The following is a 98,401-nucleotide window of genomic DNA, read 5'->3' on the forward strand; positions in this document are numbered from 1 at the left end:
GAACCCGCGACTATGCAAAGCAGGAATTATTTGGGATACTGCCATGATCGTCTGACGCCGGAGACTGACGTCTGCGCTCGCTGGCAACTCGTCGGGAGGACATCCGTCGTGCAAGAGTACAATTGCGCCCGGCTGGACAGAATCGAGCACTGCATCGACAATGGCGTCGACCCCAGGTTGCGACCAGTCTCGCGGGTCTATCGACCAGTGGACGGCGGCCAGTCCAGCGCTCACCGAAGCAGTGAGTACTTCTTCGGTCCAGTTTCCAAACGGCGCGCGCATGTGCCGCACAGAGGCCTGGGGGCAGGCCGTCATGATGGCCCGGTTCGCCTCAAACATTTCACGCTGAACTTCGCCGGGTCCGCATCTGGACAGATCCGGATGTGTCATTGTGTGGTTAGCGACCTGGTGCCCTTCTGCTACCATTCGTTGAATTAGTTCGGGCTGGTCTGCCGCGTACGCGCCGATGACGAAGAAAGTCGCCGGCACGCGGTGTTCTGCCAGGACATCGAGGATCTCCGGCGTGGCAAATGGATAAGGACCGTCGTCAAACGTCAAATAAACGCTCGGCTGGCCTGTGCCGTCAGCATCCTCACTGCGCACTTCGGACAAGCAATCGAAGTGGTTCATAGCTCTGGCCCATTCCGATCGATGAAATTACCGGTGGGCCAATCGCTCATCGACCGTGCAAGGGTTAAAACGATCACAAGTGCGTCCTCGATGCGAGTGGGCGGCTTGTCGAGACGCGCGTCTGGTAGGGTGGAGCGCACGCGAATCCCCGACAAAACGGTCAGTTGGCTGTGTCGGCCGAACCTTTCAATGTGTTTTTGCAGCGCGTGCCGAACGGTGCCAAAAGCGAATGGAACGCCTAGCTCCTGCAGCGTTGGAATCATGAAGCGGATCGAATGGGCGATCCCAAGGCCCTCAAGGTCCGGACGGACCCCGTACAGGCCTAGCTCGGCAACCAGAAGATCGACCCCGTCAACCTTGATGAAACGCCGCAGGCAGCCCATGTGAGCCGCCACACCGTTCGAGTCATAGGCGATTGCGCGGAGTTCGGGCCTGGCGCCAGCCCAGCTTCGACTACCTTCGAAGGGTTGTGCATTAAAGACTCCAGTCGGCCCGTAGGTCTTTCGAAAAAACTCCGTCAGTTCGACATGGTCGCCCAGTTGCAACTCATTTTCCCAGCACAGCTTCCACCGCACCTGCGAGCGCATGTAAAGACTTCCCTATTTTTGCTGTTTGTTTAAGACGCCTGATCACACGTTCGACGCAGCAGAGGCCGTCGTCAGCGATCGTGATGTCGGGCAATTGGGCGGATGGAACCCTTCAGGGCATTGCGTTCCAGATGTGGTGATGCTCTAATCGATGTCCGTCTTTGTTGTGCCGCCCAGGAAATGTACCGCTGGAGTACTTGGTTTCGCTCAGTTGACGATCTTCTAATGTATTACGCTCATGGATTTGTAAAATCGATTGTTTGGATAGACCGCATCCACGCTTTGGATGGGTTCGGTCATGCGGCTGGAGGCCTTTACCCAGCTGTTCAGGATGGATGCCGCGAACTTCTCCCCCGTCCATCCAAGCCGTCATCCGATCCATAAGGTGCTGATTATCCCTTGCGATCGCGACGCCCTCCCAGCGCAAGTCCAAGCGATCCTTAAGGACGGCACCTCCACTTCCCGACCGCCTGCTCATGCACCGCAAACTCAGCCGCGACGATGGAAGGGCCGCCGGCGTGGCCCGCGAAAGGATCGGCGATGGGCCAAGGCCTGGCGCCCGGAGCAGATTGCCGACGCCTGCTGATCGACTTCCCGGACGACAAGACGATGCGCATCAGCCACGAAGCCATCCATCAGGCCTTCTTCGTTCAGGGGCTGCGGAGTGCTGCGCCGCTAGCTGACGGCCTGCTTGCGAACAGGACGTGTATTACGGGTCCCCAGGGCGCGCGTACGTAGGCGAGGCACAAGGGCTTTATCTCGCCGGAAATCATGATAAGTCAGCGTCCCCGCCGAAGCGGCCGATCGAGCGGTGCCGGGACATTGGGAGGGAGACCTCATCCTCGGTCTTGGCAGCTCGCGACGGGCACGCTAGGCAAGCGACGCGCTTCACGATGCTACTGCATCTTCCCCGGCTTGCGGGGCATGACCCAGCACGATCGTCTGACGATCGATGCGGGTGTCTAGTTCTACTTCTGCGATCCGCAAGGCCATGGCAGCGCGGAACCAACGAGAACACCAATGGACTGCTGCGTCAGCACTTCCCGAAAGGGCCCGACCTGAGCATCCACCGCGCCGACGAGGATCGCCGCCGTGGCGGCCCTCAATGCCCGGCCGAGAAAGACCCTGGGTTGGAAAACGCCGGCAGAGACGCTTGACGAGTTGCTGGTCCTCTACAGCCCATTGTCTCGCCAGGCACAGAATAGCGTTGGACCGTCGGAACCGGCGGGAAGCGGTCCGGTAATGCCCGTCACTGGCAGCCCGTCCAGGCGATCGATATAGAGGAGCGCGTCCACGATTGTCCGCATCTCGGTCGTCCGTGGTCGTCCGGTCGCCTTCGCTCCAGGCATGAACGGCTCGATCAACGCCATTCCCTGTCGGTCAATGCGTTTACTCCCGCTGGCCCGCGCAGCAATATTGCCTGCGTGTGGCCTCCGTCAAACCCATGTCGCGATCCCGCTCAAGTCTAGACAACTCAAGCGAATCGCAACGGACAGAGCCACTCATCCGCTTCCACGTCCAAGCCCGAGTTTCGGGTCAGGCTCTAACGAGCAGCCCTGATCAGCTTCTCAGCAAGTCTTGTCTGGCGAGCAATGATTTCTGATCCTTCATAGGAAAGATGCCCGCTGTCTCGATAAAGGAATTTGCCATCTATCTCGGTCTTGCATGTGGTCTCATCGCAGAGGAAGTCGCGGTAGGAAATAACCACTACGTCAGCCTTCAAGGAAACTTGTTTCAATAGCTCAAGAGTTCTGGATCTTATCTGGAGGTAATCACTTACATATATTTTACAGTCACTGTAGGGACCGATCATAAAACTTCCCAGCGACTTTCGCTCAAGGCAATCGCCGATATCGAAGCTTGCGACTGGCGGAGGGGCAACAACAACCACTCGCTTGCCCTGCGCTCGAACGGCTTCGACGAGAGCCTTGATACCATCGACTGCTACATCTAGAGAAGCGTCAACCTCCGTGAAAGTACCATTGCTCTTCTTAAGAAGCATGAAGTCCGTCGACACAGGCGTGGCAAATGGGCTTGAAATGGCAACGGTCGTGATCTCGGGCCGACGTTTCAAGACATCCAGAACACTGTCATTGAAGCGCATGCAGTCCTCGCCGAAGGCACGGGGATAATAAGGAGACTCTGTTGACGTCTTCGAGAAGGCAGCAATGCCAATGGCGGGGAAGCATGCACTCATCGTGAGCTGCGCCAGTCCGCCTTCGCCGACTGTCTTGGCCAAGCCGGGAACGAGTGCCATGGCAAATGAATCGCCCCAAACCAGCAATTGGGGCCTGTCTATCGTCTGGCAGTTCTTGGGGATTTCCCGAGGAGGCGATCCTGGCTTGAAAACACATGCTGGTCCCAAACCGCTATTGATCTGCCGGATCTTGGCAAAGTCAACATTGTTCTGGATTGCGGCGATGGCGACTGAAGGTGACAAGCCAAGAACAACGGATGCGGCAACAAGTCCTCGGGCCAGCCGTCGACGAGACGTGACGAACCCCCGCCGGAACGGCTCCTCCACGAAGCGGTAGAGAGCCCAGCCCGCAACAAATGAGAAAGCAACTGCCGCGTAGATCGCAAGGGCAGGAGCATCTGACAGCCAAACAGCCCGCACATAGACAAGCACAGGCCAGTGGACCAGATAAAGCGAGTACGATACATCCCCTATCCTTGCCATGCCTCGAATCGCCGCGTTATCCCTGCTGGGCGCGAGCAGGAGGATCAGGGTTGCCAGGCAAACCAAAGCGGCGTCCACGCCCGGGTGCTGGGAACCAACAGGGGCAATGGGAAGAAAGAGAAGAAGTACGAGCGCGGGGAGGCGCAGCTTCGAAAGCTTGGCAGTCACCCAAGGGCTGGCGGGAAGCAAGGCTCCGAATGAACCGAGGGCCATTTCCCAAAATCGGGTGGGTAGAAGATAGAATGCAGTGGATGGGTCATAAGAGGCCACGTATAGACATAGAGCTAGGCTGGCAACGAGGAGTGAACTGACTCCTATCAGCCACCATCTTCGGGGAGCCAAGGCCAAGAAGGCAGGCAGCAGCAGATAATACTGCTCTTCAACACCAAGCGACCAAACATGCAGGAGTGGCATCGTATCGGCGGCTCCGCCGAAATAGTCGCATTGGAACCAGAGAACGATATTGCCGGAGAATGTGAGCGCCCCGAGGACTTGATTTTGGAACTCCCTCAGGCTCACTTCGGACAGCAAGAAAGGCGCAGCGATCGTCGTGAGCGCAATGACGACATAGGCAGCGGGCAACAGACGCTTCGCACGTCGATAGTAGAATTCCCAAAAACTGAATCGTGATTGCTCAAGCTGCGTCCTGATGAGGCCGGTGATCAGGAAGCCCGAAATCACGAAAAAAATATCAACGCCCAGGTAACCCGCGGCGAACGGCCCAAGGCGAGCATGGTAGAGGACAACCAGCAAAACAGCCAGACCCCGCAAGGCCTGGATATCAGATCGAAACTCTCGCGGCATGGGACTGCGTTCCAGATGTGGTGGGTGCTCTAACCAATGCCCGTCCTTCCTGCGCCGCCAAGAATGCACCGCTGTGGCACTTGATTTCGGGGGGTCGATGCTTCTAATGACGCATGCTCACTAATTCCTAAAATCGATTGTTTGGATGCCACGCATCCACCCTATGGATAAGACATGCGGTTCAAAGGCCTTGATCTAAATCTCCTGGTGGCACTCGATGCTCTGATGACCGAGCGCAACCTCACGGCGGCGGCGCGCAACATCAACCTCAGTCAGCCAGCGATGAGCGCTGCCGTCGCCCGGTTACGGGCCTATTTCAACGATGACCTGTTTACGATGCATGGTCGTGAACTTATCCCAACACCGCGTGCGGAAGCGCTTGCCATCACGGTGCGCGAGGCCCTGCTGCACATCCAGCTCTCCGTTATTTCCAAGGATCTGTTTATCCCAGCCAAATCGGGTCGCCGCTTCAGGATCATCCTTTCGGATTTCATCACACTGGTGTTTTTTAAGACGATCGTAGAGCGTACTGCGCTGGAAGCTCCCGAGGTCACCTTCGATTGTCTGCCTCTTGCCGACGACTACGATCAGCTTCTCCGGCGCGGCGACGTCGATTTTTTGATCATGCCGGAACTCTTCATGTCGAAGCAGCCTCGTGAAGCACTGTTCGAGGATATATTCGTATGCGTAGCCTGCGGCACGAATAAGCCGCTATCCGAGCCATTTACATTCGACCGATACATGTCGATGGGGCACGTCGCGGTCAAATTCGGGAACACCCTGAGGCCGTCCATCGAGGAGTGGTACTTGCTCGAGCACGGTATCAAGAGACGAATAGAGATCGTCGTACAGGGCTTTAGCATGATCCCGCCCGTTCTATCAGGCACCAACCGTATAGCGACGATACCCTTGCGACTGGCTCAGCATTTCGCAAAAACAATACCCCTGCAGATAATGGAGCTTCCGCTGCCACTTCCCTCATTGAAGGAGGCCATCCAATGGCCTGCGCTTCACAGCAGCGATCCCGCAAGCATTTGGATGCGGGAAATGATGTTAGATGAGGCATCTCGCATGGCTTCCTCACCCGAGAGACTGTTTGGAAATTCTACTCTGGCGGCCGTCTAGCGGTTTCCACGGACCCAAATGTCCGCTTCGTGTCAAGCGAAGTGAGGATTTGACCCCCTAATACAAGAAGCCAGGCCTTTTGCGACAGCCGAGATTGCCCTGAAGCTGGGCCGGCGACCGGCGCACCAAGCCGTTCCAAGTGCCATTTCGCTTTCTCGACGAGTTCGGCATTGCTCTTCACGAGCTCAGTCAGCGACATCTGGGTCGTGTCCTCCATACCGATCCGGACATCGCCACTGAGCACATAGGACTGCATCAATCGCGAATCGGCGGGATGCTGGCAACACCCGAATCGTGCCACCTTGGCCCAGTCTGGCTATTCGGCTGGGAGAAGGGCGACAGACGCAGCACCATATATTGTGGCCACCTGAGGCGAACGGGATAAGCGGTCTGCACCAACAAACAGTGCCGTTCGCTCTGCCGACAGCTTCCCAATCATATTGCGTAGGTCATCAGGCGAAAGCCGGCAATGCTCGGTCGAAGGCCCGTACTATCTCGTCGATATCCGCGCCCTCCATGGCGGTGGAGAACGCCATCAACCCGTTGCCTGAAATGATCACGCCTTCGTCGAACAATACCTTAGCGAGCGCCGAAACCCGCGCGGCGCCATCCGCCGCTGCGAATGTGGAACGGTAGTCGCTCAACGGTGCGTCCGTCAGGTGGAAACGGCGTAGCGAGCCCAGCCCGGTAACTTGCCCCTTGATCCCGTGTCGAGCAAAACACGCACGAATACCCTGGTCGAAGCGATCACCGAGCGCCTCGAGCTTCTCGAATGCGGCGGGTGTCAATTCCTCCAGAGCGGCTATACCGGCCGACATCGACATGGGATTGGCACTGAACGTCCCGCCATGAGGAACAGCGGGTTTGCCCTTGCTCGGATCGAACACCGACATCACTTCCGCCAGCCCGCCGATGGCGCCGATTGCAAAGCCGCCGCCGATGATCTTGCCGAGCGTGGTAAGGTCCGGGTCGATGTCGAAACGGCCCTGAGCGCCATTGTAGCCAAGGCGAAACGTGATGACCTCATCGAGAATCAACAAGGCCCCGAGTTCGCGCGTGACCCGCCGCAGCATCGCCAGATAGTCGGACTTTGCCGGCACGAGGCCAGCGCGGTTTGGCATCACATCGACAAGCACGGCGGCGAGGCTGTTGCCGCTGGCACGCAGGATTGCCTCGGCGACCGGGGTGTTGTTGAAGGGAATGACGACGACATCGTCGAGCACCCCTTGGGGTGTCCCCTCGGCTGCCGGCACGGATCCCGGCCTATCGATATCCCCCCAGGTAACTGGACTGGCGTCCAGACTTGTCTCGGCCGGGTCGTACGTTCCGTGATAGGCGCCCTCGCATTTTGCTATTTTCGGTCGGCCGGTATGGGCGCGCGCCGCCTTGATAGCGTTCATCACCGCTTCGGTGCCGGAATTTGTGTAGCGAAGCTGCTCGACGGACGGCAGACGATCGCACAGAATTTCAGACAGCCGGATTTCGCTCTCGGTAGGCATGCCGAAACACGTTCCGGCTTCAAGCTGCCGTGTAGCCGCCTCGAGGATTTGGCGATTGCCATAGCCATGGATCAGAGAGGTGGAGTTTCCCAAGGCATCGATCCGGACATGGCGGTCGATGTCGGTGATCCGGCAGCCATCGCCGCGCCTTGCATAGATTTGATGCGGTTTGCGATAGACGGTGGTGCGCGTGTTCCCGCCAGGCATGACCTCGCGGGCACGCGCATAGAGCTTTTCGGAATTTGGTGTCGCTGGTCCTGACATGATGTCGCTCATCACTTGGTTCTAGGGGGCAAGGTTGATCCGCGCGCGACGCACGCGGCGCCGTTGGGACAGCGCCGCGGCCTTCTATTCCGCCGCCCTAGTTACTCAAGTCGCGGCCACGGGTCTCTGGGAGCAGAAACGCCCCGATAACCGCGGTCAAACCGGCAAACGCGACGGTGTACCATAGGCCACCGAAAATATCGCCGGTCGCGATGACGACAGCTGTTGCCACAAAGGGCGCGAATCCACCAATCCAACCGTTGCCAAGTTGCAGGGCGACCGACACCCCGCTGTAGCGGATCCGGACAGGAAACAACTCGACCAACAATGCCCCGAGCGGTCCGTAGACCATCGTCGCAAGAAAGATCAAAGCGAACAGAACAGCGACCACCATGGGGCCGTTGGGCTGGGCGGGTGTATTTGCCGGCGGCATGCCCTTTTCGGTCAATGCCGCAAGGAGTGCGGCATCATCGAAGGTTTTGGGTGCGTCATCGTTGATCTGGATGCGAAGGGGTTCAGCGTCGGTGTTGATGGTGTAGGGGACGGCGTGCGCCGTTAGCAGCGCCTTCACCGTCTGGCAGTGTGTCGCTGCCTTCGGTCGGAAAAGCTGCCCGACGAACGACTGATCCTGGCGGCAGTCATTGCCAGTTAGCACCACTGACGTCTTCGAGCGGAACTGTGCGAGCGCAGGGTTCCCGTAGCTCGCAAGGCCCTGGAAGAGCGGTATGATCAGCAGGGCTGACAGCGCGCAACCCGTCACCACGATCCACTTGCGTCCGACCTTGTCGGACAGCCAACCGAAGAAGAGGAAGAACGGCGTTCCCAAAGCGAGTGCCGTTAGAAGGTAGAAGCTTGCCTGGTCCTGGCTCATCCTCAACGTCGTGGTCATGAAATAAAGACTGTAGAAATGCCCCGTATACCAAATTACCGCCTGACCAGCGACGGCGCCGAAGATCGCAACGAGCACATGGCGCAGGTTTCGGCCGTCGGCAAATGTATCGGCGATCGGATTCTTCGAACCTTTGCCCTGTGCCTTCATCTCCTGGAAGATAGGTGATTCCTGCAGTTTGAGACGAATGTAGAGCGACAGCAACAGAAGGACGATCGAGCCGATGAACGGTATGCGCCAGCCCCAGTTTGCGAAGTCTTCCGCTGACATGGAAGCACGACACAAGACGATCACTATCAGCGACAGGAACAGGCCGAATGTCGCGGTGATCTGGATCCAGCTCGTCGTGAAGCCTCGCCTTTCCACATCGGCGTGCTCGGCGACGTAGGTGACGGCACCGCCGAACTCGCCGCCGACGGCCAGCCCCTGCAACAGCCGCAGACAGACCAGGAGTATCGGAGCGGCCCACCCGATGGACTCGAATGTCGGCAAAAAACCGACCGCTACCGTAGCAAAGCCCATGACCAGCATGGTCACGAGAAACGTTTTCTTGCGACCGACAAGATCACCCAGCCGGCCAAACACAACGGCTCCGAAGGGACGAAGGACGAAGCCCGCCCCGAAGGTCGCCAGTGCAGCGAGCAATGCAGCCGTTTCATTGCCTTTGGGGAAAAACAGGGTGCTGAACAATACGGCAAGGGAGCCGTAGATGAAGAAATCATACCATTCGAACACGGTTCCCAAGGCGGCGGCAAAGACGATCCGCTTGGTGTCGCGGTCGAGATCGTGCGATTGCGAAGCGGCAGTGATACTTTGAAAGGACATTTGAACCTCCCAATCAAACAGTTTGCTGAGAGAGGCCAGCGCCTCCCATCAGACGGGATCGGCTGATGTTCTCGACGAGGAATTCGTCGAGCACGCGGTTGAAAACATCGGGCTGCTCAAGCATCGGGAAGTGGCCCGCCTCGGCGACGATCTCAAGCTGGCTATCGGGAATTCCTTCCGCCAAAATAACCGATTCACTCGGAGGCGTGATGACGTCCTCATTCCCGACGACGACCAGGGTCGGGACGCGGATCTCTCCGAGCCTGAGGCGACTGTCCGATGCATTGAGTGAGGCGATCGCCTGGCGCGCCACGAAGTCCGGAGTTTGCGCGACCTCTTCCTTGGCAAATGCCACGAGCTCAGCGCTTGCGGCCCGGCCGAAAGATTTTTGGATGACATTCTGGCTCGCCGTAACGACTCCCAGCTCATCGATTGCCGTCAGCACACTGTCGGCATTTACGTGCTCGCCTAGCCCATGTGATGTAGCCCCGACAAGCACAAGCGCTCGCACGCGTTCGGGGTGGGAAAGCGTAAAACTCTGAGCCACGGTCCCTCCCATCGAAAGGCCAACGAGAATAGCCTCGCCGATTTCCAGGGCGCGATACACTTCCAGGACATCCTCCGCAAAGGCCGGTACCGTGTAGTCGCGTCGCTTGCGGCGCGGGGATGCACCATGTCCGGGCAAATTGATCCTGATGACCCTGTATCGCGACGAGAACGCCTCGATTTGTTCTCGCCAGAATTCGGCTGTGGTCGTGAATCCATGGACAAAGACCAGTGGTGTTCCTGCTCCAGACACACGTACCACGGTGTCTCTTATTTCAAAGGTGTCGATGCGCGTCATCTCTTTCCTCCCTGCGCGTTTCCACACGGGGAACTTTGCAAGGCCCGGGCCAGTCCACGCTCGCGCGCCAACAACCCTCTTATCGAGTTGGTATCGTTGTAGAAAATCGTCGCCTTTGAAACTGTGAGCGATGTTTGACAGGCCGCAACCGGGATAGTAATGTCACCGAAGAGACACACTATCGTCTCGCTTGCGGGACACTCGGACATCATGAAGCCTCGCAAGCCTGCGCTTGGGGCTTGGCCAACACAGGTGCTTCAATGGCGCTTCCGGATTGGTTTGTCGGTTCATCCGAAGAGGCCGACTTTCTGAGGCTCATCCTCGATCATGTCTCGGACTGTCTGGTTGCCGTTGATACGTCCGGGACGATCGTGTTGATAAACGAGCCTTATTGCCGCCTGCTGGGAGGCGAGGCAGAGGAGTTTCTAGGTCGGCACATAACCGATGTGGTTGGGCAACAAACCCGGCTTCATCTTGTTGCTCGAGGCATAGGGACCCATGTCGGCTATCCCTTGGAAGTTCGTGGCCACAAATTGGTGACGAAGCAGGTTCCTGTACAGCGCGATGGTATTACTATCGGCGCGGTAGGGCTGGCCCTGTTCTCCGATTTCGATGCGCTAAAGAAAACATACAGCCGTATCTCGAAGGCGGAGCTCGCCATCCCTCAAAGCAACAAGCTCTGGCAATCAAAATTCAGCTTGGACGACATCCTTGGACAAGGTGAGCAGATGGATGCGTATCGCGGCGCCCTTCAGTCGGTCGCGGAATATGAACTGCCAGTGCTCATCTGCGGCGAAACCGGCTCGGGCAAGGAACTGGCCGCGCATGCAATTCATGCCCTATCAGACAGATCCCGCGGACCCTTCGTCTGGGTCAATTGCGCTTCGATTCCAAGCGAGCTCGTCGAAGCTGAGCTATTCGGTTACGAGGGTGGCGCCTTCACGGGTGCCCGCAATCGCGGCAAGCCGGGCAAGTTCGAACTTGCCGCAGGTGGCGCGCTGTTCCTGGACGAAATTGGCGATATGCCGCTTTCCCTTCAAGGCAGCTTGCTGCGCGTCCTTCAGGCCAACGAGATTGTGCGGGTAGGCGGCACCACTCCCGTGAGCGTCAGCGCGCGTGTTATCTGTGCTACCAACCGACCGCTCGCCAATATGGTCAAAGCTGGCCGCTTTCGCGAAGATCTCTACCACCGGCTGAATGTGCTTCCCATAATTGTACCTGCTTTACGTGAGCGCGACGATGTCGGTTTTCTCGCGGAGCAATTGCTCTCACGCATCACCGACCGTCTGGGCAAGCCAGCGCCCGCGTTGGCGGCGAAGGACCGTCAACTCCTGCTCCGGCATTCATGGCCCGGCAACGTGCGCGAACTGGAGAATGTTCTGACGCGACTGGTCATCACCGGCAAACTTTCTGCGTCTTTCCCAGAGTTTCCTTTGGAGCCGACATATGCGGGATCGAACCCTCCGCTCAAGCACCGAATTCAAGCCCAAACCGGAGCGGAGATTCGGGCCGCGTTGAAACAAGCTCAAGGGAACAAGCGTCGCGCCGCGGATTTGCTCGGCATAAGTCGCGCACATTTATACCGGCTCCTGAAGGCGCACAGTGCCCAAGGGCCTGTCAAAGGTGAAATGTCGCCGATGCAACCTTCAAGCCAGCGCAAGAATACTTCGTTTGGGGCTGGCGGCTGACCCCGGAAGGGCAACGCGACCGTTGCCACTTCGCAGGCGCTCCACGTCCGGTTGGCATCCGCGAATTGTCATATCCTGACGGCCAACTGCCCTGCGCATGCCACTCGATCGTCGCACCAGGACGATAGGGAGAACGTGACGCCCCCTCTTGCAAGGACGGGCACCTCAGACCGGCATCTATCATTATCGTCCCGAGCCGCTTGGACCACCCCTTAACCGGATTGGAGAAGGAAGACCGCCGGAATGGCCAAAAGCAGCCCGATCCCTTGTGTAATCGAAGGCCGCTCTCGCAGAACGGCGATGGCCAACAGGATGGTGGCGACCGGATAAAGTGAGGCGACGGCGGCAGTCTCGGCCAACCCTCCCGTGGCAAATGCAAGCATCAGCAGCAGGTTTGCAGTTCCATCGAGAAGGCCGGCAACAGCAGCGACACCCAAGCTCCGCAACTGAAACACGTGTCTTCGGCTTCTCAGGGCCACGGCAGTAACCAGTACAAATGCTGTGGCACGAACAAGCGTGAGTCCCCAGATCCCTCCCCCTGCCGCGTCGACTCTATCAAGGCCGATGTAGAACAGGGCCAAGCCAAGCCCGGCACCGATAGCGACAATGATGACCGATGGGTTCCGGATGCTCTTGTACAAGCCACCACTCAAACCCGATAGAAGAGCAGCGCTGAGGCCGGCAGCCCCGAGCCCAAGCAACAGATGCCCTGTCAGCGCTTTGCCGGTCAGAATATCCACCAGAGCCGGAACGGCGATTGCAACGACGGCGGTGACCGGTGCGACCTGGGTCATCTGTCCCTCGGCGAGCGCGCGGTAGAGGAGCGACACACCGACCGCGAAACCTGCGCCAGCCGACAAACACCAGTTCAGCGGAAGCGTAGGGGGCGGGCTGCCCTTGAAGCATGCCGCGACGCCTAAGACCAGCAAGCCCGTTCCGAGCGCCACCAACACGACCCGGCGCCAATCCGAACCGCGGGACGCGACACCGCCAAGAAAATCGCCAGCGCCAAAAGCGGCGGCCGCCAAGCTTGCGGCCGTGACACTCATGCGCAGCACCCAGTGAGCAGAACGGGTTTCAATGGTCGATGCATATCCGCCGCCGCCCTTATTGTCGGGGATGTATCTGACTTCAAAGCAATGGCTTTACGAGCGATCGGAAGGTACATCTTCATCAATCCTTGAACAAATGAGATGGCATGATTGAAGTCCCCGCACCGGTCATTATACTGACCGTAAGCGGCATATCTGGAGAAGTCAATATAATGACCAAGCACGCAGCAGCGGTGGCAACCGAGAGAGAACTGGGAACGCTGCTCTCGTCCAAGGTGCAGCATTTGCGGCAATTGCAGAATATGAGCCTTGATGCGCTAGCGAAGCGCGCGGGCCTTTCGAAGGGCACGGTTGTGGCCATCGAACAGGCAAAGGCAAATCCGAGCATTGGAGTCTTGTGCCGCCTGGCCGTCGCGTTCTCGCTGTCGGTCAACGACTTGCTAGGTCAAACTTCGGAAGAAATCACAGACGATCGTATCGAACGGACCAAACCAGCAACACTTTGGAAAACCCCGCAAGGCAGCGAGGCGAAACTGATGGCATCGACCTCAGGCCGAACGATGTTCGAGATGTGGTCCTGGACGATTGCGCCCGGTGATGTCCATTGGTCGGACGCTCACAGCCGCGGCACTCGTGAACTTGTTTCGGTCCTGCGAGGAAGTCTGAAGCTCACTGTCGGCTCCGAAACCATAATCTTGCAAGCCGGCGAAGCCGCGCGACTCCTCACCGATCAGCCGCACTCCTATGCGGCTGCCGACGATCATGCCGTTTCGTTTTCCATGGCTGTGCTGGAACGGGGCGTAGAAACGTGACCCCGCGGCAATATGGCGTTGGCTTGATGGAGTCTCGAGCGGCTACTCAAGCATGACACCCCCATCGTGCCGATAGCGCAAGACGTCCGCCGACCGCTTAGGGAAGCGCCTTCAGGTATCGGATCCTGCGGCCGGAACTGACTGCCTGGGCGGCATGCACGATGGCATTCGCATCGAGACCATGGTGGCGATAGAGATCTGCAATCGTGCCGGTCTGGCCAAAATGCTCGACCCCAAGCGCCTTGACGCGATGCCCGTTCACGCCGCCGAGCCACGCAAGCGTCGCCGGGTGACCATCAATTGCGGTAACGATTCCGCAATCGCGCGACAGCGGTGCCAACATCCGCTCGATGTGGCTAAGGGCGCCGGTCGTTCCGCGCTGGCGGGCACGCTCCGCTGCCTGCCAGCCCGCGTTCAGCCGGTCGGCTGACGTGATTGCCATCAGCCCGACGTCGCGCCGGTCCTCTGCCAGAAGCCCAGTCGCTGCAATCGCCTCTGGCGCGACAACGCCTTGATAAGCGATCACTACGCTGGCGTTCGGCCCGGGCGGTCGCAGCCAATAGGCGCCATTGACGATATCCCGTGCCAGGTCCGGCCTGATGTCGCGCAACGGCTGCTCGAGCGGCCGGGTGGACAAGCGCAGATAGACCGACCCTCCGGTCTGATCGCGCAGCCATGTCGTCTCGTCCGGATCTCCTTCGCCGTTGCGCTGCATGTAATCGAATGCGAAGCGCATGATCACAGACAACTCGTCGACGAAGGCCGGTTCGAAGGCGCAAAGCCCATCCTGCGCCATGCCGATGAGCGGGGTGCCGATCGATTGGTGCGCCCCGCCTTCCGGCGCCAGCGTCACGCCGGAGGGCGTGGCGACCAGCATGAAACGCGCGTCCTGGTAGCAGGCATAGTTCAGTTGATCGGCGCAGCGATAGATGAACGGGTCGTAGACCGTCCCGATCGGCAGCAGACGCACGCCATTGATCGAATGCGATAGACCGAGCGCCCCGAGCATGATCATCAGGTTTGACTCTGCGATCCCGAGTTCCAGGTGCTGCCCCTTGGGTCCGAACTCCCAACTGTAGGTGGAGGGGATGCGTTCGGCCTTGAAGGTGTCGGCCATCGTCTCGCGCGCAAAAAGGCCACGCCGGTTGACCCACCCCCCAAGATTGGTCGAGACCGTCACATCGGGCGAGGTGGTGACAATGCGTTCGGCAAGTGGACTCTGCTCGCGCGCGATGTCGTTCAGGATCTGGCCGAAGCCCATCTGGGTCGAGAGCGGCTTGCCGCGCTGCCCCGATGACGGAAGGGTTTCGGGCACCGGCACTGACGGCGCCGACAGCCGGCGCCGCCCCTCACTGAAGAACGGCACCTTGGAGAAGAAGGCTTCAAGCTCCGCTTCCGGCAGGGTGGCCGCGGCCCATTTGCCCCACTCCTCACCCGGCTTGACGCCCATTTGCCGGCGGAACCCTTCCATCTGTGCAGGCGTCATCTGTCCCGCATGATTGTCCTTGTGCCCTGCAAGCGGCAGGCCGTAACCCTTGATGGTGTAACAGATGAAGCAGACAGGGCGGTCATGTCTGGATGCCGCTTCGAACGCTTCAAGGAGGCTCGGCATGTCATGCCCGCCAAGGTTCGTCATGAGCGCCTGCAACTCGTCGTCGGAGCGGCGTTCGATCAGAGCGGTGGCCGGACCCTGATCTCCGATCTCGTCGAGCAGCCGCTTGCGCCAGGCTGAGCCTCCCTGGAAGGTCAGCGCCGCATAGAGCTGGTTGGGACACCGCTCGATCCACTCACGCAGCTTCTCGCCCCCCGGCTCAGTGAAGGCGGCCTCTTGTAGGGCACCATGGCGCAGGATCACCACGTCCCAGCCGAAGTTACGGAAAATCTGCTCGAACCGCTGCCACAGGCCCTCGCGGATCACGGCGTCGAGCGACTGGCGGTTGTAGTCCACGATCCACCAGCAGTTCCGTAGCCCGTGCTTCCAGCCCTCGATCAGGGCTTCGTAGATGTTGCCCTCGTCCATTTCGGCATCGCCGATCAAGCTGACCATACGACCCTCGGGGCGGTCCTTGATCCAGCCATGGGCCGAGACATAGTCCTGCACCAGCGACGAAAACAGCGTCTGCGCGACGCCGAGCCCCACCGACCCGGTCGAGAAATCGACGTCGTCGATGTCTTTGGTCCGTGAAGGGTAGCTCTGGGCGCCCTTGTAGCCACGAAAGTTCATGAGCTTTTCACGGGTCTGGTTGCCCGCGAGATATTGGAGAGCGTGGAAGATCGGCGCCGCGTGAGGTTTGACCGCCACCCGGTCCTGTGGGCGCAGCACCGATCCGTAGAGTGCCGTCATGATCGTGCTCAGGGAGGCGGAAGAAGCCTGATGGCCGCCGACCTTGATCTCGTCGCTCTCGCGGACGTGGTTGGCGTGGTGGATCGTCCAGGCTGCGAGCCAGGAGACGCAGCGCTCGATCTCGTTCAAATGTGCAAGTTTCGTCGTCATTCACTTCCCCGAAAATCAGCGTCCGGATGGCTGCATCCCAGTGGACCGTCAAAGATCGAGCTTCAGCACGCCCGTCGCTCGTGACACGCAGGCGATGAAGCGGTGGCCGCGTGCGTCTTTCGACAGGATGGAATCCCGATGGATCGGCTGCCCACCAAGCATCCCGCATTCGCAGGTCCCGCAAACGCCGTTCTCGCATGAGGCCAGCAACGGCACCCCGGCTGCGCGCAGGGCCGCGAGCGCCGTGGTCTGCGCCGAAACCTCGACCACCCTGCCCTCACGCAGTTCTATGATGAATGGTTCCGGTGGCGCGCCGTCAAGCCCGGCAGGCTGGAAAGTTTCGAAATGAACAGTGCCCTCGGGCCAGTGTTCGGCCGCGCGCCCCACAGCCGCCATGAATCCGGGCGGCCCGCAATAGTAAGTCTGTGCGTCGGCCAAACGGTTGGCCAGGAGCGCGGCGATATCCTCCCGGGTCGCCGGCTCGTCATCGAAATGGAGCTGCACATTTCCGACAGGAAGATCGCTCTCGATCGCCGGCAGGAGTGGCGTGAGCGCCCGGCTGCGGGTGAAATAATGCAAGTGGAACGGCTTGGCCTGCCGGGTGAGCGCGCGCGCCATGGCCAGAATCGGGGTGATTCCGATCCCGCCTGCCAGCAGCAAGATCGGCCCCTCGCCGGGCTTGAGCGCAAAATGGTTGCGTGGCGCCGAGATGGGCAGTGTGGAGCCGGCCGCAACGGTTTCGTGAATCCACGCCGAGCCGCCACGGCCGTCACTCTCGCGTTTCACCGCGATGGTGTAGCGGCCGAGCTCGGTCGGGTCGCCGCAAAGCGAATACTGACGCACCTTCCCCTCAGGCAGATGGACATCGACGTGAGAACCTGCCTCGAACGGCGGCAGCAGAGGTTTGCGCGGGTGTTTCAGGTCGATGATCAGCACGTCACCGGGCTCCTTGCGGACGGCGGTCACGGTCAGCTTCATGATGATGCGGGGCGAGGCCATGGCGTTTCACTCGTCGATGGGCAAGATCAGATCACCGGGGCGGATCACGCCCCCGACCTCGATTGTGCAGTTCAGTCCCGAGCGGTTCAGAAGCCCCTCGTAGAGACCCGGAAGCCCCAGCAACTCCTCGATATACTTGCACGGCACATTCATCCGGGCAGCCCTGAGGATCGTTTCACCGACCCGGAAGCGTTTGCCGACAAGATGGCTAAGCGGAACGCCTCGTGTTGTGATATTGCGCCGGTGATCTTCGGGTGCGAGCTTGGCCTTGAAGCCCGGTATCCTGGGTTCGCCCTGCGCGATCGCGTCCAGAACTTCGGCTTCGATCAGTGTCACCTCGCGAACGTCAGGACGCGCGGAATAGGTCCCCGTCCCCAGGTAGTAGCGGTCTCCGACAATGCCTCGGCCGGCCACGAGCTGCGCCTGCGCCAGCTCCTCCATTTCATAAGAGGCAGCGGGCGCGATATGGATGTGCAGCAGCTTTCCTTGCCAGGTCATGCATCGCTCTCGGAAATCGTCTTCCACCAAAATCTGCCGCCAAACTGGCCTGATCAACAGCACCAGTTGCATGGCGTTTTCCCAGTCCAGTTGGCTTTGCCACGAAATGCGGGGGCCTTGGGGTCGCTTTCAGCGCCAGCTTTCGACGTCCCCTGTCTCAGTCACCCTGCCCCGGCAACGCGTCTTGCACTTGCTTGACAACCTCGCGCAGGACCTCAACGCCCTTCTCGATCTGCCGAATGCTCAAGGCGGCGTAGCCCATGACAAGCCCAACGCGATCGGTGCGGCCTTCCTCCGAGTGTCGTTCGTAAAGGGGCGATATCAGGTGTAGCCCCAACCCCGTGCGTCGGGCGGCTTCGACCAGTGCCGTTCCCCGCGATCGCTGCAGGTCGTTGAGCCAAACGACGACGTGCAGACCAGCCTCTGCTCCCTGGACAGCGATGCGATCTCCCAAGCAGCGCTGCAAGGCGCCCAACAATGTCTCCCGACGCTCGCCGTTCAGCCTGCGCACGCGGCGCACATGGCTTTCGTAGCCGCCGCTCTCGATGAGAGAGGCCAGAGCCTCCTGTTCAGCCACCGGCGAATGCCGGTCCGCGAATTGTTTGGCGGTTGCGAAGACCTCCTGCAATTCCGGCGGGACGACGAGGTAGCCGATACGCAGCATCGGCGAAAGCGTCTTGGAGATCGTGCCGAGGTAGATGACAGCCCCGTGGTCCTCGAGACTGTGCAGCGGAGGGACCGGATTGATGTCATAGCGATATTCGCTGTCGTAGTCGTCCTCGATCACGTAGGCGTTGTTGTGCCGCGCCCATTCCAGAAGCTGATGGCGGCGCGCGATCGGCATGACGCCGCCCAGCGGAAACTGATGCGATGGCGTGACATAGGCCAAGCGTGCCCCGATCCCCGCCAGCAACTCCGTCTTCATCCCATCCTCGTCGACGGTGACGGGGATGGGCGAGGCACCGGTACTGGCAAAGACCTGACGCGCCATCCTGTAGCACGGATTCTCGATGACGAAGTGGTCGGCGGGATCAAGAAGCAGGCGAGCGCACAGATCGAGGCCCTGCTGCGAGCCGTTCACAACTATGATCTGCTCGAGGTCGCAGCTCAAGGTTCGGGCGCGCCAGAGATAGCCCTGCAGCGCCTGGCGTAGCCTGCGCGAGCCGCGAGGATCGTCATAGGCAAGACGCAACGGGCGCTGCCCCATCGCCTCGTTCATCACACGTTTCCAGACCAATGCGGGGAAGTCTGCCGGCGCCAGGTCGCCATAGCGGAAATCGACCCTCAACCCGGTCGGCAAGTAATCTGGCCAGGGCGGCGTGACGCGCAGTCGTTCGCCATAGGCGGATATATGAACCGGGCCTAGCCGTTTCGGGGAAGTGCGGCTTGCCTCAGGACCGATTAACGAAGATGAAACGCGAGGTCGCGCGCCTTGACGGACTTCGATGAAACCTTCCGCAGCCAGTTGCTCGTAGGCGACCGTCACCGTCGTTCGCGAAACCCCGAGGTCATTTGCCAGGCCTCGGGAGGACGGCAACTGACTGCCGGTTTCATAGACGCCGCCCAGGATTTGCTCGCGAAGAGCCTCGTAGATCTCGCGTGCACCCATCGCGTGCGAGCGACCGGCAGCACCGGCACTTGAAGACTGGCCCATTTCATTCATCGCCAACTGGATATTTCGCATTGGCCAGTTTGCCGTCAATCTTTCGGAAACCCAAGAAAGATCTTCGAGGCCGAATGACCCGCACCTATCAATCCGCAACCGATGCTCCCGCGCGTTCGCTCAACGACACCGGCCCCGGTTTCGCCACCCGGGCGATCCATCATGGCTACGATCCGTCCGGCTTTTCCAATGCCGTTCAGCCACCAGTCTTCTTGACCTCGACCTATGGCTTCGAAAGCGTGGCAGCAAACGAGGCCGCCGCCGCGCTTGGCGGAAGGCTCTACGCGCGCGAATACAATCCCACGACAGAGATCCTCGAACAACGGCTCGCCAATCTGGAAGGAGCCGAGGCAGGTCTGGTCATTGCCTCGGGGATGGCGGCTTTCGGCACGCTGATCCTGTCGCTCCTCTCCCAAGGCGATGAACTCATTGTCCACAAGACGCTTTATGCGAACACGCTTGCCATGGTCGAGCAGGCGGTCCCCCGCTTCGGCATCAAGGTCGTGGCGGTCGATCTGTCCGATCCACAAAATCTCGAGGCCGCGATTACCGAGCGGACGCGGCTTGTTTTCTTCGAGACGCCGGTGAATCCGCTGAGCCGCATCCTCGACATCGCTGCCATTGCCGAGCGCGCCCATGCGCGCGGTGTCAAGGTTGCAGTCGACAGCACCTTCGCCTCGCCCGCGCTCCAGCGACCGCTTGAACACGGGGCCGACATCGTGCTCCACTCGCTGACCAAGTACATCAACGGTCATGGCGATGCCCTTGGCGGGGCGATTCTGGGCGACGCCCAAACACTCCGCACGCTGCACGAAACGGGCCTACGCTACATCACCGGCGCAGCGCTCTCGCCCATGTCAGCCTTCCTGATCCTGCGCGGTCTGAAGACGCTCACGCTTCGTATGGAACGGCACAGCGCCACAGCCCTTGCGGTGGCTCAGGCGCTCGAGGCGCACCCGGCGGTGGCATTTGTGAGTCATCCCTTCCTCGACTCGCACCCTGATCAGGTGACAGCGCGAAAGCAGATGTCCAACGGGTCGGGCATGTTGGCCTTTGGCCTGCGCGCTGGATACGAAGGCGCGCGCCGGATGATGGACCGGCTCAACCTGATCACTCGCGCCGTCAGCCTCGGCGATGCCGATAGCCTCATCTATCATCCGGCAAGTCTCACACGTGCTCGGCAGCCGATCCGCAAGGATGCCCATCTGGCCGACGGAGTCGGCGAGGACCTCATGCGTCTGTCGGTGGGTCTTGAAGACGCCGATGACCTGATCGCCGACCTGCGGCAGGCTCTGGACGCCTTGTGATGACCTGTCGTGCGCCCAGCCCTGCCCTCACGCACCAACCTGGAGCCTTGCCATGGCATTCCTGAGCGGTCTTTCCGCGTTCCCCATCACGCCTGCCGATCGTGACGGCCGCGTCGACACCGTTGCTCTGCGCAGGCTGATTGCTCGGCTTGGCGACGCTCAGGTCGATTCCATCGGTCTTCTCGGCAGCACCGGCACATACATCTTTCTGTCGCGCGAGGAACGGCGGCGGGCGCTCGCCGAGACCTTGGAGGAAACCGCAGGGCGAATGCCGGTCGTGGTGGGTGTAGGCGCGCTACGCACTGACGAAGCCGTGCGGCTCGCGCAGGACGCCAAGGCCCTTGGAGCTGCGGCGGGGTTGCTTGCCGCTGCCTCTTATACCCCGCTCACTGATGACGAGGTGTTCGAACATTTCTCCACAGTGGCGCGCGAAAGTGGCCTGCCGATCATCGTCTACGACAATCCGGGAACGACGCATTTCCATTTCACCCCAGCCCTCGTCAACCGCCTGGCAAAGGTTGGTGGGATCGTCGCTATCAAGAATCCGACCAACAAAAGCGATGCGATCAAGAGCCATCTGGCCGACCAGAGGCGAACGCTGCCGGAAGGGTTCTCGATCGGTTACAGCGGCGACTGGAATGCCGCCGAGGCCATGATCGCCGGCGCCGATACATGGTACAGCGTCCTCGCGGGCATCCTGCCCGAGGCATGCATGATGATCGTCAGGGCGGCGCAGCAGGGCGATGCGGCCGAAGCGCGACGGATCGATGCCACGCTTTCGCCGCTCTGGAGCCTCTTCCAGGAGTTCTCAAGTCTTCGCGTCGTCTATGCCCTTGCCGAATTGCTCGACATTTGCCGTGCCGACCCCCCGCGTCCCATCCTGCCTCTGCCTGCAGCAGCGAAGGACCGGGTCGCCGCCGCGTTGGAATGCCTGCCATCAGATGCCAGCCGGTGAACAGCGACCCGGCGGCCCGTGAAAGGAACTGTCATGTATGTACCCGCGCATTTCAATGAACCGAGCCGAGAAATCCTTTACCATCTGATCGAGAACAACGCCCTCGGCGTGCTGATTACCCATGGCCGGAGCGGGCTCGACGCCAATCACATCCCCTTCGAACTCGACGCGTCACATGGAGAAAACGGCACCCTTCGCTGCCACGTCGCCCGCAACAATCCAGTTTGGCAGGACGTGGCGACCGGCGATGAGGTGCTCGTGGTGTTCCGCGCCGGCGATGCCTATATTTCGCCCCAGTGGTATCCGAGCAAACAGGACTTTCACAAGCAGGTGCCGACTTGGAACTACATCGTCGCACATGCCTATGGACGGATCACAATCCACGACGACGAACGCTATGTCCGCCGCAATGTCGCCAAACTGACTCACAGGCACGAGTCGACCCAGCCTATCCCGTGGAAGATGGGGGACGCGCCCAGGGACTTTATCGACACAATGGTCAAGGCGATCGTCGGCATAGAGATCGAGATCACTCGCCTTGTCGGCAAGGCCAAGCTCAGTCAGAACAAAGAGCGGCGCGACATCCAAAACGCTGGCGAAATGGTCAACGCCCAGGGGGATCATCCGATCGGTCAGGCGATGCTGGCAGCCGCCGCCCGGAAAGTCTGAATGAATGTCGATGGAACATGATCCTTGAGCCACGCCGCGAAATCCATTCAATGCTTTGTCTTAGCTGTGCATGCACGGCCAACACGGCTATGTCGACAAGGGGGCCGATGGCTCAATCAAGGCCTGACTCATGCGCTAGCGTCACTTTCGTTAGCGAGCGCGTCGGCCTGACGGCTGAAACGATGACGAACATCGATACGTCAAGCACCCTGCCCTGCACTTGCCGTGGTTGTTAGGTCTTGCTCATGCTCCCCTAGGAGGACGGTAGTCGATCCATCCGTGCAAGAAAATACGGATTGGCGCGTCGCGCCTATTCATGTCTGATAACAACAGGATCGAGCAGGACCACCGGCGCATCAAGCGCCGTGTGCGGCCGATGCTGGGTTTCAAGTCGCCGGCCACCGCCAGCACCCTGTCGGAGATCGAAATGCTTCACATGATGCGCAAGCGACAGGCGAGGTACGCGTTCAATCCAAATCCCTCCCTGGCCGAGCAGTTCGCCATACTGGCGGCATGACAGCGGCCTGTCCCGACCAACCTTCATGACACAGAAAAAACTTTGCAATACAACCAACTCTTGTCGTCGTTTAGCCGCGCTTTTGAAAAGCCATCAACACGTCAGACTTCGCCCGAGCCGGACGACATCGGCGTCGTTTCGGTGACAAGGCTAATCAAAGACGAAGTCCACGATGCACTTCCTGGCTTGCCCGCATCCTCCGGCTGATTCTCGAAAAGTGGCTGCGGTGAACGCCCGAAAACTTTGATCGGTTATTCAACGGCCTCCAGCGTCATGGCTTGCAGACAGACGGACTGGCTCGGCCATCCAGTCGCGGTCGAACCAGCTGAGCTTGGGAGCCTCTAGCCCCAGACTCCCTGCGATGGAGATGGCGAAATCAGGTACGACCGGGTATGTCGCGACACAGAGTCCGACGAGCGCGAAGGTCACCGCGCGGGCCGCAGTCCGGGCAAGCGCCTCCTTCACCTTCGGCGCAGCCGGAACTTGCAGCACTGAACATGAATAGCGCTCAATTGCGTCGACGAACGCCTCGATTGCGCGTGTCAACTGACGTACGTCCGGGTAATCCGCTTCGAATCGCGCCCGCACTTCCGCGTTGAAGCGTGTGCAGTCCGCGAGGAACGCAATGTCGGTGGCTGACCACTGGCCAGGACACGGGAGCTCGTCTGTCGCGACCCGCCCGATGACCTCGTTAGCCTTCGCGACCGATCTCGACAGCCGTCCGTCCCAGAAGTCCCGTTTCCAGCTCTCGTAGGCACCCATGGAGAAGTCCTCGACAGAACCGTCCGGACGACACCGACACAAGTAGAAGCGAAGCGGCTCGGCAGTTTCTTCCGCAGCGATGTCGTTCACCCAGATTGCGTGATTTCGTGATGTTGAGAACTTCTTCCCCTCAAGCGTGAGCATCTGGTTGACGAAAATCCGTCGGGGGAGCATCTCATGGAGATCAAGCGCCGAAAGTACCCCGGGAATAACCAACAGACGTCCGAAGGCGTTGTCCGCCCCGAAGAGAATGTCCAGCTCCGGCATCTCGTCCCGTGGGATTTGGTACCAGAAGGCGGGGCATCCGCTCTTTTCTCTTATCGTTTCTAAGGCGAGCAAGTGCCGAGGCACGTGTTCCATGGTGATGGTAAACCGCTGGCACTCAAATCCTGGGATTGGAATCCGAATTCCCTCCCGGTTTGGGTTTGAGATGCAGACTGCCGGAAGCCCCCGGGACAGCCAGGACTCGACATAGAGCTTTGCGTAAATGGGCAGGAAGTTCCGCGAGGCGAAGGATTCGAGTGCGTCATGCAATGGAGCGAGGTTCAGGAAAAGGCGCTTCAGGGGACGACGTTCCAGCGAGCGCCCGTCGAGATCGACCGGATCCTGGAGTTCGGCATCGAGGACCAGCGCGCCGCAATCCTCGCATTCGTGGCCGGAGGAATAGCCGCCGCAATATGGACATTTGCCGTGGACGAAGGCGTCCACCTTGAAGCGCCCACTTTGGACGTCATACGGGACCAAATGCTCTCTTTCAGCGATCAGGCCCTTGCTGCAAAGTCGCTTAAAGACCTCGAGAACGACCGCCTTGCCGCGGCGGTCAGGCTTTGTCCCAAGGAAAATATCCGAAACTGCATTGAGCCGATGCAGAGCCTCCTGGAAAGAAGCCGTGTTTTTCTCGGCCAGCTGGTAGTATTCCAGTCCAGCAGCGTCGGCCGCAATTGCAATGTGCTCAAGGTGACCGTGCGTGCCCTGCAGCACGAAAACCTCTCGGCCGCCGGTCTCGGCAATTCGGCGCAACACATCCGCGTAGAGGAACGGTCCTGAGGCATGACCTATATGCATGTTCCCATTCGGGGTAAGCATTGCGGGCACCAGCAGCAGCGGTCTGCTCTTTCCTATCGCTTCGTTCGTGGAAGTCGCCTCTTCGAAGGCTGCGCGGCTGTGCCACCACACTGTCTGCATGACTGCACCGCTGTCCAAAGCCTCAATCCTGTGCCTGCTCAGCGGGTCCATCCGAATGCTCTCTCCGCCAAGCAGCAGGAACGTCTTTTCGTCTAGATGAATTCGAACGCCGCCAGAGATCACCGTCCAAAATTCGACTTCCGTATGGTTGTGACGGCAAGTGGTCGCGCCTGGACTGAGCTTCAATAGTCGGATGGAAACGTCGCCCCCTTCCGGGAAGGGATCATGCATGACGATGCCCCCTTCAATCGAGATGGGGACCGCGCGTGTTTCATTTTTGAGATCTATTACTTGCGAACACATCATTTCGTTTCCAGTCTCGAATTTCCGGTTGGCCGTGCCGCTGGCAAGGTCTCGGGGCGACCTTGAGCAGGTTGAAGCACGTGCCCGTCTTGCAGCGCCTTCGCCACCACCGCAGCCCGTTCGGCCAGACCGCCGAGTGTGTGCTCCGTTGGGCCCCGAAGGCCAAAAGAGTGGTTCAACAAGAAAACGCGAGGTCTCGGACCGGTGAAACACGATTCTGGCATCTGATCGAGTCCCACTTCGAAGGACTCATCGACAACGACGTCGCCATCTTCCATTCGCGGTTGCAGCAGTTGGAAAAATGATAGATGGCGACGGTTTGAAAAGCCCGTCGCGCATACCAGGAGGTCAATTTCAAGCGTCGTGGAGTCCGGCTTGCCTCCGATTCCGCGAAGGTCTAGACGAAGACCATTCTCGAGACGCTTTGCCGCCGTGATTTCAGTATACGGGAACAGCCTGAGCCTGTCGCGTCCGCACGCCTGGTCCTCGAATCGAAGATCGTAGATGCTTTTGAGGACGTCCTTGGTGACGGTGGAGAAGTTCGTGTTCCTAGTGTCGGAAAGAAAGCTCTTGCGATCTTCAAGTGGCAACTCCGCGAACTTCAGCGAGTGTGGATAAGTGTAGAAATCATTTACGAACGGGTTGTCATCCGTCTGTTCGAAGAGGTGGCGCCGACCAACGACGATAACTTCCGACACTTCCCGGTGTTGGAGCAGGAATCTGACTATCTCGCCGGCGCTTTGCCCGGACCCGACGACCGCAACGCGAGCGTTAGCGTTGATTATTCCCTCGTTCGCATGGGATAGGAAGAAGTTTGAATGCACCACGCGGCCGGAGTCGACGGCCAGTTCTTCGGGGATGTATGGCTCATGCCCAAGGCTGACGACCACGTCGTCTGCCTCGATTTCTGAAACATCTCCGCTCGAGACATCCCTGGTCGTGACGACAAGGGTTTGGGTTCCCGACGGCTTCTCGTGGAACCTGGCCGCCACCGCCTCCTTGCCGAAAGAAATCTTGTTCGCAAAGAACCGGCTTACCCAGACCAGATAGTCGGAAAACAGCTTCCTTGAAGGATACAGATTGTTCGTATGGATGAAGTGATAGAGAAGCTCCTTGTCACGCAGGAACGAGAAAAAAGTGAATGGGCTTGCCGGATTCCTCAGGAACGCCAGGTCCTTGAACAACGACACTTGGAGCATCGAATCCTCGAAGGCGATGCCCGGGTGCCATTCTGCGCTGTCGCGGCGCTCAAGGACTTCCAGCGAATCCAGAACTGAGGATCCCCGCTCCTTGAGGCAGGTCAGCAGTGCCAGGTTTGCTGGTCCGCTCCCCACGAGTAGTGTCTTTCGTCTTTGCATGACCAGCTCCCAAAATTGTGCTTGTTTCCAACAGCCCGGTCGCGCGCTCGGCTAAGACAGCGATCCGGCTTCTCCTCAGTTGCTCGAGGGCCATCGCGGCAACATCGGCGAGCGCGGCTTTGCTGGGGTGTATGGGACCCCGCAACTGTTGACGCGTGACGCATTCCACGGCTGTGGCCACCGGAACTGCGGTGGCGATAGCCATGCTTGAGATGCCTCGCTCCTGAAGCTCGGAGCGCAGGATGCACGTCCAACGGCCAACCCGCCCTTGGCGATCCTCAATGGCGATGTCAAGGACGACCTGGTCGCCATCGTCATTTGGGTTCCGGCGACTTAAAAGCGCCTCCGTGACCTCCTTGACCTGCAGGCGCGCGCTCCCGATTTCGATCTCCTCGTCGGACAGCAGCCCGAGGCGATGCAACATCCGAACGCCATCCGCAAAGCCAGGCCACCGCACAGTCAACTGTCGAAGCGTTGGAATGCTAGGATGAGCGCCTGCAGCCGTCGACGAAACCATTGCATCATCGTATGCTTCGAGAAGGCCGACACCATCCACGAACAGCTGAGATACGCTTTCGAAGCGATTTCGCGTTACGGCTTGGCCGTCGATTCGAGCAAACGCGAGCCTCTGCTCTATGGGCAGCCGACGCCCAAAGGCGAGAGCATAGTTCAGCGGAGGTTCCGGAATTCTGGGAATCCCTCCGCAATGAGTTACTATGCTCTCTATGTCCTTTATTTCAGCCGCAACCAGCGAGACTAAAGATTCAACCAGTCCTGGTTCGAGACCCGCTCCCAAGACTACGGGCGGACCGTTAGGCGGTACCCGGAGAATGTCAAGATCCCCAGGGCTCGGCCTGCCGACGCAAATAATAGGGGTGTGTAGACCTGCCTCGTGCGTTTGGTGCAAAAGCTTGCCGACCAAAACTCGGGAATCTCTCCAAGACGTAGCCATGATCAGCGATCGGGCTTGAACCGAGAGAGCGGATGGACCCAACGACACGTCGAAGCGGACGTTTGCGAGATTGCCCAGAAGCCGTTGCGCCACGGCAAGCGCAGAATGGCTCCTGTCAATCACGACAACGAACGAGTCCGGCTGGTCCGCAAGTTGCAGCGCCACTGCCCGACCGACCGGCCCGGCTCCGATGACGACGTGTGATCTCTCGTGCATAGTGCCCTGCTTCAGCCTTTACTGCCAACTACGGTCGGGGTCGGCTTGCGCCGGATCGTGCGATAGCCAAGGAGAGCGATAGCCGTTTGCAGTAGAGCCAAGCCGGCAATCAACAGCGTCAGCGTGTCATATCCCAGATGGACTGAGACGAGCCCTGCGGCGAAGGGGAAGAAATACAGGCCAAGAAAATAGCAAAGGCTGAAGATGATCTGCACCAAAGTCCGGGACTGCGGCGCAGTCACGCGGATGGCTTCTGCCTGTATCAGGGGATAGGATAGCCCATAAGTTATGCCGGTCGCCAGCGATGCCATTGCGTAAATGACGGGGTGGCCCGGGGAGTAGTGAAAGCCGAGAAGCGAAACGACCATCCCGCCCAGAAGTAGCGGCAAGGTGCGGTCGGCCGCACTGCGGATTACGCGCGGACCAATTGCAAATCTGGAGCCGACTGATCCTATGGCCCAAAAGCCAAAGAATATTTCGTACGGTAGACCTGAATTATTCGCAAATGTAACCTGGAAGTTTATCAAGCTAGTGTAAATGCTTGCGGACAACAGTACAAGAACAAAAAACAGAGCAGATTTGCTGAAGAGGAGATCAAAAAGGTCGCGCGCAATCGAGGCGTTATTCGGAATATCGGCTTCGCCGATGTTCGCCGCATGTCGCGCTGCCCACGATGACAACGCTGCCCCTGCCGTCGCCGCGAGCATTGCCAGAATGAACATATCCAGCGTGCCCAAGCCGGCGTACCGGGTAAGGAGACTGCTCAGCAGCGGTCCGCAGGTTAACCCTAAGGTGGAGAATGCAGAGTAGGCCATGAAGCTCGATGGCCGGTCTGCATCGCTTGAGAGGGCGGAAATGCATATCGAGCCGATAGTGAAGTGCAGCGCCCATCCGCCTGATTTCAGCATGTAGCTGAGGAAGTAGGGGAATGTCGCGCGCACCCCCGACAATTCGTTCAAGAGTACGGTCGCGCAGGCTGCTGCATAGAGAAGCCCGCCGATGGGTGCGAGCCTCCGCACACCAAACTGGCGTATCAGCGTAGGACTGATCAAAACTATTAATATAGCGACCGCCATGCCTGCTGCTGAGATCGAACCAAAAAAGATCTCGTCGCGCCCAACAGACAACAGGTAGACTGGAAACAGCGCAAAAACGCCCATCGCGAAGGAAATCAGATATCGTTCAGCAATGAACATGCGCCTGTGCCACAAAAGGCGCCTATTATTGATCGAGATGCTGCGAACGTTCATTTTGTTATACCATGAAACTGTACTTTTCGTCGGTTAGGACGAAGATAAGTTATGTATCCGAATATGATTCGCGGTTTTGATGTGACCATTGTCATGGTCGAAGGGATACGTTTCCTTAGATCGAGAGCCGTCCTTCGCCTGTTCATCGTGGCTACCCGTGACACGAGTTATGGCCGGCAGCTGTTGCCCGCCCCGCAACGAAGGCTCTCAAGAGTCATGCCAGCTTGCTTGATTGAGCTGAGGAAGGAACTTTATGGTTGCTTTTCAGTCGATTAGCCCGAAGCAAAGCAAGAGATCGACTGAAAATGGCCATATCGCGAACTCGACAAACCCAACAAACCCGACAAAAGATGTCGGATGGCGTTGTTGAGACTGCTCCGCTCTGACCTCGCCGGTGAGCCACGAACATCGTGCTGTGTCCAAATGGAGCCCGGAGTTGAGAGGGTTGTGTTGCAAAGTTTTTTCTGTGTCATGAAGGTTGGTCGGGACAGGCCGTATGGGCACGAGTGTTGGCCGAGGCTGGACACGAAGTTCTCCTGATGCCGCCTGCCTATGTCAAACCATATGTGAAGCGCGGCAAGACAGATGCTGCCGATGCCGAAGCGATTTGCGAGGCCGTCACACGGCCGACCATGCGCTTCGTAGCGATCAAATCGGAAGACCAGCAGGCGGTTCTCATGCTTCATAAGGCGCGGGAACTCCTGGTGCGCCAGAAGACGATGCTCACCAATGCCATTCGCGCCCATCTTGCCGAGTTTGGCCTGGTTGCGGCGCAGGGACCGGGTGGATTGTCAGCCCTTCTGGCGGTGTTCGATGCTCATCGAGAGCAACTGCGCTCGATGGTCTGATCGCGCAAGCTGATCATATCGCGACCGAGATCGCCGCGCTGGAGGCCCGCATTCTCGAATGGCATCTCGGACACGCCGCCAGCAAACGCCTCGCGACGATCCCAGGCGTCGGACCACTCACAGCAAGCGCGATCGCTGCGAGCGTCCCCGACGCTTCACTGTTTCGTTCGGGCGACAGTTCGCCGCCTGGCTCGGCCTGACGCCGAGAGCTCATTCGAGCGGAGGCCATGAGCGTCTGATGGGCATCAGCAAACAGGGAGACGGCTATCTTCGCCGCCTGCTTGTCGTCGGCGCTGCAGCCGTGCTGCGATACGCTCGTCAGTCGACTGAAGCGAAGGTTTTTGGCAACGCAGCTTCTCGAGAGGAAGCGCCCGAAAGTCGTCGCGGTCACGCTGGCCAACAAGATGGCGCGGATCGCGTGGGCGCTTCTGCGCCGCAACGAGACCTACGTGGCGCCGACGGCACAAAGCGCCGGAAATCGCGCCACAAGCAGACATGCATGGATGCTGAGAGGAGATGACGAACCGGCAGTGCCGGGGATCGGGACACCCCTTGGGGTCAGAGCGCATCAAAAGCGCGCAAAATTGATTGGGAACCGATCCGCGGACTTCATCTTGGCCAGCGAGGCGAGCCTCGCATGAAACAGGCCGTAGACATGACTGCACCTGGCCGGTCCGTCACCCACAATCACCCTTGCGCAACGGGGGCCGTCCAGACATGAACCCCGACCGGCGTCCGAGGCCATCGACTAAAAGCGAGGGCCCGGCCAGCCGACCCCGCTCTGGACGGCCGCTGCGAGAAGGTGAGGCTCTCCACACCGGCAGAAACACGGATCAGACGATCAGCAATGCAACCTGAGTTGGCTCTCCTCAGAGCCGATAGTGCTATTTTCGAATGACGGATGATAAAGCAAACGCCGTAAGGGTATCACGTACCCCTGGCAATTCGGAGATTTGCTGCCAGATTTGCCGAATACGGTCCGCGTCACCGGACTCCACCCGCACCAAAAGATCGAAGTCCCCGGTCATCACGTCACATGAAACAACCTCCGGAATACGCCGCAACGCGTGTATGACCTCGCCACCTCTCATCCGATCATGTCTATAAACGAACATCATTGCGGTCGTGAGAGCTTCGCTGCTCAAACCTTCCCCGGACACGATTGTGTAGCCTTTGATGAAGCCTTCCCGCTCAAGTCGTTCGATGCGCACGCGAACAGCGTTACGCGACAAGTTGACTTGTCCGGACAATTCAGCATGCGATATGCGTGCGTTGTTCTTCAATTCGTTCAGGATTTTTTCATCGGTTCTATCAAGCAGGTATTTCATGGGGATCCAAGCCAACCAGTCCTGATTGCATTATCCCGCTAGCCGATCGATATGCGTTTACAGCAATGTCAGGGAGATGCCTGTGATCTCCCTTTCTCCCATAGCACCTGGCTGTTGCCGCCATCACAAAGGCAGGTAGCGCATCTCGTTCAGCATCCGACAAACTTCTAACACTCTGGTATCCAGCCAGCAGTGCTTGAGCGTTGTCATTATCCAAGCCTCCGTTCGACCCGCCTGTCCAGTCAACAAGCACATCCGCAACTTCCGAAATGAGCGCATCATCATGGCGGAGTCGAAAATTTATGATACCGCTGACCTTGTCATCGAGAAAGAAAACATTCTGATGGACCAGTGCTCCGTGAACCGGTCCTGTCGGCAGCTCATACGAAGATCTATTCGGATGGGGCTGCAAAATGGAGTGAATCCTTGCCATGGTCTGCCCTAGGCTGTGACACTTGCGCGTTACGGGATCAAACGTTGACGATCCAGGCACGAAACTCACGATCGCTACGAGTTTGCCAGCTGCTCGAGAGGTGGCATTTCCGTCGAGGCTTCGAATTGGCTTCGGACAAGGGACTCCGTTTTTGTGGAGCCTCTCCATGGTTTCAAATGCTCGTTCCAGATCTGACGGTTCGGCGCCATTTTCGAACAGGGTGACGATAAGGTCATTTTCTTTGGATCTGAAAAGATAGGTCGTCTCGCGGTCTCCATCAGCAATGCCGATGACAGATAACAACGATGTTATCCCGTACGCAGACGCAATAGCGTCGCGATCGCCGTCAGAGAGCTCTGTGAATACAGCCATAACCCTTGCCGCCAATCTTAGGAATTATTCGGTGATTTGGAGGGGCAATCAGAGATGCCGAATATCCGAACAATCTGGTCTTGAGATAAGATACCCTCTTCTTCTACGACTTGCCGAAGTGGTTTCTTTTCCCCCAAAGCTCTCATTGAAAGAGCCGAAGCTTTACTATAACCAATCAATGTCGCCAGTGGCGTAGCGAGAACGAGAGACTGATCGCAAAACGATTTGCATCGATCAACATCGACCTCGATTCCTTCTACGCAACGCTGCTTCAGAATTTTGATACCTCTTGTCAACATTCGCATGGATTGAAGAATGTTCAAAACTATGACGGGCTCCATCGCGTTCAGCTGCAACTGGCCTGCGCTCGCCGCGAGCGTCACCGTCAAATCATTGCCTATCACCTGGAACCCAATCTGGTTCATCATCTCAGGGATGACCGGATTGATTTTTCCCGGCATTATGGACGAACCAGCCTGTACGGCCGGCAGTCGGATCTCTCCGAAACCCGTGCGAGGGCCGCTGCTCAACAGACGCAAGTCGTTGCATATTTTTGAAAGCTTTACCGCGATTCGCTTCAAGGCGCCGGAGAAGGTAACGAAGGCTCCGGTGTCGGAAGTGGCTTCGACAAGGTTGCGAGCAGGCACCAAATCAAAGCCAGAAATTTGATTGAGATGACTGCAGGCAAGGCCTGAAAAGCCAGGTGGAACATTGATGGAAGTGCCGATCGCCGATCCACCCAGGTTAACCTCCATCAGCAGCCTCGACGCTGATTGTAAATGCACTATGTCTTCTTCCATCAGTTCCGCGAACGCATCAAACTCTTGGCCAACCGTCATAGGCACGGCGTCCTGAAGCTGTGTGCGACCAACTTTTGCGACTTGATCATACTGAGCTGCCTTCACTCGGAAGGCGTCTCGAATATTTACCTGCGACGCGATTAGTGCATCGCAGGCCCGCAAGATGGTTAGGCGTATTGCCGTTGGGTAAACGTCATTGGTCGACTGCGACAAGTTGACGTCGTCATTGGGATGGAGTGTGACATAGTCTCCCACTGCCCGCCCAAGCTTCAGGAGAGCGAGGTTTGTTACGACCTCATTGACGTTCATGTTGGTGGAAGTCCCGGCACCACCTTGCATCATGTCGACTGGGAAATTCTGATCGATGCCCTGCCGTTCTATCAGATCTTCACAAGCCTCGGAAATTGCCATTGCTTTTGATCTTGATATCAGCCCGAGATCCATATTGGCCAGCGCCGCTGCTTTCTTCACCATGGCCATGGATTGTATGAGTTCGGGAAAGTCCTTCAGTTGTAGCCCTGAAACGTCAAAGTTCTCAGCTGCACGTGCGGTATGTACGCCATAGAGAACGTTACTGGGAATGAGGAGCGGGCCGATAAGATCGGATTCAATACGTCCTGGAAGCATGTCTTGCCTCTTATCCGAGGATTCCAGCATGCAGCATGGCACGCTTGATTTCATCCTGGACTGTCGGGCTGACAGCGACGAGCGGCAATCGAAGGTCTGCCTTCATCCGACCAAGAAGCTCCAACGCATATTTGGGACCAGCAGGATTCGTTTCGAGGAAGAGCGCTCTGTGGAGCGGCATCAGCTGATCCTGCAACTTGAGCGCTGCTGCAAAATTACCGTCCAGACAGGCCTGCTGGAATAGAGCACAAAGACGAGGTGCGACGTTTGCGCTCACCGAAATACATCCATGACCGCCGTGCGCCATATAGCCCAAGGCAGATCCGTCTTCACCCGACAATAAATTGAATTGCGGGCCGCACGCCATGCGCTCAAGCGAGGGACGCAATATGTTGCCCGTGGCGTCCTTAACCCCACAAACATTGCGACAGTTTTTGAATATTCGCGCCAGAGTTTCAACTTGGATGTCGACGACGCTGCGAGGCGGTATATTGTAAACTATGATCGGAAGTCTGCTGACAGCGTCAATCGCCTTGAAATGCTGGTAGATTCCCTCTTGAGTCGGCTTGTTGTAATAAGGAGAGACAATGAGCAGTGCATCGGCGCCTGCGTTTTGAGCATGGCGCACGAACTCCAGGGCTTCCTCTGTGCTATTGGAGCCGGCCCCTGCGATGACTGGTACACGACCGGCGGCGGCGTCTATGGTGATCTCCACCACCCTCTTGTGCTCGGCATGGGTAAGTGTTGGACTTTCTCCTGTCGTTCCACACGGTACCAGACCTGATGATCCTTCTGCAATTTGCCATTCAATGAAGTCGCGCAATGCAACGTCATCGACGTGGCCGTCCTTGAACGGTGTTACAAGCGCTGTGATAGAACCTTTGAACATCTACACTTTTCCCCTCAGGCAACAATTGCTGGCGGCTGCCAGTTGCAAGACGCCGGTTATCGTTGCAGTCTGTTTATGCAAACGACCTTGGGTTGCGTCATTTCCTCATAGGCGAACCGAACGCCTTCTCGTCCCATGCTGCCATATTTAAAGCCGCCGAAGGGCATCGCGTCGAAACGATAGTCCGAAGAGTCGTTGATCATGACGCCAGATGCATCAATTCCGCTGGCGGCATCGAGGGCGTGGTCCAGATCGTTGGTGAATATTCCGGCATGGAGACTGTACTCGGGCTCGTTAGCCATCGCGATGGCATCCTTCAGCTCACCAAACGGTTGCAGGATGACAATCGGCGCAAACACCTCTTCCGACCAGACAGCACATTGCGCGGGGACATTCTCCAGAACGGTAGGCGCGTAGAGATTCCCATGCCGGTGATGACCACAGAGCAAAGCGGCTCCCGCCGAGATTGCTTGATCGACCATTGCAGTGGCTCGCAAGATCGCTCCTTCTGAGATCATCGGGCCGATGTCGGTCGTTTGCTCAAGGGGATTTCCGGCCTTCAATCTTGCGGTCGCCTCGACGAACGTTGACCTGAACCGTTCATAGATGGCGTTCTGTACGAGAATTCTCTGCGTGCCTATGCAGTTTTGGCCAGCTGCCCAATAGGCCCCGGAAACGCAGGCGTCGACGGCTGCATCGAAATTGCAATTTTCCATCACGATCACGGGAGCGTTGCCGCCAAGGTCCATCGCAAGCTTCTTGATGCCCGCGGCCCGTGCGATCGCCTCGCCGGTGTTGAACCCACCGGTAAAAGATATCATGCGCACGTCGCGCGCAGAAACAAGCGCCTTACCAAGCTCCGGCCCACCGACGGCAACGGTCACGATCTCCTCAGGCAAGCCGCTCGCGATCAGGGTGTCGACCAGCTTGAGTGCGGAAAGTGGCGTGAGCTCTGACGGCTTCAAGAGCACGGCATTGCCTCCGGCGATGGCTGGGCCAAGTTTGTGGGCGACGAGGTTCAGCGGATCGTTATAGGGCGTAATGGCAGCGATAATGCCCAAAGGCTCCCGGGTATACCAGCCCTGGCGAGATTCCGATCCGAGGTAGGAGTCGAACGGTATGATCTCGCCCGCATTTCGTTTTGCTTCATCCGCCGACAGTTTGAGAGTGTTGACGCACCGAGTTGCTTCCTTGCGGGCCTGCACGATGGTTTTCCCCGCTTCCCTCACGATGAGCAGCGAGAATTCTTCCAGGTTGGCCTGGATCGTCGCAGCTGCCCTTTCCAGGACGGCCGAGCGTTTGTATCGCGGCAGGGCTCTTGCGATCTGGGCTCCCCGCTTTGCCCGTTCCAAGAGCGAGCCCACGCTTCCAGCACTGGTCTGGCGCACTGTTCCAACGACGGCCCCGTCGAAGGGGCTTCTCACGATGATATCTTGAGCAAGGGTAATCTCGCTCAGGGCTGCACTGCGCATTATGCAGCCTCCTTCGCTTCTCGCGACGGTTGAGTCGTGTGGATGGCAACAATATCGGACAGAAGGGCATACGCAGTCTCGACCCGTCCAGCGCCTGGTCCTGTTATCGTCACCGATCCAAGCAGCTCCGTGTTGAGTGAAACTGCGTTCGTTGCGCCTCCGACTCCTGCGAGCGGGTGCTCTAGAGCTAGTCTCTTGGGAGCAACACTGCCAACGACAATCCCATCTACACCACGAGCCGCGGATCCGATGAGCTTCCACCGGCAATTCTCCTTGGCAGCCGTTTCAATGTCGTGAGGAGACAATCTTGAGATGCCCTCGCAGGTGACATCCTCGGGCTTGAGGTTTGCCCCCAGCAACTCGTTTGCAAGGATCACGACTTTCAGTCGAACATCATGGCCCTCAACGTCCGCAGTTGGGTCGGCCTCAGCATATCCAAGGGCCTGCGCCTCTTTGACGGCAGAGGAGAAGTCCAACCCCCCCTCCATGCGTCCCAAGACGAAATTCGAGGTGCCGTTGAGAATGCCCTCAAAGCCTTTCATTTCGGCGCCGGCCAGCGTTTTGTCCGCCAGTCGCATTACCGGAGTTCCGCTCATGACGGCGCCCTCATACTCGAAGCGCACGCCGCGAGATTTGGCCAGTGCCTTGAGCTCCTGGGCGGCAAGAGCTACCGGACCCTTGTTGGTCGTGACGACATGTTTGCCTGCTTGAAGCGCCCAACGGCAATGGCTGACGGCAGGCTCCCCATCTTTCGGGTTGGTGAACGTCGCTTCAACGACAATGTCTGCTGGCGCCAGCTTGATGACAGTTTCATTGTCAGCCTCAGAACTGCCGCCGGAAAGCTGCCCAAAGCCACCTTTGGTGAAATTGGCCTCAGTGAGCATCCGCGGGTCAAGCCCGTTGGGTGATATCACCGAGCCCAGGTAGAGATCACTGACGGCGACGATGTTTAACTGGAAGCCAAGCTGGCGCTCCCACTGCGGATTTTTTGTCGCGATAAGTCCTGCCAAGGCCCGGTTCACACCGCCAAAGCCAATAAGCGCAATATTGTAAACTGTCATGACGATCCTCCAAAGAATTGTGCGGGCATCATGCGGGTGCGGACCGCACAGTGGAAACGCCGCAATAGGACCAAACAACCGAGCACTTTGCTCATTTTGCCGCTATTTTGTTGGCGTTGCGACCAATAGCCTTCCAGCCGCGGGAACCAATCGCCTCCGATTCGCCGGTGGGTGGTCGCCGGACCACCAAGGTCGGACCGCTGATGGCATATACTTGTGCCGGAGCCAGACGGCTCCCATGTTGGACCAGAGAGCAAGTCCGTGAAGACTCTGGCTCAGGAATGAGGTGGGGGCGCGGATGCTGCGGGATCATGAACAATTCACGGTGTGTTTTGCCCATTGATTTCGCCCGATCCATCAAGATCACCCGATCTGCTACCTGGCGGACAAACCGCACCTGATGGGACACGGCTCGAAAGAGAAACAGCGTGGCGGATCCGATAGCGGTATTCCTCATGGCCCCTGCCCCGGATGGGACTGTTCGTGCTAACTCTGGACGTCGATATCCGCGCGCGCAATCATGGCGTCGCCAATCAAAATATCGCCCTGGGCTTTCAGGCCAAGGCCAGCGCCGCGCATATCTGGGGCACCGTCATCTTGGCCCAACTTGGACTTGCCGGTCAGCCTGGTAACCTCGATCTCTATGCCGACGATCGCCTTCACCAACGCGTCAATGTAATCCCTTGGAGCATGCGTCATCTTCCATGGCGTCTCGCGCGTTGCCTCGTGAATACGCGTCAGGCGCGCTACGATAGCGCGGACATAGCGTTCGTCATCGCGGATCCTGATTTGCCCATAGGCGTGAGCAACCATGTAGTTCCAGGTGGGGACCTGCCGCTGCGTCTCATGCTTGGTCGGATACCAGGTCGGCGTGATGTAGGCGTCTGCGGCGCGAAATACGACCAGCACTTCATCGCCGTTCGCAGCATTCTGCCAGACGGGATTGGCGCGGGCGACGTGGCAATGAAGCACGCCTAACGTGCCTTGCTTGGTGTCAAGGAGAAAGGGGATGTGATTTGCATCCATTTCACCTTTGCTATTGGTGAACAGGATGCCAAGGGGATTGCGCTCGATCAGGTCGTGAAGGACCTCAAGGCGCGACTCGTTGAAATGCGACGGCAAATACATGACCGCTCCTTTGATGCCTAGTGCTATCCCCAGCACCTTTTGCCTTGGCTCTGCGACAAATGTCTTGCCCTTCCCTGGGTCAGAACCGGCGAGTTGGCGAATTTCGCGCTGACATGCCAGAGACGTTCAGGGCACAAAATTCGCATCGGCTTGAAGATCGCCCAGGGCCAAGTAAATGCTCAATCAAGGAGCAATTTACTCGGCAAGAGGGCCACCCCTTAGATGGGGTTGGATTTCTCAAACGTTGCGTCCAATGCATTGTTGATGTCGGCGATGAGATCGCGTGGGTCCTCAAGGCCGATCGACAGGCGCAGATGTCCATATTTTTGGAAGTTGGGCGGATATTTGTTGGAGCCGCCTCGTCCACCGCCGCCGACGTGAACGATCAGGCTCTCGTCATGCCCAAGCGAGACCGCGGAGGTGATCACCTTCAAATTGGCGACGAAACGATTTTGCGTGTCCGGATCGCCTTCCACCGCGAAAGCCATCATCGCGCCGTAGCCTTGGCCTGCGAATTGCTTTTGCGCCAACTCATGCTGGTCATGGCTCTCAAGGCCGGGGTAGGTCACATATGCGACACGCTTGTCGGTCGCCAGATATTGGGCAACCGTTTCGGCCGAGGAGAACTGCTGCTTGAGGCGAAGCGGCAAGGTGACCGAGCCGCGCATGATCAGCCAGGCGTTGAAAGGCGAGATGGTTCCGCCGACATCCACCAGGGCGTCTGCCTTCACATGGTGGACGAGCTCCTTCGAGCCGATGACAACGCCGCCCATCGCATCGCCATGGCCGTTGATGTATTTCGTCAATGAGTGGATCACGAGGTCCGCCCCCAACGCAAGCGGTCGAAAGAAAGGCGGAGGTGTGAAGGTCGAGTCCACTGTTAGAAGCGCGCCGGCTTCCTTGGCAATCGACACCAGCGTGGCGATATCAGCCACCTTCGTGGTCGGGTTGGCGATCGTCTCGGTATGGATCAACTTGGTGTTCGGCCGGATGGCGGCTCTCACTGCATCCATGTCGCCCATGTCCACAAAGGTTGCTTCGATCTGATAGCGTTGCGGCAGGAGTTCAGCGAACAGCCGCCAAACCGCTTCATAGGTGACATCGCCCACAACCACATGGTCGCCTGTCTTCAGGAAGGTGAAGAAAACGGCATGGAGGGCTGCAACCCCTGTTGCAAAGACTGCCGCATCCTCGCCTCCTTCGAGCGCCGCCAGCTTGCGCTGCAGGCCGATCTGGTTGTGACCCGAATTGCGGGTATAGGAGGGCGTTTCCGTATCCGACCAATCCATGGTCGATGGGTCTTCCGGAAGAAGATAGGAATTGGCCATGACGATCGGTGTTCGGATCGCGCCGGACGTCTTGTCGATTTCATTGCCGCCGTGCACCGACAGCGTATGGAAAGACAAGGTGGACAGCTGATGTTTATCGGGTCTGGACATTTGTGGCTCTTCGTTGCTGGAGTTTGAAACAGTAATTGTGACTCAACGCCGGGACGGCACCGCCTTTTCGAGTTTCTGAAAGGCCTGCGTTATCGCGAAGGTCAGGCCGACGTAAAACACCATCACCAGGATAAGCGGTTCATAGACCAGGAGGGTATCCTGACGGATCTTGTAGGCCGCTCCGTAAAGATCCATGACGGTGACCGAGAACACGATCGGCGTGGCTTTCAACTGAAGCACGACCTCGCCGGCAAAGGTCGGCAAAGCGATGCGGATCGCCCGTGGCAGCCATATGCGACGCAGGATCTTGCCGGGTGACATGCCAAACGCCCGCGCAGCCTCGAGTTCTCCTTTTGGAACCGACAGCATCGCCCCCCTTAGGATTTCGCCTTGGTAGGCTGCGAAGTTCAGCGTCAGGGCAAGCACTGCAAAGAAGAACCCCTCGCGCAGTATCGGCCACAAAAAGCTTGCCCTTAGGCCGGAGATGGAAGGAAGGTACGACCCAAGGCCATAATAGAGGAGCCACAGCTGTATCAGGAGCGGGGTGCCGCGAAAGAACGTGCAATACCCTCTCGACAGCCAACGGAATGCGGAAAAGGCCCCCACTTGTGCGACTGCAAGGAGAATTGCCAAAGCGAAACCGACTGCCACCGAAATGGATAGAAGCAGAAAGGTTATTGCAGCTCCTCGCACCAGCAAGTCCGCATAGGAGGCAACCCAAGAGAAGTCCATTTTGGCCTCCTACGCCAATGCTCGCTGCCCACGGCGGAAATACGATTCCAAAGCGGCAAAGATTTGATTGGAAACAAGGGTAATTATTAGGTAGATCGCCGCAGCCGCCAGGAAAAACACCATGTATTGCTTCGTATTGCTTGCAGCAACCCGTGCAGCGAGAGCCAATTCCTGGTAACCTACAACAGCTATAAGTGCGCTGTCCTTGACGACTCCCATCCATAGGTTGGCGAAACCCGGCAGGGCATTCGGAATCAGCGCGGGGAGGATTACCCTGCGGAATCGTAAGGCCGGGCGCATTCCAAACGCTTTCGCCGCTTCGAGCTGGCCGACCGGAATTGCCAGAATGGCGCCTCGCAACACCTCCGTCATGTAGGCTCCCTGGACGAAGCCGAGCACGATCACAGCTGCGAGCAGGCCGTTAACCTCCAGCGGACCAAGATCAACCAAGGCGAGAACACGGTTCAGGCCGTCGGTCCCAGCATAGTACAATGCTATGATCAAAATCAGTTCCGGAACTGCCCTGACCACAGTCGTGTAGAGTTGCAGAAGCCACTCAATTGATCGAAATCCGCTCAACTTTCCAAATGCGCCAAACAGCCCCAAGACCATGCCAAGGAAATAGGCGCCCATGGATATCAACAGCGTGGCGAGAGCCCCGGTGAGCAGAACGCCACCCCACCCCGGAGGGTTGATGGATAACAATTCCAGAATTGAGTTCACAGAATTCATAGTGGAATCTTTCGAAACAGAGCTAGCGGACTTGCCGCGAAGGATGCTCGTCAGCAAATCCGCTAGATAAATGCATCAGTAAGGATCGTAGTCGAAGTACTTCTTATTGAATTCCGCGTACTTCCCGTTGGCTCTTATCGCCTTGATGGCGCCGTTCAGTTTCTGCTTGAGCTCTTCGTCCCCCTTGCGAATTCCGCCGCCTACGCCTGCTCCAAGAATCTCGTCATCGGCAGCAACCGTCCCCTTGAATTCGCAACAGCCCTTTCCGAGGTCCGTTTTGAGGAATTCCTTCAGGGGCCCGGTGTCTGCAAACGCATAGTCGATCCGACCTGAAGCCAAGTCTTGCAGTGATTCATCAACAGTCGCGTAGCTTTTCTCAGTTGCTATATCTGCGAAATGTTTCTGGAAGTAAGCCGATTGCGTTGTGGAAACTGCGATCCCGATGGTCTTCCCCTTCATCTGCTCATCAGTGACCCCAGCAAATCCGTCCTTTGCTCCAATCATGCTTGCCGCTGCGGAGTAGTACTTGTCGGTGAAATCGATACGCTTCTTGCGCTCGTCCGTAATGGACATCGAAGACCAGATTACATCGATCTTCTTGCTTTCGAGAGCGGGAATGAGGCCATCCCAGGCAATATCGACGGTTGTGCACTGCTCGTGAAGCTGTTGGCAGACCGCGTCCATGAGATCGATCTCCCAACCGATCTCTTTGCCGGAGGCATCTTTCGTCGTGTAGGGAGGATAGGCCTCGTTCGCGATGCCAAACCGGATATCGGCATGAGCGTCTGCCGCGAAACAGAGAATGGTGAGAGTTAGAGCAATAGTCCGATATTTCATCTTAGTTCCCCTTTTTGAGAAGTTGGGTGGTGGTGACTAGTGCGAACCCGCTCCAACAAATTCCTTGCAGCGGCTGCTCATGGGTGCACCGAAGACCTGGTCGGGAGGGCCGTCTTCCTCCACTTGGCCTTGATGCAAAAACAGCACGCGAGTCGAGACATCGCGAGCGAACTTCATTTCGTGGGTGACCAACAACATGGTTCGGCCCTCTTCCGCTAAGCTGCGGATCACCTTGAGGACTTCACTGACCAGTTCCGGGTCCAGGGCCGACGTCGGTTCATCAAACAGCATGACGGAGGGGTCCATGCAGAGCGCGCGGGCGATCGATGCTCGCTGTTGCTGACCACCGGAAAGGAAAGCGGGATAGGCATCGCGCTTGTCGTAGAGACCCACTTTGGTGAGCAGCCCATGCGCTTTCTCGACAGCGACCTTTCGATCAACGCCAAGGACGTGAACAGGGGCTTCGATCACGTTCTCCACGATCGTCATGTGGGGCCAGAGATTGAAGCTCTGGAAAACCATCCCTAACCCTGTTCGGAGTCTCTCAATCTGGCGCCAGCTTGCTGGATGGCATTTCCCATCATGCCCAATCCGGAACTTGACGTCCTCTCCATTGACCTGGAAGGCTCCCTGGTCAGGGATTTCGAGGAAGTTGATGCAGCGCAGAAAGGTGCTCTTGCCAGAGCCTGACGAGCCGATGATCGAAACCACATCACCCTTTTGTGCCGTGAGCGAAATTCCCTTCAAAACTTCGTGGGCTCCATAACGCTTATGGACATCCCGTACGGCAAGCGCAGGTATCCCAGTGCCAGCATGCATTCTGATCTCCATCAGGCTCGTCATGGCTTTTCGGTGCTCATGCAGGCAACGCTCCGCAATCGCTGCGTTGCCGCAGCAAACGTCACCCTTGTGCAGTTAGTCGCAGGAGAGGAAGGCTACTCAAATCTGGCCGTTTGGCCGCGGCAGGGAGCCCGCGAACCGAGTGCCGTTATCTGGTCGCCACAGATTGTTGTTTAAGGAGGAGGAGTAATGGACAGCTTTTGTTTCAGGATCCCACACCCTGGCATGAGGCGCGACAAGCCGTCGGTCAGCATATCGCCTGCTTCTTCGAGCGCGTTTTCAGGCATGGTCTCCAAGCTTTCCAACAGAAACCACATGCGACCGGTCAAAGCGTCCAACCGGGTGCGAGAGCACTGTCGCCAATTCCATCTCCTGCAAGTGACGCCTGCATCATCTCGCCAGATGGCCTCTCCCGGTGCCGGGCATTCCTTTATCGCCTCTCCATTGACAACCGTTTCGAAGACTTCAGTTCCAGCGGCAATTGTTAACCGTGGCCGCCCAACATACGCGTCGTAGTTTTCACCGCCGACAGGAAGTGCGTACCGAAGGCTGACAGCGTTGTAGAGATCGACAACGGGGTTGATCGTGGGAACCTTGCCGTCTTTCTCCACCCGTTTTCTGAGAGCCTGGGCAGAGCAGGGAGTTCGGTTCGGCTTTGCACCGAACCGGAAGTACGTTTCCGACCAACTGGCCAAATGCGCGTCTGCCCATGGCGCACCTCCCGCCGACACAAAGTTGCAGGCCTCTGCCAGAAGATTTGTATCAACGCTTCCTGTTTCGGCATTCGTGGCATCGATATGGATGGATATGGCGCGAAAGCCAGGGGCAATGCTGGCAATTCGTTCGTCGACAACCGGGATTTCGAACACGGCCCACTAGCTCCCATTGACCATCTTGGTGTAATATACCGACCATGGAACAGAAAGTCAATATACTGACCGACGTGGGCGCCGAGGTCGAACACGTCAGTGCAATGGTCTCCCAGAACCTCAAGCTTTTCCGACGCCAGAACGGCCTCACACTTGACCAGCTCTCTCGAAAATCCGGGGTCAGCAAAGGGATGCTGGTGGAAATCGAGAAGGGCAGCGCTAACCCCAGCATCGCCACTCTTTGCAGGATGGCAGTCGCTCTGGGGGTTTCTGTCGCAGACTTCGTAGGCGTAGCATCAAGTGTGCCAGCACGGATCGTGCACCCGCAAGACACTTCCACATTGTGGCGAGGCCCTGGCGGAGGCAGTGCCACTCTCCTTGTGGGAACGCACGGTCCGGACGAGGTGGAGCTTTGGCGGTGGATTATGTTTCCAGGCGAAACATTCGAATCGCCCGGGCATTCTGCGGGAACGCTCGAATTGCTGAATGTGGAAACCGGCGAGCTAACTCTGAAATTGGCTGATACCGATCTCCTAGTTCAATCCGGTTCTTCGGTTTTGGCACGCACGGAAGACAAGCATGCCTATATGAATCGGGGCACTCAAGAGCTTCGGTTCATCATGGTGGTCGCAGAACTGCAGTACCCACGCGTGCAGCATGTTTAGGTACAATTCCCGTATCCCACGCTATATGCGCTTTTGGCTAAGTCGGACCGGCGGAACGATTTCCCGCAACCCCGATGCCTGTCTCTTAGACCAGCACTGAATGCTAGAGCCATGATTGACAATACGGGATTGAACGCGTCCTTCGTCGGATGCAGCGAGGGGCACACTGGACCTGTGCGCATGCGGCAATGCCTGCCTGATGCTCGTCTGCGGAAAGCCAGAAGACGGGCTTCCGTTCCCCACGTCGAAATGGCACGAGCCAACTTCCGTGCAGCTCGACAATCTCATGCCCCAGCAGGAAATCTCCCGCCGTGTAGGCCCTTCGGCGCCAGCGGTAGCGCGCCGCCTTCAAACGGCTTCGCTCCACCGGATAATCAAGAAGAAGGACATCTCTGTCGTAAACGAGAGGGCGATTGGGCGCCCCCTGACGGTTATCGCGGAGGTGACGACCGAAACAGGAAAGACTGGATCTGATCGACGAGATAAAAAAGCGTTTCGCGAGCTGTCCACAGGTGCAGCAGTGCTACTGCATCACTGGCGAGACGGACTTTGTGCTTATCATGAATGCCAGCGACATGGATGAGTAAACGGCACTGATGCGCCAATCGTTCTTCGAGGGCGGAAATGTGACGAGCTTCGAAGCTGCGTTGCAATGGAGAAAGCCGACGGCCGATCCCGCTTTTGTCTCACCTGCGCATCGGAATGGTTTCGTCTTGATATTCTAGACTAGATCCAAGCTTATATCCTTGAACGGAATTTCCAAAGGCTGTGCTCGCCACCGCTGTCCCGACTGAGCCGGTAGAGCTACGGTCAAAGTGCCTGTGGTAACGATGTCTCCCGATTTGAGGGGTTGACCGCCAAAGCGCTCCAGTTCTCGTACCAAATAGGCTAATGCGGCGAGAGGGCTACCCAGGACCTGCGACCCACCACCCACCGCCGCGGAACCGTTTTCACAAGCAAGCGTCACCGAAAAGCTATGCAGTTGCTTTCCCCATCGCTCGCGGTCACTTTTGATTGAGTGCCGGGAGCCGAGAAGTAGGGCAACATGAACACCCGTTGCCGCAGCATCTGCGACATTGAAACGCCATTCTGGAAAGATCGACGTGCAAACCTCGAAGCCGAGTGCTGCCCATTCCACACACGAGAGAAGATCGTGTTCGTCCATGCGAGGGTCCGGAGGTGCGCACAAGCCGAGCGCGACTTCAGCCTCCATTCTGACGTTCGGCCAATGCGCTACCGCAAGGCTCGTCTTCACGCCTAGATCGAACGTTGTTTGGTCGTAGAGGTAATTCCAGATTGGCCCGCTGATCCCGTAGCCGGCCCACGCGGCAGAGTTGGTAAAGCCAATCTTGCGGCCGACTATTCGCTCACCATTTGCCTCGCGTCTGCGTCTTATCTCTTCGACAACCCAGTATGCATCCGCCAGTCCAAAGTTTGGATAACGGGACGTAAAAGGTGAGACCTCTCGCAGGACATCGCGTGTATTCTGAACTTCATCCGCAATATCCGATAAGATATTCTTGGGAAGCTGCACTTAAACCTCCTACACGATGGGTCAAGGCTTCTCCGCCCCGTCGCCGGCACCGAGATAGATGCGGCCGACCTCCGGATTGCTGGCGATGGAAACAGCGATCCCGTCCAGCCTGTTGCGCCCTTCGGCGAGCACGTAACAGCGATCCGAGATAGCTAGCGCCTTGTGCGCATTCTGCTCGACCAGCACCACGCTAACGCCGCCCTCGCAGCTGATCGTACGGATGTGCCCGAAAACCTCGTCGGTTGCCTTAGGAGAGAGGCCGGCACTCGGCTCGTCAAGAAGCAGCACTTTGGGGGATGCCATCAGGGCGCGACCGAGGGCCACGATCTGTTGCTGACCTCCGCTCAGCCGGCCGGCGGTGGCGCTCCAATAATTGCCGAGCGTCGGCAGGATTTTGCGTACCGCATCCTGCCGCTCGCGAACGGGACCGGGCACCGCGACGAGGCCCATGCGCAGATTCTCCTCAGTCGTCATGGTCGCGAAGACGTTCCTGACCTGCGGCACATAGCCCAGCCCGGCACGCAGACGCTCGCGCGTCGCGGTGTTGGTGATATCGTGTCCGGCAAGGGAAATCTTGCCTGCAGTTGGGTGGATGACGCCGACCAGCGTCTTCAGGAGTGTCGACTTGCCGCAACCGTTCGGGCCAATGACGGTGACGATCTCGCCTGGCGCCACGCGTATGCTGATACCGTGCAGAATCTGCATTTCGCCGTAGCCGGCCACCAAGCCATCGGCGACGAGAATGTCGCTCCCGCTCATGCATCTACCCCGCCGAGATAAGCGTCAAGCACCTGCTTGTTCTGCTGGATTTCCGCCGGCGTACCGGCGGCAATGACGTGACCCCGGTCGAGCACGACCACCCGCTCGCAGAGTTCCATAATGACGTTCATGTTGTGCTCGATGATGAGCAGCGTGATGCCCGAGGCGTGCACCTTCTGCATGACTTTCATCAGGTGCCGGATTAGGGTCGGGTTAACGCCTGCTGTCGGCTCGTCGAGCAGCATCAGCCGCGGTCGGCTCATCAAGCAGCGGGCAAGCTCGAGCAACTTCTTCTGGCCGCCTGAGAGACGCGCCGCGGCAATGTCGGCCTTTTCGGCGAGCCCGACCGTCTCCAACACCTCACGGGCGGCTGCCTCGTTGACTTGCTCTTCCTGTCTGACCCGCGCGCCTGGCAGAAGGACGGAGAGGAGCCGGTCGCCGAATTGGCCTTCCGGCACCAGCATCAGGTTTTCCAGCACCGACATCTCCTTCAGCTCTCGCGGGATCTGGAAGGTACGGCGTAGCCCGCGCCGCGCGACCTCGTATGCGCCCAGGCCCTCGATGCGCCGCCCGCCAAACCGGATCTGGCCGGAATCGGGCTTGGTGAAGCCGCTGATGATGCTGAAGAGCGTGGTCTTGCCCGCACCGTTAGGGCCGATCAGGCCAGTGATCGATCCCTCTCGGACCGATAGCTCGCAACGGTCGACGGCCTGGAGGCCGCCGAAGCGTTTGTTCAACCCGGCAATCTCCAGAAGGTTGCTCACGCGCGCCTCCCGGGACCGTAGCGAACCGCCACGATTATCATTAGCGCCAGGCCAAGCGCCATCAGGCGAAGTGCGGCCAACTGCACACCGTCGACGACAGTGATGTAGTCCTTGAGAAGTCGCGTGCCTTCGAGAAGGACGGCAACGACCGCCGTTCCCGCGAGCGTGCCCAGGGTGGAACCTTGCCGGCCAAGCAGCACGGCCGCAAGCACATAGATCGAGATATTAGGGCCAAACATGTCAGGTGAGATGTAAGTGAGGTAGCTCGCGAACAACGCGCCACCTATGCCTGCGAGCGCAGCGCCGAGCACGAATGCGAGCGTCTTGTAAGTAAGGGTCGGCTTGCCGATGGATGCGACCACGGTCTCGTCCTCACGGATTGCGCGCAGCGTCCGGCCTATCGGGAAGTGTGCCAGCCTTTGACTAAACCAGAAAGCGACGGCGAGCAGCACGGCGGCAATCACCAGGAAGGAAGTTTCTGAATCGAGGCCTGGAATGGTGACGGGCCGCGGTATGCCGGCGATGCCGTCCGGGCCACCAGCGAGCCACTTTTCGTTGAGAAAGATCAGCCGCACGAATTCGGAGAACCCCAACGTGACAATGGCGAGATAGTCTTCGCGCAAGCGTGGCGTAAACAGCGCCACCGCACCGCCGAGCGAGCCGCTGACCAGCGCAGCCAGAACGAGAGCAGGCAGCAACGGCAACCCGGCCTGCGTGGTGAGTGCCGCGCAATAGGCGCCGACCGCGAAGAATGCGACCTGGCCGAGATTGATCAAACCAGTGAGGCCCCACTGGATGTTGAGGCCGAGCGCCACGAAGCCGTAGATCACGGCAAAGATGAGGATGGCAACAAGATAGGCTGTCATCGCTCAATTCCCCCCGTCCGGATGAGGCCCGTAGGTCTGACCAGCAGCACCAGCGCCAGCACCAGGAAGGCGAGCGCTGTCTTGTAGGTGACCGGCAGCAGCAACAGGCTGAATTCCGACACCGTCGCGAGAAGCAGAGCCGCAAGTGCGGCGCCGGTAACGCTGCCCAGTCCACCCAAAATGGCGACGGCAAAGAGTGGGATCAACACCCGCCAGCCGAGAAGTGGGGTGAGCGAGGTCTCCGTGGCAAGCGCCACCCCGCCGATGGCCGCGAGGAAGCCGCTGGCAAAGATGATGCCGCCATAGACGACTTCCGGCCGGATGCCGGTGACAACCGCGAGCTCTGGATTGGTGGAAGTGGCGCGCACAGCGCGGCCGAAGGAGGTCCAGCGCAGCGCCGCGATCCCAAATACCAGGATGACCGCGACGGCGCCGATCATGGCCGCTTGCGTCGGCGTGACGATGAAGCCGGCGAACACGAAGGGACGCGCAAGCTCGATGGGATACTGATGCACGTCATTGCCCCAAATGAAGCGGACGCCGTTCTGCAGGAAGAGCATCAGGCCAAGCGAGAGGAGCACTGGCGGCAGCGTGCCCGCGGCGCGCACGAAACGAAAGATCGTCTGGTCGACTGCGAGCGCGATTAGCCCTGTTAGCACGGCCGCCAGAAGTGCCGAAAGCCACAGCGGCACGGAGAAGCCACACAGTAACAACGCCAGATAGGCGCCAAGCGTCATGAATTCGGGAATGGCGAAATTCGGGTAACGCAGAACTCCGTAGATCAACGATATCGCCGCCGCGGGCAGCGTCCAGATCGCGGCCGAGACCAGCGCCGAGACGAGATAGATTTGCAACTCATCCACAATAGCGTTTCCTAGCCTCCAGCTCCGCCTGCCGGCAGCGCCTCCGATGAAATCGCACGCGGGTACGGATTTAAAGCCCACCGCCGTTTGGTCGAGGTCAGGTGCTGCTTGTCATCCTTACCCCCTCCCCGCAAACGGGGAGAGGGATTGTCAGCGTCTCGTCTAGAACACAACGTCCTTGACCGCGCCGATGGGCATGATCTTGCCGTCCTTCACTTGCGACACGCGGAAATTGGCCTTAGCGATATTGCCGTTCGCATCGAAGTCGATCGCCCCTGAGGCGCCTTCGTAGTTCACCTGCTCACCTGTGCGCAGCGCCTTGATGCCCTCTGCGAAAGAGGTCACTTTGGCGCCGTCGGGCCCGGAGACTTTTCTGACGGCGTCATTGAGCGCAGTGCCGTCGGTCGACTTGGCCGCCTCAATGGCAAGCGCGAGCAGGACCAGCTGGTCGTAGGCCTGCGCGCCGAAGGAATAGTAGCGGTCGCCGCCAAGCGCCTTGGCAAGGCGATCATAGGCGGGCGAACCCTCGGCCACGCCCTCTTCGACCAATAGCAGTCCTTCCGCGGCAGGCCCGGCATTCTTGATGAGCTCGGGGCTCACCGCAAAGCCGGGCACGATAAAGCGTCCGGAAAGACCGAGCTGGTAGGCAGCCTTTAGAATGGCGGTGATGTCGGGCTCGTAGCCGGAGATATGGATGAAGTCCGGCTGATCAACGAAGGCGCGCGTCACCTCGGAGCGGAACGTGGTCTGGTCCTCATTGTAGGTGGTGAAGCTCATCACCTTCCCTCCCCGCTCCTCGAAACGCTGGCGGAATGCCGCGACCGTCATCTGCGTGAAGGGCACATTGAGGCCAAGCACGGCGGCCTTCTTCCAGCCCTGGCTGTTGGCGTATTCGGCATAAGCTTTGCCAAACAGAAGGTCGTCTGGCTCCGTGCGGAACAGATGACCCTTCTTCTGTACCTCGGTGATGCGGCTGGCGCCGGAGGTCGAGAGCTGGATGAGCTTCTTCTCTTGCACGATCGGCGCCACCGCAAGCGTGACACTGCTCGCCCAGGTGCCGACGATCGCGGACACCTTGTCGACATCGACCAGCTTGCGCGCACCGCGCACGGCTGCTTCAGGGCTGGTCTCGTCGTTTTCCACCACGAGCACGATCTTGCGACCGAGCGGACCGCCGGCCGCATTGATCTCCTCGAGTGCCACCTTCGCCGAGGTGAGCATCTCCTGCCCGAAACTACCGCCGGCCCCCGACAACGGCATCAGAGCGCCGACTTTGATGTCGCCATCCTGAGCCCAAGCTGCGCTCAGACCCGGCAGGGCGGTTGCGGCTACCGCTCCGGCGCTGATGGCCAGCAGCGAGCGGCGACTGATGGAGCCGCCCAATGGACGGCGCTTCGTGAAGTCGCTTTTCATCGTTTTTACTCCCCTTTGTTACTAAACTCTACGCTGAGCCCGCGGCAGCCTTGGGAGGATGACGCCGGGGGATCGGCCGGATTCTGTTCTCAAAAGCCGATGTCGCGTGGGAAATCGGTGATGCAGCGGGACCCGGTTTCCGTGACGATCAGCACATCGGAGTGACGGAAGCCACCGAGGCCCGGAATGTAGACGCCCGGCTCGACCGAGTTCGCCATGTTGGGCAGGAGCTTGGTCTTGTTGTAAAGACGCAGTTCTCCCTTCTCCTCGCGGCTGGCGGAGCCGATCATGATGCCGTGGGCATGCCCGGTGCCGTGGCGGATATACTTGACCAGGTCGTATTTCTGCAGAATCCCGCGCGTCAGCATATCGATGTCCGACATGGCGACACCCGGCTTCAGGGCTTCCTTGCCCGCGTCGAACGCCTCGTTGACGGCATCGAGCGTCCTCCTGATCTCAGGTGTAGGCTCGCCATAGACGAAGGTGCGCTCCAGCTCCGCGCAATAGCCCCAGACGACCGGAAAGATGTTGAGCGATACGAGATCGCCGCGCTTCAGGCGGCGGCTGGTCGGGTGCAGATGCGGTACCATAGTGTGGTCAGCGAATTGGGCATAGGCGTAGGTGCTGGTTAGTCCGTTGTCGGACAGGGCGCCCATCGCCTTGTTCACCGCCGCGACCGCATGGGCGGCCACCGCAAGTTCGGTGACGTTGTCCTGCATGGCCTCTAGGAAGGCGTCGGCGCCGATCTTGGCGAGGTCCGCGCCCAATTCAAGCAGGCGGATCTCCTCGTCCGACTTGATCAGCCGCAACTCCTCCAGCCATGGGCCGACTTCGACGAGTTCTGCCTCGGGAAAGCGGGCCTGAAAGGCGCGGAACAGACCGACTGGCAGCAGAGCTTCCTCGATGCCCAGCCTTATCCTGGCGGAGCCGCGGCGCGCGATGAAGTCTGCGCAGAGCTTGAGGCTCGCCTGCACGACATTCTCATCATCGCCATAGGCCATCACCTCGTCGAAGGAGCTGTGCTCCTCCATGTTCTCAGTCTCGATAGCCGCACCGCAGACCGCGCTCGACCCCGATGCCGGCAGAATCGCCCACATCGGCCGTCCCCATTCCGACAGCAGCGGCACGCCGCTCATGTAGAAGACGCTGTCGGCGGTGTGCAGGAATGCGACATCGACGCGCTCCGCGGCGAGCTTTCTGCGGAGAGCATCGATACGACGTGTCATTTCCTGTTTCGAGAAGGCTGGCATTTCAAACTCCACTAGGGTTTGTTGTCTTGAGATTCATTGTTCGGTCCGTCTTCGAGACCGGCGACGCCGATCAGGCCGTCGGTCTTGATGTTCTGGAGGATCATCAGCGAGTTGGAATCCTTGATCCCGTCGACCGCAGCGAGCTCAACCAGGATGAAGTCGTAGAGATCGCGCAGCGTCTCGAAGCAGGCCTTGATGATCAAGTCGTAGGGACCTGTCGTCACGGCGACACTGTCGACGAACGAATATTGCTGCAGCACCTTCGCCACTTTGATGATGGCGTTACGCTCCACGTCAATGCCGATGAAGGCCGAGGCCTCGTAGCCGAGATCGACGGGATCGGCGGTGGCGCGAATGCGCACCCTACCCTCCTGAGTAAGCTGGCTCAGCTTCTTGCGCACAGTCGGCTCGCTGATGGACAACCGCCTAGCCATCTCGGCGGTCGGCATGCGGCCGTCCTCTTGCAAGAGACGGATGATGAGCCTTTCGGTTTGATCAAGCGGTTTTGGCTTCATGTTCTCAATTCAGGTAATTTGTTCGTTCATATCTTCCATAATCCGAAACTTTTTGCAACGTATTATTTCGGCTTCCATATTTTTCGGCGCGCCAGACTCAAAATGGGCGCGAGCGCGGCGTCCAAACGCAATCCTGCTTACCGACCGATCTAACAGCGACAACCGACAAAGCGCTCTCATAGAGTCGACAGCGTTCACCCCTCCATTTGGCGGGGTGGAACTGCCGCTGCCTTCGGCCGATGATTGCCTTGCAGACAAATTGCGAGCAGGCGGCAAGCGTATGACAAGATTGAGAGTCGTGGCATTCAGCGGCAATTTTCGCCGGCCTTCCAAGACATTGGCGCTGACGAACGCGATCGTCAGTCAATTGGCGCAGAAGACCAGCGCTGAGATCGTCACCTATGATCTCCTGGACCTGGATGAATCTGTTTGCACTTTCGATCGCGCCGACCTGAGCCAGCAATCGGCCCGCATCATCGGCGAGCTCGAGAGCGCAGACGCCCTGATCGTGGCGACCCCCATCTACAAGGGTGCTTATTGCGGGCTGATGAAGCATATCTTCGACCTTCTTCCAGCCGATGCCCTTTGCGAAACGCCGGTACTGATCAGCGCCAACGGCGGGGGGCCGCGGCATGCCCTAGTGATCGAGCATCAGCTGCGGCCGCTGTTTGGCTTCTTCGAAGCAGATACGCTTCCGACATGCGTCTATTCCTGCGAAGCCGACTTCAAGGAAGACAAGATCGTCGATCCGGGAGTTCTAGCGCGGATCGACAAGGCGACCAATCAAATGGCGCATCGGCTCGACGAACTTGGCGAATTTTCGAGCGAAAGCTCCACTCTCGTTTCTGGGAAAAATCATGCCTATCCTGTCTGACACGAAATTCCTTGTCGCCCATTACATGCCCTACACCGACCTTCCTGATGAGTGCCTGGAACGGGACTCGCTTTGGGTCGACATCCCGAACGCCTACTACGATCCACACAAGGGTCATGCACTTTATGAACGCTACCTGGGCGAGGCGGTGCTGGCCGAGGAATTGGGCTTCGACGGGCTGTGCATAAACGAACATCACGCCACGCCAGCAAGCATGATGCCGGTGCCGTCCATAATCGCATCGGCGATCTTTGCCAGGACGGAGAAGTTGCGTGTCTGCATTATGGGCACGCCGCCCAATCTGGAGAACCCGCATCGCCTGGCCGAAGGCTATGCGATGCTTGACGTCATGTCAGGCGGTCGGCTCGAAGTCGCTATCCCGCTCGGCACCCCGATGGAATACTGGGTCAATCCCGTGGCGCCGGCGACGGCGCGAGACCGCCTGCATGAATCGATCGATATCATGCTGAAGTCCTGGGAGACGCAGACCGGCGAACCGAAGGGCTACGATGGCAAGTTCTATCATTACAAATATCTCAATGTGTGGCCCCGACCGATCCAGCAGCCGCATCCTCCCATCTTTCTCGTCGGCTCCGGGAGTCTCACAACGGTCGAGATGGCTGCACGGCTGGGTTTCGGATATGCCGCGACTTTCTCGCCGATTCCCAAGCAGATGAAGGCGCTGGAGATCTACCGACAGAAATCGGTCGAAGCCGGACATGACCCGGATCCCTCCAAATTCCCGCTTACCGCAATGGTCTACGTCGCGGACACCGACCAACAGGCGGTCGAAGAGATGACGCCTTGGGCCGATTTCTACTTTGGTCAGTTGCTCAAATCGGGCCGGTTTATCGAGTTGCCGGGATACATTCCCGTCGACGAATTCCGCCGGCGCGACGGGAAATTCATTCCCGAATCCCACGGTGTCTTCGACTGGAAGGCGATCGAGGCGGTCTACCGTGTCGTCGCAGGCTCACCAGAGACCGTCGCCAATCAACTGGAAAAATGGGCTGAAGAGACCGGGTCAAATCGGATCATCTGCGAAGTCCACATCGGAAACATGCCGCATGACAAAGTCGTCAGCAACATGACCAAGCTTGCCAAAGAGGTGATCCCGATTCTTGAGGAGCGACGCGACGGAGCCCCAAAGGTCGAACAGTCACCGCAATCGGCTTACCTCGATCCCCCGGAAATGATGAGATTTAGAAAATGGACGGGCCGGTGAACAAGAAAATCGTGGATATGAGCGGGTTCGACCGCTCGGAGTATGTCGTGTCCGGCGTCAGGACGGCCGTTTATTCGATCGGCTCAGGACGGCCCGTCATTTACCTTCACGGAGGCGGCACCTTCCCGGGTTTCGATTTCGTGCGCGAGTGGGCCAGGGACCGCCGTGTCATCGTCCCTTATCATCCCGGTTTCGGCGAGAGCGACGACGATCCCCGCATCGACGACGTTAGCGACTACATCTTCCACTACATCGACCTGTTCAATCAGATGGGGCTGGATGAAGTCGACATCGTCGCCCACTCGCTGGGAGCCTGGATCGCGGCCGAATATGCCTCTGTTCAGGCGCCGCGCATCGGCAGGCTCGTACTCGTGGCGCCGAACGGCGTGGTGATCCCGGAGTTCCCCAACCCCGACAGCTTCAAGATCCCAAAGGAGCAGCTCCACGAATATCTCACGGCCGATCCCTCGGTCGCGCTTCGATATTTCCCTGATGGCCACGACATCGACTTCCTGACGCTTGGCTTCCGCGAGTTGACGGCCTTCAGCCGAGTCGGCTGGGAGTATCCGCAGGGCAATCCAAAACTGCGCCAGCGCATACACCTGATTACCTGCCCGACGCTGCTCCTGTGGGGTCAGGAGGATCGGTTTTTTCCGGTGGGCGGTGCCAAGACGTGGCAGGAGCTTTTGCCGAAATCGGAACTGAGGATCCTCCCGAAAACCGGGCACCTCGTCTTGGGCGAGAACCCTGATGCGCCGGGCATCGTGCACGAGTTCCTGACACGCTGATATCCATCCCTGAAGAGGAGAAGTCCACATGAAACCTGAACCCGCCGGCATCACGCGCATGAAGGATGCCTATGAAGGGCGCGTCTGGAACATCCTCGGACAAACCTACACACTCAAGCATGTGACCGAGACTTCGATGCTTTGGTATGCCGAATTCCCACCGGGAACGTTCGTGCCGCCGCATATCCATCCCACCCAGGACGAGCTGGTCATCGTTCTCGAAGGCGAGATCCATGCCGTGCTCGACGGAGTAGAGCAGGTTGCAGGCTACGGAGATACGGTCCGATTGCCGATGGGCATTCCGCATGGGCTGTTCAACAAGTCCGATAAGAAGGCTGAAGCTCTTTTCGTGGTCTCGCCGACCGGCGCGCTGTTCTCTCTGTTTGACAAAATCCACAACGTCGGCGACCCGGCTGAGGTGGTCCGCTTGGCCGCGCAGCATGAGATCAACTTTCTCCCGCCGCCAGCCGGCTGAGCGTCGGGCGCCCGGCGATCGCAAATGCCCGGTTAGTGTGCGTAAATGGGAGCACTTATGTCTTCGACCTGCAGCAATCACGCCAACAACAGCCAGATGTTTCGGCCGCCGATCGGCGATCTGTGGGACTATGCCGACATCTCGCGCGACAAGTGCATTGCGCCTGGATTGAAAGTACGCAACTGGATCCAGTACCAGGCGAGCGAGGAGTTCTACATCCAACGCCTGACAGATCGTGGCTATTTGGTCGGCGCCGCAGGTTACAACGCGGTTGCCGTGATCGGCGACAAGGGGGTGCTGCTGGTGAGCACCCAATCGGGCGTGGCGACCACCCACACGCTCAAGGGGTTGCGCACACTGACCGACCTGCCGGTCACGGACATCGTCTACACCCACTACCATATGGATCACATCGCCGGCACGCCCGAGATCGTAGCCGAGACCAAACAGCGCTTCGGTAGGGAAAGCCGGATCTGGGCGTCCTCGCTCACCGCGCGGCAGATCGACCGCTTTGGCCGTAAGGTACCGATGCCCACCAATGTCATCGAGGGCCATGACGGCGACTTCCTGTTCGAGGGCAAGCGGGTGCGCATCCGCACGCCTGAATACAACGGCCATTGCCTGGACAACGCGATCATCCATCTGCCGACCGAGGGCATCGTGCAGTTCGACGATATGGTCGAGCCGGAATGCATGCCCTTCCCCCATTTCGGCCCGCAGGAGAACTTGCGGAACTTCGAAGACAACATGATCGAACTGCAGGGGATGACCTGGGACTTCGTCAATGGTGGTCACGGCAATTTGGGCAGCCACGGCGACGTCAAATTCTACCTCGACTATTTCGACAAGATGCGCAACGCCACGGCGGCGCGCATGGAACGGCTCTCCACGACGGATTTTGTCGTGCCCACCTATTCGTACATGAGTGCCTGGGTGAATTATCTTGCTGCCGTCAGCGCCCTGGTCAAAGAGGACCTGCGCCCGGAATATGGCCTCTACTACGGATTCGAGGAAAGCGTCCCGACCCATGTCGAGATGATGATCAATCATCTTATCCTGTACTGAGGCATGAACGCGTCCATGACAGATCGCTTGCCGATTCCTCCTACCCTCGCCGGGAAGCGCGCTCTGGTGACCGGCGCCAGCCAGGGCTTGGGCCAGGATATGGCGGTGACCTTCGCCCAGGCAGGAGCCACGGTCGCAATTCACGGCCGAACACTTGGCGAGACAGAGGCAACGATCGAATTGGTCCGCAACCTCGGCGCAAACGCGCACGCGGTCGCAGCCGACTTCCTCGAGCCCGCAAGCATCAGGCCCATGGTCGAAGGGGCGATCAAGGCGATGGGCGGTCTGGACATCCTGGTGAACAATGCTGGGATCGGCGAGATTTCCACGCTGGAGGATATGGACGAGGCCCTCTGGGATCGCACCATTGCGATAAATCAGAAAGCGCCGTTCCTCGTCACCAAGGTAGCGGTCGAGACGATGCGGTCCAATGCCGATGGCGGACGCATCCTGTTCATCTCATCGACCGCGGCAAAAACCGCGGACGCCGGTTTTTCCGTCTATGCCACGGCAAAGGCCGGGCTCCTGGCCTTTGCTCGCTGCATTGCCCCTGAATTGGGTCCGCACGGGATCACGGTGAACGCCATCTGCCCGGGCTGGATCGACACCGCGTTGTCACGCGACCCGGTCAAAGCGATGGCAGAGGAGCTGAAAGTCCCCTTCGATCAGGTTTGGCAAATGACCATGGCGGACACCAACATGATGAAGGCTTTTCTCAAGCCGGCCGACATATCCCAGGCAGCGCTGTTCCTGGTGGGCCCCGGCGCCCGCCACATTACCGCGCAATCGCTGAATGTCTGTGCGGGATTGGCCTATTGGGGTTGAGACAGCGACGACCAAGAAGGTGGCGCGGAGAGTAGAATACGGAGCAGCAGTCCAGTTGCAAAAGCATGGTATGTCCTGCCGAGAATCGATCCATGGCGAAGCGTCCGATGGACATTTTCGGGGACGGGCAGAATAAAAAACAAAGAGGAATTACCTCAGAATGGGAGAGCAGACATGAAGACGTTGCAGCATTCGGTTCAACCGGGATTGCGGTTCGATCGGCGTGATTTCCTGAAGGCGTCGGGCGCGGCGGCACTTGGCCTCGCGGGCAGCGCCATGCTCGGCCGGTCCGCCTTTGCACAGAACATCGGTGGAACCCTCGACTATCTTGGGTGGCAGGGCGAGGAGATGCCCGGCGCGATGGGAGCCTTCGCCAAAGAACACGGCATCAAGATCAATCCAAGCTATATCGCCTCCATCGACGACGTCGACGCCCGTTATGCCGGTGGCGGCGGCAGCGGCTTCGACTTGCTGTCGACCACCACGTCAACAAGTGACCAATTGGAGAAGAATGGGCACGTGCTGACGCCGCTCGATCTCGAGCGGATACCGCGGCATGGAAATCTGGCCAACTACTTCACACAGAATGCGCGTACGATCGGCATCGCCGACGCGGAGGGCAAGCTGTTCGCGATACCACATTCGTTTGGGGTTTTCGGTATCACTTACGACAGCAAGGCCATCTCCGAGCCGAAGGCGTGGACCGATCTGCTTGATCCGAAATTTAAGGGACGCATTACCATGCCGGGAGATCCCGGCGCCAACTTCACACTTGCCGCGCATATTCTCGGACACGATCCGTTCCGAACCCCGAAGGGCAAGATCGACGAGATTGCCGCGTTCATGAAGCAGTTCATCGACCAGTCGAAGACCATTGCGCCGAGCTATGGCGACGTGGCGTCGCTCATCGGTTCGGGTGAAGTGGTCGCCTCCTTCCTGGGCTGGGCGGCGATCGATGTCTTTGCTGCTGCCGCCGGCAACAACAATGTGCGCACCAACATTACCCCGACGGACGGCACCTTTACCTTTGTCGAAGCTTATGTGATCCCTCAAGGGGCGGACAAAGCCGACACGGCCTATGCGTGGATCAACGAGGTGCTCGATCCAAAGGTCAACGCCGCCGCCGCGATGGAACTGGCCGCTGGCCCGACGGTAAAAGGTGCAGCCGCCTTCATCGATCGCGCCAAGAGCCTCTATCCGGTCGATGACGTCGATGCATTCCTGGCAAAACGCCCGGTTCTCCTGCAAGCCCCGATCGAATCCGACGAATTTATCACGCTGGGCGAATGGGTGGCGAAATTCCAAGAGCTTCTGGTCAAGTAAGTTAGCGAAGTGCAGATACCTCGTTTTGGAAGCTTTTGGCCCCGGTTCAGACTGACGGCAATGACCTTGCCGGCAGTCCTTGGCCTGTTGGTGTTTTTCGTCGTCCCTGTCCTTTTCCTGCTCGGCTACAGCTTTATGACGGCCGGGCGGTTCTCCGTTCATCTACCGCTGACGCTGGAGAACTTCAGGGCGGCGGTCACATCGTCAGCCAGCCTGCGGCTGGCGCGCAACTCACTCATTGTCGGCGGCTCCGTCGCGACACTTTGCGTCCTCATCGGCATTCCGGTCGCCGCTTACATCAGATATCGCGCCGGACGCTGGGAGTTTCCCGTTTTGCTGCTCTTCGTCATCGCGATGTTCGCAAGCTATCTTGTACGCATATACGCCTGGCGGCTGATGTTGGGGGAACACGGTGCAGTCAATGCAACTTTGTTGGCACTTGGCGTGATCGATACGCCACTTAAGGCGCTGCTGTTCAGCAAACTCGCTATCGTGCTGGCAATGGTCCACATCGGCATTCCCTGGGTCGTGCTTATCTTGTATTCGGCGATGCGCCCGCTCGAACCGCGCTATCTCGAGGCGGCGCAGGACCTCGGCGCGACGGCCACGCAGCGGTGGTGGAAGGTTATGTTTCCGCTGCTGGCGGCACCCATTGGATCCGCTTTCCTGCTGATCTTCATCCTCGCATCGAGTGACTACGTTGCGCCCCAGTTTCTTGGTAGCCCGGGCGATCAGCTCATCGGCATACAAATCCAGTCCGATTTCAGGGGGCTCGGCAACTGGGGCGTTGGCGCCGCGCGATCATTCCTCACTCTGCTGGTCTATGTATTTGCCTTCGGTCTGTTGACCGTTGTGCTCCGCTTCAAACGCCTCAAAGAAATCCACTGGGAAAACTAAAGGGCAGGCAGCATGAAGAACGTGGTCCTCCTGGCAAGCACAGTGTTCGCCCTGCTCTACCTTTTCGTTCCACTGTTCATCGTGGTTCTATTTTCATTTCATGCGACGGGTGGATTGTCATTTCCCTTCGAGGGCTTCTCATTGCGATGGTATGAGGAAGTCCTGTCCTCGCCGGATTTCCTGAACGCGACGAAGAACTCGTTCTATGTCGCTTCGGCCACCGCGGCCATCACGCTGGTTGTGTTCACGGCAGCGGCTTACGGCATGTCGCGATCGACGGCGCGCTGGCGAGATACCCTTTCTCCGCTCTTCCTGTTGCCAATCACCCTGCCTGGCATTTTCATCGGCGTGGCGCTTCTGCTGTTTTTTGCTCGCATTCAGCTGCCTCTGTCACTGATGACTGTCATCATAGCCCATATCGTCTTTGTCGCCCCGTTCTTCTATCTGATCACCAGCGTTGCGCTTGAGAGCCTTGACCCCTCTCTGGAAGAGGTGGCGCTTGATCTGGGGGCCAGCCGCTACCAGGCGTTCTTCAAGATCGTTCTCCCGCAGATCTGGCCGACGTTGGTGGGTGCAACTGTGTTGGCCTTCATGTTGTCGTTGGATGAGTTCATCATCACCTTCTTCGTCATCGGAAACGACGGCACCCTTCCGATGTATATTTTTTCCAAGCTTCGCCGCACCGTAGATCCGTCGATAAATGTCGTATCGGCCCTCCTCATCGGGGCAAGCTTGCTGCTGTGGATTGTGGGACTGATGATGATGTGGCTTCAACGTGAGCGGGCTGCGATCGGTGTAAATGGCAAGGAGAACATAACAACGTGAACCAGACTACCAATCCGCGCCTCGAAGTCCGATCCGTTAGCCATTCGTTCGGTGCGTTCCAGGCTGTGAGGGACGTATCGCTAACATTGCATCAGGGCGAATTCCTGTCTTTTCTCGGTCCATCCGGGTGCGGCAAGTCGACAATGCTGCGCATCATCGCTGGCTTCCTGGTCCCGACTGAAGGCAAGGTGCTGCTGCACGGGCGCGATGTCACGGCCACGCCGCCGAACCGTCGCCCAGTTAATCTGGTCTTCCAGCGACCGACGCTATTTCCCCATTTGAACGTGTTTGAGAACGTCGCATTTGGGCTGCGCATCGCCAAGCTGTCGGAGCCCGAAATCAAACGACGCGTCATGAGCATGCTTGAGATCGTTGATCTTGGCGCGCTCGCGAGGCGGCGATCGCATGAATTGTCCGGCGGACAGATGCAGCGTGTCGCGGTCGCCAGGGCGCTCGTGAACGAACCGCAACTTCTCCTGTTGGACGAACCGTTCTCGGCACTCGACATCAAAATCCGCCTTCAGATGGAATGCGAATTGCGACGGATTCACCGCGACTACGGTGCCACGATCGTCTTCGTCACTCACGACCAGCGTGAGGCGATGGCGATGTCGGATCGGATCGCGCTGTTCCGCCAGGGCGGAATCGAACAGATCGCCCCTCCAGACGAGATCTATCGGGCACCAATCTCCGAATATGCGGCGCGATTTGTCGGAGATGCCAACATCTTGCGGGTCGACCTGCTACCGCAAGCGCCGGGATTGGCTCGGGTGGCCAGCCATGAGGTCAATGTCGGTAACCTTCATGACTGTACATCCACGTCCGCCGTCATGATCCTTCGGCCCACCGCCATACACTTCGAGGCCATCACATCGGATGGACCGGGGTTGCCGGGGCTGGTCACCGATGTGGCCTACCGCGGCACCGGCTTTTCTTGCGAGGTGAAGGTTGACGGTCTTAGCGAACCGCTACGCGCGGAGGTCAGCGCGCTTGGTGGCTTCCGGATCGCTGTCGGAGATCGTGTCAAAGCGACTTGGTCCGGAGCGGAGGTGCGGATGATCGCGACGTGAATAGGCAGTATGCACCAATGGGAGCGGCGGGAGGACTGTTCAAGACGCCTTCATCAAGACGCCAACAAGCTCGGTCCTGTTTGAAACCGAAAACTTCTTGTACAGCGTCCCGAGATGTTCCTTCACTGTGTGGGCGGAAATTCCGAGCGAACGTGCGATTTCCTTGTTCGACCGGCCCTGGCAGATCAGCCTGGCAACCTGCCGTCCACGTGGTGGCAAGACCTCAACATTCTGGAATTCCGATCTATCATTGGCCGGTTCGGCAGGGGGTGGCGAGGGTGGTTCGGCCATTGGTGCTTTGATGTCGAGCGCCGCGTACGCATGACTGCTGGCACGGCAAACCAGATCCATCGCGGCGCGTGCCTCCAACGAGTACGACCCATAGATTTCCGATCGACCGATATAGATGACGGCCGCAATCTTTCCGTCCACCTTGATTGCGCCGGCCATGCAATGCCCAAACCCCCAGCGACGCAGAAAGGCCAAGTTGCCCTGGTCAATCCAGCCCGGCCGCCCCTTCATCATTTGATCATGCACCGGCATACCGCTGGTCGCGACGTATTCGAGCAGCAGGTCCTTCGTCTTGCTGTCACGATATTCAACGTGCAGCCCTTCGGGCACTTCTTTCGAAAACAGGAGCTTTGGCGTGGCCCCGTCCAGGGCATAGATAGATATAGCGAGGGATCCGACATAATCGGCGATAAACCTGCTTGCCTCTTCACCCAGCGTGTCGACCGTCTTGCTCTCGGCCACTCGCATGAGCGATTGGCCTAGGCGCAGGGAACAGTCCAATTCGTTCGGAGACAGCGTCACGTTATCCTGGGTTCATATGAGTACAGCAATGGGTAGACAACCTACCGCATGAGAAGAAACAGTGCCACCGACATCGATAGTCGGCTGCCGCAACTGCGCTTCGGGGCGGTTGCGTCTGCGACACGGCCGCACCGTATCGCCAGGTCAATGGGGCGGCGGTTACTTCCTCGTAAGGGAGAGCAGCCTGGCTCTCAGGTCTACGACGTCCGCGGCTACGGCTCCATCATCACGCATGGCAAGGCCGAGCCACGCTCCGTCCGCCGCGAGACGGACGATCTCAAGGACGGGGTCACTGTCAGTTTCGCGATGCCGCCGCAGCCGTGCGTCGAGCCAATCAGCCCAGATGCGTCGCAGGCCCGGCTCGGCAATCATCGATACCGACAGGGCTGCCCATGGCCCCTTGAGACCGAACTCATGCCCGACGAACACAGTGTCGAGATAGGCGCGTGTGAAACTTCCCCAACGCTCGGGATCCCTCGCGATGGCATGGTCGAGTTCCGCGTCAAGACGTTTGAGGATGTTTTCGAACATGCCTTCAACGAGGATCTGCTTCGACTGGAAATGATGCAACAGGCCGCCTTTCGTGACTCCCGCCGCCTCGGACACCGCTTGCAAAGTTATACCTGCAAGGCCCAAATCCACTGCGAACTTCTCGGCGCAGTCGAGAAGTTTCCTGCGAACCAGCTCCGGCTGCTTCTTGCGAAGATGACCTTGCGACATCGTCAGTGCACGGTCGTGCGGGAGAATACCTGCATCACGACCACGCCGCTCACAATCATGGCGATACCCACCAGTGCCGCCACGTCGATTGCCTGGCGGAAGACCGTCACACTGACGAAAGCTGTCAAAACGATGCCGAGGCCGCCCCAAATGGCGTAAGCCACCCCGAGCGGTATGCCTTTGAGGGCTTGGGAGAGGAAGAAGAACGAAATCCCGTAAAGGATCGTCATCGCAAGGACAGGCCCGATACGGCTGAACTGTTCTGACTTTTGTAGAAAGGCTGAACCAGTGACCTCGCAGACGATAGCAATGGCGAGCGAGCCGTAGGCAAGGAACGAGGAGGTCATGGGTACACCGAAAAGACAAATACTATAAGATACCATCCAGCCGGTATCTTATAGATCATGCCTCGTGCTCAATGGCAACCGGCGCCCTCACAAAAGAGCACTTTCGGCCGATCCTCAGCTATTTCCTCGGCGTTCCTGTTCGGTAACGTGACTCCCGAGAATTAACCCCGATAGGGCCTGCATGCCGGCGTGCCGCAGCAACTGCTGTCTGGAAGTGGATGGCGTAGTGGCTATTGCAGGCCGGATTGTCAAGATATAGGTCGGCTCATTCCACCAAAGTGCGGGTGAGCGGGTGGTTGCGGTCGACCAAACCGTCAATCACATCGAAATGATGCCGATCAGGCTCCTCGACAGCATCAGTAGCGGCACCCAGCCCCGCCCAGACATTGCCCAATAGTGCATTCTGGCGCCGAAACTCAGCGCGCTCCGCGCCGCCTACCCAGCACGTCAGTCTTGCGCCTTCAATGGGCCGCAGCAATACGGGACTTTCGACGTTCGCCTCAGTCTCATCTATCCTCAGTTGCTTGTTCATGACGGTGCGCATCAACGGCCGAAGATCGTGGACACCTGAGATCGAGACTGTATTCACCACCCTGTCCTGCACCGATGGCGGCAAAAGGACGTCCGATGTGATCATGCGCGTAACAAGGTGGCCGCCGGCGGAATGGCCTGTAAGGCGCATCGGTCCCTCCACCATGGCGGCCGCCGTGCCAATAGCCGCGGCAACTTCGCGAACGATGCCCGCGATGCGGATTTCGGGGCACAGCGTATAGGAAGGCATGGCCACTGCATGGCCATGTGCGAGTGGCCCGGTGGCAAGATGCGACCAGAAGCTCTTGTCCAGCCGTAACCAGAAGCCTCCATGAACAAAAACCACGAGACCTTTCGGAGTGCCTTCGGGAAGAAACAGATCGAAGAGATTGCGCGGCCTTTGGCCATAGCGTTGATCAAGCCTTGCACGCCCTTGAGCTTTCATGCGCGCGCGGAAACGCTCCGCCGGCTCGATCCACAGATCTGGCCATCTCTCGCCCCCGGCGATGTTGGGACCGTTGGCGTAGGCATTGTCCCAGTCCACTATTCTATGCAAAGGCACGCTTTTCGCCTCCAAATGAAAACTGACTTGTTGCCGTTTTGGCCTTTTGCTTCGAGCCGGCCAGAAAGCGCGCTATGGCGCGGTCGAGGGATGCTGCAACTGCTCGTAGAGTGTGCATTTCAGGTTCGTACGCCTTCGAAAAGGAAAAAGCGCTGCCGGAAATAGCAATGACCGGAGCCACCCGTGCGCGTCAATAGCAAGGCAAAAAAACTTTAGGCTTGAAATAATTTTCGGTTCGTGGGAGCCTTTGTCGGCGGCCATTGCCCGCCTTTCACGGGCAATGAGGCAGAGAGGCCAATGGCCGCGAATTTGCCGATTGGCCGGCTATCAAGTCGGGGGGAAATATGCTTGGGCCTTCAGCGCATATCGACACGTTCACGCGCGATCATCTGCCGCCGCCGGAGCAATGGCCGGATTTCCTGCTCGACGGCTTCGACTATCCCGAACGCCTCAACGCCGGCGTCGAACTGACCGACCGGCTGGTCGAGAAAGGCCTCGGCGACCACACCGCGCTGATCGGCAACGGTCGCCGCCGCACCTACAAGGAACTGTCCGACTGGACGAACAGGCTGGCCCACGCGCTGGTCGAGAATTACGGCGTCAAGCCGGGCAACCGGGTGCTGATCCGCTCGGCCAACAACCCCGCTATGGTCGCCTGCTGGCTGGCCGCCACCAAGGTCGGCGCCGTGGTCGTCAACACCATGCCGATGCTGCGCGCCGGCGAACTCGGCAAGATCGTCGACAAGGCGGAGATCACCGTCGCGCTCTGCGACACCAGGCTGATGGACGAGATGACCGCCTGCGCCAAGGACAGCGCGTTCCTCAAGCAGGTCATCGGTTTCGATGGCACCGCCAACCATGATGCCGAACTCGATCGTGCCGCTCTCGACAAGCCGGTGACGTTCAGCGCCGTCGACACCGGCCGCGACGATGTCGCGCTGCTCGGCTTCACCTCGGGCACGACAGGCGTGCCGAAGGCGACGATGCATTTCCACCGCGACCTGCTGATCATCGCCGACGCCTATGCCCGCGAAATCCTCCAGGTGACGCCGGACGACATCTTCGTCGGCTCGCCGCCGCTCGCTTTCACCTTCGGCCTTGGCGGGCTCGCCATCTTCCCGCTGCGCTTCGGTGCGGCGGCAACGCTGCTGGAACAGGCGACGCCGCCCAACATGATCCACATCATCGAGACCTACAAAGCGACGATCTCCTTCACCGCGCCGACCGCCTACCGCGCCATGCTGAAGGCCATGGATGAAGGGGCCGACCTGTCGTCGCTGCGCGTCGCCGTCTCGGCCGGCGAAACCTTGCCCGCTCCGGTTTTCGAGGAATGGACGCAAAAGACCGGCAAGCCGATCCTAGACGGCATCGGCGCCACCGAAATGCTGCACATCTTCATCTCCAACCGTTTTAGCGACATGAAGCCTGCTTCCACAGGCAAACCAGTCGGCGGCTACGAAGCGCGCATCGTCGACGATGAGATGCGCGAGCTGGCGCGTGGCGAGACCGGACGGCTGGCGGTGCGCGGCCCGACCGGCTGCCGCTACATGGCCGACGACAGGCAGAGGGAGTATGTGCGCGACGGCTGGAACCTCACCGGCGACACGTTCACCCAGGACGAGGACGGTTTCTTCCATTTCGCCGCGCGTTCCGACGACATGATCGTCAGCGCCGGCTACAACATTGCCGGACCGGAGGTCGAGGCAGCACTGCTGTCGCATCCCGATGTCGCCGAATGCGCGGTCATCGGCGCCGAGGATGGCGAGCGCGGCCAGATCGTCGAGGCGCATGTCGTGCTTGTGCAAGGCGTGGCGCCCGATGCGTTGACCACCAAGCGCCTGCAGGATCACGTCAAGGCAACGATCGCGCCCTACAAATATCCGCGCTCGGTCAAATTCATCGCCGCGCTGCCCAAGACCCAGACCGGCAAGATCCAGCGCTTTCGGCTGCGGGACGCCGACTGCAACAAATAGAACCTCGGACGCGCCAAACCGGTGAAGGCCCTGTTCAAGACGGCAGGGCAAGCTTACAAGGCGCATCATGCGCTACCGCCGGATGCTGGAACGATTGCCGACGTGAACCACGACAATGTAGTCAAGACGATCTCGCCGGACTGGGTTGATGGCGAGACGAAAGTGATGGAATCCCCTGCCGACCATGGCCAGGATCTGCGCCTGTGGCTCAGGTTGCTGACATGCTCGACGCTCATCGAAAGCGAGATCCGGCGCCGCCTTCGCGAGCAGTTCGACTGCACGCTGCCGCGGTTCGACCTGATGGCGCAGCTGGAGCGGGCCAAGGCCGGCATGGTCCTGGGCGAGCTCTCCAAGCGTATGATGGTGTCGCCCGGCAACATAACCGCGCTGGTCGAACGGCTTGTCGAAAGCGGCCACGTCACCCGCACCGTTTCACCGGCCGACAGGCGGGTGCAGATCATCGCCCTGACGTCCTTCGGCCGCGCAGAATTCGAGAAGATGGCGACCGCGCACGCGGATTGGATCGCCGAGCTGTTCGACGTCATTACAGCGCGGGATGGCGAGATCCTGTTCGACAGGCTGGGCAAGCTCAAGCGCTCGGTCGTCACCGCCCTCGCCCGGGATTGACGGGTTTCCTTCAGCCGATCCGCAAGGCCGAACCTGCCTTCACAGGCTTCTCATAGCATCGGTTGCTACCGAAAATTATTTTAAGCTTGAAGTTTTTTCCGAGCCAGTTCATGGTGACGGGAAGAGCAGAGCGACTCGCGGTCGGTCGGCGAAACGCGTGGGAGGACAGTATGCGCATCGTCTGCATCGGCGGCGGCCCGGCCGGTCTTTACTTCGCGTTGCTGATGAAGAAACAGCAGCCCCTGCACCACATCACGGTGGTCGAGCGCAACCGGCCATTCGACACGTTCGGCTGGGGCGTGGTGTTCTCCGACGCCACCCTCGAATCGATGCGTCAGTGGGACCTGCAGACGGCCGCCAGCATAGAAGATGCCTTCAACCACTGGGACGACATTGAGCTCGTCTTCAAGGGCCGCAAGATCAGAACCACCGGCCACGGTTTTGTGGGCATCGGCCGCAAGAACATGCTCAACATCTTGCAGGAACGCTGTCTTGAACTTGGCGTCGAATTCGTCTTCGAGCGAGACGTGCTCGACGACGGAGAATTTCGCGACGCCGATCTCATCATCGCGTCGGACGGGGTGAACTCCCGCTTACGGCTGAAATATGCAGATGAATTCAAGCCCGACATGCAGATGCGGCCGAACCGCTATATCTGGCTTGGCACCGACAAGCGCTTTGACGCCTTCACCTTTGATTTTCGTCCCACCGAGCATGGCTGGTTCCAGGCCCATATCTATCGGTTCGATGCGACCACCTCGACCTTCATCGTGGAAACGACGGACGAGGTTTTCCGCGCGCATGGCCTCGACAAGATGGATCAGGACCAGTCGATCGCCTTTTGCGAGAAGCTGTTCGCCGAGACGCTCGACGGCCACAGCTTGATGACCAATGCCCGCCATCTGCGCGGCTCCGCCTGGCTGAATTTCGGCCGCCTGATTTGTGAGAAATGGAGCCATTTCAATGGCACGAACCACGTCGTCCTGATGGGCGACAGCGCACACACGGCGCATTTCGCCATCGGCTCGGGCACCAAGCTCGCCATAGACGATGCCATCGAGCTGACCCGCCAGTTCGACATCGTCGGACATGATGCGAAGAAGATCCCGTCCGTGCTCGACGCCTACGAGGAGATCCGCCGCGTCGACGTCGCCCGCATTCAGAACGCGGCGCGCAACGCGATGGAGTGGTTCGAGGTGGTCGGCACCCGCTATGCCGACCAGCTCGAGCCGGAACAGTTCATGTATTCGATGCTGACCCGCTCGCAGCGCATCAGCCACGAGAATCTGCGCCTGCGCGACAAGGACTGGCTGGAAGGCTACGAGCGCTGGTTCGCCGTGCGCGCCGGTGTCGATCCTGGGCCGAACGGATCGGTGCCGCCGCCGATGTTCACGCCTTTCACGATCAGCGGCCTGACGCTGAAGAACCGCATCGTCGTCTCACCAATGGCGATGTATTCGGCCACCGACGGCTTGCCCGACGACTTCCATCTCGTCCATCTCGGCGCGCGCGCCATGGGCGGCGCGGCGCTGGTCTTTCCGGAAATGACCTGCGTGTCGCCCGACGCCCGCATCACGCCGGGTTGCCTCGGCCTCTGGAACGACGAACAGGCCCAGGCCTTCCGGCGGCTCGTCGATTTCGTCCATCGCGAGACGCCTGCGAGAATCGGGATTCAGATCGGTCATGCGGGCCGCAAGGGAGCAACGAAAGTTGCCTGGGAGGGCATCGACCAGCCGGTCGAGGACGGCGGCTGGCCGCTGATCTCGGCCTCTGCCCTGCCCTATCTCAAGCATTCGGACGTGCCGCGCGCCATGACGCGGGACGATATGGACCGCGTGCTGGCCGACTTCGTGGCCGCGACGAAGCGCGCCGCCGACATCGGTTTCGACATTCTCGAACTTCATGCCGCGCACGGCTACCTGCTGTCGAGCTTCCTGTCGCCGCTGACCAATCTGCGCGAGGACGAATACGGCGGCAGCCACGAGAATCGCGCGCGGTTCCCGCTCGAGGTTTTCCGTGCCGTGCGGGCCGTTTGGCCACACGACCGGCCGATCTCGGTGCGCCTTTCCACCCACGACTGGTTCGAAGGCGGCAACATGCCGGAGGACGCAGCGATCTTCGCCAGGATGTTCAAGGAGGCCGGCGCCGACCTGATCGACTGCTCGTCGGGCCAGGTAGTGAAGGAGGAAAAACCGGTCTACGGCCGTCTGTTCCAGACGCCCTTCTCCGACAAGATCCGCAACGAGATCCAGGTGCCGACGATTGCCGTCGGCGCAATCTCGGAGGCCGACCACGCCAATTCGATCATCGCCGCGGGGCGCGCCGACCTCTGTGCCGTCGCCCGCCCGCATCTCGCCGACCCGTCCTTCGTCATGCATGAGGCGGCCAAGATCGGCTATGCCGAGCAGAGTTGGCCAAAACAGTATCATTCGGCGCGCGCGCAATATGTGAACAATCTGGCGCGCGGCGCGAGCCCTGCGCCGGCGCCGGCGGGCAAGGCATGACGGTGCGCCACGCCCTTGTCACCGGCGCCGGCAGCGGCATCGGCAAGGCCGTCGCGCTGGCGCTTGCCGCCAAAGGCCATCGTGTCAGCCTCGCCGGCCGCCGGGCGGCGCCGTTGGAAGCCGTGGGCGACGAGGTTTCCGCCGCCGGTGGTGAAGCCTTCGTCGTGGCCGGCTTCGACGTCACCGATCAGGCCTCGGTCGAGGCCGGCATTGCCGAAGCGGTCGGTCGCCTCGGCGACATCGCCGTGCTGGTCAACTGTGCCGGCGAAGCGCCATCCGCGCCGTTCGAGAAGACCGGGCTCGAAACCTGGAACCGGGTGATCGGCATCAACCTCACCGGCACCTATCTGGTAACCCAGGCGGCGCTTCCCTCGCTCAAACGCGCCGGCAAGGGTCGCATCGTCAACGTCGCCAGCACGGCTGGGCTGACGGGATACGCTTATGTAACGGCCTATTGCGCCTCCAAGCATGGCGTCGTCGGGCTGACGCGGGCGCTGGCGCTTGAACTGGCGCGCACCGACGTCACCGTCAACGCCGTATGCCCCGGCTTCACCGACACCCCGCTGCTCGACGGCGCGGTCGAGACCATAACCGGCAAGACGGGCCGTTCAGCTGAAGACGCGCGCGCGACGCTCGCCCGCAGCAACCCGCAGGGCAGGTTGGTGACGCCGCAGCAAGTCGCCCATACCGTCCTGTGGCTCGCTTCGCAGGAGGCTACGTCGATCACCGGCCAGGCGATACCGGTCGCCGGCGGCGAGATCATGGTTGGTTGAAGCAGTGAGGAAACGACGATGACCGACGCGACCGCACTGAAGAAGGGCATCACCAGAGACGGCGAGGGCTTCGATGGCACGGAATGGAACATCCTCGGCCAGCAATACTTCGCCAAGGCTATCAGCGAATCCACATTTGCATTCGAGACCAACAGCGATCCCGGCCAGTTCGTGTCGGCGCATGTCAATCCGACGCAGGACGAGTTCATACTCGTGCAGGAGGGCGAGTTGGACCTGAAGCTCGACGGCCAATGGTCCAAGGCCAAGGCCCGCGATCTGGTGCACATGCCGCGCGGCATTCCGCACGGCTATTTCAACAAGTCTGACAAGCCGGCGCGCGCGCTGTTCTGGGTCTCGCCTACCGGAAAGCTGAAGGGTCTCTTCGACAATCTGCACGAGGTGGAGTTCCTGCCGCCGTCGGCGAACGACTGACGGCAGGACAGCGCAAGCGGTTACCGCCTGTCCAGTGGTGGTCGTTGTTACGAGAAGGAGGACGATCGATGACCAACGCCATGCAGGACAAGAAGCGTCCTTTCAAGGGCCACAGGGCCACTCATTTCCGGTTCGAAACGGACGAGGATGGACGCGTCGCCACGATAACGCTCGACCGGCCGCAGAAGAAGAACCCGCTCACCTTCGACAGCTACGAGGAACTGGGCGACCTGTTCCGCGCGCTGCACCGCGCCAGCGATGTGCGGGCCGTGGTGCTGACGGGCGCGGAGAACAATTTCTCGTCTGGCGGCGATGTCTTCGACATTATCGAGCCGCTGACCACGATGCAGATGCCCGACCTGCTCGCCTTCACGCGCATGACCGGCGACCTGGTGCGCCAGATTCGCGCCTGCCCGCAGCCGGTCATCGCGGCGGTGGATGGCATCTGCGCCGGCGCCGGCGCCATCCTGGCAATGGCGGCGGACTGCCGCCTTGCGACGCCCGAGGCGAAGACCGCCTTCCTGTTCACCCGCGTCGGGCTGGCCGGAGCCGACATGGGCGCCTGCGGCATGCTCCCGCGTATCATCGGACAGGGCCGCGCGGCGGAGCTGCTCTTCACCGGCCGGGCCATGACGGCGGCCGAAGGATACGCCTGGGGGTTCTACAACACCCTGCACGACCGGGGCGCCCTGCTGGGCGAAGCGCAGCGTTTCGCCCGCAATCTCGCGGACGGCCCCTGGTTCGCGCACTCGATGACCAAGAAGATGCTTGAACAAGAATGGTCGATGGGTCTCGAGGAGATCATTGAATCGGAATCGCAAGCACAGGCGATTTGCATGGCGACCGGCGATTTCCGCCGCGCTTTCGAGGCCTTTGCCGCCAAAGCGAAACCTGTCTTCGAGGGAAACTGACCGTGGTTGCCCCCGCCATGCGCGGTCCGACCCGAGACCATCTTGACTGGCCGTTCCTGGGCGGCGAACACCGCGCGCTGGCGGCTGAACTCGACGCCTTCATCGCCGCCGGCGGCCTGGGCGCGATCGACCACAACGACGCGGACGCGGCCTGCAAGGCCCTGGTCAGAAAGCTCGGCGCCGCAGGCATCCTGCGCCATTGCGTTCCTTGTGCTTATGGCGGGGCGTCGGAAGAGATCGACAGCCGCGCGCTTTGCATCATCCGTGAGACGCTGGCTTACGCTGACGGGCTGGCGGACTTCGCGTTTGCCATGCAAGGCCTGGGCACGGGGGCCGTCAGCCTCGAGGGGTCGGACGAAATCAAGGCGCGCATCCTGCCGAAGATCGCGAAGGGCGAACTGATCTCCGCATTCGCATTGACCGAGCCGGAGGCCGGATCGGATGTCGCCTCCATGTCGACCATTGCTCGGCGTGACGGGGGCGAATACGTCATCGACGGCGAGAAGATATTCATCTCGAATGGCGGCATCGCGGACGTGTACAGCGTGTTCGCGCGCACGGGCGAGGCGGCAGGCACGCGCGGCATCTCCGCCTTCGTCGTCTTCGCCGGCACGCCGGGGTTCACGATCGCGGAACGGATCGAGACCATCGCGCCACATCCGCTGGCGCGCATCCGCTTCGAAGGGCTGCGTGTGCCCGCTTCCCACCTGCTCGGCGCGCCTGGCGAAGGCTTCAAGATCGCTATGCGCACGCTGGACATCTTCCGTCCCTCCGTCGCGGCCGCGGCGCTCGGCTTTGCGCGCCGCGCATTGGACGAGGCCGTTTCCCATGCAAGGTCGCGGAACATGTTCGGAGCGACACTGGCAGACCTGCCGACAGCGCAGAGCACGCTGGGCGAGATGGCGACGGCCATCGACGCCGCCTCATTGCTGACGCTGCGCACCGCCTGGCGACGCGACGTGCAGAAGCTGCCGACCACCCGCGAGGCTGCCATGGCAAAGTTGACCGCCACCGAAAACGCGCAATGGGTTATCGATCAGGCACTGCAACTGTTCGGCGGGCGCGGCGTGCAGGTCGGCGAGATCACCGAGCGACTTTACCGGGAAATCCGCGCCCTGCGCATCTACGAGGGCGCCACCGAGGTGCAGAAGCTGATCATCGGCCGCGAGCTGATGAAGGCTTCGACCAGATAGGAGACTGACATATGCATGCTGCGAAAGCGCATTTCGACTGGCAGGACCCGTTCAACCTCGATGGGCAACTGAGCGAGGAAGAGCGCATGGTGCGCGATACGGCGCGGGCCTACGCACTGGACAAATTGCTGCCACGCGTGCAGGACGCTTTCCGGCACGAGAAAACGGACCCGTCGATCTTCGTCGAAATGGGCGAGCTAGGCCTGCTCGGACCGACCGTCTCCGAGAAGTATGGCGGCGCGGGCCGGAACTATGTTTCCTACGGGCTGATCGTACGCGAGATCGAGCACATCGATTCCGGCTACCGCTCGATGATGAGCGTGCAGTCCTCGCTGGTCATCGTTCCGATCCACACCTTCGGCAGCGATGAGCGGAAGCGCAGATACCTGCCCGGCCTGACCGCGGGCACCCAGATCGGCTGCTTCGGCCTGACCGAACCCGACCACGGCTCGGAACCCGGTTCGATGGCGACCCGGGCACGCAAGGCGGAAGGCGGATTTCTCCTTTCCGGTGTCGATGGTGATTGGCACGAACCCCTGGTCTGCAACGCCATTGGCATCATGCAGAAGGACGCGTTCGAAGACATGGATCTCCAATTCGCCGATCGCCGATGTCTTCGTCGTCTGGGCCAAGACCGACGAAGGCGTTATCCGGGGCTTCGTACTGGAGAAGGGCTGGAAGGGCCCCTCCGCCCCCGCCATACTCGGCAAGGTCGGCCTGCGCGCCTCCATAACCGGCCAGATCGTCACGGACGACGTGTTCGTTCCGGCCGAAAACATGCTGCCGGATGTTGCAGGCCTGAAGGGACCTTTCACCTGCCTGAACTCTGTCCACTTCGGCATTGCCCGGGGCGCGTGGGTGCCGCCGAGTCTTGCTATTCGACCGCCACCAGTTCGGTCGTCCGCTCGCGGCCAACCAGCTCATTCAGAAGAAGCTGGCCGACATGATAACGGAAATCGCGCTTGGCCTGCAGACCTGCCTGAGGCTTGGCCGGCTCAAGGAGGAAGGGCACCCGGCAACCGAACTGACGTCCATCGTCAAGCGCAATTCATGCGGCAAGGCGCTCGACATAGCCCGCACTGCCCGCGGCATGCTGGGAGGTAATGGTATCTCGGACGAGTTCCCCGTCGCCCGCCATCTGGTCAACCTGGAGGTCGTGAACACCTATGAAGGTACGCATGACATTCACGCGCTGGTCATCGGCCGTGCCATTACCGGCATCGCCGCCTTTTCAAACTAATGGATCTCTAATGACCGCCACACCGAACAGCAAAGCCGCAGCAACTGCCTCGCCCCATCGCGTCCTGCAGCCCATAGGATGGGAACAGCCCGTCGGCTATGCCAACGGGATCGCGGCGCGTGGCCGCACGATCTTCGTGGGCGGGCAGATCGGCTGGAACGAGCGCTGCCAGTTCGAGACCGACGATTTTGTGGATCAGGTACGCCAAACGCTTCTGAACATCGTCGCCGTGCTGAAATCCGGCGGCGCCGTGCCGCATCACATCACCTCCATGACCTGGTATTTCATCGACAAGAAGGAATACGTCGAAAATCTGGGCGCTATCGGCCAAGCGTATCGCGAGATCATCGGCCGGCATTTCCCGGCAATGGCGGCCATGCAGGTCTTGGCGCTGGTTGAGGATCGCGCCAGGATCGAAATCCAGGCGACCGCCGTCGTGCCGGAATAAGGCTCGGCCGATGGACGTCACACGGTTTTCCGGGAGCGTATACGGCAGCATCCGCGACGGTGTCCTTGTTGTCACGATCGACAATCCGCCCGTCAATGCTCTGTCCACCGATGTCAGGGAAGGCCTCTGCCGGGCCCTCGACCATGCTGTAAGCCTGGAAGGTGCGGCCGGCGTCGTCATCACGGGAGCCGGCAGAGTGTTCGTGGGCGGCGCAGACATTCGTGAATTCGCAACACCCCCGGTGGCACCCATTTTGCCGGATGTGACACAACGAATCGAGCAATCCGACAAGCCGGTCGTCGCAGCCATTAACGGCGCGGCACTCGGTGGCGGTGCCGAGATTGCACTCGCCTGTCATGGCCGGGTCGCAAGCGCGGCGGCGATCTTCGGCCTGCCCGAGGTCAAGCTCGGCATTGTGCCTGGCGCGGGAGGCACACAGCGGCTGCCGCGTCTCGTCGGGACTGCCCACGCAGTGGAGATGATCGGCAGCGGTCGCAGCGTCAAAGCCGATGAGGCGAAGAGATTCGGTCTCATCGACGCCTTGGCCGACGACGCGGTCGCGGAAGCCGTCACATTGGCGCATGGCATGGCGAACGCGCCGCTGAGGCGTACTGGCGAGTTGGCCGTCGTGCCGGCGGACGAAGCCGAGACTGAGGCCATGGCTAGCAAAGTACTGGCCAAGGCACGCGGGCAGGTCGCGCCGGCCGAAGCCGTCAGGCTGGTCAGGGCTGCTGCCCTCACCAGCCTCGAGAAAGGCCTCGCGGACGAACGCACGACATTCCTGCGGCTGCGTGATTCCGACGAGGCGGCCGCCTTGCGCCACGTCTTCTTCGCGGAACGGCAAGCCGGCAAGGTAGCGAAACTGGAGGGCATCAGTCCGCGCCCCGTCGTCACGGTCGGCATCGTCGGGCTCGGCCTGATGGGTTCGGGCATCGCCGTCTCGGCCCTTACGGCGGGCTATTGCGTGATCGGCGTCGAGCAAACGGACGATGACGCGCAAAAGGGCCGCACATGCATTGTCGGCCTCCTTGGCAAGGCGGCGCAGTCGGGCCGCCTCACGCCGGACGCGCGCAAGGCCTGCCTGCAACGGCTCGCCACCACCGCCGACTTGACGGCGCTCTCCGGGGTCGACTTGGCGATCGAGGCGGTGTTCGACAATCTTGCGATCAAGACCGACCTGCTCCAGCGGCTCGACGGCGTCGTCCGGCCCGACGCGATTCTGGCCACCAACACCAGCTATTTGAATCCCGATGAACTCGCCGCGGCGACCATCCATCCCGAGCGGATCGTCGGGCTGCATTTCTTCTCGCCTGCAAATGTCATGCGCCTCGTCGAAGTTATCGATTGCGCGGCGACCCGGCTGGACGTGCTTGCCACAGCCCTCGCCTTCGCCAAGCGGCTCGGCAAGCTGCCTGTTGTATGCAGCGCGGCAGAAGGCTTCATCGGCAATCGTATCTTTTCCGCCTATCGCCGCGAAGCCGAATTCATGGTTGAGGACGGCGCCATGCCGGAAGAGATCGACGCCGCACTGGAAGCCTGGGGCTTTCCGATGGGCATCTTCGCCGTCAACGATATGGCCGGACTGGAGATCGCCTGGGCGCGGCGCAAGCGGCAGGCGGCCACGCGCAACCCGAACGAACGCTATGTCGAGATCGCCGACCAGCTGTGCGAGGCGGGCCGCCTCGGCCGCAAGACCGGCTGCGGCTGGTACACCTATTCGTCGGGCGAGAAGACGGTCGATCCGCAGGTCACGGCCCTCATCGAGACGGCGCGGAAGGCGAAGGGGATCGTGCCGCGCCAGTTCTCCGCCGACGAGATCGTGGCGCACCTGCTCCGCTCGATGGCGGACGAAGGGAGCGTGTTGCTATCGGAGGGCATCGCCGGGAGTGCCGGCGACATCGACCTCGTCATGATCAACGGCTATGGCTTCCCCGCCCACAAGGGCGGCCCGATGTTTCAGGCCCGGCTCAAAAGGGACAGCCATGCCTGAAGCCTTCATCTGCGACTATGTCCGCACGCCGATCGGCCGGTTCGGTGGTGTCCTGTCGGCAGTGCGCGCGGACGATCTTGCCGCGATCCCACTGAAGGCGCTGATACAGCGCAATGCCTCAATGGACTGGGCTGAGATCGACGACGTAATCTTTGGCTGCGCCAATCAGGCGGGCGAGGACAATCGCAATGTCGCGCGCATCGCGCTGCTTCTGGCCGGACTTCCAGTCCAGGTGTCCGGGACCACCATCAATCGGCTGTGCGGTTCGGGCATGGATGCCGTCATTGCCGCCGCCCGCGCAATCAAGGCCGGCGAGGCGGAACTGATGATCGCCGGCGGGGTCGAATCGATGAGCCGCGCGCCCTTCGTTATGCCGAAGGCCGATGCCGCCTTCTCACGCAAGGCCGAGATTTACGACACCACCATCGGATGGCGTTTCGCAAACCCCCTCATGGAAAAGCAATACGGGATCGAATCCATGCCGGAGACGGCGGAAAATGTGGCCGAAGACTTCAAGGTTTCCCGGCAAGACCAGGACGCCTTTGCCGCGCGCAGCCAGGCAAGGGCCGTCACGGCGCAGGACAATGGCCGGCTGGCGAAGGAAATCGTCGCCGTGATGATCCCGCAGCGCAGGGGCGATCCCGTGGTTGTTGACCGAGACGAGCACCCACGCGGCGGCTCGACTGTCGAGGCGCTGGCGAAGCTGCCGGCACCGTTCCGCCAGAGCGGCACGGTCACGGCCGGCAACGCCTCCGGCGTCAACGACGGTGCGGCCGCGCTGATCGTCGCTTCGGAAGCGGCGGCGAAAAGGCATGGCCTGACGCCGATCGCCCGGGTGTTGGGTGCCGCAACAGCCGGCGTCGAGCCACGCGTCATGGGCATGGGGCCTGTGCCAGCGACCCGCAGACTTTGCGCACGGCTCGGCCTCGAGCCGACTGATTTCGATGTGATCGAGCTCAACGAGGCTTTCGCCTCACAGGCGATTGCCGTGTTGCGCGAACTCGGCCTAAATGACCCGTCCCGCGTCAATCCTAACGGTGGAGCGATCGCCCTGGGGCATCCGCTTGGAATGTCGGGCGCGCGCATCACCGGGACCGCGGCGCTCGAACTGAAGGAGCGCAGCGCCAGGCGCGCGCTCGCGACAATGTGCGTTGGCGTAGGTCAAGGCATCGCGTTGGCGCTCGAACGTTTGTAGCAGCAGGCTGGTTGCCTTCGCGCGGAGGTAGGGGGGGCCGGCAGGCGCAAGAGTTACCCTGCTCTTCAAACCAGCCGCTGACCGATCTCAGTTTTGCCGATGGCGGCTATGCCCCATCACGACCAGAAAGTCCAAGCGTCCATTCCCTGGCGCCGAGCGGGCGCCGCGGCTAAGCAGTTATGAATAGACGCCCAGTAAGCGGATCGACCCGAGCGAAAGACGACTGCTATGGGACTTCGACATCCGCGATGGTGAACAGCGTTCGCGGCTGGCTGAAATAGGGAATGTGGTCCGGGAGGGGCCATCTAATAGCAATATGGAGCCGCTGGCTAGAAGCAGGTGAAGACCCCCGGGTCGCGGGGCTGAAGGTCCGTACTTGGGCGGAGCAGATCGCCTTCGGCGATGTCGTGGAGCGGCTCCATGACAAACTCGTTCAGCGTGGCAAGGCGGGTCTCCTCATTCTCGTCCAGCTGTGTACGGCCGTCAGCTTCATAGTCCTCGGACCGCGCTTCCTCATCGGCAGGTGTAGCCGCCGTCGATGGGAAGGTGGATGCCTGTGATCATCGAGGCGGCGTCGCTGAGCAGGAAGACAATTGGGCCGGCGACTTCGTCTTCGGTCGCCCAGCGGCCGAGCGGCATCTGTTTCAGGAAGGGTTCGGCGACATGCGGCTGGCTCCAATGGCCTGATGAGATCGGCGTCATCACCACGGTCGGGTTCACGCTGTTGACGCGGATGTTGTATTTGCCGAGTTCCAGGGCCGAGCAACGGGTGATGTTCTCAAGTGCGGCCTTGGAGGAGCCGTAGGAGATGTGGCCGTCGAGCGCGACCAGCGCCGCCTGGCTAGAGACGTTGACGATGGCGCCGCCCTTGCCGATCGCCACCATCTGCCGCGTCGCGTATTTGGTGACCAGCAGCGCGCCGCGCGCGTTGACGGTGATGACCTTGTCGAAGATGGCGATGTCGGTGTCCATCGGCGTCGCGATCTCGCCACCGAAGCCGCCGCAATTGACGACGCCCCAGAGGTCGAGGCCCTCGAGCGCATCGCGGATCTCGTTCTCGGAGGCGAGGTCGAAGGTCACTGTGCGGCAACCCGTCTCCCTGGCGATTGCCGCTAGCGCCTCTTGCGAGCGCCCGGCGGCGATCACATTGGCGTTGGCCTTGACCAGATGCCGCACGGTGGTGCCGCCAATGCCGCCGCTGCCGCCCGTCACCAGAATATTGCGTCCGTGAAAATCCGTCATGGTTCCCTCTTTGTGATGTTCTTCAAACGCGTTTCAGGCGGGCTCGGTAACTGCCGTCGCATCGGAAATTCGTTGACCTGCCTTGTTGAAGAGATGGCAGGCGCGCGGCGGCAAGGAGATGGCGATACGATCGCCCGCGCGTGCCATGCGGCCACCGCTGTCGCGGATGACCAGGCTCTCTTCGCCGTCGCGCACATAGATGAAGGTGTCGCTGCCCAACAGTTCGACCACGCTTGCGTGCACGATGAACGCATCGGCCTGCCCCTCGGCGGACAGCACGATGTGTTCAGGCCGAATGCCGACCGTCACTTCGGCGCCCGCCTGCGGTGGCTTCGAAACCGGCATCGTCAGCGAAAGCCCGAGGTCTAGGCTGATCGTCACCTGATTGCCTTCAACCTTGTCGACACAGCCCTTCAGGAAATTCATCGCCGGAGAACCGATGAAGCCGGCGACGAACAGATTGGCCGGCCGGTGATAGAGCTCGAGCGGCGCGCCGACCTGCTCGATGCGCCCGCCATTCATCACCACGATGCGGTCGGCGAGCGTCATCGCCTCGACCTGATCATGCGTGACATAGACCATGGTCGAGGCAAGCTCCGCCTTCAACCGCGCAATCTCGACGCGCATGCCGACGCGCAGCGCAGCATCCAGATTGGAGAGCGGCTCGTCGAGCAGGAAGAGCTTTGGCTTGCGCGTCATGGCGCGGCCGATGGCGACACGCTGGCGCTGGCCGCCGGAAAGCTCGCGCGGCTTGCGCTTGAGATAGGAGCCGAGCCGCAGTTTGTCGGCGGCGCGGCCGACGCGTTCGACGATCTCGGCGAGCGGCGTGCGGGCGATCTTCAGGCCGAAGCCGATGTTGCGGTCGACATTCATATGCGGATAGAGCGCGTAGGATTGGAACACCATCGCCACGCCCCGTTCCGGCGGCTCGGCACCGCTCATGTCGACGCCGTCGACCAGGATGCGGCCAGAGCTGATTGGCTCCAGCCCGGCGATGATGCGCAGCAAAGTCGACTTGCCGCAGCCCGACGGTCCGACCAGCACGCAGAACTCGCCATCCTCGATGGTCAGCGACAGTTCCGGAATGACCGTGGTGTGGCCGAAGGCCTTGGTGACCTTGTCGATCGAAAGCGTCGCCATGGGCCTAACCTTTCACCGCGCCGGCCAGCAGGCCGCGCACGAAGGCGCGCTGCACCAGCACATAGAGGAGGATGAGGGGGAGCGCGATCAGCGTCAGGATGGCGAAGAGCGCACCGGGGTTGGCCATGTAGAGGCCGGAATACTGCATCGGCACGATGGTGAGCGTCTTCATCTCGCTTCTGGTCAGGACGATGAGGGCAAGGAAGAACTCGTTCCAGGTGACGATGAACTGCCAGATGGTGACGAAGACCAGTGCTGGCCGCACGAGAGGCAGGGCGACATGCCAGTAAGTCTGCCAGGCGTTGCAGCCATCCACCCGCGCGGCCTCGAAAAGCTCGCGCGGCGCGTCTTCCATGAAGGCCTTGAGGATGACCATGGCGAACGGCACGCCGAGCGCCGCATAGGGCAGGATGAGGCCGATATAGGTGTTCACCCAGCCGAAATTCTTGAGCAGGATGGCGAGCGGTAGCACCATGGAGGCGAGCGGCACCATGAGTGTGGTCAGAAGGGTCGTATAGAGCAGCATCGAGCCCTTCAGCCGCAGGATCGCGCAGGCGAAGGCAAACAGCGAGGAGACCGCGACCACGATCGCCACCGTCGCGACGGTGATGATCAGGCTGTTGAGGAAAATGCCGCCCAGCGGATTGTCGCGGATCACGGTGACGAAATTGTCGAAGGTCACCGGCCAGGTGAAAAGCGCAGCGTCGAAGGCCTGTGCTGGTGTGCGCAGCCCGATCGACAGCATGTAGACCTGCGGGACCATCCAAAAGCCGAGCACGATGAAGAGGACAGCATGGATGACCACGCCACGCATGCGACTGCGGGCGAGCGGCGCCATCATGGCTTCTCCTTCCCCGCTGGCGACAGGCGGGCGCCGAGCACCGCGATCTGGATCAGCGACAATGCGAGCGCGATTACCAGGACGATGACCGAAAGCGCCGCGCCGCTTCCGGTGTCGCCCAGCACGAAACTCTGCTTGAAGATGAAGGTGCCGAACACTTCGCTCGCCCGGTTTGGACCGCCGCCGGTCATTAGATGCACGATCGGGAAAGTCTGCAGCGTGCCAATGACGCCGAGCAGCAGCAGCGATTTCGTCGCTGGCGCCAGCATCGGCACGATGACATGCACCGCAAGCCGCCAGCCCTTGGCGCCATCGATGCGGGCGGCATCGAGCACCTCGCTCGGCAAATTGGCGATGCCGGCGATGTACATCAGCATCGAAAAGCCGGTCCATTGCCAGATGTTAACGACGATCAGCGCGTAGATCGCGGTCTTCGGGTCGCCGATCGGCGATGTCATCATGACGATGCCGACATGCCTGAGATATTCCTGGGCGATGCCGTAATAGGGCGCGTAGATCTGCACCCAGACCAGGCTGATGACCGAGACCGAGGTCACCACCGGCAGGAAGAACATGGTGCGGAAGAAGCCGCGCAGCGCATGCGTGTGGCGCTCGATGAAATAGGCGAGCAGGCCGCCGATCAGCATCTGCACGGGAATGGTGATGACGCACCATAGCGCCATGTTGCGCACCACGATCCAGAAGGTCGGATCGCTGAGAACGCTCCTGTAGTTGGCAAGCCCGGCAAACACCGCTGCGCCATCCGTCCTGCCGGCATAGAAGCTTTGCTCGGCAACCCACAGGATGGGATAGGCGACGAAGACGACAAACAGCAGCGTTGCCGGCAGGGCAAAGAGATAGAGCGTCGAAGCTCTCGATGCCGATCGCCGTCTCACCGCCGCGACGGCAGCTCCGGCTCGCATGGCCTCTGCGCTCATGATGCTCGCCATCTTACACTGAAAAAGGGCCGGGCGCGTCTCCGCGCCCGGCAGTTGGTCTTGGGCTATTTCGCCGCGAGAGCTTTCTCGGTCGCTGCCTGGACGCCGGCAAGTGCCGCTTCCGGCTCGACGCTGCCGGCCGCGACGCCGGCAAGCGCATTGTCGAGCGCTTCGGCGACCGCCGGTGAGGCGAAGCGCTGGTTCTCGGCCTTCGGCAGGTCGGCCATGAAGCGGGCCGACATCTCCTTGACGTGGTCGGTGATGTCGCCCTTTGGCGCATTGCCATCAAAGGCCGGCAGGTCGTTGAGATCGTTCAGCGCTTCCTGCAGGCCAACGCCATCGGTCAGTTCGGCAAGGAAGGTCCAGGCCTCCGGATTCTTGCCGCCATTCTTGGTCAGGCCGTAGCCGATGTCGATGCCGCCGACCGGCGGGCTGGCGGAATTGCCGTCCTTGACCGGAGGCAGGTAGAAGAAGTCGAAGCCATCCATGTTCTGCACGAATTCCGACAGCGGCGGCGGGAACTTGCTTTCCTGCATCCACCAGGAACCCAGCGCCATCATGCCGACCTTTCCCTGCGCGAAGAGCTGCGCGCCGGTCGGATAGGCGTGGGCACCCAGCGCGCCCTGCTGGAAGATGCCGTCATCGAACAGGCCCTTCCAGGCCTTCATGGCGGCGACGAGTTCCGGCGCGGTCCAGGGTGTTTCACCGGCCTGCGCCTTGTCGACGATGCCGGCTGAGAACTGGTTGGCGAGCATCAGGAAAACGTTCTCGTTCTGCCAGCCATCGGCCGCGCCCTGGAACATCGGAATATAGCCGTTGTCCGTCAGCGCCTTGGCCGCCGCCTTCAACTCGTCATAGGTCTTGGGAGCCGAAAGTTTGAGCTTTTCGAAGATCTTGCGGTTGTACCAGATGCACAGAACCTGGGACTCCTGCGGAATGATGTAATAGTTCTCATCGCCCTTCGGATTGCCCATCAGCATCTGCTTGCGGTTGACGGGGAATACCTTCTCCGCCCACTTGTCGCCCCACTGTTTGGCGGCGCGTTCGTTCACCGCTTCGAGATTTTCGCGATACTGCTGGGTGAGCGAACCCGGCTGCAGGCCGATCACGTCAGGCAGGCTCCCGGAAGCCGCCGCCGCTTTCAGCGCGGTGATGTATTCGGGCGAGTAGTTGTAATAGGTGTAGTTGACCTTGACGTCGGGGTGGGCCTTCTCGAAAGCGGCGATCGATTTTTGCATCGTGCTCTGGACGAACCAGGACCAGACGGTGACCTCTTTCTGTTCGGCGTTGGCCGCGGCAGAAGACAGAGCGGCGGCGAGGATCGTCGTCGCAAGAAACAGCATCTTTCTCATCATATTCCTCCCTTTTTTGCTCCCAGATAAAGCGCATCGCGAGCCTCCACTCGCGGGCGCGGCGACCCATTACCGGGTCACGTCCACAGCGTGACGGCAATTGCCGTCATCGCTCATTGGTTCGGCGTCAGGCGGCTTTCGCAGCGGCTGACGTCAGCACCTCTTCGGTGATCGCCCGGTCATCGGCGAGCGGCCGGTTCGGCGTCAGTCCAAGCTTCTGCAGCTCGCCGTGATAGGCGCGCACCGCTTCCTCCGGAGCGATGGTGCCGTCGGCGACGGCCCGCATCAGCACGATCAGCTGCAGGGGCGCCTCGGCGAGGTTGATCTTGCGGCCGAAGAGAGCAAGGCGGGCGCCGTAGCGCTCCGACTGGGCGACGAGCTCGAACGTGTCGCGCGTGGTGCCGGCACCGCCGCCGAGCACGCCGACGATCAGCTCGGAATCGAAGCCGGCAAGCTCCTCCATCGCCTTCGGTCCGTTATAGGGCGTCTTCAGGAACAGCGGTCGCTCGGCCTTCGGCACGCTCGCCAGCGACTTGATGATGTTATCGTTGACGAACTCGCCGATCTGCTCGCGGCTGAAGCCGAGATCGACGCTCGGGTTAAACACCTCATAGAAATATTTGAAGCCGGTGCGCGCCGCCTCGGCGCGGAATTCGGCAAAGGCGTTCAAGGCGCGGAGATCAAGCTCGACATCGTTGCTGAAGGAGACCGAATAGAGGGCAAGGTCGGTGCCGTGCGTCGGGTAATTGGCGATGGCGCGCGTCAGGATCGCGTCGCGGAAGGGAAGGGACGCAGTCTGCGTGTAGGTGCCATGGCGCACGGCACCCCAGCACATCGTCTCCAGATTGCCACGGATGGCGGGCTTCATTTCGCTGCCGAAGAACGCGGCGCGCTCGTCGAGAAGCTCGAGGTTGGATTGCGACACCAGCATGATGTCGACGATGTCCTGTTTGATGATCGCCTCGATCTGGGCGATGAATTCCTGGCGGCTGCGGCGGCGCGGCGGCTTGACCGAATAGTCGAAGCCGGTCGCGGTCACGCCGGCGCCGACATCGCTGTCCTTGGCATCGGCGATGACGAAATCGGCCCGTGTGTAGCGGCCTGCGCGGATGTTCGCCAACTTGCGATCGAGCCTAGTTACCATCAGAGTTTCCTCAACTTTGAGATGTTTTTTGATAGCGGTCGACAACCGAGGCCGCCGCGTCCCTGCATTAAATTTGGTCTACCAATTTTTGTCAATATCTTTCTTTTCCTCTCCAAAAATTTGGCAAAAGTTGGGTGAAAGGGCTGGAGAAGGCAAAGATATGCAATATAAACAATCGCTTATTGGTTGGCTTCCCGACTGCATTCCGCTAAAAGAAGCCCTCAAAATTCCCCAGACCGCTCATCCAACTTCATAAAACCGACCTTATACGTCGCATGATTGGCTTCTTAACGATGCCAAAAGGGTAGATTTTTGGCACATTTAGAAAAACTTGCACGATCTGGCTTTGATAATGATTGACACGGTGAGAGAATTTGGTAGAAATTGATTAGAGAAGGCGATAACGTTCGACTTGGGAGGAGAACTCGCATGAATGAGACGCTGGGCGCCAATTGGCGTTCGCGCTATTCAGCGCTGACCGCTGCCATCCAGTCGCTGCCCAAGGCGGCGGGGAGCTGTCAGGGTGGCCCTCTTTCCCAAGGGGTGTTCCTCTGCGGGATGAGCACGGTCGTCGATGCTCGGGCTGACATGCATGACATGGATGCCTTGGCAAACGCCCCACCGGCTTCGCGAGCGCACGATCTTTTCAAAACGCTTCAGGATCGTGCCGCCAGAGGTGTTGGCGGAGAAATCAAGTTCGATTGGCCTGAAGGTCCTGATTGGCTGCGGGGCAGGATCACGCTGAGTCATGCTCTTGGCGGGACCGGACCGCAGGCAGCATGGGTGCTATCAAAGCTGGGTGCGCGTGCGGTGATCGCATTGGAAGACCGCCACCCGTTCATGTTGAAACAAATACCGCCGGGAGTGCTCGTCGCTCAGCATGACAAACTAGTTGATGCATCGGAGATCGTGCCCCGCGAGCCGGCTGTCCCTGAGACATTCATCTTCGAGTACACGGCAGGGAGGCCAATTGGCGACGTAATTCCGCGACGTTCTTCACGCATTATTGTCCGGTTCCTAGACCGCGGCCTCCAGGACGACAGTGAGTTCGACAAGCTATCGGTTCGCCTTGCTTCGAGCGCGGCAGCAGGCCTCCTGTCTGGCCTGAATGACACAGCTTTTGCCGATCTGCCCCAAGCCTCCGAAAAGCTTTTTGCGCTCGCACGAGCCTGGCGCGCCAAAGGGTTGAAGACAATTCATTTCGAATTGGCTGGATATTCATCCAAAGAAGCCCTGAGCCTGGTCCTGGCAGATCTTCGTGGATCGATCACATCGATAGGAATGAGCCATTCCGAACTCATCGGGATGTACCCTGACGCCGAGCTTCCTTTGAATGCCATGATTTCGCTGGGCGAGCGTCTGGGTCTCGATCGCGTTTGCGTCCATGCGGACACATGGGCGGCAGCAGTAACCAAGAGCGACCCGAATCTGGAGCTCAGTGCATTGATGACAGGCTGCGCGATCGCGTCAGCCAGAGCCGCAAACGGCAGCCCGGTGGATGTTGTGACGCTCGCACCGGAAGCGGAATTCCAACCGCTGCCGTTCGAAGCCTATGCGCGCCGGGGCGAGTGGACCTTCGTGGCCTGTTCGGCCCCCTTCCTCGAAAGGCCCCAGACAACTCTAGGTCTCGGCGACAGTTTTACGGCCGGGTGCCTGCTTGTGCTCGGGCACAAGACCCAGGCGCACGGCGCCTGGCTTTAGCTTTCTTGAAACAGGAATTCGGACGCGGTGTCCGTGCACGCGCCATCATCCGGCGTTTTGGAGGAGAAAATGAAGAAAACATTTATTGGACTGCTGCTTGGCGCGACGGCGCTTCTGGGAACGCAAGCCCTGGCGGAAACGACGCTAACTATCGCGACGGTCAACAACAACGACATGATCGTCATGCAGAAACTCTCGAAGGACTTCGAGCAGAAGAACCCGGACATCAAGCTCAACTGGGTCATCCTCGAGGAGAACGTGCTTCGCCAAAAGGTGACGACGGACATCGCCACCCAGGGCGGCCAGTACGACATCATGACGATCGGCATGTTCGAGACGCCACTTTGGGGCGAGAAGGGCTGGCTTTCCGAATTCTCGAACATCCCCGCCGACTACAAGCTAGATGATGTCCTGAAATCGGTCCGCGACGGGCTTTCGATCGACGGCAAGCTATACGCCCTGCCGTTTTACGCCGAGAGCCAGATGACGTTCTATCGCAAGGATCTCTTTGACAAGGCCGGCATTCAGATGCCCGACCAGCCGACCTGGGAACAGATCGGCCAGTTCGCGGAGAAAATCACGGACAAGGACAAGGACATCTACGGTGTCTGCCTGCGCGGCAAGCCAGGTTGGGGTGAAAACATGGGGCAGATCGGCCCCGTCGTGAACAGCTATGGCGGTCGTTGGTTCGACATGGAATGGAAGCCGCAACTTGACACCGCACCGTGGAAGGAAGGCGTTTCGACCTATGTCGATCTGCTGAAGAAGTACGGCCCGCCTGGCGCCGCTTCCAACGGCTACAATGAAACCTTGGCCCTGTTCGCAAGCGGAAAGTGCGGCATGTGGGTCGACGCGACGGTTGCTGCGGGCATGCTTTCTGACCCTAAGCTGAGCCAGGTGTCCGACAAGTTGGGCTACGCTCACCCGCCTGTCGGTAAGTTCAACAAGGGCAACCACTATTTGTGGTCATGGGCCTTGGCAGTGCCTGCCTCGACCAAGAATGGGGACGCTGCGAAAAAGTTTATCTACTGGGCGACCTCGCAGGACTATATCAAACTCGTTGCCCAAGCCAATGGCTGGGCGGCCGTGCCTCCCGGCACGCGTACGTCGACCTACGAGACGCCGGAATACATCAGCGCTGCGCCGTTCGCGAAGCTGACGCTGGAAACCATCCAGACGGCGAATCCGACCGATGCGACGCAGGATAAGGTTCCCTATCGCGGCATCTCCTATGTCGGGATCCCTGAATTTCAGAGCTTCGGAACGGCTGTTGGCCAAAAGATGTCGGCTGTGATCGCCGGCAAGCAATCCGTCGATGAGGCTCTGAAGGAATCCCAAGCGCTCGTTGCGAGGGCGATGAAGCAGGCGGGTTATCCAAAGAAGTAACCGTCCCCAGTGCGATATTGATCGGCGGCGCCTCCCTGTCGCCGGTCAAGGGGTGGCAGTTTTCCGAGCTGCCACCCCGGCTTTCCTAGCAGCTCGAACACGGCAACAATCCCATGTCACAGAACCAAGCCAAGACGGTCGCCGTAATTTCCGACGAGGGACCGCTTATAAATACGAAACCGCTGATGGCGCCGTCGGTCATCCTGCTCTTTATCTGGATGATTGTACCGCTTGCGATGACGCTCTGGTTCTCGGTGCGGCGTTACAATCTGCTCGATCCGAGCAGCACCAGCTTTGCCGGCTTCGACAATTACACATTCCTGCTTACCGATCCGACGCTCCTCCATGCATTGCAAAATACCATTGTGCTTGTTGTAGGCGTTCTCGCTGCCACGATCATTTTTGGCGTCGCCTGCGCGATGGCACTTGACGCGCCCTTTCCCGGCCGCGGGATCGCTCGGCTTCTGTGCATTGCACCTTTCTTCGTCATGCCAACGGTCAGCGCTCTTATTTGGAAGAACCTTTTGATGCACCCGGTGAACGGGCTGTTCTCGTGGATGCTCAAGTCAGTCGGCCTGCCAGCAATCGACTGGTTCAGCGACTATCCGCTGATCTCGGTCGGCATAATAGTCGCCTGGCAGTGGATTCCCTTTGCGACACTTATCTTGTTGACCTCCCTCCAGTCGCTCGATCGCGAGCAGGTCGAAGCCGCCCGCATGGACGGAGCTCGCGGGTGGACGCTGTTCACGAACATCACCCTACCTCATCTTTATCGATCCATGACGATCGTCGTGATGATTGAGACGATATTCCTGCTGTCCGTGTTTGCCGAGATACTTGTGACTACATCCGGCGGTCCTGGGGAAGCAACCACCACATTGCCGTTCCTGATCTACAAAACTGCGCTGCTTGACTACGATGTCGGTGGCGCTTCCGCGGGTGGCGTGGTTGCGATAGTGCTTGCAAACATCGTCGCCTTCTTCCTCGTGCGCACAATTGCTCACAATCTGGAGCGCTGAGATGGAACAGTCCACAGCTCAAAAAATAGCAACGGCAGTGTTCGGCTGGGGCGTCAGCCTGGTGATGGCTTTCCCGATCTTGTGGATGACGCTGGCGGCCTTCAAGACCGAGAACCAAGCCATCTCGTCTCCGCCTGTCCTGTTTTTTAGGCCGACTCTTGAGAACTTCTCGGCGGTCTTCGAGCGCGCGAACTATCCGCATTTCTTCATGAACAGCGTCGTTATTTGCGGCGGGTCAACGTTGTTGGCGTTGCTCATCAGCCTTCCAGCCGCCTATGCGATGGCGTTCTATCCAACCAAGAGAACCAAGGACATCCTCGTCTGGATGCTGTCGACCAAGATGATGCCGGCCGTTGGCGTACTGGTCCCGATTTACCTGATGTTCCAAAGCGTCGGGTTGATGGACACCCGAATTGGCCTGACCGCCATGTACACGCTGATCAATCTTCCGATCGTGGTGTGGATGCTCTTCACATTCTTCAAGGACGTCCCGAGGGAAATCCTTGAAGCCGCATTGCTCGACGGCGCCCGGCCGCTTCAGCAATTCTGGATGCTGCTCCTGCCGCTCACCCTACCGGGAATCGCCTCGACCTGTCTGCTCGCGACTATCCTGTCGTGGAACGAAGCCTTCTGGAGCATCAATCTATCCACCTCCCAGGCGACGCCGCTGACCGCCTTCATCGCGTCCTTCTCGAGCCCGGAGGGGCTGTTCTGGGCGAAGCTTTCAGCGGCCTCGTTGCTGGCGGTTGGCCCGATCCTGGTGTTCGGCTGGATGACGCAAAGACAACTCGTCCGCGGTCTTACCTTCGGCGCCGTGAAATAGGAGAACAAACTTTGTCCAGCGTAACTTTGAAGGGTATCCGCAAGTCCTTCGGCGGCCTTGAGGTCGTAAGCGGCGTTGACCTGCACATCAAGGATCAGGAGTTCGTCGTCCTTGTCGGCCCTTCGGGCTGCGGGAAGACGACGCTGCTCAGAATGATCGCTGGTCTGGAATCCATATCGGGCGGCGAGTTGCTGATCGATGGGCAAGTCATGAACAGGGTTCGTCCCGACGAACGCGGGCTGGCGATGGTTTTCCAGAGCTACGCCCTCTATCCCCACATGACCGTGGCTGACAATATGAGCTTTGCGCTGCGCTTGGCGAAGGTCAGCAAGGCCGAGCGCGACCGGAAAGTGAACGATGCCGCAAAGATTCTGCAGCTCGATCATCTCTTGCAACGGCGCCCGGCTCAGCTTTCTGGCGGGCAGCGTCAGCGAGTCGCTATCGGCCGCGCCATTGTCCGCGACCCGAAAGTGTTCTTGTTTGACGAGCCTCTCTCCAACCTAGACGCGGCCCTTCGGATCCAGATGCGTATCGAGCTTGCGCGCCTGCACAAGCAACTCTCCGCCACGATGATTTACGTCACGCATGACCAAGTGGAAGCGATGACGATGGCCGACCGGATCGTCGTCGTGAACAAGGGCGTCATCGAGCAGCTCGGCACCCCTATGGAAATCTACCAGAACCCTTCCACTGTGTTCGTAGCGGGGTTTATCGGCTCTCCGAAGATGAACCTGTTCGAAGCTGACACAGCTCTGGAAAATGGACAGGCGGTGGCGATTCTAGACAACCGCGGGCAGCGCATTCCCCTTCCCGTCGATCCACCACGTGGCGCACGCGTTACCCTCGGCATCCGACCGGAGGCATTGAACGTCGACAGCCAGGGCCCGCTCGGAGGCGAGATTACGGTGATAGAACATCTCGGCGGCGAGACCCTTACTTACATCGACATCGGCAACGGAAAGCTCGCGACGGTCAAGACCGGAGAGGCTTCGCTGGGACAAGTGGGTGATACAGTTCGCGTTTCCTTTCCACCCGATCGCCTTCATGTGTTCGGCCCTGACGGTCGGGCACTTCTCAACCATCGCAATCACTGAGCGTAAGGACAGTCCTTCATGTTTCTTGAAAAGTATCGTCTCGATGGGCGCACGGCATTTGTTACCGGCGGCGGCCGGGGCATAGGCCTGTCTTCGGCAGAGGCTTTGGCCGAGGCCGGGGCGAAGGTGATCATCTCAGATATGAACACCGAAGTTCTCGAGGCGGGCCGCCGAGAGATGGAGCAAAAAGGCTACGATGTAGAAGCCGTCGTCCTCGACGTCACGAACTCAAAGGCGGTTGCGGAGGCGGCGAGAGCGGCAAACACCAAACACGGCGCCGTCGACATCCTGATCGCCAATGCCGGTATTGCCTGGCCCGATACAGGCGGCGAAGACATGACGGATGACGTCTGGCTGAAGGTAGTGGACGTTGACCTCAATGGAACGTATTGGTCGTGTCGCGAGTTCGCCCGGCCGATGTTGGAGCGGGGGCGCGGATCCATCGTAACGCTGGGCTCGATGTCCGGCCTGATTTCGAACAAACCGCAGCGTCAAGTCCACTACAATGCAGCAAAGGCTGCCGTTCACCACATGACCAAGAGCCTTGCGGGTGAATGGGCTGAACGCGGCGTGCGAGTGAATTGTGTGGCGCCCACCTATGTCGATACGCCGATGTCGCAGGGCGGGTTCACTCAATCCAACCGCATGCCAATCTGGATGGATATGACGCCAATGAAGCGCGTCGCTCGAGCCGACGAGATTGCTTCACCGATCCTCTTCCTGGCTTCGGACGCTTCAAGCGCGATGACCGGTGCGGTGGTCGTGGTGGATTGCGGTTACACGATTTGGTAGGAATGGAAAGACCAGAACCGCAAGCACGATGGATTCAATGGACACGCAGACCAAGCGAGTTGAGCTTCTGCCCGCGAAGCGGCGTGCCCTTATCCTTGAGCACCTCCGAGTTAACGGCGCGGCCAGTATTCAGGAACTCGCCGACACGATCGGCGGTTCGCAATCTACGGTCCGTAGGGACCTCGAACATCTGGTCGACCGTGGATACCTCGAACGAACCCATGGCGGCGCTCACCTGATCCAGCCGGCCCGAGCGACATTTGAGCGGGAAGAACAGGTGAATGCCGAGTTGCGTCACGCGGAAAAAGTCGCAATTGGTCGCGAGGCGGCCAGAAGATTGAGTCCCGGCGACAGCGTGATACTCGACGGATCGAGCACTGTGATGGAGGCTGCCCGAGCCGCTGCAGAGCGCGAAATCCCGCTAACTATCGTTACCAATAGTCTCGATATTGCCCAATTTTGTGCCGGGGTTCGCCAATGGCGTGTGATCGTGGCCGGCGGGTCGATTCGGCCAGGTTTTCGAAATTTAGCTGGCCACCCCGGGGAGGAGTTCATACGAACTCTTCATGCTGATATCTGTCTGACCGGTGCATCGGCGGTTACTGGAACGCTTCTCACCGACAGTTCCTTGGAAGTTGCTTCGATGAAGCGCGCCATGATCTCCGCTGCCAGAAAGACAATCCTGCTGGTTGACAGCTCGAAGTTCACCGTTCCTGGCTTCTGCACGCTCTGCGACGTCGCGGAACTGCAGGAAGTCATCACTGACGATGGAATTCAGCCAGACGCACTCGCCTCCTTGAAGATGTCGGAAACACCCGTGTCGATCGTCCCAAACAGTCGAAGCTGATCAGCTGGCCAATGCCCGTTCGTGCTTGAGCTGCGGTGCAATGCCCGCAGATAAGCGATCGCCAATCCAACCTCTCTCGCTATCCAGAATGCCATGGGCTCGGCGTTTTAATTTCAGGCATTTATCATTTCGTGTCTACGTCTTTGACCGCTATGGATCGAGGCCGCTGAAAAGCGTAGTCGAGGTGCCGTTTCGAGGGTGATTGCCTTCCTCAGATGATTTGCACGGAGGGACTGACCAATGATGGGGGGTAGCAAGCATACCGGGGTGGTTCTTCAGTTATGATCTGGAAGGCCGCGATCACCGATTGGGCGGCCCTCACCGACCGCCACGGGCCCCCGCGTCCAGTTCCGATCTGCATCGGGGTCACATCTCCGATCGGCACGTCACCGTAGGACTGATTGACTGGATCAAGGCCCAAGTTCTCGACGGCCACACTGCCGGACAGATCATCACTCCCGCCAATGGTCAGCGATCGGAAGACGATAGCGACGGTGTGATGATGCGAGGGCGTGTCCGGCGAACTACCGGCCCCTTTGGCCAGTGCGACGGCACCCTGCTACTGGGTCGAGCATCAGCCGGATGGCGACCAGGACGGATCAGTTCGCATGTACAACCCACATGGCGTCTCGGTCGGGCTTGGCCTGTCGTAAATATCACATCTGACTGTCGAAATAGGTCATCCCTGAGTTCGCAATCAGCGACCCGCCATCCACGGCATACTCCGCACCGTTGACGAAGCTCGCGGCAGGCGAAAGCAAGAAAGCAATGACTTCCGCCGCCTCCATCGCGGTCCCCGCCCTTCGCTGCGGCACATGCTCGCTGACCTTGTGATAGGCGGCTTCCAGATCATCACCAATCGGCAGTGCCCTCATCTCCTCATCGCCCATCTCGGTGCGGATCCATCCAGGCGTCACTGTATTCGCCCTTACCCCGAAGCGGGCATTTTCGTAGGCGATACACTTCATGAGCTGGCCAATTCCAGCCTTAGCCGCCGCATATGCGCCAAGTCCCGGGCCGGTTTGCACGGCGCCGACCGAACTCACCGCCACGATAGCCCCTCGGCTCTCGATGAGATGCGGTAGCGCCGCCTGCGCCATAACGAAGGGCGCGGTCAGGTTGACGTCGATCTGGCGGTTCCAGTCATCGATCGCCATATCAGCCACCGGCGCGGCGACGACCATGCCGGCATTGAGAACCAGTCCGTCCAGTCGACCATATCGAGCGACCAAGTCCGCGACGAGTTTGCGCGCCGCACCGTAGTCGGTGACGTCAATCACAGCCGTATCTGCTCTCGTTTTCGCCGCCACCACATCGAGTGAGGCCTCGCTTCGATCACAAACGACAACCCTGCTGACCCCCATTAGCCGTTCCGCGACTGCCGCCCCGATTCCGCTGCCGCCGCCTGTCACAATCACGACGGAACCATCTCGCAGCGTGCGATCCCCTTCTCGCGACATACGTAGAACCTCCTTTGTTTGACTCAAATGTATTTAATATTTTAGATTCAGGATTTTTCGATGAAACCACTTTCAGGTTATTTTCATGATCGGGATGGCGCACTCAACTCTTCTGCTTCCAAGGTGCAAAAGGCGGGACATCGAAATCGCGGATCCCGGCAAATCGTCGCCGTGCCAACCGCATATCGGCTCTTGATGGTCCCGGCCGCCAATTCCGGCATTGGCTGTTCACAGGTGCTATTAGGATGGGATTACGTCGGTTCTTGCCCATCCCCCCATGTGGCGGGGTGGACAGCGGCGACAGCCTAATATCGTCTTGCGAAATGCGAGCCGGGGCCTCACAACCGACTGAAAATCACATCTCACGATGTTTCAGTCGTGCAGCCATTCCGTGACAGCGCCGCGGGAGCGACCCAAATTGGCCATTTAAGGGCATGACGAATGCTGGCACATGAGCCAAACCATGAAAGAGAAGACCAGGGTCACTCGCACCCAGCCCTAAGATACCCAAGAAGCGGGTCAGTTCGGCGAGATTGCCGGGTCAGTCCTCAGCAAAAAATCGACACTGCGGAGCGTTGCGTGCCAGAAACCGTATTCGACATGAGAAAATCGTCCGTCCCTCACTCGGGGGTGGATATAATAGTAATTGATGGAGTCTCACTGATAACAATGGCGTTAATCGTGCGACCATTGAGGTATGCAGCATCGACGACTCATCAAGCAACGCCCATCCGTACATTTGGATGGCCAAATAAGGTGGTCAGCTCTTGCGATGGGATTGAACTGACACTTGACGATACTTTTCAAAATTCGCGTTACGTTGCAGACGATATTGAGCCTCACACCGTAATTATCTGTGGCGGATGGCAAGGGAATTATCCCCCTGCGCTACTCGATTTTGTTAGGTGCATTTACGCCAATAACATAAGGATTTTTTCAGTGGGGCCAGCCACTTGGCTCTTGGCGGAGGCAGGCTTGGAGAAGCTCACCGATTGCGCCGTCCACTGGGCAGAAGCCGGACGGTTTCTCCGCGATTTTCCTAGCATCCGGGCTACAGAACAAATCGCGTCTTTCGGGCACCAACTGTGTAGCTCCCCAGGTGAACTTGCCACTCTCGAGCTCTCCATGCGTATTGTTGGAGACTTATTTGACACTGCCACTTGCGAGGCCGTTTTGGATAAAATGCTCGTGGACCGGATTCGCCAGCCTTATTTTCAGCAGGTTCCCGTTGGCCCGCGAGACGCTAACGCAGACCCTTTTACCCAAGCGCTTAGCCTCATGGAATCCAACATCGCGAACCCGCAGCCGCTAGAGCGCATATTCGAGCTCTGTGGGCTTTCAAGGAGGCAATGTGAGAGATTGTTCAAGGATAAGCTTTCTCTGGCTCCCCATCAGGCTTATATAGAAATTAGGCTGAAGAGAGCAAAGTCGCTTCTTGAAGAAACAGACCTGCCAATTAAAGATATTCATACGGCATGCGGTTTTGCAACCCCAGCAACGTTCAACCGGTTGTTCATGCGCGCCTTCTCAAAACGACCTTCAGATGTACGTCGTCGTTTAGATACCGCAGACGCGGCGTAACAAAGGGCTGCGACATTCAACACAGAACAAAGGTGCGGCGCCATCCGCACCATGCCGAACGGATCACACTTCACGGACGGCACGTGGAAGGCGCCGTCGGCCATCCTACGCTTCGTCTCGTGCCTTGTTTGACGCCGTTGCGACAAAGAGTTGGCGCGCTGCAGATTATCCTGCACAGTGATGCGCGCTACTCCCAAGACGACCGCAATGTCGCGGGAGTTTGTCGCGCTTCCGGCAAGCCGAAGCTTTGTCTCTACCGTCTCAGGGGTCAGCCTTCTCTTGCCCGCATCAAAATGTCCTCGTTCATGGCGAGGCCATTGATGCCAAAGTTGCTGACCCAGGAGCCGAGCTTTTCTGTGCCGAAAACAGGCCGGCCTTTGATCGCCGCCGGCATCACGTCGGAATCCGCACTCAGGCGCGCGCGCCCGGATGATCTGCGCTGCTCGTCGTCGGGAGAACCCAACGTCTATCCATTGCGTGCTTCAGCGCGGCTTCCAACTCGGCAGTGGTTTCATACGAGGGCATTTGCGCCTCGTTTATCCAGCCGAGGCCGAGGTGTCGGAAGTGATCCGCCGGCACCGTTACCCGGCTTTTGTCCAGTTCCTGCACGAAGTCAGCAGACCAATGGTGGATCGTATATGCTTCAAGTCTATCCATCATCATTCGCCAGCGTTGTATGCGCTCCTCGCGCGGCATGTTGGCCGCTCTGGAAATCGCAGTCGCGATCTCTTCAGGGCGGGTCGGATCCACGAGCAGCGCTTCGTTCTCTTTGAAGTCTTCGGCTGCACCCGCAAACTTCGATAGGACCAGAACGCCAGGATCGTTCGGATCTTGCGCAGCGACATATTCTTTGGCTACCAAATTCATGCCGTCACGCAAGGGTGTCACCACGCCAACGTGCGCGGCTCGATAAAGACTCGCGAGTTGTGCCTGGGTGAAAGAATTCTTCTCGTACAAAATCGGCCGCCACTCGTCCGTGCCGTGCTCGCCATTGACCCGGCTGACCAAGCTGTCGACATTACGCTCATACTCTCCATACGCTGCGATTTGAGTGCGTGAGGGTATGGCGATCTGCAAGAGCGAAATGCTCCGCGGCTCGGCTGCTACCACCTGATTGAAAGCTTCGATCCGGTTGTCGATACCCTTGGTGTAGTCGAGACGGTCGACGCCGATTGCAAGCTTCGCGCCATTGAGTTTGTTCTGCAAGGACGAGATAAAGTCGTTCTGTTCCGCAAGCGACACCGCAGCATTTTCTGCGAACTGCTTGGGATCGATACCGATCGGGAACTTTTGGCAGCGCGTCTGCCTGCCCTGCGAGATCACTATGCCGTTCTTGCTTTCCAGCCCGAGATGAGAATGGACGCAGGCAAGGAAGTTATTCCGGTCCCAGTTGGTCTGAAAGCCAAGCAGATCGTATTCGAGCATCGATTTCATGAGTTCACGATGATTGGGTACTCGCTCTATCAAGTCAGGCGCCGGCCAAGGCGTATGTAGGAAGAAGCCGATTGGCCGGTCGATGCCAAGTTTGTGCAGATCGGCGCCCAGCGGAAGGAAATGATAATCATGCACCCAGAATGCGTCCCGATCCCTCAGGTCGAACGCCGCGCGCCCCACGAAAGCATTGACCTCGCGATAGCTTTCATAGTGGTTTTCCGCACCTGACGAAACCCGGTCGAGCAGCGAGTGGAACGCTGGCCACAGCATAGAATTCGCAAAACCCTCGTAGTAACCAGGATAATGCGCGGCCGGCAGATCGAGCCTCGCCACGTGGCCCTCGCCACACTGCGCGAGGGCCACGGGCCGGTCATTGCCATCGCCCAAGTTGCCCGAGGACCCCATCCAGACGGCGCCGGAACGGCTCACAACGGGCTCGAGGGCAGCGGCAAGGCCGCCAGTCGGGGGCTGATCGGGGTTAAATGTCGCAACGCGGTTCGAAACGACGACAAGTTTCATATTTGGTTTCTGGGTTTCGGTATCGAGGCGGCCCTCCTGCTGGGGAGAGCCAACGGGACGGGAAGGAGCAGCACCTGCTTGTTGCATCGGCCTCTGTGGTGCCTCGCTCAAGCGCCGCTCAAAGGCCGCTTGGTCCATGAGCTGCTGTTGTTGCGTGGCGTGTGATGTTTCAGCGGAGCCTAGAGCGGCTGCGCAAACAAGGTTATTGATTATATCCATTCCAAATTCCCCATTATGTCTCCGCTTGATGCAGGCTCGCTGATCGCAGCAGCTAAGCAGCGGATTTCTGCACATAGGACGTCTACCTTTCGAGAGACTGACGGGCTCAGAGCTAATTATGGCGGCATCAATTGTCAGCCAAATGGGGTCGGACGTGATTAGCTGGACGGCCCCTGCACCAGCGAAGCTTGGCAAAGATGCGGGTCATATGTGGGCGTATAGGAAGGCAACCACCCAGAGGATCACGTTTCAGCGTAAATGCCGCGACCTGAAATCGCTTACTGGAAAACCTGCCGCGAATGCATCCATGCCAGGTGGTGCAAACATTATGTTTTTGCGACAGGGCGCAAGGTGAACGTCCTGAAGCTGACATCCGTCGGATGTTCGAACGTCGACATCGAGCCATTCCGCTTGCAGTGCGCGAAGCGGTTGGTTGCGCTTTCAAGGAAGCTTCGCATCAGCATCGACGTTCGTCGGCATGGTTCTTGCTTCCCGTTGCGCATGGTTGGTGAAGAACGAACGGCCAGACCGGCTGCTCGGCGCTACAATCAATCGTTACGGCTGGATGCAGCCCGGAAGTGGAGCTAGGAAATGACGTGCATTGTCGGTTTGATCAACGATGGATCAGTTCACATCGGGGGCGATAGTGCCGGGGTGGTCGGCTACTCGCTCACGGTGAGAGCCGATCGCAAGGTCTTCCGAAACAAGGACTTCGTCTTTGGCTTTACGAGCTCGTTTAGGATGGGTCAGCTGTTGGCGCATTCTTTCAAGCCGCCAAAGAGACACCCGGACATTGATGTCTATACCTTTATGGTGACGGAGTTCGTCAATGCGCTGCGCCAATGCCTGAAAGATGGCGGCTACGCCGAGCGGCATCACGAAGCCGAGCGCGGTGGCACCTTCCTCGTCGGCTATGCCGGACGACTCTTCAAAATCGCGGGCGACTATCAGGTTGGCGAGTCGGCAGATGATTTCGATGCCTGTGGGTGCGGCGAGCAAATAGCGTTGGGCGCGCTCTTAGCCTCTCCAAATTCTCCACCGCGCGAAAGGTTGACGATCGCGCTCCAGGCCGCCGAGCGGTTTTCGGCCGGCGTGCGCACCCCGTTTCACTTCGAGACTCTGGGGCCGCCCCACATTCAGGTCCCTTCCAATTAACGGAGACAGCGCGTCCAGATCCTTAGACTACACGCCGCCAGACCGAAATGCGCTTGTCGCCACAGGGCAGTCGTGGCGAGGCCCGAAAGATGGGCAGTCCAAAGGAAATACGCTTCGTCGTTGCCGGCATGTGACCTTGCCCCTCTGATCTAATCCGGTTTGAAGTTCGTTCTGGCCCATAGAGAGGACCAGGACATGAAACGTAGCCGCTTCTCTGAAGAGCAG

At 59.5% G+C, this 98,401-nt stretch carries 87 protein-coding genes and 4 pseudogenes (1 of these 91 only partly in view); 41 read left to right on the forward strand and 50 right to left on the reverse strand.

Translation table 11 applies throughout. The features are described 5' to 3' along the window. Both nodB and ABID19_RS29455 read right to left on the reverse strand, forming a co-directional pair. Positions 1-630 carry the 5' portion of a chitooligosaccharide deacetylase NodB gene (gene nodB, locus ABID19_RS29450; protein ID WP_263806563.1) on the reverse strand. 21 nt of this gene lie to the left of the window's left edge, so only the first 630 of its 651 coding nucleotides appear in the window; the start codon lies at positions 628-630; its stop codon lies beyond the left edge, outside the window. Next, the gene (locus tag ABID19_RS29455) at positions 627-1,217 is read right to left on the reverse strand and encodes a NodA family N-acyltransferase (protein WP_263806564.1); all 591 of its coding nucleotides are present in this window, start codon (positions 1,215-1,217) and stop codon (positions 627-629) included. The genes nodB and ABID19_RS29455 overlap by 4 nt, the downstream gene beginning before the upstream one ends. Before the next feature lie 502 nt (positions 1,218-1,719). Between ABID19_RS29455 and ABID19_RS29460 the strand changes: the two are divergent. Next, a pseudogene (locus ABID19_RS29460) lies at positions 1,720-2,498 on the forward strand (transposase); the annotation flags it as partial. Between the two features lie 262 nt (positions 2,499-2,760). On the opposite strand, the gene ABID19_RS29470 reads toward ABID19_RS29460, so the two are convergent. Continuing rightward, the gene (locus tag ABID19_RS29470; RefSeq protein WP_263806565.1) at positions 2,761-4,701 is read right to left on the reverse strand and encodes an acyltransferase family protein; all 1,941 of its coding nucleotides are present in this window, start codon (positions 4,699-4,701) and stop codon (positions 2,761-2,763) included. 174 nt (positions 4,702-4,875) lie between these two features. On the opposite strand from ABID19_RS29470, the gene ABID19_RS29475 reads away from it, so the two are divergent. Next, positions 4,876-5,826, forward strand: coding sequence for a LysR family transcriptional regulator (locus ABID19_RS29475; protein ID WP_263806566.1), 951 nt, complete (start codon positions 4,876-4,878; stop codon positions 5,824-5,826). Here ABID19_RS29475 and ABID19_RS29480 read toward each other — a convergent pair. The 4 genes from ABID19_RS29480 to ABID19_RS29495 form a co-directional block, all read right to left on the reverse strand. Further along, positions 5,807-6,082 (reverse strand): 3-keto-5-aminohexanoate cleavage protein, encoded by a 276-nt coding sequence (locus ABID19_RS29480; RefSeq protein WP_263806567.1) that lies wholly within the window; start codon positions 6,080-6,082, stop codon positions 5,807-5,809. The genes ABID19_RS29475 and ABID19_RS29480 overlap by 20 nt on opposite strands. 196 nt (positions 6,083-6,278) lie before the next feature. Next, complete coding sequence (locus ABID19_RS29485; RefSeq protein ID WP_263806568.1) at positions 6,279-7,601, reverse strand: aspartate aminotransferase family protein; 1,323 nt, start codon at positions 7,599-7,601, stop codon at positions 6,279-6,281. Positions 7,602-7,686: 85 nt separating this feature from the next. Then, the gene (locus ABID19_RS29490) at positions 7,687-9,303 is read right to left on the reverse strand and encodes an MFS transporter (RefSeq protein WP_263806569.1); all 1,617 of its coding nucleotides are present in this window, start codon (positions 9,301-9,303) and stop codon (positions 7,687-7,689) included. Between the two features lie 13 nt (positions 9,304-9,316). After that, on the reverse strand, positions 9,317-10,147 hold the full coding sequence (locus ABID19_RS29495; protein WP_006201702.1) for an alpha/beta fold hydrolase: 831 nt from the start codon (positions 10,145-10,147) through the stop codon (positions 9,317-9,319). Positions 10,148-10,407: 260 nt separating this feature from the next. Here ABID19_RS29495 and ABID19_RS29500 point away from each other — a divergent pair, with 260 nt between their 5' ends. Then, on the forward strand, positions 10,408-11,835 hold the full coding sequence (locus ABID19_RS29500; RefSeq protein WP_006201703.1) for a sigma-54 interaction domain-containing protein: 1,428 nt from the start codon (positions 10,408-10,410) through the stop codon (positions 11,833-11,835). A gap of 212 nt (positions 11,836-12,047) precedes the next feature. On the opposite strand, the gene ABID19_RS29505 is transcribed toward ABID19_RS29500, so the two are convergent. Beyond that, positions 12,048-12,884 (reverse strand): EamA family transporter, encoded by an 837-nt coding sequence (locus ABID19_RS29505; protein WP_263806570.1) that lies wholly within the window; start codon positions 12,882-12,884, stop codon positions 12,048-12,050. 215 nt (positions 12,885-13,099) lie between these two features. Here ABID19_RS29505 and ABID19_RS29510 point away from each other — a divergent pair, with 215 nt between their 5' ends. Beyond that, entirely contained in the window at positions 13,100-13,699 is a 600-nt protein-coding gene (locus tag ABID19_RS29510; RefSeq protein WP_006201706.1) for a helix-turn-helix domain-containing protein, read from the forward strand. Positions 13,700-13,796: 97 nt separating this feature from the next. Here the strand turns inward: ABID19_RS29510 and ABID19_RS29515 are convergent, their stop codons facing one another. The 4 genes from ABID19_RS29515 to pdxR form a co-directional block, all read right to left on the reverse strand. Further along, a complete protein-coding gene (locus ABID19_RS29515) occupies positions 13,797-16,193 on the reverse strand; it encodes a transketolase (RefSeq protein ID WP_263806571.1) in 2,397 nt (798 codons plus the stop codon). A 48-nt stretch (positions 16,194-16,241) separates the two neighbouring features. Next, positions 16,242-17,192 carry a PDR/VanB family oxidoreductase gene (locus ABID19_RS29520; protein ID WP_006201708.1) on the reverse strand — a complete coding sequence of 317 codons (951 nt, stop codon included), beginning with the start codon at positions 17,190-17,192 and terminating at the stop codon, positions 16,242-16,244. 6 nt (positions 17,193-17,198) lie between these two features. Beyond that, positions 17,199-17,690, reverse strand: coding sequence for an MOSC domain-containing protein (locus ABID19_RS29525; RefSeq protein WP_263790944.1), 492 nt, complete (start codon positions 17,688-17,690; stop codon positions 17,199-17,201). A gap of 157 nt (positions 17,691-17,847) precedes the next feature. Next, the gene (pdxR, locus tag ABID19_RS29530; RefSeq protein WP_263790942.1) at positions 17,848-19,344 is read right to left on the reverse strand and encodes a MocR-like pyridoxine biosynthesis transcription factor PdxR; all 1,497 of its coding nucleotides are present in this window, start codon (positions 19,342-19,344) and stop codon (positions 17,848-17,850) included. Between the two features lie 83 nt (positions 19,345-19,427). Between pdxR and ABID19_RS29535 the strand changes: the two genes are divergently transcribed. The 4 genes and pseudogenes from ABID19_RS29535 to ABID19_RS29550 form a co-directional block, all read left to right on the forward strand. Then, on the forward strand, positions 19,428-20,660 hold the full coding sequence (locus ABID19_RS29535; protein ID WP_263790940.1) for a trans-sulfuration enzyme family protein: 1,233 nt from the start codon (positions 19,428-19,430) through the stop codon (positions 20,658-20,660). Between the two features lie 52 nt (positions 20,661-20,712). Beyond that, the gene (locus tag ABID19_RS29540) at positions 20,713-21,615 is read left to right on the forward strand and encodes a dihydrodipicolinate synthase family protein (protein ID WP_263790814.1); all 903 of its coding nucleotides are present in this window, start codon (positions 20,713-20,715) and stop codon (positions 21,613-21,615) included. Positions 21,616-21,648: 33 nt separating this feature from the next. Next, the gene (locus ABID19_RS29545) at positions 21,649-22,284 is read left to right on the forward strand and encodes an FMN-binding negative transcriptional regulator (RefSeq protein ID WP_263790812.1); all 636 of its coding nucleotides are present in this window, start codon (positions 21,649-21,651) and stop codon (positions 22,282-22,284) included. 283 nt (positions 22,285-22,567) lie between these two features. After that, positions 22,568-22,801: pseudogene (locus ABID19_RS29550) on the forward strand (DDE-type integrase/transposase/recombinase); the annotation flags it as partial. A 255-nt stretch (positions 22,802-23,056) separates the two neighbouring features. Here the strand turns inward: ABID19_RS29550 and ABID19_RS29555 are convergent. The 4 genes from ABID19_RS29555 to ABID19_RS29570 form a co-directional block, all read right to left on the reverse strand. Beyond that, on the reverse strand, positions 23,057-24,979 hold the full coding sequence (locus tag ABID19_RS29555; RefSeq protein WP_263806572.1) for a class I tRNA ligase family protein: 1,923 nt from the start codon (positions 24,977-24,979) through the stop codon (positions 23,057-23,059). A 71-nt stretch (positions 24,980-25,050) separates the two neighbouring features. After that, complete coding sequence (locus tag ABID19_RS29560) at positions 25,051-26,409, reverse strand: lysine N(6)-hydroxylase/L-ornithine N(5)-oxygenase family protein (RefSeq protein WP_263806573.1); 1,359 nt, start codon at positions 26,407-26,409, stop codon at positions 25,051-25,053. Continuing rightward, positions 26,300-27,577, reverse strand: a complete 1,278-nt coding sequence (locus ABID19_RS29565; protein ID WP_354494183.1) for a saccharopine dehydrogenase C-terminal domain-containing protein — start codon at positions 27,575-27,577, stop codon at positions 26,300-26,302. Before ABID19_RS29565 ends, ABID19_RS29560 begins: the two co-directional genes overlap by 110 nt. Before the next feature lie 11 nt (positions 27,578-27,588). Then, the gene (locus ABID19_RS29570; protein WP_263806574.1) at positions 27,589-28,773 is read right to left on the reverse strand and encodes an MFS transporter; all 1,185 of its coding nucleotides are present in this window, start codon (positions 28,771-28,773) and stop codon (positions 27,589-27,591) included. Between the two features lie 551 nt (positions 28,774-29,324). Here ABID19_RS29570 and ABID19_RS29575 point away from each other — a divergent pair. Beyond that, positions 29,325-30,133 (forward strand): annotated as a pseudogene (locus ABID19_RS29575) (IS110 family RNA-guided transposase); the annotation flags it as partial. Positions 30,134-30,559: 426 nt separating this feature from the next. Here ABID19_RS29575 and ABID19_RS29580 read toward each other — a convergent pair. The 13 genes from ABID19_RS29580 to ABID19_RS29640 all read right to left on the reverse strand — a co-directional run bounded on the left by ABID19_RS29580 (position 30,560) and on the right by ABID19_RS29640 (position 43,234). Continuing rightward, on the reverse strand, positions 30,560-31,003 hold the full coding sequence (locus ABID19_RS29580) for an Lrp/AsnC family transcriptional regulator (protein WP_006205813.1): 444 nt from the start codon (positions 31,001-31,003) through the stop codon (positions 30,560-30,562). Next, positions 30,987-31,808 carry a phosphotransferase gene (locus tag ABID19_RS29585; protein ID WP_263806575.1) on the reverse strand — a complete coding sequence of 274 codons (822 nt, stop codon included), beginning with the start codon at positions 31,806-31,808 and terminating at the stop codon, positions 30,987-30,989. Before ABID19_RS29585 ends, ABID19_RS29580 begins: the two co-directional genes overlap by 17 nt. 17 nt (positions 31,809-31,825) lie before the next feature. Then, a complete protein-coding gene (locus tag ABID19_RS29590; RefSeq protein WP_263806576.1) occupies positions 31,826-33,235 on the reverse strand; it encodes an aspartate ammonia-lyase in 1,410 nt (469 codons plus the stop codon). A 10-nt stretch (positions 33,236-33,245) separates the two neighbouring features. Continuing rightward, positions 33,246-34,124 carry a 4-hydroxy-tetrahydrodipicolinate synthase gene (gene dapA / locus ABID19_RS29595; RefSeq protein ID WP_263806577.1) on the reverse strand — a complete coding sequence of 293 codons (879 nt, stop codon included), beginning with the start codon at positions 34,122-34,124 and terminating at the stop codon, positions 33,246-33,248. 56 nt (positions 34,125-34,180) lie between these two features. Next, a complete protein-coding gene (locus ABID19_RS29600) occupies positions 34,181-35,596 on the reverse strand; it encodes an aldehyde dehydrogenase family protein (protein WP_263806578.1) in 1,416 nt (471 codons plus the stop codon). Beyond that, positions 35,596-36,657, reverse strand: coding sequence for a homoserine dehydrogenase (locus ABID19_RS29605; protein ID WP_263806579.1), 1,062 nt, complete (start codon positions 36,655-36,657; stop codon positions 35,596-35,598). The genes ABID19_RS29600 and ABID19_RS29605 overlap by 1 nt, the downstream gene beginning before the upstream one ends. Before the next feature lie 486 nt (positions 36,658-37,143). Continuing rightward, positions 37,144-37,785, reverse strand: coding sequence for an FMN-binding negative transcriptional regulator (locus ABID19_RS29610; RefSeq protein ID WP_263790794.1), 642 nt, complete (start codon positions 37,783-37,785; stop codon positions 37,144-37,146). Positions 37,786-38,003: 218 nt separating this feature from the next. Then, positions 38,004-39,224: a trans-sulfuration enzyme family protein gene (locus ABID19_RS29615; RefSeq protein WP_263806580.1), complete on the reverse strand. Its 1,221-nt coding sequence runs from the start codon at positions 39,222-39,224 to the stop codon at positions 38,004-38,006. 42 nt (positions 39,225-39,266) lie between these two features. Further along, positions 39,267-39,956: an ABC transporter permease gene (locus ABID19_RS29620; RefSeq protein WP_263806581.1), complete on the reverse strand. Its 690-nt coding sequence runs from the start codon at positions 39,954-39,956 to the stop codon at positions 39,267-39,269. 9 nt (positions 39,957-39,965) lie between these two features. Next, a complete protein-coding gene (locus ABID19_RS29625; RefSeq protein ID WP_263806582.1) occupies positions 39,966-40,688 on the reverse strand; it encodes an ABC transporter permease in 723 nt (240 codons plus the stop codon). A gap of 75 nt (positions 40,689-40,763) precedes the next feature. Then, positions 40,764-41,525: a transporter substrate-binding domain-containing protein gene (locus ABID19_RS29630; RefSeq protein ID WP_263806583.1), complete on the reverse strand. Its 762-nt coding sequence runs from the start codon at positions 41,523-41,525 to the stop codon at positions 40,764-40,766. A gap of 36 nt (positions 41,526-41,561) precedes the next feature. Then, the gene (locus tag ABID19_RS29635) at positions 41,562-42,368 is read right to left on the reverse strand and encodes an ABC transporter ATP-binding protein (protein ID WP_006204323.1); all 807 of its coding nucleotides are present in this window, start codon (positions 42,366-42,368) and stop codon (positions 41,562-41,564) included. A 170-nt stretch (positions 42,369-42,538) separates the two neighbouring features. Continuing rightward, positions 42,539-43,234 carry a B3/B4 domain-containing protein gene (locus ABID19_RS29640; RefSeq protein ID WP_006204324.1) on the reverse strand — a complete coding sequence of 232 codons (696 nt, stop codon included), beginning with the start codon at positions 43,232-43,234 and terminating at the stop codon, positions 42,539-42,541. 44 nt (positions 43,235-43,278) lie between these two features. On the opposite strand from ABID19_RS29640, the gene ABID19_RS29645 reads away from it, so the two are divergent. Together ABID19_RS29645 and ABID19_RS29650 are read left to right on the forward strand one after the other, a co-directional pair. After that, complete coding sequence (locus ABID19_RS29645; protein ID WP_006204325.1) at positions 43,279-43,899, forward strand: helix-turn-helix domain-containing protein; 621 nt, start codon at positions 43,279-43,281, stop codon at positions 43,897-43,899. A 512-nt stretch (positions 43,900-44,411) separates the two neighbouring features. Beyond that, on the forward strand, positions 44,412-44,486 hold the full coding sequence (locus ABID19_RS29650) for an Lrp/AsnC ligand binding domain-containing protein (protein WP_244426006.1): 75 nt from the start codon (positions 44,412-44,414) through the stop codon (positions 44,484-44,486). A 134-nt stretch (positions 44,487-44,620) separates the two neighbouring features. On the opposite strand, the gene ABID19_RS29655 is transcribed toward ABID19_RS29650, so the two are convergent. The 8 genes from ABID19_RS29655 to ABID19_RS29690 all read right to left on the reverse strand — a co-directional run bounded on the left by ABID19_RS29655 (position 44,621) and on the right by ABID19_RS29690 (position 51,863). Continuing rightward, positions 44,621-45,433, reverse strand: a complete 813-nt coding sequence (locus ABID19_RS29655) for a 2-keto-4-pentenoate hydratase (protein ID WP_006204327.1) — start codon at positions 45,431-45,433, stop codon at positions 44,621-44,623. A 21-nt stretch (positions 45,434-45,454) separates the two neighbouring features. Next, the gene (locus tag ABID19_RS29660) at positions 45,455-46,192 is read right to left on the reverse strand and encodes an ABC transporter ATP-binding protein (RefSeq protein WP_263806584.1); all 738 of its coding nucleotides are present in this window, start codon (positions 46,190-46,192) and stop codon (positions 45,455-45,457) included. Next, a complete protein-coding gene (locus tag ABID19_RS29665) occupies positions 46,189-46,956 on the reverse strand; it encodes an ABC transporter ATP-binding protein (RefSeq protein ID WP_006204329.1) in 768 nt (255 codons plus the stop codon). Before ABID19_RS29665 ends, ABID19_RS29660 begins: the two co-directional genes overlap by 4 nt. Beyond that, positions 46,953-47,822, reverse strand: coding sequence for a branched-chain amino acid ABC transporter permease (locus ABID19_RS29670; RefSeq protein WP_263806585.1), 870 nt, complete (start codon positions 47,820-47,822; stop codon positions 46,953-46,955). Before ABID19_RS29670 ends, ABID19_RS29665 begins: the two co-directional genes overlap by 4 nt. Continuing rightward, complete coding sequence (locus ABID19_RS29675) at positions 47,819-48,685, reverse strand: branched-chain amino acid ABC transporter permease (protein WP_006204331.1); 867 nt, start codon at positions 48,683-48,685, stop codon at positions 47,819-47,821. Before ABID19_RS29675 ends, ABID19_RS29670 begins: the two co-directional genes overlap by 4 nt. 162 nt (positions 48,686-48,847) lie before the next feature. Further along, a complete protein-coding gene (locus ABID19_RS29680) occupies positions 48,848-50,098 on the reverse strand; it encodes an ABC transporter substrate-binding protein (RefSeq protein ID WP_006204332.1) in 1,251 nt (416 codons plus the stop codon). Between the two features lie 89 nt (positions 50,099-50,187). Continuing rightward, positions 50,188-51,324 carry a M24 family metallopeptidase gene (locus ABID19_RS29685; protein WP_157999218.1) on the reverse strand — a complete coding sequence of 379 codons (1,137 nt, stop codon included), beginning with the start codon at positions 51,322-51,324 and terminating at the stop codon, positions 50,188-50,190. A 35-nt stretch (positions 51,325-51,359) separates the two neighbouring features. Next, entirely contained in the window at positions 51,360-51,863 is a 504-nt protein-coding gene (locus ABID19_RS29690; protein WP_006204334.1) for an Lrp/AsnC family transcriptional regulator, read from the reverse strand. On the opposite strand from ABID19_RS29690, the gene ABID19_RS29695 reads away from it, so the two are divergent. The 10 genes from ABID19_RS29695 to ABID19_RS29740 all read left to right on the forward strand — a co-directional run bounded on the left by ABID19_RS29695 (position 51,862) and on the right by ABID19_RS29740 (position 61,230). Next, positions 51,862-52,737, forward strand: coding sequence for an NAD(P)H-dependent oxidoreductase (locus ABID19_RS29695; RefSeq protein WP_081482224.1), 876 nt, complete (start codon positions 51,862-51,864; stop codon positions 52,735-52,737). The genes ABID19_RS29690 and ABID19_RS29695 overlap by 2 nt on opposite strands. After that, a complete protein-coding gene (locus ABID19_RS29700) occupies positions 52,721-53,962 on the forward strand; it encodes an LLM class flavin-dependent oxidoreductase (RefSeq protein ID WP_263806586.1) in 1,242 nt (413 codons plus the stop codon). The genes ABID19_RS29695 and ABID19_RS29700 overlap by 17 nt, the downstream gene beginning before the upstream one ends. Further along, a complete protein-coding gene (locus tag ABID19_RS29705; protein ID WP_263806587.1) occupies positions 53,959-54,750 on the forward strand; it encodes an alpha/beta fold hydrolase in 792 nt (263 codons plus the stop codon). Before ABID19_RS29700 ends, ABID19_RS29705 begins: the two co-directional genes overlap by 4 nt. 28 nt (positions 54,751-54,778) lie before the next feature. Continuing rightward, positions 54,779-55,225, forward strand: coding sequence for a cupin domain-containing protein (locus ABID19_RS29710; protein ID WP_006204338.1), 447 nt, complete (start codon positions 54,779-54,781; stop codon positions 55,223-55,225). A 57-nt stretch (positions 55,226-55,282) separates the two neighbouring features. Beyond that, on the forward strand, positions 55,283-56,290 hold the full coding sequence (locus ABID19_RS29715) for an MBL fold metallo-hydrolase (protein ID WP_006204339.1): 1,008 nt from the start codon (positions 55,283-55,285) through the stop codon (positions 56,288-56,290). Between the two features lie 15 nt (positions 56,291-56,305). Next, a complete protein-coding gene (locus ABID19_RS29720) occupies positions 56,306-57,115 on the forward strand; it encodes an SDR family NAD(P)-dependent oxidoreductase (protein WP_157999221.1) in 810 nt (269 codons plus the stop codon). 174 nt (positions 57,116-57,289) lie between these two features. Then, positions 57,290-58,438: an ABC transporter substrate-binding protein gene (locus ABID19_RS29725; protein WP_263806588.1), complete on the forward strand. Its 1,149-nt coding sequence runs from the start codon at positions 57,290-57,292 to the stop codon at positions 58,436-58,438. Positions 58,439-58,498: 60 nt separating this feature from the next. Continuing rightward, positions 58,499-59,335 (forward strand): ABC transporter permease, encoded by an 837-nt coding sequence (locus ABID19_RS29730; protein WP_263806589.1) that lies wholly within the window; start codon positions 58,499-58,501, stop codon positions 59,333-59,335. A 12-nt stretch (positions 59,336-59,347) separates the two neighbouring features. Further along, entirely contained in the window at positions 59,348-60,160 is an 813-nt protein-coding gene (locus ABID19_RS29735; protein WP_006204343.1) for an ABC transporter permease, read from the forward strand. Positions 60,161-60,225: 65 nt separating this feature from the next. Further along, on the forward strand, positions 60,226-61,230 hold the full coding sequence (locus ABID19_RS29740) for an ABC transporter ATP-binding protein (protein ID WP_263806616.1): 1,005 nt from the start codon (positions 60,226-60,228) through the stop codon (positions 61,228-61,230). Positions 61,231-61,269: 39 nt separating this feature from the next. On the opposite strand, the gene ABID19_RS29745 is transcribed toward ABID19_RS29740, so the two are convergent. From ABID19_RS29745 to ABID19_RS29760, 4 genes are all read right to left on the reverse strand, one after another. Then, positions 61,270-61,989, reverse strand: a complete 720-nt coding sequence (locus ABID19_RS29745) for a response regulator transcription factor (protein ID WP_006204345.1) — start codon at positions 61,987-61,989, stop codon at positions 61,270-61,272. 213 nt (positions 61,990-62,202) lie between these two features. Further along, on the reverse strand, positions 62,203-62,763 hold the full coding sequence (locus ABID19_RS29750; RefSeq protein WP_263806590.1) for a TetR/AcrR family transcriptional regulator: 561 nt from the start codon (positions 62,761-62,763) through the stop codon (positions 62,203-62,205). Positions 62,764-62,765: 2 nt separating this feature from the next. Then, on the reverse strand, positions 62,766-63,110 hold the full coding sequence (locus ABID19_RS29755) for a DMT family transporter (protein WP_263806591.1): 345 nt from the start codon (positions 63,108-63,110) through the stop codon (positions 62,766-62,768). A gap of 265 nt (positions 63,111-63,375) precedes the next feature. Then, complete coding sequence (locus ABID19_RS29760; protein WP_412177297.1) at positions 63,376-64,218, reverse strand: alpha/beta hydrolase; 843 nt, start codon at positions 64,216-64,218, stop codon at positions 63,376-63,378. A 329-nt stretch (positions 64,219-64,547) separates the two neighbouring features. Here ABID19_RS29760 and ABID19_RS29765 point away from each other — a divergent pair, with 329 nt between their 5' ends. The 11 genes and pseudogenes from ABID19_RS29765 (at position 64,548) to pcaF (ending at position 77,489) form a co-directional block, all read left to right on the forward strand. Continuing rightward, a complete protein-coding gene (locus tag ABID19_RS29765) occupies positions 64,548-66,176 on the forward strand; it encodes an AMP-binding protein (protein ID WP_263806592.1) in 1,629 nt (542 codons plus the stop codon). A 165-nt stretch (positions 66,177-66,341) separates the two neighbouring features. Then, entirely contained in the window at positions 66,342-66,803 is a 462-nt protein-coding gene (locus ABID19_RS29770; protein ID WP_263806618.1) for a MarR family winged helix-turn-helix transcriptional regulator, read from the forward strand. A gap of 170 nt (positions 66,804-66,973) precedes the next feature. Next, positions 66,974-69,307, forward strand: a complete 2,334-nt coding sequence (locus ABID19_RS29775) for a bifunctional salicylyl-CoA 5-hydroxylase/oxidoreductase (protein WP_263806593.1) — start codon at positions 66,974-66,976, stop codon at positions 69,305-69,307. Continuing rightward, positions 69,304-70,080 carry an SDR family NAD(P)-dependent oxidoreductase gene (locus ABID19_RS29780; RefSeq protein ID WP_263806594.1) on the forward strand — a complete coding sequence of 259 codons (777 nt, stop codon included), beginning with the start codon at positions 69,304-69,306 and terminating at the stop codon, positions 70,078-70,080. The genes ABID19_RS29775 and ABID19_RS29780 overlap by 4 nt, the downstream gene beginning before the upstream one ends. Before the next feature lie 18 nt (positions 70,081-70,098). After that, positions 70,099-70,512: a cupin domain-containing protein gene (locus tag ABID19_RS29785; RefSeq protein ID WP_263806595.1), complete on the forward strand. Its 414-nt coding sequence runs from the start codon at positions 70,099-70,101 to the stop codon at positions 70,510-70,512. A gap of 68 nt (positions 70,513-70,580) precedes the next feature. Further along, the gene (locus ABID19_RS29790; protein WP_263806596.1) at positions 70,581-71,423 is read left to right on the forward strand and encodes an enoyl-CoA hydratase family protein; all 843 of its coding nucleotides are present in this window, start codon (positions 70,581-70,583) and stop codon (positions 71,421-71,423) included. 17 nt (positions 71,424-71,440) lie between these two features. Then, a complete protein-coding gene (locus tag ABID19_RS29795; protein WP_263806619.1) occupies positions 71,441-72,616 on the forward strand; it encodes an acyl-CoA dehydrogenase family protein in 1,176 nt (391 codons plus the stop codon). 11 nt (positions 72,617-72,627) lie between these two features. Next, positions 72,628-73,856: pseudogene (locus tag ABID19_RS29800) on the forward strand (acyl-CoA dehydrogenase). A 10-nt stretch (positions 73,857-73,866) separates the two neighbouring features. Beyond that, complete coding sequence (locus ABID19_RS29805) at positions 73,867-74,304, forward strand: RidA family protein (protein WP_263806620.1); 438 nt, start codon at positions 73,867-73,869, stop codon at positions 74,302-74,304. Between the two features lie 10 nt (positions 74,305-74,314). Next, positions 74,315-76,294, forward strand: a complete 1,980-nt coding sequence (locus ABID19_RS29810; protein WP_263806597.1) for a 3-hydroxyacyl-CoA dehydrogenase NAD-binding domain-containing protein — start codon at positions 74,315-74,317, stop codon at positions 76,292-76,294. Next, positions 76,287-77,489 (forward strand): 3-oxoadipyl-CoA thiolase, encoded by a 1,203-nt coding sequence (pcaF, locus tag ABID19_RS29815; RefSeq protein WP_263806598.1) that lies wholly within the window; start codon positions 76,287-76,289, stop codon positions 77,487-77,489. Before ABID19_RS29810 ends, pcaF begins: the two co-directional genes overlap by 8 nt. Before the next feature lie 513 nt (positions 77,490-78,002). Here the strand turns inward: pcaF and ABID19_RS29820 are convergent. The 6 genes from ABID19_RS29820 to ABID19_RS29845 all read right to left on the reverse strand — a co-directional run bounded on the left by ABID19_RS29820 (position 78,003) and on the right by ABID19_RS29845 (position 84,146). Further along, positions 78,003-78,731, reverse strand: a complete 729-nt coding sequence (locus ABID19_RS29820; RefSeq protein WP_263806599.1) for an SDR family oxidoreductase — start codon at positions 78,729-78,731, stop codon at positions 78,003-78,005. A gap of 33 nt (positions 78,732-78,764) precedes the next feature. Continuing rightward, on the reverse strand, positions 78,765-79,871 hold the full coding sequence (locus ABID19_RS29825; RefSeq protein WP_263806600.1) for an ABC transporter ATP-binding protein: 1,107 nt from the start codon (positions 79,869-79,871) through the stop codon (positions 78,765-78,767). 4 nt (positions 79,872-79,875) lie between these two features. After that, positions 79,876-80,712, reverse strand: a complete 837-nt coding sequence (locus ABID19_RS29830; RefSeq protein ID WP_354494185.1) for a carbohydrate ABC transporter permease — start codon at positions 80,710-80,712, stop codon at positions 79,876-79,878. After that, positions 80,709-81,650: a carbohydrate ABC transporter permease gene (locus ABID19_RS29835; protein WP_263806602.1), complete on the reverse strand. Its 942-nt coding sequence runs from the start codon at positions 81,648-81,650 to the stop codon at positions 80,709-80,711. Before ABID19_RS29835 ends, ABID19_RS29830 begins: the two co-directional genes overlap by 4 nt. Positions 81,651-81,715: 65 nt before the next feature. Then, on the reverse strand, positions 81,716-83,002 hold the full coding sequence (locus ABID19_RS29840; RefSeq protein ID WP_263806603.1) for an ABC transporter substrate-binding protein: 1,287 nt from the start codon (positions 83,000-83,002) through the stop codon (positions 81,716-81,718). Between the two features lie 127 nt (positions 83,003-83,129). Continuing rightward, a complete protein-coding gene (locus tag ABID19_RS29845; protein WP_263806604.1) occupies positions 83,130-84,146 on the reverse strand; it encodes a hypothetical protein in 1,017 nt (338 codons plus the stop codon). Between the two features lie 429 nt (positions 84,147-84,575). Between ABID19_RS29845 and ABID19_RS29850 the strand changes: the two genes are divergently transcribed. From ABID19_RS29850 to ABID19_RS29880, 7 genes are all read left to right on the forward strand, one after another. Beyond that, a complete protein-coding gene (locus ABID19_RS29850; RefSeq protein ID WP_263806605.1) occupies positions 84,576-85,847 on the forward strand; it encodes an ADP-dependent glucokinase/phosphofructokinase in 1,272 nt (423 codons plus the stop codon). A gap of 69 nt (positions 85,848-85,916) precedes the next feature. Further along, positions 85,917-87,233, forward strand: a complete 1,317-nt coding sequence (locus ABID19_RS29855; protein WP_263806606.1) for an ABC transporter substrate-binding protein — start codon at positions 85,917-85,919, stop codon at positions 87,231-87,233. 185 nt (positions 87,234-87,418) lie between these two features. Next, on the forward strand, positions 87,419-88,252 hold the full coding sequence (locus tag ABID19_RS29860; RefSeq protein ID WP_263806621.1) for a carbohydrate ABC transporter permease: 834 nt from the start codon (positions 87,419-87,421) through the stop codon (positions 88,250-88,252). Position 88,253: 1 nt separating this feature from the next. After that, positions 88,254-89,075: a carbohydrate ABC transporter permease gene (locus ABID19_RS29865; RefSeq protein WP_263806607.1), complete on the forward strand. Its 822-nt coding sequence runs from the start codon at positions 88,254-88,256 to the stop codon at positions 89,073-89,075. Between the two features lie 11 nt (positions 89,076-89,086). After that, positions 89,087-90,169, forward strand: a complete 1,083-nt coding sequence (locus tag ABID19_RS29870) for an ABC transporter ATP-binding protein (RefSeq protein WP_318528297.1) — start codon at positions 89,087-89,089, stop codon at positions 90,167-90,169. Between the two features lie 18 nt (positions 90,170-90,187). Beyond that, a complete protein-coding gene (locus tag ABID19_RS29875) occupies positions 90,188-90,961 on the forward strand; it encodes an SDR family NAD(P)-dependent oxidoreductase (protein WP_263806608.1) in 774 nt (257 codons plus the stop codon). Positions 90,962-90,998: 37 nt separating this feature from the next. Then, positions 90,999-91,808: a DeoR/GlpR family DNA-binding transcription regulator gene (locus ABID19_RS29880; RefSeq protein ID WP_263806609.1), complete on the forward strand. Its 810-nt coding sequence runs from the start codon at positions 90,999-91,001 to the stop codon at positions 91,806-91,808. Between the two features lie 656 nt (positions 91,809-92,464). Here ABID19_RS29880 and ABID19_RS29885 read toward each other — a convergent pair. Beyond that, positions 92,465-93,268: an SDR family NAD(P)-dependent oxidoreductase gene (locus ABID19_RS29885; protein WP_263806610.1), complete on the reverse strand. Its 804-nt coding sequence runs from the start codon at positions 93,266-93,268 to the stop codon at positions 92,465-92,467. A gap of 975 nt (positions 93,269-94,243) precedes the next feature. Between ABID19_RS29885 and ABID19_RS29890 the strand changes: the two genes are divergently transcribed. After that, positions 94,244-94,849 (forward strand): helix-turn-helix domain-containing protein, encoded by a 606-nt coding sequence (locus ABID19_RS29890; RefSeq protein ID WP_006204364.1) that lies wholly within the window; start codon positions 94,244-94,246, stop codon positions 94,847-94,849. 268 nt (positions 94,850-95,117) lie between these two features. On the opposite strand, the gene ABID19_RS29895 is transcribed toward ABID19_RS29890, so the two are convergent. Further along, the gene (locus ABID19_RS29895) at positions 95,118-95,243 is read right to left on the reverse strand and encodes a hypothetical protein (protein WP_006204365.1); all 126 of its coding nucleotides are present in this window, start codon (positions 95,241-95,243) and stop codon (positions 95,118-95,120) included. 17 nt (positions 95,244-95,260) lie between these two features. Beyond that, on the reverse strand, positions 95,261-97,021 hold the full coding sequence (locus ABID19_RS29900; protein ID WP_263806611.1) for an alpha,alpha-trehalose-phosphate synthase (UDP-forming): 1,761 nt from the start codon (positions 97,019-97,021) through the stop codon (positions 95,261-95,263). 591 nt (positions 97,022-97,612) lie between these two features. Here ABID19_RS29900 and ABID19_RS29905 point away from each other — a divergent pair. After that, a complete protein-coding gene (locus tag ABID19_RS29905; RefSeq protein ID WP_006204368.1) occupies positions 97,613-98,176 on the forward strand; it encodes a hypothetical protein in 564 nt (187 codons plus the stop codon). Positions 98,177-98,401: the final 225 nt, after the last annotated feature.

The organism is Mesorhizobium robiniae, from assembly GCF_040545535.1.
Taxonomy (GTDB): domain Bacteria; phylum Pseudomonadota; class Alphaproteobacteria; order Rhizobiales; family Rhizobiaceae; genus Mesorhizobium; species Mesorhizobium robiniae.

Excerpts from the sequence above, each read along its gene's own strand:
- ABID19_RS29455 (WP_263806564.1), bottom strand. The coding sequence starts at position 1,217 with ATGCGCTCGCAGGTGCGGTGGAAGCTGTGCTGGGAAAATGAGTTGCAA.
- ABID19_RS29470 (WP_263806565.1), bottom strand. The coding sequence starts at position 4,701 with ATGCCGCGAGAGTTTCGATCTGATATCCAGGCCTTGCGGGGTCTGGCT.
- ABID19_RS29475 (WP_263806566.1), top strand. The coding sequence starts at position 4,876 with ATGCGGTTCAAAGGCCTTGATCTAAATCTCCTGGTGGCACTCGATGCT.
- ABID19_RS29480 (WP_263806567.1), bottom strand. The coding sequence starts at position 6,082 with ATGCAGTCCTATGTGCTCAGTGGCGATGTCCGGATCGGTATGGAGGAC.
- ABID19_RS29485 (WP_263806568.1), bottom strand. The coding sequence starts at position 7,601 with ATGAGCGACATCATGTCAGGACCAGCGACACCAAATTCCGAAAAGCTC.
- ABID19_RS29490 (WP_263806569.1), bottom strand. The coding sequence starts at position 9,303 with ATGTCCTTTCAAAGTATCACTGCCGCTTCGCAATCGCACGATCTCGAC.
- ABID19_RS29495 (WP_006201702.1), bottom strand. The coding sequence starts at position 10,147 with ATGACGCGCATCGACACCTTTGAAATAAGAGACACCGTGGTACGTGTG.
- ABID19_RS29500 (WP_006201703.1), top strand. The coding sequence starts at position 10,408 with ATGGCGCTTCCGGATTGGTTTGTCGGTTCATCCGAAGAGGCCGACTTT.
- ABID19_RS29505 (WP_263806570.1), bottom strand. The coding sequence starts at position 12,884 with ATGAGTGTCACGGCCGCAAGCTTGGCGGCCGCCGCTTTTGGCGCTGGC.
- ABID19_RS29510 (WP_006201706.1), top strand. The coding sequence starts at position 13,100 with ATGACCAAGCACGCAGCAGCGGTGGCAACCGAGAGAGAACTGGGAACG.
- ABID19_RS29515 (WP_263806571.1), bottom strand. The coding sequence starts at position 16,193 with ATGACGACGAAACTTGCACATTTGAACGAGATCGAGCGCTGCGTCTCC.
- ABID19_RS29520 (WP_006201708.1), bottom strand. The coding sequence starts at position 17,192 with ATGGCCTCGCCCCGCATCATCATGAAGCTGACCGTGACCGCCGTCCGC.
- ABID19_RS29525 (WP_263790944.1), bottom strand. The coding sequence starts at position 17,690 with ATGACCTGGCAAGGAAAGCTGCTGCACATCCATATCGCGCCCGCTGCC.
- pdxR (WP_263790942.1), bottom strand. The coding sequence starts at position 19,344 with ATGGGCCAGTCTTCAAGTGCCGGTGCTGCCGGTCGCTCGCACGCGATG.
- ABID19_RS29535 (WP_263790940.1), top strand. The coding sequence starts at position 19,428 with ATGACCCGCACCTATCAATCCGCAACCGATGCTCCCGCGCGTTCGCTC.
- ABID19_RS29540 (WP_263790814.1), top strand. The coding sequence starts at position 20,713 with ATGGCATTCCTGAGCGGTCTTTCCGCGTTCCCCATCACGCCTGCCGAT.
- ABID19_RS29545 (WP_263790812.1), top strand. The coding sequence starts at position 21,649 with ATGTATGTACCCGCGCATTTCAATGAACCGAGCCGAGAAATCCTTTAC.
- ABID19_RS29555 (WP_263806572.1), bottom strand. The coding sequence starts at position 24,979 with ATGCATGATCCCTTCCCGGAAGGGGGCGACGTTTCCATCCGACTATTG.
- ABID19_RS29560 (WP_263806573.1), bottom strand. The coding sequence starts at position 26,409 with ATGCAAAGACGAAAGACACTACTCGTGGGGAGCGGACCAGCAAACCTG.
- ABID19_RS29565 (WP_354494183.1), bottom strand. The coding sequence starts at position 27,577 with ATGCACGAGAGATCACACGTCGTCATCGGAGCCGGGCCGGTCGGTCGG.
- ABID19_RS29570 (WP_263806574.1), bottom strand. The coding sequence starts at position 28,773 with ATGTTCATTGCTGAACGATATCTGATTTCCTTCGCGATGGGCGTTTTT.
- ABID19_RS29580 (WP_006205813.1), bottom strand. The coding sequence starts at position 31,003 with ATGAAATACCTGCTTGATAGAACCGATGAAAAAATCCTGAACGAATTG.
- ABID19_RS29585 (WP_263806575.1), bottom strand. The coding sequence starts at position 31,808 with ATGGCTGTATTCACAGAGCTCTCTGACGGCGATCGCGACGCTATTGCG.
- ABID19_RS29590 (WP_263806576.1), bottom strand. The coding sequence starts at position 33,235 with ATGCTTCCAGGACGTATTGAATCCGATCTTATCGGCCCGCTCCTCATT.
- dapA (WP_263806577.1), bottom strand. The coding sequence starts at position 34,124 with ATGTTCAAAGGTTCTATCACAGCGCTTGTAACACCGTTCAAGGACGGC.
- ABID19_RS29600 (WP_263806578.1), bottom strand. The coding sequence starts at position 35,596 with ATGCGCAGTGCAGCCCTGAGCGAGATTACCCTTGCTCAAGATATCATC.
- ABID19_RS29605 (WP_263806579.1), bottom strand. The coding sequence starts at position 36,657 with ATGACAGTTTACAATATTGCGCTTATTGGCTTTGGCGGTGTGAACCGG.
- ABID19_RS29610 (WP_263790794.1), bottom strand. The coding sequence starts at position 37,785 with ATGTATTTGCCGTCGCATTTCAACGAGTCGCGCCTTGAGGTCCTTCAC.
- ABID19_RS29615 (WP_263806580.1), bottom strand. The coding sequence starts at position 39,224 with ATGTCCAGACCCGATAAACATCAGCTGTCCACCTTGTCTTTCCATACG.
- ABID19_RS29620 (WP_263806581.1), bottom strand. The coding sequence starts at position 39,956 with ATGGACTTCTCTTGGGTTGCCTCCTATGCGGACTTGCTGGTGCGAGGA.
- ABID19_RS29625 (WP_263806582.1), bottom strand. The coding sequence starts at position 40,688 with ATGAATTCTGTGAACTCAATTCTGGAATTGTTATCCATCAACCCTCCG.
- ABID19_RS29630 (WP_263806583.1), bottom strand. The coding sequence starts at position 41,525 with ATGAAATATCGGACTATTGCTCTAACTCTCACCATTCTCTGTTTCGCG.
- ABID19_RS29635 (WP_006204323.1), bottom strand. The coding sequence starts at position 42,368 with ATGACGAGCCTGATGGAGATCAGAATGCATGCTGGCACTGGGATACCT.
- ABID19_RS29645 (WP_006204325.1), top strand. The coding sequence starts at position 43,279 with ATGGAACAGAAAGTCAATATACTGACCGACGTGGGCGCCGAGGTCGAA.
- ABID19_RS29660 (WP_263806584.1), bottom strand. The coding sequence starts at position 46,192 with ATGAGCGGGAGCGACATTCTCGTCGCCGATGGCTTGGTGGCCGGCTAC.
- ABID19_RS29670 (WP_263806585.1), bottom strand. The coding sequence starts at position 47,822 with ATGACAGCCTATCTTGTTGCCATCCTCATCTTTGCCGTGATCTACGGC.
- ABID19_RS29680 (WP_006204332.1), bottom strand. The coding sequence starts at position 50,098 with ATGAAAAGCGACTTCACGAAGCGCCGTCCATTGGGCGGCTCCATCAGT.
- ABID19_RS29685 (WP_157999218.1), bottom strand. The coding sequence starts at position 51,324 with ATGACACGTCGTATCGATGCTCTCCGCAGAAAGCTCGCCGCGGAGCGC.
- ABID19_RS29695 (WP_081482224.1), top strand. The coding sequence starts at position 51,862 with ATGTTCTCAATTCAGGTAATTTGTTCGTTCATATCTTCCATAATCCGA.
- ABID19_RS29690 (WP_006204334.1), bottom strand. The coding sequence starts at position 51,863 with ATGAAGCCAAAACCGCTTGATCAAACCGAAAGGCTCATCATCCGTCTC.
- ABID19_RS29700 (WP_263806586.1), top strand. The coding sequence starts at position 52,721 with ATGCCTATCCTGTCTGACACGAAATTCCTTGTCGCCCATTACATGCCC.
- ABID19_RS29710 (WP_006204338.1), top strand. The coding sequence starts at position 54,779 with ATGAAACCTGAACCCGCCGGCATCACGCGCATGAAGGATGCCTATGAA.
- ABID19_RS29715 (WP_006204339.1), top strand. The coding sequence starts at position 55,283 with ATGTCTTCGACCTGCAGCAATCACGCCAACAACAGCCAGATGTTTCGG.
- ABID19_RS29720 (WP_157999221.1), top strand. The coding sequence starts at position 56,306 with ATGACAGATCGCTTGCCGATTCCTCCTACCCTCGCCGGGAAGCGCGCT.
- ABID19_RS29725 (WP_263806588.1), top strand. The coding sequence starts at position 57,290 with ATGAAGACGTTGCAGCATTCGGTTCAACCGGGATTGCGGTTCGATCGG.
- ABID19_RS29730 (WP_263806589.1), top strand. The coding sequence starts at position 58,499 with ATGACCTTGCCGGCAGTCCTTGGCCTGTTGGTGTTTTTCGTCGTCCCT.
- ABID19_RS29735 (WP_006204343.1), top strand. The coding sequence starts at position 59,348 with ATGAAGAACGTGGTCCTCCTGGCAAGCACAGTGTTCGCCCTGCTCTAC.
- ABID19_RS29745 (WP_006204345.1), bottom strand. The coding sequence starts at position 61,989 with ATGCGAGTGGCCGAGAGCAAGACGGTCGACACGCTGGGTGAAGAGGCA.
- ABID19_RS29750 (WP_263806590.1), bottom strand. The coding sequence starts at position 62,763 with ATGTCGCAAGGTCATCTTCGCAAGAAGCAGCCGGAGCTGGTTCGCAGG.
- ABID19_RS29755 (WP_263806591.1), bottom strand. The coding sequence starts at position 63,110 with ATGACCTCCTCGTTCCTTGCCTACGGCTCGCTCGCCATTGCTATCGTC.
- ABID19_RS29765 (WP_263806592.1), top strand. The coding sequence starts at position 64,548 with ATGCTTGGGCCTTCAGCGCATATCGACACGTTCACGCGCGATCATCTG.
- ABID19_RS29770 (WP_263806618.1), top strand. The coding sequence starts at position 66,342 with ATGGAATCCCCTGCCGACCATGGCCAGGATCTGCGCCTGTGGCTCAGG.
- ABID19_RS29775 (WP_263806593.1), top strand. The coding sequence starts at position 66,974 with ATGCGCATCGTCTGCATCGGCGGCGGCCCGGCCGGTCTTTACTTCGCG.
- ABID19_RS29780 (WP_263806594.1), top strand. The coding sequence starts at position 69,304 with ATGACGGTGCGCCACGCCCTTGTCACCGGCGCCGGCAGCGGCATCGGC.
- ABID19_RS29785 (WP_263806595.1), top strand. The coding sequence starts at position 70,099 with ATGACCGACGCGACCGCACTGAAGAAGGGCATCACCAGAGACGGCGAG.
- ABID19_RS29790 (WP_263806596.1), top strand. The coding sequence starts at position 70,581 with ATGACCAACGCCATGCAGGACAAGAAGCGTCCTTTCAAGGGCCACAGG.
- ABID19_RS29795 (WP_263806619.1), top strand. The coding sequence starts at position 71,441 with ATGCGCGGTCCGACCCGAGACCATCTTGACTGGCCGTTCCTGGGCGGC.
- ABID19_RS29805 (WP_263806620.1), top strand. The coding sequence starts at position 73,867 with ATGACCGCCACACCGAACAGCAAAGCCGCAGCAACTGCCTCGCCCCAT.
- ABID19_RS29810 (WP_263806597.1), top strand. The coding sequence starts at position 74,315 with ATGGACGTCACACGGTTTTCCGGGAGCGTATACGGCAGCATCCGCGAC.
- pcaF (WP_263806598.1), top strand. The coding sequence starts at position 76,287 with ATGCCTGAAGCCTTCATCTGCGACTATGTCCGCACGCCGATCGGCCGG.
- ABID19_RS29820 (WP_263806599.1), bottom strand. The coding sequence starts at position 78,731 with ATGACGGATTTTCACGGACGCAATATTCTGGTGACGGGCGGCAGCGGC.
- ABID19_RS29825 (WP_263806600.1), bottom strand. The coding sequence starts at position 79,871 with ATGGCGACGCTTTCGATCGACAAGGTCACCAAGGCCTTCGGCCACACC.
- ABID19_RS29830 (WP_354494185.1), bottom strand. The coding sequence starts at position 80,712 with ATGATGGCGCCGCTCGCCCGCAGTCGCATGCGTGGCGTGGTCATCCAT.
- ABID19_RS29835 (WP_263806602.1), bottom strand. The coding sequence starts at position 81,650 with ATGAGCGCAGAGGCCATGCGAGCCGGAGCTGCCGTCGCGGCGGTGAGA.
- ABID19_RS29840 (WP_263806603.1), bottom strand. The coding sequence starts at position 83,002 with ATGAGAAAGATGCTGTTTCTTGCGACGACGATCCTCGCCGCCGCTCTG.
- ABID19_RS29845 (WP_263806604.1), bottom strand. The coding sequence starts at position 84,146 with ATGGTAACTAGGCTCGATCGCAAGTTGGCGAACATCCGCGCAGGCCGC.
- ABID19_RS29850 (WP_263806605.1), top strand. The coding sequence starts at position 84,576 with ATGAATGAGACGCTGGGCGCCAATTGGCGTTCGCGCTATTCAGCGCTG.
- ABID19_RS29855 (WP_263806606.1), top strand. The coding sequence starts at position 85,917 with ATGAAGAAAACATTTATTGGACTGCTGCTTGGCGCGACGGCGCTTCTG.
- ABID19_RS29860 (WP_263806621.1), top strand. The coding sequence starts at position 87,419 with ATGGCGCCGTCGGTCATCCTGCTCTTTATCTGGATGATTGTACCGCTT.
- ABID19_RS29865 (WP_263806607.1), top strand. The coding sequence starts at position 88,254 with ATGGAACAGTCCACAGCTCAAAAAATAGCAACGGCAGTGTTCGGCTGG.
- ABID19_RS29875 (WP_263806608.1), top strand. The coding sequence starts at position 90,188 with ATGTTTCTTGAAAAGTATCGTCTCGATGGGCGCACGGCATTTGTTACC.
- ABID19_RS29880 (WP_263806609.1), top strand. The coding sequence starts at position 90,999 with ATGGACACGCAGACCAAGCGAGTTGAGCTTCTGCCCGCGAAGCGGCGT.
- ABID19_RS29885 (WP_263806610.1), bottom strand. The coding sequence starts at position 93,268 with ATGTCGCGAGAAGGGGATCGCACGCTGCGAGATGGTTCCGTCGTGATT.
- ABID19_RS29895 (WP_006204365.1), bottom strand. The coding sequence starts at position 95,243 with ATGCCGGCGGCGATCAAAGGCCGGCCTGTTTTCGGCACAGAAAAGCTC.
- ABID19_RS29900 (WP_263806611.1), bottom strand. The coding sequence starts at position 97,021 with ATGGATATAATCAATAACCTTGTTTGCGCAGCCGCTCTAGGCTCCGCT.
- ABID19_RS29905 (WP_006204368.1), top strand. The coding sequence starts at position 97,613 with ATGACGTGCATTGTCGGTTTGATCAACGATGGATCAGTTCACATCGGG.